At 27.9% G+C, this 115,343-nt stretch carries 105 protein-coding genes and 1 pseudogene (1 of these 106 running past the window's edge); 21 read left to right on the forward strand and 85 right to left on the reverse strand.

What is annotated here, in order from left to right:
• The first annotated feature begins 276 nt into the window (after positions 1-276).
• Positions 277-1,527 carry a hypothetical protein gene (locus tag ABDZ71_RS11795; protein WP_343761816.1) on the forward strand — a complete coding sequence of 417 codons (1,251 nt, stop codon included), beginning with the start codon at positions 277-279 and terminating at the stop codon, positions 1,525-1,527.
• A 260-nt stretch (positions 1,528-1,787) separates the two neighbouring features.
• Positions 1,788-2,117 (forward strand): bacteriocin immunity family protein, encoded by a 330-nt coding sequence (locus tag ABDZ71_RS11800; RefSeq protein WP_343761818.1) that lies wholly within the window; start codon positions 1,788-1,790, stop codon positions 2,115-2,117.
• 335 nt (positions 2,118-2,452) lie between these two features.
• On the opposite strand, the gene ABDZ71_RS11805 is transcribed toward ABDZ71_RS11800, so the two are convergent.
• The 6 genes from ABDZ71_RS11805 to ABDZ71_RS11830 form a co-directional block, all read right to left on the reverse strand.
• Positions 2,453-2,653, reverse strand: a complete 201-nt coding sequence (locus tag ABDZ71_RS11805) for a hypothetical protein (RefSeq protein WP_343761820.1) — start codon at positions 2,651-2,653, stop codon at positions 2,453-2,455.
• Between the two features lie 537 nt (positions 2,654-3,190).
• Positions 3,191-3,814, reverse strand: a complete 624-nt coding sequence (locus ABDZ71_RS11810; protein ID WP_343761822.1) for a hypothetical protein — start codon at positions 3,812-3,814, stop codon at positions 3,191-3,193.
• Complete coding sequence (locus ABDZ71_RS11815) at positions 3,807-4,037, reverse strand: helix-turn-helix transcriptional regulator (protein WP_343761823.1); 231 nt, start codon at positions 4,035-4,037, stop codon at positions 3,807-3,809. Before ABDZ71_RS11815 ends, ABDZ71_RS11810 begins: the two co-directional genes overlap by 8 nt.
• A 278-nt stretch (positions 4,038-4,315) precedes the next feature.
• On the reverse strand, positions 4,316-5,059 hold the full coding sequence (locus ABDZ71_RS11820) for an ABC transporter permease (RefSeq protein ID WP_343762434.1): 744 nt from the start codon (positions 5,057-5,059) through the stop codon (positions 4,316-4,318).
• Positions 5,046-5,777 (reverse strand): ABC transporter ATP-binding protein, encoded by a 732-nt coding sequence (locus ABDZ71_RS11825; RefSeq protein WP_343761825.1) that lies wholly within the window; start codon positions 5,775-5,777, stop codon positions 5,046-5,048. Before ABDZ71_RS11825 ends, ABDZ71_RS11820 begins: the two co-directional genes overlap by 14 nt.
• 51 nt (positions 5,778-5,828) lie before the next feature.
• The gene (locus tag ABDZ71_RS11830; RefSeq protein ID WP_343761827.1) at positions 5,829-6,593 is read right to left on the reverse strand and encodes a MerR family transcriptional regulator; all 765 of its coding nucleotides are present in this window, start codon (positions 6,591-6,593) and stop codon (positions 5,829-5,831) included.
• Positions 6,594-6,972: 379 nt separating this feature from the next.
• Between ABDZ71_RS11830 and ABDZ71_RS11835 the strand changes: the two genes are divergently transcribed.
• Both ABDZ71_RS11835 and ABDZ71_RS11840 read left to right on the forward strand, forming a co-directional pair.
• Complete coding sequence (locus ABDZ71_RS11835; protein WP_343761828.1) at positions 6,973-7,539, forward strand: cyclase family protein; 567 nt, start codon at positions 6,973-6,975, stop codon at positions 7,537-7,539.
• A gap of 16 nt (positions 7,540-7,555) precedes the next feature.
• Complete coding sequence (locus ABDZ71_RS11840; protein ID WP_343761830.1) at positions 7,556-7,999, forward strand: MarR family transcriptional regulator; 444 nt, start codon at positions 7,556-7,558, stop codon at positions 7,997-7,999.
• Positions 8,000-8,219: 220 nt separating this feature from the next.
• Here ABDZ71_RS11840 and ABDZ71_RS11845 read toward each other — a convergent pair whose 3' ends face one another.
• The 5 genes from ABDZ71_RS11845 to ABDZ71_RS11865 form a co-directional block, all read right to left on the reverse strand.
• Positions 8,220-9,203, reverse strand: coding sequence for a serine hydrolase domain-containing protein (locus ABDZ71_RS11845; RefSeq protein ID WP_343761832.1), 984 nt, complete (start codon positions 9,201-9,203; stop codon positions 8,220-8,222).
• Positions 9,204-9,224: 21 nt separating this feature from the next.
• Positions 9,225-10,049 (reverse strand): MerR family transcriptional regulator, encoded by an 825-nt coding sequence (locus ABDZ71_RS11850; RefSeq protein ID WP_343761833.1) that lies wholly within the window; start codon positions 10,047-10,049, stop codon positions 9,225-9,227.
• 98 nt (positions 10,050-10,147) lie between these two features.
• Complete coding sequence (locus ABDZ71_RS11855; protein WP_343761835.1) at positions 10,148-10,441, reverse strand: YciI family protein; 294 nt, start codon at positions 10,439-10,441, stop codon at positions 10,148-10,150.
• 51 nt (positions 10,442-10,492) lie between these two features.
• Positions 10,493-11,266, reverse strand: coding sequence for an alpha/beta fold hydrolase (locus ABDZ71_RS11860; RefSeq protein ID WP_343761836.1), 774 nt, complete (start codon positions 11,264-11,266; stop codon positions 10,493-10,495).
• Positions 11,267-11,270: 4 nt separating this feature from the next.
• A complete protein-coding gene (locus tag ABDZ71_RS11865; RefSeq protein WP_343761838.1) occupies positions 11,271-11,888 on the reverse strand; it encodes a TetR/AcrR family transcriptional regulator in 618 nt (205 codons plus the stop codon).
• Positions 11,889-12,155: 267 nt separating this feature from the next.
• Between ABDZ71_RS11865 and ABDZ71_RS11870 the strand changes: the two genes are divergently transcribed.
• Positions 12,156-12,329, forward strand: a complete 174-nt coding sequence (locus ABDZ71_RS11870; protein WP_343761840.1) for a DUF2281 domain-containing protein — start codon at positions 12,156-12,158, stop codon at positions 12,327-12,329.
• Positions 12,330-12,421: 92 nt separating this feature from the next.
• On the opposite strand, the gene ABDZ71_RS11875 is transcribed toward ABDZ71_RS11870, so the two are convergent.
• Positions 12,422-14,086: an AAA family ATPase gene (locus ABDZ71_RS11875; RefSeq protein WP_343761842.1), complete on the reverse strand. Its 1,665-nt coding sequence runs from the start codon at positions 14,084-14,086 to the stop codon at positions 12,422-12,424.
• 213 nt (positions 14,087-14,299) lie between these two features.
• Here ABDZ71_RS11875 and ABDZ71_RS11880 point away from each other — a divergent pair, with 213 nt between their 5' ends.
• Both ABDZ71_RS11880 and ABDZ71_RS11885 read left to right on the forward strand, forming a co-directional pair.
• Positions 14,300-14,983 (forward strand): hypothetical protein, encoded by a 684-nt coding sequence (locus ABDZ71_RS11880; protein ID WP_343761844.1) that lies wholly within the window; start codon positions 14,300-14,302, stop codon positions 14,981-14,983.
• Positions 14,984-15,135: 152 nt separating this feature from the next.
• Complete coding sequence (locus tag ABDZ71_RS11885) at positions 15,136-15,582, forward strand: hypothetical protein (RefSeq protein WP_343761846.1); 447 nt, start codon at positions 15,136-15,138, stop codon at positions 15,580-15,582.
• Here ABDZ71_RS11885 and ABDZ71_RS11890 read toward each other — a convergent pair.
• Complete coding sequence (locus tag ABDZ71_RS11890; protein WP_343761848.1) at positions 15,536-16,459, reverse strand: reductive dehalogenase domain-containing protein; 924 nt, start codon at positions 16,457-16,459, stop codon at positions 15,536-15,538. The two genes, ABDZ71_RS11885 and ABDZ71_RS11890, sit on opposite strands and share 47 nt — an antisense overlap.
• Positions 16,460-16,557: 98 nt before the next feature.
• On the reverse strand, positions 16,558-17,010 hold the full coding sequence (locus ABDZ71_RS11895; RefSeq protein WP_343761850.1) for a MarR family winged helix-turn-helix transcriptional regulator: 453 nt from the start codon (positions 17,008-17,010) through the stop codon (positions 16,558-16,560).
• Positions 17,011-17,314: 304 nt separating this feature from the next.
• On the opposite strand from ABDZ71_RS11895, the gene ABDZ71_RS11900 reads away from it, so the two are divergent.
• On the forward strand, positions 17,315-17,818 hold the full coding sequence (locus ABDZ71_RS11900) for a hypothetical protein (RefSeq protein WP_343761852.1): 504 nt from the start codon (positions 17,315-17,317) through the stop codon (positions 17,816-17,818).
• A gap of 297 nt (positions 17,819-18,115) precedes the next feature.
• Here the strand turns inward: ABDZ71_RS11900 and ABDZ71_RS11905 are convergent, their stop codons facing one another.
• The 4 genes from ABDZ71_RS11905 to ABDZ71_RS11920 form a co-directional block, all read right to left on the reverse strand.
• Positions 18,116-19,354 carry an AAA family ATPase gene (locus ABDZ71_RS11905; RefSeq protein ID WP_343761854.1) on the reverse strand — a complete coding sequence of 413 codons (1,239 nt, stop codon included), beginning with the start codon at positions 19,352-19,354 and terminating at the stop codon, positions 18,116-18,118.
• 129 nt (positions 19,355-19,483) lie between these two features.
• Positions 19,484-20,890, reverse strand: coding sequence for a hypothetical protein (locus tag ABDZ71_RS11910; protein ID WP_343761856.1), 1,407 nt, complete (start codon positions 20,888-20,890; stop codon positions 19,484-19,486).
• Between the two features lie 180 nt (positions 20,891-21,070).
• Positions 21,071-21,439, reverse strand: a complete 369-nt coding sequence (locus ABDZ71_RS11915; RefSeq protein WP_343762436.1) for a GNAT family N-acetyltransferase — start codon at positions 21,437-21,439, stop codon at positions 21,071-21,073.
• A gap of 125 nt (positions 21,440-21,564) precedes the next feature.
• A complete protein-coding gene (locus ABDZ71_RS11920; RefSeq protein WP_343761858.1) occupies positions 21,565-22,446 on the reverse strand; it encodes a LysR substrate-binding domain-containing protein in 882 nt (293 codons plus the stop codon).
• 392 nt (positions 22,447-22,838) lie between these two features.
• Here ABDZ71_RS11920 and ABDZ71_RS11925 point away from each other — a divergent pair, with 392 nt between their 5' ends.
• Positions 22,839-23,429: a DJ-1/PfpI family protein gene (locus tag ABDZ71_RS11925; RefSeq protein ID WP_343761860.1), complete on the forward strand. Its 591-nt coding sequence runs from the start codon at positions 22,839-22,841 to the stop codon at positions 23,427-23,429.
• 495 nt (positions 23,430-23,924) lie between these two features.
• Here ABDZ71_RS11925 and ABDZ71_RS11930 read toward each other — a convergent pair whose 3' ends face one another.
• Both ABDZ71_RS11930 and ABDZ71_RS11935 read right to left on the reverse strand, forming a co-directional pair.
• Positions 23,925-24,338 carry a hypothetical protein gene (locus ABDZ71_RS11930; protein ID WP_343761862.1) on the reverse strand — a complete coding sequence of 138 codons (414 nt, stop codon included), beginning with the start codon at positions 24,336-24,338 and terminating at the stop codon, positions 23,925-23,927.
• Positions 24,339-24,451: 113 nt separating this feature from the next.
• A complete protein-coding gene (locus ABDZ71_RS11935; protein WP_343761864.1) occupies positions 24,452-24,802 on the reverse strand; it encodes a hypothetical protein in 351 nt (116 codons plus the stop codon).
• 241 nt (positions 24,803-25,043) lie between these two features.
• Here ABDZ71_RS11935 and ABDZ71_RS11940 point away from each other — a divergent pair, with 241 nt between their 5' ends.
• Both ABDZ71_RS11940 and ABDZ71_RS11945 read left to right on the forward strand, forming a co-directional pair.
• Positions 25,044-25,568 carry a TetR/AcrR family transcriptional regulator gene (locus ABDZ71_RS11940; RefSeq protein WP_343761866.1) on the forward strand — a complete coding sequence of 175 codons (525 nt, stop codon included), beginning with the start codon at positions 25,044-25,046 and terminating at the stop codon, positions 25,566-25,568.
• Positions 25,569-25,858: 290 nt separating this feature from the next.
• On the forward strand, positions 25,859-26,695 hold the full coding sequence (locus ABDZ71_RS11945) for a CPBP family intramembrane glutamic endopeptidase (RefSeq protein WP_343761868.1): 837 nt from the start codon (positions 25,859-25,861) through the stop codon (positions 26,693-26,695).
• Positions 26,696-26,697: 2 nt separating this feature from the next.
• Here the strand turns inward: ABDZ71_RS11945 and ABDZ71_RS11950 are convergent, their stop codons facing one another.
• Entirely contained in the window at positions 26,698-28,092 is a 1,395-nt protein-coding gene (locus ABDZ71_RS11950) for a HAMP domain-containing sensor histidine kinase (protein ID WP_343762438.1), read from the reverse strand.
• Entirely contained in the window at positions 28,092-28,793 is a 702-nt protein-coding gene (locus tag ABDZ71_RS11955; protein WP_343761870.1) for a response regulator transcription factor, read from the reverse strand. The genes ABDZ71_RS11950 and ABDZ71_RS11955 overlap by 1 nt, the downstream gene beginning before the upstream one ends.
• Before the next feature lie 370 nt (positions 28,794-29,163).
• On the opposite strand from ABDZ71_RS11955, the gene ABDZ71_RS11960 reads away from it, so the two are divergent.
• Both ABDZ71_RS11960 and ABDZ71_RS11965 read left to right on the forward strand, forming a co-directional pair.
• Positions 29,164-30,327, forward strand: coding sequence for a MerR family transcriptional regulator (locus tag ABDZ71_RS11960; protein WP_343761872.1), 1,164 nt, complete (start codon positions 29,164-29,166; stop codon positions 30,325-30,327).
• Positions 30,328-30,878: 551 nt separating this feature from the next.
• Positions 30,879-33,371, forward strand: coding sequence for a hypothetical protein (locus ABDZ71_RS11965; protein WP_343761874.1), 2,493 nt, complete (start codon positions 30,879-30,881; stop codon positions 33,369-33,371).
• A gap of 466 nt (positions 33,372-33,837) precedes the next feature.
• Here ABDZ71_RS11965 and ABDZ71_RS11970 read toward each other — a convergent pair whose 3' ends face one another.
• From ABDZ71_RS11970 to ABDZ71_RS11980, 3 genes are all read right to left on the reverse strand, one after another.
• Positions 33,838-34,620: a pseudouridine synthase gene (locus ABDZ71_RS11970; protein WP_343761876.1), complete on the reverse strand. Its 783-nt coding sequence runs from the start codon at positions 34,618-34,620 to the stop codon at positions 33,838-33,840.
• A 255-nt stretch (positions 34,621-34,875) separates the two neighbouring features.
• The gene (locus ABDZ71_RS11975; protein ID WP_343761878.1) at positions 34,876-35,574 is read right to left on the reverse strand and encodes a hypothetical protein; all 699 of its coding nucleotides are present in this window, start codon (positions 35,572-35,574) and stop codon (positions 34,876-34,878) included.
• Between the two features lie 286 nt (positions 35,575-35,860).
• Positions 35,861-37,105: a glycosyltransferase gene (locus tag ABDZ71_RS11980; RefSeq protein ID WP_343761880.1), complete on the reverse strand. Its 1,245-nt coding sequence runs from the start codon at positions 37,103-37,105 to the stop codon at positions 35,861-35,863.
• Positions 37,106-37,272: 167 nt separating this feature from the next.
• Between ABDZ71_RS11980 and ABDZ71_RS11985 the strand changes: the two genes are divergently transcribed.
• Positions 37,273-37,800 carry a TetR-like C-terminal domain-containing protein gene (locus ABDZ71_RS11985; protein WP_343761882.1) on the forward strand — a complete coding sequence of 176 codons (528 nt, stop codon included), beginning with the start codon at positions 37,273-37,275 and terminating at the stop codon, positions 37,798-37,800.
• A gap of 93 nt (positions 37,801-37,893) precedes the next feature.
• On the opposite strand, the gene ABDZ71_RS11990 is transcribed toward ABDZ71_RS11985, so the two are convergent.
• Together ABDZ71_RS11990 and ABDZ71_RS11995 are read right to left on the reverse strand one after the other, a co-directional pair.
• The gene (locus ABDZ71_RS11990; protein WP_343761884.1) at positions 37,894-39,405 is read right to left on the reverse strand and encodes a hypothetical protein; all 1,512 of its coding nucleotides are present in this window, start codon (positions 39,403-39,405) and stop codon (positions 37,894-37,896) included.
• Between the two features lie 67 nt (positions 39,406-39,472).
• Positions 39,473-40,363 carry a CPBP family intramembrane glutamic endopeptidase gene (locus ABDZ71_RS11995; RefSeq protein WP_343761885.1) on the reverse strand — a complete coding sequence of 297 codons (891 nt, stop codon included), beginning with the start codon at positions 40,361-40,363 and terminating at the stop codon, positions 39,473-39,475.
• Positions 40,364-40,707: 344 nt separating this feature from the next.
• Between ABDZ71_RS11995 and ABDZ71_RS12000 the strand changes: the two genes are divergently transcribed.
• Entirely contained in the window at positions 40,708-42,060 is a 1,353-nt protein-coding gene (locus tag ABDZ71_RS12000; RefSeq protein ID WP_343761886.1) for a uracil-xanthine permease family protein, read from the forward strand.
• A gap of 103 nt (positions 42,061-42,163) precedes the next feature.
• Here ABDZ71_RS12000 and ABDZ71_RS12005 read toward each other — a convergent pair whose 3' ends face one another.
• From ABDZ71_RS12005 to uvrA, 9 genes are all read right to left on the reverse strand, one after another.
• Entirely contained in the window at positions 42,164-42,523 is a 360-nt protein-coding gene (locus ABDZ71_RS12005) for a MerR family transcriptional regulator (RefSeq protein WP_343761887.1), read from the reverse strand.
• Positions 42,524-42,749: 226 nt separating this feature from the next.
• Positions 42,750-43,472 carry an SDR family oxidoreductase gene (locus tag ABDZ71_RS12010; protein ID WP_343761888.1) on the reverse strand — a complete coding sequence of 241 codons (723 nt, stop codon included), beginning with the start codon at positions 43,470-43,472 and terminating at the stop codon, positions 42,750-42,752.
• 41 nt (positions 43,473-43,513) lie between these two features.
• Positions 43,514-44,884, reverse strand: a complete 1,371-nt coding sequence (locus ABDZ71_RS12015) for an NAD-dependent succinate-semialdehyde dehydrogenase (RefSeq protein ID WP_343761889.1) — start codon at positions 44,882-44,884, stop codon at positions 43,514-43,516.
• 254 nt (positions 44,885-45,138) lie between these two features.
• Positions 45,139-47,712 (reverse strand): PEP/pyruvate-binding domain-containing protein, encoded by a 2,574-nt coding sequence (locus tag ABDZ71_RS12020; RefSeq protein WP_343761890.1) that lies wholly within the window; start codon positions 47,710-47,712, stop codon positions 45,139-45,141.
• 194 nt (positions 47,713-47,906) lie between these two features.
• Complete coding sequence (locus tag ABDZ71_RS12025; protein ID WP_343761891.1) at positions 47,907-48,527, reverse strand: TetR/AcrR family transcriptional regulator; 621 nt, start codon at positions 48,525-48,527, stop codon at positions 47,907-47,909.
• A 375-nt stretch (positions 48,528-48,902) separates the two neighbouring features.
• Positions 48,903-49,964 (reverse strand): hypothetical protein, encoded by a 1,062-nt coding sequence (locus tag ABDZ71_RS12030; protein ID WP_343761892.1) that lies wholly within the window; start codon positions 49,962-49,964, stop codon positions 48,903-48,905.
• Between the two features lie 401 nt (positions 49,965-50,365).
• Positions 50,366-50,623, reverse strand: a complete 258-nt coding sequence (locus ABDZ71_RS12035) for a TfoX/Sxy family protein (RefSeq protein ID WP_343761893.1) — start codon at positions 50,621-50,623, stop codon at positions 50,366-50,368.
• 42 nt (positions 50,624-50,665) lie between these two features.
• The gene (locus ABDZ71_RS12040) at positions 50,666-51,412 is read right to left on the reverse strand and encodes an alpha/beta fold hydrolase (RefSeq protein WP_343761894.1); all 747 of its coding nucleotides are present in this window, start codon (positions 51,410-51,412) and stop codon (positions 50,666-50,668) included.
• Between the two features lie 415 nt (positions 51,413-51,827).
• Positions 51,828-54,302, reverse strand: coding sequence for an excinuclease ABC subunit UvrA (uvrA, locus tag ABDZ71_RS12045; protein WP_343761895.1), 2,475 nt, complete (start codon positions 54,300-54,302; stop codon positions 51,828-51,830).
• Between the two features lie 85 nt (positions 54,303-54,387).
• Between uvrA and ABDZ71_RS12050 the strand changes: the two genes are divergently transcribed.
• Complete coding sequence (locus tag ABDZ71_RS12050) at positions 54,388-55,209, forward strand: MerR family transcriptional regulator (protein WP_343761896.1); 822 nt, start codon at positions 54,388-54,390, stop codon at positions 55,207-55,209.
• 457 nt (positions 55,210-55,666) lie between these two features.
• On the opposite strand, the gene ABDZ71_RS12055 is transcribed toward ABDZ71_RS12050, so the two are convergent.
• The 21 genes from ABDZ71_RS12055 to ABDZ71_RS12155 form a co-directional block, all read right to left on the reverse strand.
• Entirely contained in the window at positions 55,667-56,065 is a 399-nt protein-coding gene (locus tag ABDZ71_RS12055) for a HipA N-terminal domain-containing protein (RefSeq protein ID WP_343761897.1), read from the reverse strand.
• A complete protein-coding gene (locus ABDZ71_RS12060) occupies positions 56,065-56,274 on the reverse strand; it encodes a hypothetical protein (protein ID WP_343761898.1) in 210 nt (69 codons plus the stop codon). The genes ABDZ71_RS12055 and ABDZ71_RS12060 overlap by 1 nt, the downstream gene beginning before the upstream one ends.
• Entirely contained in the window at positions 56,240-56,869 is a 630-nt protein-coding gene (locus tag ABDZ71_RS12065; protein WP_343761899.1) for a DUF6037 family protein, read from the reverse strand. The genes ABDZ71_RS12060 and ABDZ71_RS12065 overlap by 35 nt, the downstream gene beginning before the upstream one ends.
• 187 nt (positions 56,870-57,056) lie before the next feature.
• On the reverse strand, positions 57,057-57,587 hold the full coding sequence (locus ABDZ71_RS12070; RefSeq protein WP_343761900.1) for a hypothetical protein: 531 nt from the start codon (positions 57,585-57,587) through the stop codon (positions 57,057-57,059).
• A gap of 406 nt (positions 57,588-57,993) precedes the next feature.
• A complete protein-coding gene (locus ABDZ71_RS12075) occupies positions 57,994-58,719 on the reverse strand; it encodes a TatD family hydrolase (RefSeq protein WP_343761901.1) in 726 nt (241 codons plus the stop codon).
• Positions 58,712-60,172, reverse strand: a complete 1,461-nt coding sequence (qatC, locus tag ABDZ71_RS12080; protein WP_343761902.1) for a Qat anti-phage system QueC-like protein QatC — start codon at positions 60,170-60,172, stop codon at positions 58,712-58,714. Before qatC ends, ABDZ71_RS12075 begins: the two co-directional genes overlap by 8 nt.
• Positions 60,156-60,863, reverse strand: coding sequence for a hypothetical protein (locus ABDZ71_RS12085; protein ID WP_343761903.1), 708 nt, complete (start codon positions 60,861-60,863; stop codon positions 60,156-60,158). The genes qatC and ABDZ71_RS12085 overlap by 17 nt, the downstream gene beginning before the upstream one ends.
• An 18-nt stretch (positions 60,864-60,881) precedes the next feature.
• On the reverse strand, positions 60,882-62,807 hold the full coding sequence (locus ABDZ71_RS12090) for a KAP family P-loop NTPase fold protein (RefSeq protein WP_343761904.1): 1,926 nt from the start codon (positions 62,805-62,807) through the stop codon (positions 60,882-60,884).
• A gap of 528 nt (positions 62,808-63,335) precedes the next feature.
• Positions 63,336-64,031, reverse strand: a complete 696-nt coding sequence (locus tag ABDZ71_RS12095; RefSeq protein ID WP_343761905.1) for an aspartate/glutamate racemase family protein — start codon at positions 64,029-64,031, stop codon at positions 63,336-63,338.
• Positions 64,032-64,046: 15 nt separating this feature from the next.
• Positions 64,047-65,519: a MocR-like pyridoxine biosynthesis transcription factor PdxR gene (gene pdxR, locus ABDZ71_RS12100; protein WP_343761906.1), complete on the reverse strand. Its 1,473-nt coding sequence runs from the start codon at positions 65,517-65,519 to the stop codon at positions 64,047-64,049.
• Positions 65,520-65,788: 269 nt separating this feature from the next.
• On the reverse strand, positions 65,789-66,340 hold the full coding sequence (locus ABDZ71_RS12105) for a Uma2 family endonuclease (RefSeq protein WP_343761907.1): 552 nt from the start codon (positions 66,338-66,340) through the stop codon (positions 65,789-65,791).
• Positions 66,341-66,547: 207 nt separating this feature from the next.
• Positions 66,548-67,075, reverse strand: a complete 528-nt coding sequence (locus ABDZ71_RS12110) for a cysteine hydrolase family protein (RefSeq protein WP_343761908.1) — start codon at positions 67,073-67,075, stop codon at positions 66,548-66,550.
• A 119-nt stretch (positions 67,076-67,194) separates the two neighbouring features.
• Positions 67,195-68,076, reverse strand: a complete 882-nt coding sequence (locus ABDZ71_RS12115; RefSeq protein ID WP_343761909.1) for a helix-turn-helix transcriptional regulator — start codon at positions 68,074-68,076, stop codon at positions 67,195-67,197.
• Between the two features lie 409 nt (positions 68,077-68,485).
• Positions 68,486-68,974 (reverse strand): GTP pyrophosphokinase, encoded by a 489-nt coding sequence (locus ABDZ71_RS12120; RefSeq protein WP_343761911.1) that lies wholly within the window; start codon positions 68,972-68,974, stop codon positions 68,486-68,488.
• 466 nt (positions 68,975-69,440) lie between these two features.
• Entirely contained in the window at positions 69,441-70,742 is a 1,302-nt protein-coding gene (locus tag ABDZ71_RS12125; RefSeq protein WP_343761912.1) for an L-cysteine desulfidase family protein, read from the reverse strand.
• 248 nt (positions 70,743-70,990) lie between these two features.
• Positions 70,991-72,478, reverse strand: coding sequence for an aminotransferase-like domain-containing protein (locus tag ABDZ71_RS12130; RefSeq protein ID WP_343761913.1), 1,488 nt, complete (start codon positions 72,476-72,478; stop codon positions 70,991-70,993).
• Between the two features lie 283 nt (positions 72,479-72,761).
• Positions 72,762-73,004, reverse strand: coding sequence for a hypothetical protein (locus tag ABDZ71_RS12135; RefSeq protein WP_343761914.1), 243 nt, complete (start codon positions 73,002-73,004; stop codon positions 72,762-72,764).
• A 106-nt stretch (positions 73,005-73,110) separates the two neighbouring features.
• Positions 73,111-73,326, reverse strand: a complete 216-nt coding sequence (locus tag ABDZ71_RS12140; RefSeq protein WP_343761915.1) for a DUF3791 domain-containing protein — start codon at positions 73,324-73,326, stop codon at positions 73,111-73,113.
• A gap of 256 nt (positions 73,327-73,582) precedes the next feature.
• Positions 73,583-74,116, reverse strand: a complete 534-nt coding sequence (locus ABDZ71_RS12145; protein ID WP_343761916.1) for a GNAT family N-acetyltransferase — start codon at positions 74,114-74,116, stop codon at positions 73,583-73,585.
• Between the two features lie 627 nt (positions 74,117-74,743).
• Positions 74,744-75,469: a DUF421 domain-containing protein gene (locus tag ABDZ71_RS12150; RefSeq protein WP_343761917.1), complete on the reverse strand. Its 726-nt coding sequence runs from the start codon at positions 75,467-75,469 to the stop codon at positions 74,744-74,746.
• Between the two features lie 317 nt (positions 75,470-75,786).
• The gene (locus ABDZ71_RS12155) at positions 75,787-75,924 is read right to left on the reverse strand and encodes a DUF2268 domain-containing putative Zn-dependent protease (RefSeq protein ID WP_343761918.1); all 138 of its coding nucleotides are present in this window, start codon (positions 75,922-75,924) and stop codon (positions 75,787-75,789) included.
• Between the two features lie 186 nt (positions 75,925-76,110).
• On the opposite strand from ABDZ71_RS12155, the gene ABDZ71_RS12160 reads away from it, so the two are divergent.
• A complete protein-coding gene (locus ABDZ71_RS12160; protein ID WP_343761919.1) occupies positions 76,111-76,641 on the forward strand; it encodes a PadR family transcriptional regulator in 531 nt (176 codons plus the stop codon).
• 90 nt (positions 76,642-76,731) lie between these two features.
• Here ABDZ71_RS12160 and ABDZ71_RS12165 read toward each other — a convergent pair whose 3' ends face one another.
• The 14 genes from ABDZ71_RS12165 to ABDZ71_RS12230 all read right to left on the reverse strand — a co-directional run bounded on the left by ABDZ71_RS12165 (position 76,732) and on the right by ABDZ71_RS12230 (position 95,962).
• Complete coding sequence (locus ABDZ71_RS12165; RefSeq protein WP_343761920.1) at positions 76,732-77,418, reverse strand: helix-turn-helix domain-containing protein; 687 nt, start codon at positions 77,416-77,418, stop codon at positions 76,732-76,734.
• 160 nt (positions 77,419-77,578) lie between these two features.
• Complete coding sequence (locus tag ABDZ71_RS12170) at positions 77,579-78,226, reverse strand: DUF998 domain-containing protein (RefSeq protein WP_343761921.1); 648 nt, start codon at positions 78,224-78,226, stop codon at positions 77,579-77,581.
• Positions 78,227-78,297: 71 nt separating this feature from the next.
• Positions 78,298-79,194, reverse strand: a complete 897-nt coding sequence (locus ABDZ71_RS12175; protein WP_343761922.1) for a DUF5655 domain-containing protein — start codon at positions 79,192-79,194, stop codon at positions 78,298-78,300.
• A 79-nt stretch (positions 79,195-79,273) separates the two neighbouring features.
• Positions 79,274-83,767, reverse strand: coding sequence for an AAA domain-containing protein (locus tag ABDZ71_RS12180; RefSeq protein ID WP_343761923.1), 4,494 nt, complete (start codon positions 83,765-83,767; stop codon positions 79,274-79,276).
• Between the two features lie 364 nt (positions 83,768-84,131).
• The gene (locus tag ABDZ71_RS12185) at positions 84,132-84,485 is read right to left on the reverse strand and encodes a hypothetical protein (RefSeq protein WP_343761924.1); all 354 of its coding nucleotides are present in this window, start codon (positions 84,483-84,485) and stop codon (positions 84,132-84,134) included.
• A gap of 63 nt (positions 84,486-84,548) precedes the next feature.
• Entirely contained in the window at positions 84,549-85,094 is a 546-nt protein-coding gene (locus tag ABDZ71_RS12190; RefSeq protein WP_343761925.1) for a VanZ family protein, read from the reverse strand.
• Positions 85,095-85,343: 249 nt separating this feature from the next.
• On the reverse strand, positions 85,344-86,900 hold the full coding sequence (locus ABDZ71_RS12195) for an AAA family ATPase (RefSeq protein ID WP_343761926.1): 1,557 nt from the start codon (positions 86,898-86,900) through the stop codon (positions 85,344-85,346).
• Position 86,901: 1 nt separating this feature from the next.
• Complete coding sequence (locus ABDZ71_RS12200; protein WP_343761927.1) at positions 86,902-87,357, reverse strand: hypothetical protein; 456 nt, start codon at positions 87,355-87,357, stop codon at positions 86,902-86,904.
• Positions 87,354-87,527: a hypothetical protein gene (locus ABDZ71_RS12205; RefSeq protein ID WP_343761928.1), complete on the reverse strand. Its 174-nt coding sequence runs from the start codon at positions 87,525-87,527 to the stop codon at positions 87,354-87,356. The genes ABDZ71_RS12200 and ABDZ71_RS12205 overlap by 4 nt, the downstream gene beginning before the upstream one ends.
• Before the next feature lie 20 nt (positions 87,528-87,547).
• Complete coding sequence (locus tag ABDZ71_RS12210) at positions 87,548-89,281, reverse strand: hypothetical protein (protein ID WP_343761929.1); 1,734 nt, start codon at positions 89,279-89,281, stop codon at positions 87,548-87,550.
• Between the two features lie 16 nt (positions 89,282-89,297).
• Positions 89,298-89,777 carry a hypothetical protein gene (locus tag ABDZ71_RS12215; protein WP_343761930.1) on the reverse strand — a complete coding sequence of 160 codons (480 nt, stop codon included), beginning with the start codon at positions 89,775-89,777 and terminating at the stop codon, positions 89,298-89,300.
• A gap of 389 nt (positions 89,778-90,166) precedes the next feature.
• Complete coding sequence (gene cutC, locus ABDZ71_RS12220) at positions 90,167-92,548, reverse strand: choline trimethylamine-lyase (RefSeq protein WP_343761931.1); 2,382 nt, start codon at positions 92,546-92,548, stop codon at positions 90,167-90,169.
• Positions 92,549-93,269: 721 nt separating this feature from the next.
• The gene (locus ABDZ71_RS12225) at positions 93,270-94,028 is read right to left on the reverse strand and encodes an SDR family NAD(P)-dependent oxidoreductase (RefSeq protein ID WP_343761932.1); all 759 of its coding nucleotides are present in this window, start codon (positions 94,026-94,028) and stop codon (positions 93,270-93,272) included.
• 17 nt (positions 94,029-94,045) lie between these two features.
• Positions 94,046-95,962: an oxidoreductase gene (locus ABDZ71_RS12230; protein WP_343761933.1), complete on the reverse strand. Its 1,917-nt coding sequence runs from the start codon at positions 95,960-95,962 to the stop codon at positions 94,046-94,048.
• 159 nt (positions 95,963-96,121) lie between these two features.
• Between ABDZ71_RS12230 and ABDZ71_RS12235 the strand changes: the two genes are divergently transcribed.
• The gene (locus ABDZ71_RS12235) at positions 96,122-96,865 is read left to right on the forward strand and encodes an IclR family transcriptional regulator (protein WP_343761934.1); all 744 of its coding nucleotides are present in this window, start codon (positions 96,122-96,124) and stop codon (positions 96,863-96,865) included.
• Positions 96,866-97,056: 191 nt separating this feature from the next.
• Here the strand turns inward: ABDZ71_RS12235 and ABDZ71_RS12240 are convergent, their stop codons facing one another.
• The 9 genes from ABDZ71_RS12240 to ABDZ71_RS12280 form a co-directional block, all read right to left on the reverse strand.
• Positions 97,057-98,976 (reverse strand): ABC transporter permease, encoded by a 1,920-nt coding sequence (locus ABDZ71_RS12240; protein WP_343761935.1) that lies wholly within the window; start codon positions 98,974-98,976, stop codon positions 97,057-97,059.
• Between the two features lie 137 nt (positions 98,977-99,113).
• Complete coding sequence (locus ABDZ71_RS12245; protein WP_343761936.1) at positions 99,114-99,866, reverse strand: ABC transporter ATP-binding protein; 753 nt, start codon at positions 99,864-99,866, stop codon at positions 99,114-99,116.
• 334 nt (positions 99,867-100,200) lie between these two features.
• Positions 100,201-101,388: a 4Fe-4S dicluster domain-containing protein gene (locus tag ABDZ71_RS12250; protein WP_343761937.1), complete on the reverse strand. Its 1,188-nt coding sequence runs from the start codon at positions 101,386-101,388 to the stop codon at positions 100,201-100,203.
• 137 nt (positions 101,389-101,525) lie between these two features.
• Complete coding sequence (locus ABDZ71_RS12255) at positions 101,526-103,358, reverse strand: ABC transporter ATP-binding protein (protein WP_343761938.1); 1,833 nt, start codon at positions 103,356-103,358, stop codon at positions 101,526-101,528.
• Between the two features lie 2 nt (positions 103,359-103,360).
• Positions 103,361-105,106, reverse strand: coding sequence for an ABC transporter ATP-binding protein (locus ABDZ71_RS12260; protein ID WP_343761939.1), 1,746 nt, complete (start codon positions 105,104-105,106; stop codon positions 103,361-103,363).
• Positions 105,099-105,545: a MarR family winged helix-turn-helix transcriptional regulator gene (locus tag ABDZ71_RS12265; RefSeq protein WP_343761940.1), complete on the reverse strand. Its 447-nt coding sequence runs from the start codon at positions 105,543-105,545 to the stop codon at positions 105,099-105,101. Before ABDZ71_RS12265 ends, ABDZ71_RS12260 begins: the two co-directional genes overlap by 8 nt.
• A 216-nt stretch (positions 105,546-105,761) precedes the next feature.
• Positions 105,762-106,334, reverse strand: coding sequence for a flavin reductase family protein (locus ABDZ71_RS12270; RefSeq protein ID WP_343761941.1), 573 nt, complete (start codon positions 106,332-106,334; stop codon positions 105,762-105,764).
• A gap of 256 nt (positions 106,335-106,590) precedes the next feature.
• Positions 106,591-107,280 (reverse strand): VanZ family protein, encoded by a 690-nt coding sequence (locus ABDZ71_RS12275; protein WP_343761942.1) that lies wholly within the window; start codon positions 107,278-107,280, stop codon positions 106,591-106,593.
• A 345-nt stretch (positions 107,281-107,625) separates the two neighbouring features.
• Positions 107,626-108,519, reverse strand: coding sequence for an alpha/beta fold hydrolase (locus ABDZ71_RS12280; RefSeq protein ID WP_343761943.1), 894 nt, complete (start codon positions 108,517-108,519; stop codon positions 107,626-107,628).
• 340 nt (positions 108,520-108,859) lie between these two features.
• Between ABDZ71_RS12280 and ABDZ71_RS19935 the strand changes: the two are divergent.
• From ABDZ71_RS19935 to ABDZ71_RS12290, 3 genes and pseudogenes are all read left to right on the forward strand, one after another.
• Positions 108,860-108,970: pseudogene (locus ABDZ71_RS19935) on the forward strand (HTH domain-containing protein); the annotation flags it as partial.
• Between the two features lie 90 nt (positions 108,971-109,060).
• Positions 109,061-109,720: a WYL domain-containing protein gene (locus ABDZ71_RS12285; RefSeq protein ID WP_343761944.1), complete on the forward strand. Its 660-nt coding sequence runs from the start codon at positions 109,061-109,063 to the stop codon at positions 109,718-109,720.
• 185 nt (positions 109,721-109,905) lie between these two features.
• Entirely contained in the window at positions 109,906-110,526 is a 621-nt protein-coding gene (locus tag ABDZ71_RS12290; RefSeq protein ID WP_343761945.1) for a DJ-1/PfpI family protein, read from the forward strand.
• A gap of 283 nt (positions 110,527-110,809) precedes the next feature.
• On the opposite strand, the gene ABDZ71_RS12295 is transcribed toward ABDZ71_RS12290, so the two are convergent.
• The 5 genes from ABDZ71_RS12295 to ABDZ71_RS12315 form a co-directional block, all read right to left on the reverse strand.
• Positions 110,810-111,997, reverse strand: coding sequence for a MalY/PatB family protein (locus tag ABDZ71_RS12295; protein WP_343761946.1), 1,188 nt, complete (start codon positions 111,995-111,997; stop codon positions 110,810-110,812).
• A gap of 11 nt (positions 111,998-112,008) precedes the next feature.
• Positions 112,009-113,073: a M24 family metallopeptidase gene (locus ABDZ71_RS12300; RefSeq protein WP_343761947.1), complete on the reverse strand. Its 1,065-nt coding sequence runs from the start codon at positions 113,071-113,073 to the stop codon at positions 112,009-112,011.
• A 19-nt stretch (positions 113,074-113,092) separates the two neighbouring features.
• A complete protein-coding gene (locus ABDZ71_RS12305) occupies positions 113,093-114,418 on the reverse strand; it encodes a PTS sugar transporter subunit IIC (RefSeq protein ID WP_343761948.1) in 1,326 nt (441 codons plus the stop codon).
• A 22-nt stretch (positions 114,419-114,440) separates the two neighbouring features.
• Entirely contained in the window at positions 114,441-114,770 is a 330-nt protein-coding gene (locus ABDZ71_RS12310; protein WP_343761949.1) for a PTS sugar transporter subunit IIB, read from the reverse strand.
• 362 nt (positions 114,771-115,132) lie between these two features.
• A protein-coding gene (locus tag ABDZ71_RS12315) for a PTS sugar transporter subunit IIA (RefSeq protein WP_343761950.1) crosses the window boundary here: on the reverse strand, positions 115,133-115,343 show its 3' portion. The gene runs 92 nt beyond the window's last position; 211 of the gene's 303 nt are visible here — the last part of the coding sequence; its start codon lies off the right edge, out of view; it ends in the stop codon at positions 115,133-115,135.

The following is a 115,343-nucleotide window of genomic DNA, read 5'->3' on the forward strand; positions in this document are numbered from 1 at the left end:
GTATATTTAAACATATCTTATGTTACAGTTCAACCTAAATATTCAAATATCATATAATAAACAAAATTCACAGTTTTCTTACTTCTATAAGTAGAAGAATTAGTTAGATCCGAGAAGCTAAGTAAACCTATTCATTTTAGTATAAAAGAAACAAAAAGTATGCAATTTTACAATAATAGTATATAATAAAAAATGGAATTTAAGGAAACTAAAAGAAAGGCGGTGTTAATTTAGTGAGTTTTAATTGAAAATAAATTTATTCTCACTAAAGAACAAATGAAAAACAATTACTATAAGAAAATAACAACCCTTGGGATTATTTGCTGCATTTTATGGCTAGTTTTAATTAATACTAAGCCTTTATCAGATTTTGTATATTATAATGAACTTGCAAAACAAATTGCAAATGGAGGAACCTGGGGAAACACTTATACATCCGTTGGATATCCTATTGTTTTAGGATTTATATATAAGATTTTTGGAAGTAGCTTGATTGTGGCTAAGATCTTCAATCTAGCCTTAACACTAGTAAATTATAAATTATTATATAGTTTGCTCAAAAAATTAGATATAAATGAAACAAGAAGAAAAATTATTTATACATTGTTTGTTTTATTCCCTCAAAACATATTCTATAACAGCATACTAGCAAGCGAAATATTATTTACAACTATATTCCTTCTAGTAACACTTATATATTATAGCAATATTAAATTGAAATATCCTTTAATTGGCATACTTGTAGGGATCAATACTATGGTAAAACCATTTTTCATCCTCTTCTTTTTTGCTATATTTATAGTAGAATTGGGTTTAAAAATAAAGTTTTTAAATGTATTAAAGCATACAGTTACTGTGCTTTTAGTAAGTTTAATATGTATTTCACCTTGGTTATACAGAAACACAAAATTAATTGGTCAATTTACAACAGTATCAAACAATGGAGGAATAGTACTTTATATAAATAATAATTCTCAAAATAAATTTGGAAGATGGATGGCTGCTAAAGACGTTGAAAACTCCGTTGTATTAAAAGAAGAATATATCAAAGCTAATATGACAGAAAAAAATAAAATGTTAAAGACTTCAGCTAAAAAATGGATACAAGCTCACCCTCTTCAATTTATAGGACTTGGGTTTAAAAGATTAGCTAATACATACTTTATTCCAGATGACGTACTCTTCACCTTTAATGGAGCAAACTTAAACAAAATAGCTAAAATACTAATAATTTCATACACAGCTTTAGTAAAAATAATAGTATTTTTATTTGCAATCATAGGCATAATCATAAAAAGTAAAAATATAATTAAAGATTTGTTTAAGAAAAATAAGATTAATGCTTATGACCTATATATTTTAGTTTGTTTTTATATGTTTACATGTGTGTATTTTGTTACAGAAGGTCAAGGACGCTACTCTTTCTCAACTATATTTATAGCAATTTATTTATTTTCTGAGTCATTTATGAAAACTAAATTTTGCAAAACAAAAATAGAGAATGATATTTCTACCACGTTAAATTAAAATCTAGCTAACCCAAGGTTTATGTGGTAAAAAATTTAGATTACTTTAAAAAAATTAGAAATAACTAGTTAGAATAGTTACTACTACTATTGGAGAAATATTAGCTCCTTTAACCATGACCATATCATATAATACAATTACACATATATATATGAATGGATTTAAAGAGCATAACTTAGACTATACTTTAAAAATCATTGGTACCAGTTGACTAAACTCTACCCATGATAAATATTTTTTTAAATAGAAGGTGTTAAATTATGAATAAAAAAGAAAAAAGGAAAGAAATGGAAGACGCTTTATTAGCAAGGGTTTATGATTTAATTTTAAATCCAGAAACTCTTGATGATGAACGTTCTATGTTAGTTGAATTTAAAAATGCAGTTGAAAATGGAAAAGACTTTCAGAGACAATTAATGAACTTAGCTGAAGATCTAAGACTACTAGCACTTCGTAAAGTTAAGTATAAAAAAACCCTTAGCAAAGAAGTTCGTAAATTGTATCTTGATATTTTTGATACTGGATTCTTTGAAAGAGAGCTAGGCCGTGGCATAGCTACTACATTTACCGTTTTAGGCAGGCCTTTATAAAATATCTAATTCGATAAATTACGTATTTCACATGTTAAGAATATTTTATAACCTATGTAAATGCTTCAACCTAAGATTTAAAATATAATTTCATAAAATATATTTTTAGTTTTTGATTCTATATATAAACAAGATATTTTATATTAATTGAAAATTGCTAGAACTGTGAAGCAAGTAGGTTATAAAGCATAAATGCACTAGCTTAAGAATCATTTCTAAAGCTAGTGTATTTATTGGTTAAGACTTCTATTTTCCCTCTATTTAGTAAAACTCCATGGATTTTTTAAAATGCAATAGCATATGTATTCTTTGAATTTAGTATTAAAGCTATCTTATTAAAATCCACCCATATCTTTCATCTCTTTTAACATTTCCAAATTTTTGATTAATTCCTCTTTAGGAATATCACCTGGCAGTTTATCCAAGTACTCTTTAAGTTTACTTTCATCACCAGTTTCATATATTTCAATAAGTTCCTCTAATGACTCTTCATCTAAGCTAGCAAAGAACATTTCTATTGATTCATTATTAATCATAATCTTACTCCCCTCATATTCATTTAAAATCAATGATTACTGTTTAATTTCTGACATTTTTTAGTTTCTTATCAATCAGCACTGTTTGATCTTTGACATTTTCTCATTTTACATCAATCACGGCTATTTAATTTTTGACATCTTTCATTTTATATCAAACTCAGCTGTTTAATCTTTGACACTTTTTCATTTTACGCCAAGCAGCACTGTTTGATTTCTGACATTTTTTCATCTTACACTAATAAAGACTATTGAATTTTTGCCATTTATCCATTTCATATGAATCAGGACTGTTTAATCTCTAACACTTTTTCGTTTCATATCAAGCATAGCTGTTTAATCTCTGACACTTTTTCATTTTACATCAATCTCAACTGTCTAATTTTTGGCACTTTATTATCAGTAATATAAACTATTAAGATTGAAATACCCTAATAAATTACTACTAAAATGTACAAATCAAAACAGGACGTAATTTTATTATAAACTTAAAATTCCAAAGTTACACTTTAAATTAATATTAAACTTTATTTTATATTATTTTGTATAAACTTTATATACACCATACCCTATTAAACATAGCATAAGTACTCCATAAACTATAGCAAATATTTTTGTAAACTTACTAGCACTCGCTTGTCTTTCTTTATATTCTTCTCTACTTAATTTCTTATTTGGATACATACCAATTATTAATGAAATAAAAATAAAATTTATAATAAGCACTAAAGTATCTAATCTAATAAAACTAGAAGAAATCTCAAAAATTTTCACCTTTAAAAATTGTGTAATAATCGAAATCACCGTTACAACTGTAACCAAATTACATATTACATCCAAAATCTTAGTATTTTTAACTTTAAAAGATATTATAATGCCTTTTATATAAAGAAAGTAAAATAATAAATACAGCACAGAAAGAATATTAATAACAATCAATATTATATGAGGTGTAAATTCAATATTTCCTGTTACTGATTTATATAATGCATATGATATTAAAAATATAACCGTTAATAAATTGGAATATTTTAAAGCATAGCTTTGAGCTTTTTCTTCTAATTCATCTTTACCAATAACCAGCCAAACAATATAAGCACACATAAGCAATACAGTCAATAGTAAATGTAGCTGAAAAGAAATCTTTTGTATATTATTCATCGTTATCTACCTCCAACATTTCAAAAACATTATCCACTTTTTCATCAAAATAGTTAGCAATTGAAAAAGCAAGCTTCAATGAGGGATTAAAAGTTCCTCTCTCAATTTCTGATATTGTACTTCTATTAACTCCTAAATCAATAGCTAAATCCTCTTGTGTAATATCACGCTCACTTCTCAATACTTTTATCTTTGTATTAAAAACCTTTTTTCTTCTTCCCACAATATTCCTCCTTTATAATATATATAATACATTAAATGTTGTATATATACAACATTTTATTGTATATATCCAACATTTTTATTTTTAATCCAAGATAAAACCCTATAAAATAGATTTTTAACATCTAATTTATAGGGTTCTTTTTTCTAATTCTTACTTTAATCATCAACACTTTATTTTAATTAAATAAGCTAACTTTCCATCTGAACTAAATCCCCATTATAACAATAATTACAATATATTTAATAAATTCTGATAAAAACAAATATACTTCCAAACTATTCCCACCTAAAAAACTTAATTGATATACAAATACATATAACAGCAAGTATACTTACAACTAAAATTGGTAGTATTGCATTATCTATGCTTAAATTAAGGGATGTACTTTTTAAAAGCTTTATTCCCTGAGTTAAAGGTAAGATATCTGCTACTTTTTGAAGGGATGTTGGCATAGCCTCATATGGTAATGTTGCTCCTGAAAATATAAGCATAGGAAAGTATAGAATACTTGCAATAACACTTGCCATTTTAATATTTTTCGCTATTCCCCCTACCATAAATCCAATGCTAAACATTGATATCATTACTAATATATATGCTCCTAAAAAGTTTATCCATGAACCTCTAAATTGAAACTTGAAAAATATTTTTGCTGTTAAATAAACAAGTATTAATGAAACGACTGAATATAAAGCATAGATTACTCCTTGAACTACTAGAATCATAGATGGGCTAACTGGTGTAACTCTAAATCTTTTTAATATCTTTCTGTGACGGTACTCAGACAATACTAATGGTAAACCCATGACACCACCTGCACATATTGCAATAGTTGATACCCCTGCAAAGGATTGTTCCATGAATGTAAAATTTGCTCCAGAAAATGCAGGTTTGTTTCCATAAATAATACCTAATATAACAGTTATAATCACTGGCATACAGATTGCAAAAATAAACATATCCATTCCTCTTAGTGATAACTTTAATTCAGTTTTTAACATTGCTTTAAATGCTTTCATCATCCAAGTCCTCCTCATCTACAAGCCATAAATAAGCATCCTCAAATTTTTCATAGGGACTCAGTTCCACTGCTTCTTCAACTGTTCCACAAAAACCTATTACTCCATTTTTTAAAATACATATTTTATCGCACAAAACTTCAACCTCATCCATAAAATGGGATGTTAAAAAAATTGTAAGTCCCTTCTTTTTTAAGTTTAATAAACACTTCCACACATCTCTTCTAGCCTTTACATCTAACCCTGTTGTAAGCTCGTCTAAGAATACTACCTCTGGGTTAGGAATTAACGCTAGGATAACAAATAGGCGTTGTTTTTCACCTCCCGATAATTCACTTACTAGATTTTTAACCTTATCTTGAAGATCAAATTGCTTTAATAATTTATTGAAATCTAATGGGTTTTTATAAAAAGCTTCAGTTATTTCACACAACTCTTTCACTGTAATCTTATCTTGATAATTAGATTCTTGAAACTGAACCCCAACTTTCTGAAATAGCTCTTTTCTTTCTTTTTGAGGATTCATACCTAAGATAGATACCTTACCACCATCAAAATTCTTTGTACCTAAAATACACTCTATAGTAGTACTCTTCCCTGCTCCATTAGCTCCAAGAAGTCCAAACACCTCACCTTTTTTCACCCTTAAACTAACATCTTTAAGCACTTTAACATCCTCATAAGATTTATAAAGATTATGAACTTCTATTACTTCCATGTGTTATCCCCTCCTTTTGATAAAAGAATAACACCATCACAAAGTCTGGTGTTAAGGTGTAGAGTTTATATTAAATTCATTTTTCATAAATACTAATTGATTCAATATACTATTTGCATTTTTTTCTGCATAACTTAAGGAAGTAAGAAGCTTATCACATGCTGTAACAATTTCTTCATCATCTTTTGGTTTATTGATTACCTCTTTAATATCAATTTCCTTACTTTCTGATATGGCATTAATCATTCTTAAAATTGCTGAAAGGGAATAGTTAGCACAACGCAGAGTACGTATTATTTTAAATATATTAATATCACTTTCAGTATAAACTCGATATCCATTCTGCTTTCTCTTAACAGTAAGTAAACCATTCATCTCCCAATTTCTTAATGTGTCAATTGTAACCTGTAGATAGTCTGCAGTTTGCTTTCTTGTAAAAAATATATGATTATCTTTAGTATCTATCCCTAATAAAAGCTTCTTTGAAAGTTTTATGGCTTCTTCTGCATTTTTTCTCTCTTTTTTTATTTGATTTATATAATCATTTGTACAGTTAATTGCTTCTTTAAATTTCCCCTTGGCAGATAACTTAACAACATTAATTATTTTCTTTCTAAGCCCATTTTGCAGCACCTCTACTTTAAAGGCAGTTCTAGCAAGTTTAAACTGCTTTATATGATAGTCAGTAAATATTCTATAACCATTTGGTAATCTACTAGCCTTTGGTATTAATTCAAGCTTTTCATACAAACGTACAGTATTAGAATGTACCCCAACTCTTTTAGCTACTTCCCCTGTCTTATATGTCTTATCCATACTATTTTAACCTCCATGTCATTATGATAACACTTATAAAAAGTCTGGTGATATAGTGGAGTGTTTATTTGTTTCTTGTTTAGTTTTAAAAATTTATCCCCTTCATACTTTTCAATAGCTACCTCTAAATTTAATAAAAGCAATTTATAAATCAACATCGTTAGGTAAGGTCTTTATTTATTGTTATTATTTAATGAATTGTGCTAATTACCCTAAAGCTAAAGTTAAATGTTTTTATACTAATATCACCTAATTTTATTTCTAAATAAATAATAAAGATATCTTAGACATAAATTGTATATATCTTCTTAAATTGTTGACAAGTAAACAAAAATAATTTACAATATTGTTAACTAGTAAACAATAGGAGGAAAATAATATGATAGATATAAGTATAAAATTAAAAAGAGATCATAAAGTATGGGATTGGCTAAAATCACAAAATAATAAACTAATTTCACAAGGGCATATAGGAACTCATATAGATGTATATAAAAAAAGTGATATACCAGAAGACTACATTAAAACAAAAGGTATTTTAATAGATTGTTCAAACTATAATTTAAATGAAGAAATAGATTTAGACATTTTAGAGAATATTACTATAAGGCAAAATGATTTTGTTATGTTTAAAACAAATATACAAGAAAATAATCCCTATGGAAGCGATGTTTATATAAATAATCACTACCAATTAAGTTGGACGCTTATTGATTTCCTTATAAATAAAAATGTTAGTTTTATAGGAATAGACTGTGCTGGAATAAGAAGAGGAAAAGAACATTTTCAAGCTGATATAAAAGCTGAGAAAAATAAAACATATATAATAGAAAATCTAGATTTAAGTAAGTTAAAATATAATAATGGCAATAAATTTGATGTATACACTATATGGATAAACAATCCTCTTTCTACAGGATTAGCTACTAGAGTTATAGTTGAATAAAAAAGGAGGAACTTTTATGAAAAATGAGGATATTTTAAAAAAACTTATAGATATAATTCAATTATCTCAAGAAATGAACAAAAAAAGCTTTCAAGATATCTATAATGGATTAAATATAAATGAAGTTCACACTATAGATTATATAAAAAGAAACACCAATCCAAATGTAACAAGTATCTCCTCTAACTTAAATATAACAAGAGGAGGCGCTACCAAAATGACTAAAAAATTAATATCCAAAGGATATATAAGTGAATATAAAATAGCAGAAAATAAAAAAGAAAAATATTTTACACTAACTAAAAGTGGTGAGAAAATATTTATAAAGCATGAAAAAAATCATGAAGAATCCCTAAAAAGGGATAGTAAATTATTTAATGCATTTACAGAAACAGAAAAGCATATAATAGCAAAATTTTTAGATGTTTTAAAAGATGACTTAAAAGATAAGTTGATATAGGTATACAAAAGGTATACTATAACAAAATAAACCCTACCCTACTCTTAATCACCCACTCCACATTACTGTAACCTATTAACTAAAATGTAGTTTCCGTAAAAAATCTGTTTTTATATGTAAAATATTTACAGCAACTAAAAAGCCTATCCTAAATCTTTTAAATAAAGACCTAAGATAGGTTTAAATATCCATCTTATATAAAATAAATCTTTTAAAACTCTTACTTGCTCTTTTTCTTTAGCAATGGCAGTATATAGTTTTTTATTAATTCCATTCTATCTTTTGGTTTAAACATAAATTCAGAAACAATAGAAATTACTATATTTCTTTCTGGCATGCAGCAAATCACATTGCCTCCATCCCCTAAAGCTGCATAGACATGTTCTTTATCATCAATAATCCACCACAAATAACCATATGCTAACTTGTCCCATCGACTATGTTCTTTTGTACTTTCATCTATCCATTTAGGGGATATAATTTGTTTTCCTTTCCATTTCCCATGATTCAAATAAAGATTTCCAAATCTAGCCATATCAACTGCTGACAAAGTAATTCCCCAGCCACCGGTGCTGTATCCTTTAGGGTCAGATACCCATCCTAAGATATTTTTGCTATTAATAAAATCCATATAGTTTTCAGAAGTCATTTCATAATTAGGTAACTTATTCATTCCCACCATCTCAAATAGGTGTTCATTTGCAAATTCTCTTGCTGTTTTTCCTGTGGTTTTTGTAAGTATTGCAGATAATAAGTGGGCTCCTGCTGTAGAATATTTAAAAGTACCGCTCTCATCTTTACCACCTAATAAACCGAGGGCATATTTTACCCAATCAGAGCTAAGGCACAATTCTTTAAAAGGTTCTATCTTATAAGTATAAGGCGCTGTCATTGTAAGAAGATGTTTTATAGTTACGTCTCTCTTTTTCTTATCTTTAAGTTCACTATCATATTCAGGGAAAAATCCTGCTATTTTTTCATTTACACTCTTTATAAATCCTTTATCAATAGCAATTCCTATAAGTGCAGATAACACGCTTTTGGTTACGGAAGCTACATGGATGGTATCCTCTTTTTTATGCCCATTGAAATAATTTTCATAAATCACCTTATCATCTTTTAAAGCCACGATTCCCGCTATATTCTTATATTCCTTTTCTATTAACTTTTCTAAATTATCATAAAAACATTCTTTTTTAACCATGTTATTAACCCCTCACATAAATTAAATCTTTTTCACCGGTAAATATATATCTGTTATAAAATCTTCCGGCCTTTTAATTTCACGAGGATTTGTTATATAAACATCAAAAGGAGGTTTTGCAGTACAAAATTTTTCCTTCTCTAGCCATTCATGCTGCTTTGCATATACTGAAGTGATTTCTGAGTAAGATCCTTTAAGTCTAGTTTTAATACATAATCCAGGGTTAAAATCCTTTGTGCCCGTTGCGTATTCTTTAATTGGAATTGCAAATTCAATATCGTACCCTTCAGATAAATATTCCTCACTATGGTATATTGTCATTGGCGGTCCTATGATTGTAAGTCCCTCTTCCGCTATTTTCTTATACAATTGATTAAAAAACAGGTCATATCCTAATTTACATTCTTCTATGCTTACTAATTTTCTAATTGATAAAATATACATAGCCGGCACTTCTACAAGCTTAATATCCAAATCTTTTAAATTATTAAGTATCGGTTCGCCCTTTTTTAGATTTTCCATGTCATTGCCTAGTTGTTTAACCATCCTATCATAGGCTGTTAACTTTTCTTGAATCTCCCACCTCTTTTTATTTAAAAGAAGTATTAATTTTTCTTCAAACTGATCCTTTTCTGATTGTAAAATAGCTTTTATTTCTTCTAATGAAATTTCATAACTTTTTAAACGATTAATAAAAAGCATTCTTTCTAACTGATTTATAGAATAATATCGATACCCATTCTCACGGTTGATTTTTTCTGGATTAATTAAACCAATCTCTGCATAATACCTAAGGGTCTTAGTAGACACTTGACATATCTTCGAAAACTCTCCAATTGAAAGCATAAATCTAATCTATTCTCCTTTCAAATTCACTCATCCTCAAGTACAACAATAAAGCTTTACCTAAGGTTAAAGTCAATCACACTTATAAAAAGCCTATCCTATATTTCCATTTTCCCTGAAACAATTGCTAAATCCCATTCAAACAACTCATATCTATACAATTTTCTTTTTATCATAGGATCTTTATCTACAATTTCTTTAGCTTCTTTTATATCCTTTGCTTTAAAAATCATCATTCCACCAGGTTTATTAGAAAATCCACCACCAACAAAATACCTCTCAGATGCCACGCCGCTTAAATATTCAATATGATCATTAAAATCCTTTGAACTAGTTTTACCTTCTGAAATTTTATAATCAACTCTTACAAATAATTTGTCCCCTTTTTTCATTTCAGTCACTCCTTCAAATTTTTTATTAACTAGACTAAACACAGTATATTCCTACAATTCTATAAGATTATCATAAACTATTTCTTTCCCATTAATAAAGGACTCAACTACACAATTAAGCAAATCACTTTGCTCGTAGGGTATCCCGTGAGCAGCATTTTTAACAATATAACCTACACTATTTTCTAATAAAGCTTTGTTCTTAATTGCTGACTCTTTCATAATCTTTTTTTCATTTTCACCTACTAATATCAATGTATCTACCTTAACCTTTGACTTATTTTCAAAACTATAATTGGAATTTTCATATAAAATGTGGCTAAGTGTTTCTTTTGATACTTTTAAGGAATCTTTATAATAGTCGTCAAACATGCTATCTGGTATTGCTAATTGCTTTGATTGAACCTTTGAAAAGCTTTTTAACTTAGCTAAGGGCATTGTACAAGCAACCATCGGCTTTATCATTCCATTAACGAAAGGCATCTTTTTATTAAGTCCGCTTATAATTATGGCCTTGTGAACAACTTCCTCATGATGCTCCAACATAAACATTAATATCTGAGCTCCTATTGAATGACCTATTAATATTGCTTTCTTTGATTCTGATTCTTTTAATATAATTTTCTTAATTAGCATGGAACAATCTTCTATAGTGGTAAACTCCATATCATTGTTTACTCCATGTCCTGGTAAATCAAATGTTATGCACTTTTTACTTGTAAAATATTTAACTTGATTATCCCACATCCAAGGGCCTACCCCTGCACCATTAATAAAAACAATAAGATCTCCCTTTACATTTCCTGCCACACTATACTTAATCATCATATCATCCTTTCACAGCAATTTTAATAGTATTTATAACCAAATCCAAATCACTTTTCATAACTTTTTCCAGCTCTTCAAGGGAATAATTCAAATCTAATTTCCTTATAAAAGCAAGATTATATCCATCAATTATGTACTCTGATATTTTTAGTATATTTTCCTTATTTTCTTTATACTGTGACCAATCAATGTCTTTTAATAAATCCAGTTGATATTTTTTAATAAGGTCTTTTCTTATTGCCATAACATCTTTATGACAGGGTGATGACAAATCATAGAAAGCATTTAACATTACACGAAATTCTAATTCATGATTTTTATAATAATCAAATCCACAATCTAATAATCCATTAAGTCTATCAAAATAGCATCTTATACTCATATCCACATTCCTTGATTGATATTCTATAATATCCTTCATTATTAGGGTTATTATATATAAATACAAATCTCTTTTGTCTTCAATATACTTAAATAAGCCACCTTTTGAAATCTTGGCCTGCTTTATAATGCTATTTAGTGATGTGTTATCGTAAGTATTCTTTGAAAACTCCTTTATGCATGAATTAATAAGATTCAATTTCTTTTCTTCTGATAATCTATAAAAAGTATTTTTCATACTTTACCTCCTTTAGAGACCGTTCGGTTTCTATTATACTACCATCCTTTTTAACCCTTGTCAATAATCTTTTATTGGGTTATTTAACTTCTTTCTGTTAAAGCATTTTTAGATGATACTACGTCTTAAAAACAGATTAATATGATATTATTTTCACGCTAGGATATACACATATTGTAAGTCTTAATTGTATATGATAAAGTATTATTATAGGCCAAATGTAAATACTATATATAACCTCATCTTTAATAAAAAGGAGTGATTTTTATGACTTTAGCACAAAAACTTATGGAAATATCTAGAGATATGACTGAAGATATGTTATCTGAGGTTATTGACTTTGCAGAATATTTAAAAGTAAAAAATACAAAAGAGCAAAAGGAATTAGTTGATCAATTTATAGAAGAAAACAATGAGGCTCTAAAGGAGTTATCTAAATGAAGATGATAAGCTTAGAATTTTAAAAGCATAAGCTAAATCAATTAAGATGCAGCTTATGCTTTAATTTATTTGTTATCTACTATTTAGTTTTTCTAGTCTTTTTTAATCAAAACCTTTTTACCTTCAAATGCTATTCCAAGTTCTATTATGTCTTTGATTCCTCTATCTAAAAGTTCTGCTTTGTAATTTCTATCTTTTATCTGAGTTAAAGCTTTCTCTACTGCTTCTTCTAAAGATTCTTTTCTAATGTTATTCACTTTTTTAAATTCTATAATTACTGCTAATTTAGTTTTATCCCTTGGAATAATCATAATATCATATCGTCCAAAGCCACTTTCTCTATTAGATTTAACTCTATAACTATCTGAAAGAGCCACAAGCATTCCAAGTACAAAAGAATGATATACTTTTTCACTTTCTTTTCCTGATATATCAAAATAACTTACTGAGTTAATTACAAAATTTTTAAATATCTTACTAAATAATTTTATATCTCCAGAAACTAAGCTTTTAAGCATTAAATCAAAGTTTTCTGTGTTTTTACTTTCACTAAACCATTTAAGTATAATATGCCTATATAAATGTGTAACTTCCATATTAGGAATAGCTAGTTTGCAATATATTCTGCCTCGGTCTAATTTTTTCTCTACTACTTTTAGATATCCAGTGAAAAGTAAAAAATTCCAAATAGTATTACTGTCCCTATCTATTTGTTCCATCACTGTATCTTCAAATATTTCTTTTTCTATAGTTTTTCCTTCTATTAAATCTTCTAGTTCCTTTTTCAGAATCACAGAACCTTTAGCTAGAAGTCTTTTAACTAAATCATTACTACTAGTATTTACCCAGTAGGGTTTAAATTCGTTCTTAATATTTTTCACAAAATTTAGTATAGACCAAGGATTATATATAACCTTATCTCCAAATCTATAGCCATTATAAAATTCTCTTACTTCATCCATTTTATTCTCTATATTATAGGCTTTAAGCATGTCCTCTACTTCTTCATCCAAAAATCCAAACCATCTGCTATAGCTACTACTTATCAAAGTACTTATTTTTAAATTATTAGGCATTTCTTTTCTTTCTGTGATAATTCCAGTTAAAACACCCTTCTCTAAGTAAATATTATCTTTAAATCCAGCACTAAAAAATATACTCATAATTTCAATAACTTTATCAAGATACCCACCTACATGTCCACTTTGAACAGGAACATCATACTCATCTATAAGAATTACCACCTTTTGATTATGATATCTAAATAAACATTCACTCAATATACTAAGTGCATCAAGATATAAAATATGAGGTGCCTTGCCTTCTAATATAGACATTATTTCATCTTTTTCATACTCCTTTAAAACATCTCCATCTAAAATATAATCATGTCTTATAAACTCATCTCTTACTAATTGTTCAAAGCTAATCTTAAAATTTTCAAAACTATTATATTTTTGGTCTTTAAAAGTAATATATATAACTGGATATTTACCTTGCATATCCATAATGTCTTTATACTCATTTATCTTTAATTTGGAAAATAAATTATGGTTATCATCTAAGGAGTTTTCATAAAAATATCTAACCATACTCATGTTTAAGGTTTTACCAAACCTTCTTGGCCTTGGAAGTACAATAACCTCTGCTCCATCTTCTACTACTTCTTTTATAAATAAACTCTTATCCACAAAGTAATAACTATCTTCTATAACTTCTTTAAAATCACTTACACCTATAGGTAACTTCTTTCCCATACATTCCCTCCAAATTAGGCCTTCTAATATTTATAATTTTTAGATTATCATAATTATATCCTAAAGCTCATGTCTTAACTACTAAAGATTTAAAACAAATAACTCCATTGTTTAAATAAAAAAACATATTTTGTTGGAAAATTGAGAAAATTGTTGAAATTTTAGAAATATTAATATATTATAGAAATAACATATCATATTGGGGGGATAAAATTGAAAAGAAAATTAAAAACACTTACTTACTTATTTTTACTAGTTTTCGCATTTAATACTACCGTTTTTGCAGCTGAGGTAACTCATGATAAGAATATTATTAACATGCCACAAAAGAGTGAAAATATAAGATCAATTACTAAACAGGAATACTGTGAAGCTATTGCAAAATCAAGGGGGATATCTGTAGAAAAAGCTGAAGAAATTACAAATGACGTTATTAATAAACATAAAGAAACTTTAAAAGACTTACCTAGACGTCCTCAACCAAGATCAATACGTTGGGGAAGTTCTTATAGAGATGAATATGGTGGGTATCATAATTTTGCTTGGGTTTACAAAAGAGTAGATGCAGGTGGTGGAATGTTTGTTGAAGTTGGTGTTCCAGCCATAATCTATGTATTTGATTCATATGCTAGAGAATTTGTTCAAGTTAATGAGGATGATTGTTATGCAAAGGCAGTAGGTTCTGGAAGTTATACTTTTAATGTATTTTCAAAACAAGCTAAATTTATAAATGATACAGTTCATTTAAACGCAAGAGGTGCAGTAGAAGTAAAAACTAGTACTGCAGCAAATCTAGGATTAACTGCTTCAAAATTAATAAGCTTTGGTTTCAGTATTGGAGCTGATAGTTATGCTAGAAAAACTGTAACTATAAGTCATGTTGAAAGCTTATATTAATAACATAAAATTCTATTTCAGTAATGCAAACAATCTTAAACTAGGAGGATACATCTATTAGAAAAAATATAATATATTCATGTCTATTAATAATCTTGGCAATAGGTATATGTAGCGTTATCTATATAAATGGGAGAAAAGACATTCCAAAATTGCTTGTAACTTATAATGGTAAAAATGTAGAAGTAAAACAAGGTTCTTATAAATGGAAATCTAGAGGAAAACTGAAAGAACATACCCTTGATAGCTATACAGAAGTATTAGATAGTCTTTTGCCTGGAATGAAAGTATCTCCTAAGGGACAATTAAAATTAAATTTTGATTATGAACCTGAAACTATTACTTTATCTGGTGGAAATAATGCCAATGGTCAAATATTAAAAGATAACCTTATAAACATATCTGACTATAATACAGGATTGTATTTTTTAGATTGCAAGTGGAAAGAAGGAAATGTAACCTATATAATTTATGTTGATACACATGGATGGAAAACTCATACAAAAAAGGATACTAAGTTAGTATCCTTTTTTGGTATTCAGTTTAATAAAACTACTCTTTTAAAAAGCTTTTCTTTATTTTATTATAATCATTTTTGAAAAACATACATTCTTTTACACATACTGTACAACCCCTGTTCTTTGAAAAAGGCACAGCACATTTTTTATAATCAATACACCTCTTTGAGCCATCTTCAAATATTTTTGGGTACTTATATATAGCTTTAGCAGGACATTTATTTACGCATCTATTACAGTTATCACAAAATGCATTAACCCACATATGAGGATTTTCTTCTGAAAATGGAAGGTTTTCTATATCTGTATAAACTGCTGCAAGTCTTAATGAAGGCCCAAATTTTGGTGTAATTAACATTCCGTGCTTACCAATAACACCTATACCTGCTTTTTGAGCCAAAAGTGGATAATTTACTTCGCCCCCTAATGATGGCCCAGCTTCTGCATTATATCCTCTACTATTTAAAAAATCTTTAATTCGATTAACAGCCACATTTAATTCATAATAAGTTCTAAAGATTTCTTTTTCAGCCTTTTTTGAAGGTGCAGTATTTATAATATCGTGTTTCATTTCCATTAAAATAACAATAGCATTAGGGTAAAGAATCTTTTTATCACTAAAAATATAAGAGGAATCTACCTTAGTAAAACCAATGTCATTTACACCATATTCCTTTGCCAAAGCCTTCATATCTTCCATATCTTTAGCTGTTATTTTATATAAAGGGTTTTTAGGTTGTTTATATAACTCTTTATATGTTTTATTCATTTCTTTTATGCTTCCAAACATGTATTTATATAAATTAGGTAATGATTTAGCTTTTGTTTTCATACTACCATATTTTAAAACAATTTCAGGTACATTTAACCCTTCATGAGCATGTTCACTGGGATTAATATATGGTTTACTTTTATCGATATGTTTATTTATATTAGGCATTATTTTCTTAATACTCATAACCCTCTCCCTTTCTGCAGCAAAAATAATCAATAAATTATCTCTTACTATATACCATTTTTCAAAATTTATTCTGTGTTACTTTGTTCCCTTGAGATTTAGTCTAAACTTTCCTCATCACTATCAGCGGCTAAATTCTTTGAGTTTTCATTTAAAAGCATCAGATACTTATAAAATACTTTTATGTCTTCATTTTTAAAGCCTTTAAATAACTTCTTTTCTGCCTTGGTTTTAACATCCATTAAATCATCTACAATCTTTTCACCTTTTTTCGTAATATAACAAAGCGTATTTCTCCTATCCTTTTTGTCTATCTCTCTTTTCACAAAACCATCATTCTCTAAAATTTTAAGCGCCTTTGTCGCACTAGCTTTTCCCACGTTTTTTAATCTAGCAAGCTCTAATTGATTTATTCCTGGTGTATTATATATTAATAAGAAATATTCAAATTGGCCTTGCTTAATCCCGTATTTTTCAATCTTGGAACCAATAAACAAATTTACGTTTGCAGTTATTCCTCTAATCAATAATCCAAATTTATTTGGTTTCATAATTTAATCCTTTCATAATATATTTTTTAGCTTTTAAGGTAAGATTTTTTAATTCATTTTCATTTCATCGCTATATTTCATTATTGTTCTTAAAATCATTATAGCTTTAATTAGTATACCAGGCAACTAATTTCAAAATATTCCTCTATGCTTATTTTGAAATTATCTCTCTATAAAAAATAGTTAAACACCCTATATATTTATAACCACCTTAAAATTACTTTTAATCCTTTTTATGTATATTATTTTATGTTTATATGGTATAGTAAAATATGTAATTAACACACTAAGGAGACTAAAGATTATGAACAAGAGAACAAGAATTATGCTTTTTACATTCGCATTCACATTTATATTTGCTTTTATGTTTTTATCAAATGGATGCAGCTTAACAATATCTAAAACTACATCTTCTATTCCTAATAAAGAAGAAACTTCAATTTCAAAAGCCGTTAAATCTGGATACGAAAAAGCTTTCAACTTTTCATATGAAACTACAACAGGTATAGAAGGAAGTGAATATTTCACTAAAGAATTTAATGAAAAAAATCAGATAACAAAGAAATACCAACCGCTTATAATTAATACCAGAAAAGAAGAAAAAATGATAAACACTATGAAAATTAAAGAAGTAAAAGATATAAAAACAAACGGTAATTCTGCTACCGCTACTGCCTTATATAAGGCTACATCTAAAAGTACATCAAAAAAATTTAATTTTGATAGAACTGGTGAGATTAGAACTGATTTAATTAAATCAAACAACAAATGGCTAATTAATGAAATGCAAATATATACCTATAAATAAAATAAGTCCAGCAGAATCTTATAATATAGAGTCTTTATCTAACGCTGATGGAATAGTTCCTGTTACAAAACTTCTAATGTAAACATAAAAGATGGACATGCCTCTACATTAAGATTAAAATGTACACTTTATAAAAAGTCACATCCATACATCTTACTTAGTAAAGCAAGTCCACCTTTAGGTTTCAGTATTTCTTTTTATTACTCCGATATTTCAAGCATAAACTGTTCAACTAGCTCATGCATATTTGTATAAGGATTCATTTTCTTTATATCTTTAAAAATGGATTGGTTTTTCTTATTTAAATATAGGTATAGCACCATATTTACCTTGAATATAATCTTTATTAAAAGTAGCATCCTCACGAACTTTAAGGTCTGAAAGTGCATATATATGGGATTCTCCTCTTAAATCCTTATCAACGAAAACAACTTCATCACGTCTAAACTGTTCCTTGTTTAATAAAGAAATATCATGAGTTGTGAAAATTAATTGGGCACTTTTATTGGAACTAGATTGAAACATATCTACAATGAATTTTGTTAAAAGTGGATGTAATCTTGCAGACATTTCGTCAATTATAAAAACACCGCCGTTTTCAATCATATCAACAATATTTTGTATATAAGATAAAAATCTAAGTGTTCCTGTAGACTCTTGGAAAAGATCAAAATACTTTTTATCAATTACATTTTTAGAGTCATCGTAAACATTATGGATAGTTTTTATAACTTTTTTATTTTCCTCTTTCCCGGTCTCATCATTAAAAACTACCTTATCTTCAATCTTTAATCCGGATATTCCTACATCTATTTGCTTAAGATATCCTTCTATCTTCATTCTATAATCTTTATCATCAATAAGCTTTTTCTTTAAATTTATATTAGTGGTAACTTTTTTTACACTAGATTCAAAGAACACCTCAAGATAAACATTATAGTCTTTAACAAAGAAATCAATAAAATCCTTTAATACTAAATCCTTTGTTTCTTCATCTAAGAAATATTCAAGAACTGAAATATAGAGCCTTTCTTTAGGAAACTTAGTATACATTTTAAGCTCTTTTTCATATTTTTTACCAAAGGAAACCTTAGAATCTCTTTCAAATACTTTTTTGTCATCAATATAATACCACTCATTTAAAACCTCAGAAGAAGTACACTCAAATCCGTATTGTATTTGTTTATTATTATAATAAAATATTATTTCAAACTCAGATACATCATTTATTTTATCTGTAAGCATAAATGGTTCTAAGCTAGTTTTAAACTTTTGTTCTTTTAAAATAGGATCATCATTTTTACTTTTAGAAATAAATTGATCAAATATATACTTTTCAAAGAAAAACATTGCAGAAATAAGATTAGACTTTCCTGATGCATTAGCACCATATACTGCTGTAGTCTTTAAAAGTTTTAAATCCTCTGACGCCTTAATAACATGAGAAGGATGTTGTTTATATGATGTAGCTCTTAAGTCTAAAAAAACTTCATCTTTAAAGGACGTAAAATTTTTCGCTTTAAACATAATAAGCATAATACTCACCTCTTTAATACTATTATAATAATTTCAAACATAAGAATCAATTGAAATTACGAATTTTTCGTATATGTATAGTATTATTGCTTATTTTTTATGATTATATTCTCTCAATCTTAGAAAAAATCAATTTTCTTCTTCATGTTCACGGCAAGCTTTAGTTTTAAACATTGTAGTATGCTGCCTTTTCTTATCACTAAACATTGAATTTTTTCTCTCTGTTTCTTCATAAGAAGTTCTAAATGGATTAGTATAATGTATATAATTAAATATATTCTTCCCACGCCAAACTTCTTTTCTAATACGTATTTGATAAAAAGTATACCCTCTTTGCTTACTAGAATTAAAGGGATAGTTTACAGCCCCAGTAATTTCTTTATGCTCATTTTCAATCCCAAACCAATCAGTTTCTGAAATCATCTCATTTTTTAATCTTGGTATAGCTGCTAAATAGTTTGTCCCATCTTTTTCATATAATAACTTTCCGCTTATAAGGTCTACAGTTTCAGACCCGCTAATTATAAATCCATCGTGCCAATATGGATTACCTTTAATCCACTGAAAATATTCAATTCCATACATTCGCTTGTCTTTTAATTCAACATAAACAAAGGTTGCTTTTAAATTATTTTCCCCTGCTTTTTTAATAGTCTTGAATCCACCATACTGGTCTTTCGCATTTTCTTCAGTATAGTCAAACATTAAAGTTTCACTAGAAACATCTATATGTATAGCATCTTTTAACATATTAATATCCTTATCTTCCATATCTTTAAGAATAGTCTTTGGAAATCCCATATTAATTAGCTTATCTCGATACTTTGAAGACTTTGCAGAAACAAATTTTGTTGAATCTAATTTAATATGGTTAGATCCTAAATTGCAGATTATAACTAAAATAATACATCCAATTGTGTATCCTAAAACATGTTTTTTACTTTTAAAATCCTTAGACTCATCTAAGTTTTTAAATTCAACAGAAGCTAAATCCTCTCTTAATTCACTAAGTAAATAAAAATTATAAAAATAAAGAATAATTACAGGAATAGATATAAACCAAACACTTCCAAGATTTTTTATGGAAAAAATCACAATAAAAACCCTCCAAATAATTATACGTAAAAGAGGATCTTTACTTGGTTTTACACCATTTTCTTCAAAGACTTTATTTATTCCTTTTCTAAATATAAAAAGAAAACTTACTTGAAAAACCGTTAAAATAAATACCATGATAAAATTATTTTTTAAAATAACATTTAAAGGAGTATTTACATGTATTAACCCAAATGCATGCACTGCCAAATTTATTATAGAAAAAATCCATGCATTCTTCAGTTCTTTATTTTCCTTACGTAAATCATAAAAACCTATGTATAAAAGCCCTACTCCAATGGTTGATAAAATATACTTCAAATTGAAAAAATCGAAGACCATTACAGTAAGTATAAATCCCCAGGTAATGCTGTTTATAGGTTTACTCCAAGGATTACTCTTCTTTTGTAGTTGAAAATCAATGTTGCTAATGCTTTTCATTTACTCCCCCTAATCTTTTGAGTTTATAAAACTCACTCAAAATTTTCATCTAATGTTTGTTTGAAGCTAATTTTTCGTTACCGTATATATTTGAAATGCTTCTAATTTTTTATAGTTACTTTACTTACTATTTTATTTGTTATTTCTCATAAATTCAAATACCAAATTCAAATCTCCAATTTAGCTATTGTATAGTTTATAATTTTGTTTTCTTTTCATTCCACAACCCTTTGATTGCACATATTCAAATCCAAATTTAGAATATAGTTTATCAGCAGGTTTATTGGCAATCAAACATACATATGCATCCTTATCAGTGTTCTTTTCTAAATAGGAATCAATTTCTTTCATAATCATTTTACCAAAGCCCCTGCCTTGGTAATCTGGATGGACCATAATATCAGAAACAACATAAGTTATTCCTTCATCACCAACAATTCTTCCAAGTCCAATCAACTTTTCCTTTTCCCATAAAGAAACAATAAATAATGAATTTTTCAAAGCTATTTCTGATTTAGATAAATCTTTCCTTCCCATACCTGTTTTCATTCTCAACGAAAGATATTCCCTAGCTGATGGGGAATCATATCTTATATCCATATCTATTAAACCTCCTATTTTTCATATAATATGCTATTGTGAACTACACTACTTATAGAAATAAACTCTTTTAATTAGGATAGCATCTCTAAAGAGTATTTCATAAATTCTTTCAATAATGGTGATAACCACTTGTTTTTATGGTAAGACAATTGAATCAAAAATTTGATTTCCTCATCTTCCCCTATTCTTCTTACTTTTTTATCTTTAATTAAATCTTCCACGCACATCAAAGGTAATAAGCTAATTCCAAGGTTACTTACCACACATTGTTTTATGGCTTCAGTATTTGAAAACTCCAGTGTACTTTTTGGTGATATTCCCTTGTTATATAAATAGTTTTCCAAGAAATTTCTTATAGCACATTCTTTTTCTGTAAAAATAAAGCATTCCTTATTTACTTCATCTTTATTTTCTGCACTTATTTTATCCAAATTATTTTCCCCTCCGCTTATAAAAACAAGAGGCTCTTCATTAATTTTATCTACTACCAAATCCTTACTAGCTATAGCAGGTTCAAGGGTTAAATTTAAATCCACTTGGCCTGTATATAACTTTTCTTTAAGTCTTAAGCAATTGTCACTTATTAGTGTTATATTAACCTTTGGGTACTTTTCTCTAAATTTAGACAACACCGGCTGAAGTCTGTATACTATGATAGATTCAGAAACTCCTATTGAAATATGTCCATTTAAAATTTCTTTATCCGCTGAAATATTTTTGATTTTATTGTAAGTGTCTAATAGCTCAACCACATACCCATATAACTCTTCCCCTACACTAGTTACACTAATCTTTTTGCCTAATCTGTCAAACAAAGCTGCTCCAATTTCTCTTTCAAGGGATTGTACATGCTCCGTAACAGTAGATTGCCCATAATTTAATTCTTTAGCTGCTTTAGAAAAACTTTTAAACTCGACTACTTTTTTAAAGGTCTTCAACTTACGAATTTCCATTTCTCTATCCTCTTTTCATAATCTATTATCCCTAATTCTAAATATATCATTTTCTCATAATTTATTATCTCTAACTTAGAATATAAGTATCATTTTTATAATCTATTATCCTTAGTTTCAAATATATATCCTCATTTCATATCTGTCATATCTAACCATGAATATAGGTATTATTTTTTCATAATCTATTATGGCTAATTCCCAAGGTAAGCATCATTTTTTAATATCTATCATGGTTAATTCCAAATATATATTCTCTTTTCACACCTATTATCGTAATTTCCGAATACAATTATCATTTATTTTGATTTTACCGAACTACTTAGTGATGCTATAATTTTATTACGAAATACATACCTTGTAAACACTTTATATTTGAAAGGGGAATTATTATGAAAAAAGTTTGTCTATTACTTGCTAATGGATTTGAAGCCGTTGAAGCAAGCGTTTTTACTGATGTTATAGGTTGGAATAATCTTGAAGGAGATGGCAGTACTAAATTAGTTACCGTTGGATTAAGGGATACTCTTAAATGCACATGGAATTTTACTGTTACTCCTGAGCTTAATATAAAAGACTTAAATGTAGATGATTTCGAAGCTTTAGCAATTCCTGGTGGCTTTGAAGAAGCCAATTTTTATACCGATGCCTATAGTGAAGATTTTTTACGTGTCATAAGAGAATTTGACAAACAAGGAAAGATTATCGCTTCAATTTGTGTTGGATCCCTTCCTATTGGTAAAAGTGGTGTTTTAAAAGGAAGAGACGGAACAAGCTATAGCCTTAACGATGGAAAAAGACAAAAAGAATTAGCTTCCTTTGGTGTAAATGTTATTCCCCATAAAGAAATAGTTATAGATAGAAATATCATAACTTCATACAATCCTTCTACAGCCTTCAATGTAGCCTTTACTCTTTTAGAATTACTTACATCAAAAGAAAATACAAACAAAGTAAAGAGACTAATGGGATTTATAAAATAAAAAATCTCACTTAAAGAAATCAGAATTATTTTCAACTTTATGGGATATATAACTTTATTTCATAAAAAACCCCACCTACTTATGATACAGAGAAATCTATCATAAGCAAGTGAGGTTTTTTAAATCTATTATTAGGTTACAAAATATCATCCTATTTTAATTTTATATTTTCTTTACACTTTTTAATTTCTATTTTCCTTACACTTTTTAATTTTATTTTTTTCTTTACAATTTTTAATTCTATTTTTTCCTTACAATTTTTAATTTTATATTTTCCTACACAATAAAAAGTTACCATCTTTCAAAGAAAATTTGCATAATAAAAATCTTTGCGCATATAACATATTTCCTTGGTAATAATTTACATTTATTTCTAATCACAAAACCTTATTTTTCACTCATTTTACTCTATTTTTTAAAAACAGCATTCTACTATTCTAAAATAGGTAAAGGATTTTTTATTAAAAATACCCCTTTAAAACATAACTTATCACGTTAAGCATTCCTCTTTGAAGCCACGAAATAGTTTATTCCTACCAATGCAACTACTGATAGATACACATACATCATATATTGGCCATTCCACTTAGATACTTGCATTTGTGATATACCAGTTAAGTTTGCACTTATAAGCCCAATAACATAAGCAGCTGGTATAATTATCAATAAATATGGTGCTAGTTCTTTTGACTTTTTAACTACTAAAAGATATATACACCCTGTCAATAAATTACTAATTCCAAATGTATTCATAAGAAACATTGTATCCGGAGTCTGAGTCATATGAGCAATATTTTGGGATGCATACCAAATGTTAAATGTATGCATAAATCCTCTAAACAAATCAAGGAAAGCAACTAATATTAATGTAACCACTGCAATTTTTAAAGACTTTTCTTTTGTAAACATATTTTTTCCTCCTTATATACCAAAAGTTTTTGTGCTACACCTTTTTTTCATATTTAAGTAAAACATTAAAATTTATGCTGAGTTTAATTTTTAACTTCTAAATCATCTAAAAACTATATTTTTTTATCTTTTCTTGGTGTCATAACAGATAATACAAACATAATCAATGCAATAATCATGAGAGGTAAGTTTCCCTTTGCCCCTGGTGCTGTTCCAATAGTAGGAACTGGTTTTGCCATGGATACATAGGTTCCTCTAAAAAGATATTCTATAAACATTAGTAAATACCACATTGGAATCATAGAACGGTATCTTATAGATGAAACTAAATACATTATCCCAATAATCAGCTGGGAAAGTCCCCATAAACTGAAAATCCCTATAACTGCAGCAGAACCTTTATCCGTAAAAGCATCAAGTGGTATAGTTGCAATGCTTTGTGCACCGCCATCTGGAGAAAACATATGATGCTGACTTCTCCATATAGTTACCGCCGTCAAAGCATAAAATACGTAAAGGGCTATCTTGTACCCTTTGAATTCATTATTAATAACCTTTGGAAATATTCTTTCAATTATCTTTTTCATAATTAACCTCCTTTATGCTAAAAGATACATTGTAACATTTATAAATTTAGTATATACTAGTGCTATATAGGGCGCAATAGATTCAAACTATCTTATACATATAAGGGAGATGTGTCACATGAAAAGAATCAAGCAGGTCAACGAGTCCAAAGAAATGATTTATAAAGCTCTTATGGATCTTCTTTTAGAAAAAAATCTTGAAGATATCACCATGACTGAAATTGCTAAAAAGGCTCAAGTTGTCAGGATGACCTTATATCGCCATTTCAAGGAAAAAGAAGATATTATCCTCTTTGGTTTTGACCGTAATTTATCTAAAGTACTAGATGCAATGAAGAAAAAGGAAAATCCAACCTTAATGGATCTTCTAGTTTTAAGATTCAAGATTTTACAGGAATCACCCTATACAAATATCCTTGCCAAAAATCACAAATTAGATAAGTTATTTCAAACTATAGGGGCAAGGAACATACATCATTTTAGTGATATTCTACCTAAGGTAAGTACTCCCTACGAAAATGCCTTTATTGCAGGGGGAATTGATACGCTTACAAAATTATGGATAGAAAATGGAATGAAAGAATCCTATAAAGATATAGCAACTGAAGTATTAGATATTATCTATAGATTAAAGGTACTTTAATAGAATATATTTTCCTTTTAAATTCTAGATATATACTTAAATTATAGATACATATTTGAACTCCTCTATATATTTGAATTTTACATATATATTTTAATTATAGATACATTTTCCTCTATAATATCATTTGAACATTTATTCTATAAAATTACTTAATGTAAACTTAAGGTTCACATAAAATCCACTTAAATTTCAGCTTGTATAATTCACTTGAAGTAAGGCACATAAAAAATAATCTACTAGTAGCTTACTTATTTTATGTATCTAAATTTAAAATGAGGAGTAATTTTATGAATAAATCAACTACACTAATAAAAAAACACCCTATTTTATCAACACTAATACTTATAGTATTTGCTAATGGAATTACGGATTTGCCACTGCAAAATCTTCTTTATAATTTTATGCCCTATGAATTTGCTTTAATGATCTCTATCATTATTCTTCAAATGGGCAGCTTTGGATTTTTTATGTACATAGCTCGTAAACTAGGCTTTTCCAACACATTTAATATGAATTTATCTAAACCTATAAAAGATTTATGGATAACTATACCTTTCTTTTTATTAATCATAATTAATACATCTGAACAAATGAAACTAAAATTTATAACAGATACCCCAATTATATTTATACTTTACTTTTTTGCATTTTTATCAACGGGATTTTTTGAAGAAATATTATTTCGTGGTATAGGATTTAACTTAATTAATAATAAATTTGGGTCAAATACTAAAGGATTTTATTTTTCTTTATTCCTTTCAAATTTTATCTTTGGTTTTTCTCATATAACCCATTTATTAAAGGGTACAGTACCCTTAATAAATTTCTTAAATCAACTTATTTATGCCTCAATTGTAGGTATTTTGTTTACTGCTTTATACTTAAGATGTAATACTTTACTGATTCCAATGCTACTCCATGGATTAATAGATATTACTGGATGTACAAGATATTTATTTATTAAATCACCACAACTTTATTTACAATCCTTAATCCAAACACCAGTAAGCTATAAAGATATTTTTTCTAACTTGCTACTATTTTTACCTTTTCTTATTTGGGCACTATTCTTATTAAGAAAAGCTAAATTTAATAACAACAATAAAAGTAAAATTAACATATAATATTATGGATTATTATAAGACTTAGGGATAATTATTAAAAATCTACATCCCCTATTAATATCTGTTTTTAGTGATATCGTTCCATTATGCATAGTAACTATTTTCTTTGCAATAGTAAGGCCCAGGCCGGTTCCGCTGGTTTGGGTATTTTTATTTTCCCTTACAAATCTATTAAATATTTCAACTGCTAATTTTTTATCAATACCTATTCCATTGTCTTGTACTATTATTTCAATATTTTCATCTATCTCTTTTAGTGAAATTTTAATTTTGGTGTTTACTTTATTATATTTAATTGTATTGGTAATTAAATTATGAATTACTCTTCCAAAATGGATTGTATCAATTTCTGCATAAATACTTTTTTCTGGTATCTCATATTCACTTATTAAGCCCGCTTCCTCTATGGCATCTATCTCACTTGCAATTTGTATTCTCATATATTCACATAAATCAATTTTCTCAAAAGTTAGCTTATATTCTTCGCTGTCCATTTTCGAGTATTCAAATAAATCATTAATTAAAGCTTTTGCTCTTATGCTATTATCGTAAGCCATTTTTAAGTAGTGTTTCTGCTTTTTAAAATTATTCTCTTGTAAACACAATTCTAAACTTCCCATAGTGCTTGTTAATGGGTTTTTCAAATCATGAGATATATCTAAAATCAGCCTTTTTCTATTCTCTTCTATTTCTTTTCTAAGTCTCTTTTCATTTTCAAGTGAATCTGCAAGCTTATTAAAACTATCAGATAATGCTCCAAATTCATCCTTTTTATAAATTTGTAATCTTTCTCTGTAGTTTCCCTTTTCTAATGTTTTTACCATATAACAAAACATATCTAAGGGCTTTATAAAATATTTTGACGTTAATTTTGAATATATATAAACATAAATTAAAATAATCAAGAAACAAGTTAAACATAATATTGCTAAAATAAGCATGGCTTCTGGTAATACTCCTTTTGCCCTATTTATATTAAAATTAAATAAAAAGTTAACAGCAACAGGCATTTTTACAATAAGCCAAAATTTATTTTTATCATTATACTCAATACTACATTTGAAATCTCTATTATTTTCATCAATTTTATTAATAAAATCAGTCCACTTAGACATAGTAAAACTCTTATTCTGTGGCAAATTTTCTCCCCATATCGGTACAACTTTCAAATCTTTATTTACAACAAAAATAGTTCCATTATGATCTTTAATTAGTTTTGTATCAATTTTATTATAATCATCTTTAATTAACTGCTTAGCATAATTATTATCCCTATAATCATTAAAAACATTGCTTAAACTCAATAACATAATAAATACAAAAATTACTAATACAGATGCTAATATATACATTGATATATAATTTTTCATAAGCTTTCTTGAAATACTTTTTTTCATCACTTTTGTTCCTCATCTTTATTCCATTTGTACCCTATTCCTCTAATGGTTGTTATGTATTTTTTGCTACCACCTTTATTATCTAACTTGCTTCTAAGATTACTTAAATGAACCATAACAGTATTTTCATCAAACAAAAAATCTTCTTTCCATACTGCATCATATATTTGACGCTTAGTAAATACTTTCCCCTTATTCTCCATTAAAAGTAACAAAATCAAATATTCTTTTGTACTTAAATCTAATTGTTTATTGCCTTTATATGCAGCGCACTCATCTTTAACCAATTTAATGTCTTTACTTATTAATACATTTTCACTTTCATCCTTTTGCTTTTTATATAAATAATTTCTTCTTAATTGAGCTTGTATCCTTGCTTTTAATTCAGCAAAACTAAAGGGTTTTACAATATAATCATCAGCCCCAAGCCCTAATCCTAAAACTTTGTCCATTTCCTCTCCACGTGCAGTAAGAAAAATCACTGGCATATTACTTTTTTCTCTTACTTTTCTTAAAAGGTTAAATCCATCTAAATAAGGCATTATTACATCAAATACACCTAAATCTATTTCAGTTTCCCTCATTATTTTTAATGCTTCCTGTCCATTACTTGCAAAATATAAATTATAATCTTCATTCCTTAAATGTTCTTTAATAAGTTCTCTAATATTTTCTTCATCTTCAGCTACTAACACATTCATTGTCTTTTCAACCCTTTCCCTTAAACCTTATCATATATACTAATATTACAAGCTTAAAAATATATCGTCAATAATTCTCAATTAATACAAAATATAATAAATATAGAAAACCTAAATCACCAATACTTAAGACAATATCTGATACTTCTTTATCAAGCTATATATTAAATCTAATCTATTATTAATAAGTAAGAATCCTTAAAACACTCTAAAACAATTGAAATATTTTATTATATAATAATAAAACCCTATTGACCCTAACACAATGTCATAGTGTAATATAAATATAGAAATTCAATATATTGCTAAAAACTCATAGCCGGCAGAGTATTTTATTGATATATCTAAATTAAATCTTGGAGGTTAAATAATGAGAACAGTAAAACAAGTTTCAGATTTGACAGGAATTAGCGTACGAATGCTTCATCACTACGATAAAATTGAGCTACTAAAACCAACAGATTTTACAAAAGCAGGTTACAGACTTTACGATGATGAAGCCCTCCAAACCTTGCAGCAAATTTTGTTTTTCAAAGAGCTCCATATTCCTTTAAAAGAAATTAAAGATATCATGAATAGTGCCCACTTTGACAAAATGAAATCACTAGAAAAGCAGAAAAAATTAATCATCTTAAAGAGAGACAGATTAAATAATTTGATAGATCTTATAAATAAAACATTAAAAGGAGAAAACACTATGAGTTTTGAAGAATTTGATATGAATGAATATTTTAACGTATTGGAAGAATTTAAAACAGAACATGAGGATAAGGTAATTAAACTCTGGGGAAGTGTCCATAAATATAATGATTATATTGAAAAAGTTAAATCTAATAAAGATAAACTAGCTAAAACGGCTATAAAACAATATGGAAGTATAAAAAAATATGCTGAAGCTACAAAGAAAAATCTAAATAACAGTAACATGTTAAACTTATCAGAAAAATATGAAGAATTTAAAAATGATTTTCTAAAAGATAACCACCCTAAGTTAAAAGAATTATTTAAAAAACTTACTTCAGATTTAACTAAAGACCCTTCTTCTAAGGATATTCAAAAAATTGCTGAAGAAATAACCACTATAGCTAAAAAAGATTACGAAGCTTTCAACATGGTTAATGGTGATGAGCACTGGTACTGCATGATAAACCTTTATTCAGTTTATCCAGATTGGATAGAAAAAGTTGATAAAAAATATGGTAAAGGAGCATCTAAATTCATTGGAAAATCTCTTAAAAATTACTTAGGAGATAACAAACCTAGAAGGGAAATACTATATGAAAATCTTATGTCTGATTTCACTAAAGATCCTCATTCAAAAGAAATACAACAGATTATTAAGGAAATAGACTCTATAAACAAAAAGCAACAAGAAACTTGCAAAATAGATATAGGCGATAACTACTTTGGTTCCTTAGCCCATTTCTATCTGTCCGATTCTAATTTTATAAAAACAACCGATGAAAAATACGGCAAAGGAACATCTACGTTTCTTGGAGAAGCTTTTAAATTTTACGGTGAAAACAATAAGTAAAGATTAAATAATATATGTTAAATAGATAATAATGTAAATACACCTATATATAGCCTATTACTAAATAGCTCTTATAAACAATGATTTTCACTGATAAATTAGACTAATATATTATCTATATCATTAATTTATCATGAAAATTTCTAAATATAAAAAGGGAAATTCTTATGAAATAACCAGTGCACTTTTGCCCTGGTTATTTTTTTGTCTATTTTAAATTTAAAAATTATATAATAATTAAAACTCTATTATACATATTTTTGAAATTATATGTACAATAATTAAATATTATGGATTTTATTTTAAATATATGTATATTATTAAAATTTATTGAAAAATATGTAGAAAAATTAAAGCATTATAGTATAATATTAGAAAAATATATATTTTTTATAATTAAAAGTAATTAATTGCACAAATAAGAAAATAAGTACATTGACATAATTATTTAACGCTTAAATCTATATTCAACTTTAAATATTTAAAGGTTATCAAATTACAAATCATTTATTAAATTCATACAAAACTTAATAAATAGGGGGAATATTTAAATGTTAAACAAAAGACTTAAAGCAGTTATATTATTAGCTGGTGTATTAACTACTACCACGCTAGTAAAAACCGGTAATGTACATGCTAAAGAGGTAAGTACTGCCTCAAAGGAAAATATACAATCATCAAAAAACAATGAAGATAATGGAATAGTTGCAGATGCTCTTATAAACATGCAAGATGAAACTGCGGAAAGAGACTTAAATGGAAATAAAGAAAAAACTAATGTACTAGTTGAAAATAATACTCTTTTAAAGGAGCTAGATTCAATAAAAGGTTATATAAGTTCTACTAAAAATGTTAGAAATACTATAATTAATGACCTAGGATTTAGTGAAAATAGTATCTATGTAAATAAAATTAATAAAGTTATAGACAAGCTTCATCTTTCAACTACAATATTAGTAGAAAACGCATTAAATATAATAAAAGAAAACAATGATGCCAAAAACGTTGACGTTGCAATAAAATTAGCTAATGATGCTAAATCCTATTTAACTAACAATGAAAAATTGTCATCCTCATCAAGTTACATTCAAAGAATAGAAACAGCTCTTAATAACTTTCAAAATAGCAAATTCTCAATATATGAAAAAAATATAGAAAATAAGATAAATACAGCAATAGAACAAAAAAGTCCTGATAAATTGCTAGATGCCATAAATTTCGCAAAGACATCTAAAAACGAATTAATCACAAAATATAATTTCAAAGTAGAAAGTGAACTTATAACTAACATAAATACTCTTATTGAAGATGCTAATAGACTTTTACCAGAAATAAAGGCAAGTTATGGCATAGACGTTATAAATAAAGCTATTCCAACTAAAAATTTAGATACTTTAGAAAATGCAAAAAAAGTAGCTGTAAAAATCAGAAGCGAACTTATAGAAAATTTTTATATAATGCCTAAGGAAAGAGACGTTGTAAGAATAGATAGTGCTATAAAAAGATTAGATAGCGCTATAGAAGAAGCTAGAAAAAACGCTCCTGTAGATGCTGCATTAAAATCAATAGATGACGTTATAGCTAAAGGCGAATATACTTATGCATCAAAAGATGAGGCTACTAGAGCTTACAACGAACTTATGGACAGTGTAAAATTCGCTCTTTCTTTGAAAGAAAAAACTAGCGATACAACTCTAAAAGAAAATATAGATAAAGGAATAGATAAAGCTATATTCCCACTTATCAATGCTTCAATTAATGCTATTAGAGGAATGAATGGTTCTAATTGTGAAAATTACTTTAAAGATTTATATGAAGCATCCCAAAGATTATATTCTCTTAAAGACTTTTTCAAAAATACTCTTAAAATATCAGATTCTAGTCCTTATATGAATAATGTTAATCATGCTATAGATGAAATGAAACAAAAATCTAATTTAGATACTTCTTTAAGAACACTTAATTTAAAACTAGACTCCTTAAAGGGTATGAAAGATTACGAAGAAAAAATTAAAGTAATAAATTATTGCGAATATATAAGAGTTCATCTACTAGATGATTTAAAATTAAGCCCTGAAAATAGTAAAGTTCAAGAAATGACTGATAAAATAGTTAAAGCTAAACAAAATATACTGTCAGAAAAATATTATAAATCACCAGAAATTCAAATAGTTCAAAATCCTAATTGGTTTTATACAGGTCTTCCAGATAAAATACAAGTTAGAGAAAAAGAAGCACAAGTTAACAACATAGTAATTGATATTATATGCAATGGAAGAACACAAATAAGAGATAACGAAGTAGTATTTTTAGATAAAACAGAAGAAAATAATTATGTTTTTGTAAAAGAAATAATAGAACATATATGGAAACCAAGTTTTGGTCGTTCAGTTAAATTTGCAACAAATGATGGAACTATTGTAGACGACTTTTCAAAAGTACCAGATACAGGCGAGCTAGCTGCAGGCAGTAAGCTTTTTAGTATAGTTATTTCAACTCGCGCTACTATAGTAAACAGAACTTATTGGGAAAGATTAGAATCTTCTAAAGACAATGGAACAGATGATAACGTAACTGTAAGCGCTTCAATATCCACTGGAAAAGAAGAATCTGTAACAAGATCTTTGTCAAAAATGTTAGGAAATGAATCAAGTATAAGTTCAGAATTTGGAATGAGTGCTGGAGTAGAAAATGTAGGCTCAGTTAGTGGTACTTTCTCACAATCTGACTCTGTATCAAGAAGTTTTGAATCAACTTTTGAAAGAAGTTTCTCTGTTTCAGAAGAAATACAAAAAGGTATAGAACATGATTTTGGAAGTATAGATAAAAACTCAGCCGTTGGATTATATCAATTAGTAGAAGAATTTGAAATATTAAATGCTGATGGATTAGTAAATCAAGAAAGAGAATTTTTATCAGGTTTAGATTTAACTCTTAAATTTAATAAAAATCTTAAAGTTAAAACATCAAGATACGCACCAATTGCTATAGAAGAAAATCAAAAATTCATAACTCCATCAAACGTTAAAAACGCCTCTAATTAAATTTATAATGTAGAAAAGCAAGGATAATCACCTGTAAAAAAACTTATAGTTTAATTATATGGGTACCATTATAAAAAAGAAAAGCCAAGTATCAAAGTTTTGAAAACTAGTCTTAATTTTATAATATAAAAAAGTAAGGGCAATCACCTGTAAAAACCTTATAATTTAATTATATGGATAACATTATAAAAAAAAGAAAAGTTATATATCAAAGTTTTGAAAACTAATCTTAATTTTATAATATAAAAAAGTAAGGGCTTATGAAAAGCTTATATTTTCATAAGCCCTTTATATATTTTCTAATTAAAATAAACTAATTTTAGACTAAATCACAATTACAATATAGATAACATTTACCCCTTAAACTAAGATTATGTTAATTTAAAAGTAGTCGGTGGATATGCTTATATTTTATATCTTAAAGATTTAGCTAAGATTATATTAACTTAAAACTAATCCCCTATAATTACATCATAGATAGCATTTGAACCTCACTATCTGTTAAAAATCGATACTCTCCTTTTTCTAATGTTTCATCTAAAAATACATTCCCAATAGAAACTCTCTTTAAATAAACAACAAAACACCCTACTGCCTTTAGCATACGTTTCACCTGATGTTTGCGCCCTTCTGAAATAGTAAGATATCCTGAAACCACTGGCTGTCTGTATAATCCTAAATCCTTTTTACTAAATTTTTCAATACCCATATGCTCCTGAAAATCTTCACATGTCCCAATTTTTTCTACTTTAATTTTTGCAGGCTTTGTAAGTATCTTACCTTTTCCAATTAAAACCCCCTCCTCAAGTTTCTTTATATCATTCTCATCTAATGAACCTAAGGCACAAAAATAATACTTCTTATGAACATGTTTATTGGGACACATAAGTCCATGCTCAAATTCACCATCATTAGTAAGTAACAAAAGTCCTTCTGTATCCTTATCTAACCTTCCAACATGAAAAATACCCTTCATATTTTCTTTGCTAAAATAATCAAGGACTGTTTTTTGACTTTCATCTCTCCTTGCAGTAATACAACCTTTTGGCTTATGGAACATATAATAAACTTTTCCAATATGCTTAACCACTTTATCAAGATATAGGATAATATCCCTATTTTCTTCTATATCTATTGCTGGTTTAATAATAACTTTTCCATTAACTTTCACCATTCCATCTTTTATGTAAGTCCTAACATCTTTCCTAGTACCTATTCCTGATTCTGCTAAAAATTTATCTAATCTCATAGTTTCTCTCTTCTTTCTCTTTTGTTAAGCGTTTCTATTATGTATTTTTTATTTTTATATTTTATACCAGCTCATATTATATCATTTCACCACTTTATAGTGTAAAAATAGTATAAAAAAAAAGCACCTTTAACAAACTTTTTTATAAGTTCATAAAGGACTGCTTTCCTTCTATATAATAAGTAATTTGATTTAATTCCTGTCTACTTTCATAAATGTCAGTTGAAATACATTAAGAGTCAAATGTTTATAGATTTATTGTTTTGCTATTTTTAAATTTTCTATATGTTTTATTGATAAATATGCAGATATTACTCCTAAAGTTGCAAGTAATAGTGGAATTATAATTATAGAATTTAGTGAAAATCCATTGTTATAAGAACAAACAACACATACTAAAACAATAGATGTTAAAATAGTTACAAAAGTTGATTCTCTAACTATTCCTAAATACATAGATATTAAATTCATAAGAGTTGATGTAATTGCATAGATAAATATATTTATAGTATTTATCTCTATCATATATACATTTAATTTGTTAGGTACTAGATTGTTACTCTTATCTATAAAATAAAAACTAACCTCTAGAAAAACATTTGATAATATCATTGTTAAAAAAGTTAACAGAACAATAAAAATAATCTTAGGCACAATTACCTTTTCTCTATCCATTCTACCCGAGGATATTAAAGCCTTTTTATTATTTTTTAATTTCTTAATAATAATATTGGAAATAAGTACGCTTGAAAACATCATAAATATTGCTCTAACCAAACTATCTATAAAAGTAAAAATATTTTTATAATCTAATATAAAATATAATCCTAAGTATTTCATTGGATAAGTTATTATACTTAAAAATCCTAATAAAACAATATTAGCTATAATTACACCTATTATATATTTTTTAAAATTAAAATTTTTAAATTCGTTTTTTATTAATTTAATCATTTTATACTCTCCTTATTAATTGTCTAGTTCTGCTGAATTACATAAGTACGAAAACACCGACGCCTTAACATATAACAATTAAATTTATAACCTTACTATAATTTTAAAAATATCTCTTACATATAAAAACCACTTCCATTTTACTTTTACATATTTTGTTAAAAATATCACCAACCCATACTAGCAAAAAATATAAAAAATGTCAATTATTATATAATATAAATCTTACTTAAAAATATAACCTAGTTATTAAAAAATAGATAGATTTGCTTTTACACAAATCTATCTATTTACCTTTTCCTTTATCTAAATCAATAATAATTCTTGTACAATCCATCAATCCATTTTCATTTGCCATTTTTTCTGAAAGGTTCTTTGCATTAACTTTAACTTCTTCAGAAAGAGCATATTTAATTGCTTTAGTTAAAGCTGATTCAGTTAATTTCTTTCTTGAAATAGACTCTGATCCTACCCCTAATTCATATGATCTATGAGCCCAAGCAAATTGGTCGTTAGAAAATGGTACTATAATACTTGGCACACCAGCACTAAATCCTGCGGCTGTAGTTCCTGCTCCACCATGATGACACACGGCAGCTACCTTTTTAAAAAGCCAAGTGTGTGGAACACTTCCAATTGTAATTATATTATCTGGCAAGTTTTCAAAGTTACCCATTCCACTTATAATTCCACGCTTTCCACTGTTATCTAATGCCTTTTTAATAATGTTAAAAACATGATATTTTTGTTTTTCATTAAATACACTACCAAATCCAAAATAAATAGGTTTTTCACCTTTATCTAAAAAATCTTTAAGTTTTTTATCTGGATTGTATTCTTTATTTTCATTTAAAAACCAATATCCGCTTTGATAAATATTAGTATTCCAGTCAGAAGGTCTTGAAAAAACATGATTACTACATGAAATAATTGAAGGATGCTTTTCATCAACTCTTTCAAAGGGACATCCAAATCCTTTTGGTAATTCTCCAAATTTCTTTTTAAAAAAGCTAACTACATTTGTCTTTGATATCATCCACAACATACCTTGCAAAAGCTTATATGTTAGTTTATTTGGTAATTTAAATCTGCCATAGGTAACAACAGACGCTCGCTCTTTTGTCCTGTGCATTGGAAAAGGTGAAGCAAGTACAGATGGTATACCCATATTTTCAGCTACAAAATAACCAATTGTACAACCGGGATGATATACAATAACATCACTACCATCACATAAATCATACATTTCCTCTGTAACAAAGGATGCATACTTTTTCATCTTATTAAATACTAAAAGCATCTTTAAAGGATTATCTGATGATTGTGCATCTTCTATAAATTTTGGATCTAAATCTATAGATTTATAGTCAGCACTTAAAGGTAAAAAATCCACACCATAGCTTTCAACATAATCCTTAAAACTCTTTCCGGTAACTACTCTAACTTTTCCACCTTGCTTTTTAATCTCTAAAGCTAAAGCTACATAAGGTTGAATATCTCCTCTAGAACCATTACATAAAATTGTAATCATAATTTTATCCTCTTTCTTATTGTTTTTTCCAACAACGTGTTGTACCATAAATATATCAAAGAGAAAAAGTGTAATCAACCAACAATGTTATTACAATTGTCGGATTGAAAGGATATGATATTATGGAAAAAGTTAATGATAAAAAACACATGACTAAAAAGCGCATAATGGACTCGTTTTGGGATATTTACTGTGATAAGAAAATTGAAAAAATAACTGTAAAAGAAGTAACAACAAAAGCAGGATTTAATAGAAGTACATTTTACGAATACTTTTTGGATATATACGATGTTTTAGACCAAATTGAAAAAGAACTTTTGCCAGATATAAAAGCACTGCCACCAATTAAGTTAGCAAACCAAAATTTTGGTATGCCAATTGACAGTTTTCTTAAAATGCTTGAAGAAAAAGAAAAATATTATTCAGTATTATTAGGAGAAAAGGGAGACCCACAATTTATAAGAAAACTAAAAGATTCAGCTAAAAATGCAATTTATACCACACTTGGATCAAAAGTTGATAGTGAAGAACTTGATTTTGTAATAGAATACACCCTTTCAGCAATGATTGGAATAATGGAGTATTGGCTTTCTAAAGGAAAAAACTTATCTAATGAAAAACTTCTTGAACTAACAGGAAAATTAATGGATAACGGAGTATCTTCTTATCTTACAGACAACCTACTTTACACATAAATTTATTGATTTTACTTTTATCAAATAATTCTAAACCCAATTAAAGCCTCCTAGGTTTTAACCCATGAGGCTCATTTATATAAAATTATTTTATTATTTATTAAATATTTCTTTTATTTTAATATTTAATCTATCTTCTAGACCATTTAATTGGTGAGTACCATCTTTAACTACTATTACATCACCAAATTTTTTTATTGTTTCAATTTCTTCCGGGGTAAGTGTACCAACTGCCTCGTCGTTCGTAGCATAAACTCCAATAAATTTCAAAGTATCTTTTAAACTCATCTTCTTCGTATAATCTATTCCACCTACCATTGAATTAACTGCTGCCATATTAGTAAATGATCTTATATAACCTGAAACATCTTGTGAATTTACTGGAGCAGAAAAAGCATGCTTAAGTTTTTCTTCAAAATTATTGATTAAATAAAGTGGTATAATTTTTTCTACCTTACTTCCTGCTTCATTATCAAACATTAAAATATTACCTTTATTAAAATTCAATGCAACCTTTTCTGGCATTTTTAATCTTCCAGCCATCATTACTGAACCAACTAAATCTTTTTGAATTTCTGGGTAATTTGTTAAGGTGAAAGGAACCAATAAGGCACCATATGAATGACCTGCGAGAATTACTTTTTTACCTTCTGAAGCAAATTTATTAGATAGTCTTTGGGCAATAGCAGCATTTACTAAACTTGTCTTTAATAATTTATCGTCACTCGTTTTTCCATCTGCAAAATCAAACGGACGCCCAAACTGTGTTTGATTTATATCTGCAATATCAACATTATCCGGCAAATCATCAAAAAAGTCGTCTCTATGATCTTTAACTTTTGTAGTTGCACCACCAGTAAAATATAAAATAACATTTGGAGAATTATTTAGCCTTGAATTGTCTTTAATATATAAAGATTCAAGGGGCATTTTATCAACTTCTTTTATTGCTTCTTCTTTAAGTTTTTCTATGTTTTTATACCTCTTTGTAAACTCACTATCTGGTTCAATTACTTTCATATGAGTATAAAAATACCCTCCAATAAAAGCTACAACAACAGCAATACTTAATAATGAAAATCTAAATTTAACAACAAAGAAATCCTTTTTTGATAAAAATAAAATTACTCCTATTGGTAAAATAACTAAAAGCATTAATAGTTCGCCGGTCATTCCACCAATCAAATATCCATATGTGAAAATGGAAATCAAAGTAAAAATGAAAATACTATAGTTAGTTTTAGAACTGTCTTCTTTTAATTTTAAAATAACTAAAAATGGAATCATTAATATTAATTGAAATAACCCTCCAACTCCAGTTGCAACCATTAACACAGTTAGAATGCAAAGAGTTTTAAATCCTCCTTTTCCTTTGTCTATATCTATATCATCTCTAGTTACTAAAGTAATTGTTCTTACCATAATCGGAAACATAATAATTGATATAATTGTAACTGCCCATAGTATAAAACTATTTTTATTATAAATAGCGAAAGTATCCTTTAAAAAATATCCCCCTACTGATAAAGCTATTGAATTTAGAATCATAAAAAAATATGCTACAATATTTAGAATTCCTAATAAAAACAGCGACTTTTTCTTCATTGTATATCCTCCTAATATTAAACTATTAAATTAGTTTTTTAAGCAACCTCATCATAAATTACAATATCTATACAGTAGCTTTTTTATATGATTTTCTAATTCTATATATTAAAAATATTGAAATTAAGAATATAACTATAGTACATGCTATTCCAGCTTCTGGTCCAAATGCTCCTCCTGTAAATGAATCTGAACCAATAGATTTTAGTTTCATTATGCTACCAACTCCTGTATCCATACCACTTACTTCAAATCCAAAAAAGTTACCTTGAAATGCATTCCACGCAGCATGTATTCCACAAGCACCCCATAAGTCTTCTGTTTTTATTACATATAGTCCAAAAAATATCCCTGTTATAACTAAATTTATAATTGCTACATAGCTTACATTAGGATTACCCCCATGTAAAACTCCAAAAAATAAAGAGGAAAGTATTAAACCTACTGTAACATTATATTTTGCCCCTAAAACATTCATAAGCCAACCTCTTGCTAATATTTCCTCTGTTGCACCTTGAATCATCCAACCAGGCAAAATCATAAGAAATATTATTATTTTGTCAGCATTGAATACCTCTACTAATTTTATATGTCCTGTTACTGCAAGTAATAATACTACTGAGCTAAATGCTGCTACTCCTACCATAAATCCTTTAAAATATTTTCTAACAAATCCATTCTTATAAAAACCCATACTTGAAACATTACGCTTTTCTATAAATTTTACAAAGGCAAATATAAGTAAAGTAATAGGTAGAAAACCTAATATTAATCGTAATAACATCTTATTAATAGGGCTAGTAAGAAGCTCTGAAAACCTCAGAGCACCACTAATAAGTGCAGCTAACATTTGACCTACAAACAAAAAAATCAAGGCAAATAATAATGTTAAAAACACATTGAATAAATATCTTGATTTTTTTGCTTCTTTAACCAATTGAGTCTCTTTTAAAAACATATAATTCCTCCTATTTCATATTAATCTTATCTTTTGCATGTATAAAAATATTATTATTATTTAATTAATATACTATATTTAACTTATTAAAAACTTAATCATACATTAAAAATGTCTTAAGAAATCAAATCATAAATATATATGCAAAGAAATTTCAAGATATCCTACTTTAACTTTAGCCAAAATATTCTAACTATTATAAAAAATGAAAAAACTTTCATTCCAAACTTTATATTTTTTGGTATTTATTGTATAATTATATGTAATGTATACGATTAACTTTATAAATGATTTTTTTTAAAAAATTTCTATAACTAAAATTTTTAACTTCAGGAGGTATTATTATGGATCCTAACGAAAATTCAGCCTTATTTACCTTTGATGGGAAACCATCCTTAAAAAATGTTGCACCCCTTGGACTTCAACATGTTGTTGCTATGATCGTAGGATGTGTTACCCCTGCACTTATTGTTGCAGGCGTTGCAAAACTTAGTCCTACTGATAAAGTTTTACTAGTTCAAGCTTCACTATTCTTTTCTGGTATCGCTACCTTGATTCAAATCTTCCCAATAGGCGGTGTTATAGGTTCAAGATTACCTATAATCATGGGAGTAAGTTTTGCCTATGTCCCTACCCTAACTGCTATAGCTGGTGAATTTAACATAGCCACAATATTTGGAGCTCAAATAGTAGGTGGTCTAGTTGCAATATTATTTGGTATTTTTCTAAAAAAATTATCTCGTCTCTTTCCGCCACTTATTACAGGTACCGTTATACTTTCAATAGGTTTATCCCTCTACCCTGTTGCTATTAAATATATAGCCGGCGGTGCAGGTTCACCTGATTTTGGTTCTCCTAAAAATTGGGCAGTTGCAATGATAACCCTTGCTGTTGTAACATTTTTTAATCATTTTTCTAAAGGAACCTTAAAACTTGCATCTATTTTGATAGGAATGGTTGTAGGATATATACTTTCTATATTCCTTGGAATGGTATCTTTTGATGCTGTTAGAGAAGCAAGCATGTTCCAAGCTCCTCAATTCATGCATTTTGGTATCAATTTTAACACTACTGCAATAGTATCTATGGTTATTATGTATGTTGTAAATTCTGTTCAAGCTATTGGTGACTTATCTGCTACAACAGGTGGTGGTTTAGATAGACTTCCTACTGACAAAGAACTTTCTCACGGAATTATAGGCTTTGGTTTTACAGGTATTGTTTCTTCTTTCTTTGGATGTATGCCAACTGCAACTTATAGCCAAAACGTTGGTATAGTTACTGTAAACAAAGTTGTAAATAAATGGATATTCATTTTCGCGTCTTTTATCGTTATTTTAACAGGACTTATTCCAAAGTTTGCTTCTATACTTACAACAATTCCTCAATGTGTTCTAGGTGGCGCCACTATTTCAGTCTTTGCCGTAATAACAATGACAGGAATTAAAATGATTGCCTCTAGTAACCTTAACATGAGAAATTGTGCCGTTATCGGACTTTCAGTTGCTCTAGGAATGGGAATCGTCCAAGTTCCTGATTCACTATGCCTATTCCCATCATGGTTTATATCTATCTTTGGAAAATCTTCTGTTGTTGTAACTACATTAGTTGCTATAATTTTAAACCTTATACTCCCAGAAGATAAATCCAAAAATATTTCCACTAAGACCTCTGAAAATGTTAACTCCGATGCATAAAAAAGCCCCTAATAATAAACATATATAAATATATTAGAAACATTTAAAAAGAAGCTTTACACTAGTATTTTACTAATGGAAAGCTTCTTTAGTTTATATATAATTAACAATCTATTGCCCCTTCATAATAAGCAATTTTCTTATCAATTTTCTTAATACCTTTTTTAAGTTCATCAACTCGACATAACATTTCTTTACGATGCTCTAAAAGGATTTTTTTCCTGTCTTCAATAGTATCATCGCCTATAATGCTGAGTCTAACTATTTCTTTAATTTGTGCAACAGGCATATTTGTTTGCTTTAAACATGTAACTATCTCAATCCAAGCAATATTTTCTTCAGTATAAATTCTTCTACCACCGCTATCCCTACCAATAGGTGGTAATATACCTTCTTTTTCATAATACCTTAAGGTATAGGAAGATACACCGGTCAAGGAAGCTGCTTCCTTTATCTTATACATATGTTCACTCCTATCTACTACAAAAACTATTAATGTTATTATAACCTACTTATAAGCATAATAGAAAAAACTTGAAAAAGTCAATTTATATAATGAATTCTTTTCTATTTACTTCCTTAATATAAAATATACCATTTCTTAAATGTTAAATATATTTTTGATATTAAGTTTATATAGAAATGAATAGATATTTGATATACCTAAGTTATATTATAAACTTTTATTATTAAGCATCCTGCATTGTATCTGTGATAATAATTTCTCTTAGAGAAACAGCTTGTGGTAGTTCATAAGCAAATTTAACTGTAGTAGCCACATCATCAGCTGTAATATTTATAGCACCAACTGACTCTTTCCATTCATTATAGCCCTTAATAATATTTTCATCTGTTGTATGTCCTAGTAGTTCAGTATTAACAGCTCCTGGATTAATAGATAATACCCTAACATTATGTGGTGACATTTCACCTCTTGCAACTGCAGTTAATCCTGTTACACCATATTTACTTGCACAATAAGCTCCATGATTTCCAAAAGGTTGAACCCCTGCAATTGATGAGAAGTTTATAATTGTTCCTGATTTTCTTTCTTTCATATCACTCATAACAATTTTCATACCATTCATTACGCCAATAACATTAACATCCAACATTTTCTTCCATTCCCTAGGATCTTGTGTTTCAATATTTCCAAGCAACATAATCCCTGCATTATTCACAATCAAATCTGTTTTCCCATATTTTTCTTCAGCTTCTCTTACTGCCCCTTCAAATCCTTCTAAATCAGTTACATCTACTTTTCTACAGATTGTATTTGGTAAATTCATCTCTTCCATTTTTTCAACTCTTCTTGCTAAAAGTAATAATGGATAACCCTCTTTTGCAAACTTTTTAGCCATTGCCATACCAAATCCGGAACTTGCCCCTGTAATTACTACTAATTTTTTCATCATTAATTCCTCCCCAAAATCCAGTTATAATCTTATCTTTTCTATAAAACACGAATCAACTTTCTATTTATAAATTCTTCCATTCCTTCTTTTCCAAGTTCTTTTCCAAATCCTGAGTTTTTAACCCCTCCAAAAGGCAAACAAGGTTCTGATATTGTAAAACTATTAATAAATGTTACCCCACTTTCAATTTTTGAAGCAATTTTTTTAGCATTCTCAATATCCTCACTCATAATAGCTGAACTTAACCCAAAAGGTGAATCATTAGCAATTCTAACAGCATCTTCTGCATCCTTTGCTCTAAATACCATAGCCGCTGGACCAAATAGTTCTTTATAATAAATATCCATATCTTTAGTAACATTACTAATTATAGTAGGCTTCAACCAAGCACCTTCTAAATCTTCTCTTTTTCCTCCAACTTCTAAAGTAGCCCCTTGCTCAATAGCTTGTTTAATGTCATTTAATAATTTTTCACATTCCTCTTCACTTACCATTGGTGCATAATCTGTATTTAAATCCATAGGATCACCTGGTTTCATTTTTGCCATATCTTTTTTAAATCCTTCTAAAAATGCATCATACACAGAATCAACAACAATATAACGCTTTGAACCTGTACAAACTTCACCAGAGTTAAACATTTTAGCAGTTATTGCAATCTCTGCGACTTTATCAAGATCCGCATCTTCAAGTACAATAAAAGCATCACTTCCCCCTAGTTCCATAACTGCTTTTTTAAGATTCTTTCCAGCTAAAGATGCAACAGCCGCTCCAGCACGTTCACTACCAGTTAATGACACCCCACGTACTATAGGATTTTTAATAACCCTTTCTGCACTTTTTGATGTAATTAATAAATTTGTTACAACACCTTCTGGAAATCCTGATTCTAAAAATAATTTTTCTACTGCTTGAGCTGCTTGCGGCACATTAGATGCATGTTTAAAAAGCACAACATTCCCTGCCATAATATTAGGTGCTATAAATCTAATAATTTGATAGAAGGGAAAATTCCATGGCATTACTCCAAAAATAACACCAATAGGATGAGCTTCTAAATAAGCTTCTCCTTCTTTAACATCCTCAATAATTTCAGGTGCTAAAAACCTTTCAGCATTTCTTGCATAATATTCACACATATCAGCACAGTTGGGAATTTCCCATTCAATACCTTCTCTTAACAACTTGCCCATTTCAATTGTCATGATACTTGCATATTTTTTAGGATTTGCCATCAACTCTGTAACAACATTTGTCATAAGCTTTGCACGTTCAGAAATAGATGTTTCTTTCCATTTTTTATAAGCCTTATCTGCTCTTAGTATCGCTTCATCAATCTTTTCATTTGACATTGGTTCAAATATTTTTTCCACCTTGTTTGTATATGGATTTTTTGATTGGATTGCCATTTCAATTCTCCTTTTCTTTAATTATTTTTGTCTGTTCATTGGTATGACTAGAGTTTATAACTTCTAGTTAACTCTAAGTCAAGGGTTTTTTTTAAAAAATTTATAATTTTTTATACAAACAAATTCCCTACACATATATAAAGTCTATGATCACATAAAAAAACTAGCTTAATACATTAATGTATCAAGCTAGCTTTACTTTTCACCTATTATTCTTTTTGTAATAGCATATCAGCTAAAGTTATATAAAAATCCTATTCCTTGATTATTTTTACGATACCATTGTTACCATCAACTTCAAGCATATCCCCATCTTTTACAACATCCATTATTCCCATCATTCCACTTACGCAAGGGATACCGTATTCTCTAGCTATTATTCCGCCGTGTTGAAGTGGTCCACCTATTTCCATTATTACCCCTGCTGCATTTATAAAAATTGGTGTCCATGATGGTTCTGTTGCTTTTGTAACCAAGATTTCTCCTGGATTTAATGGTTTTTCATAAGGAGTTTTAAGAACCTTAGCTTTTCCTCTAACTACCCCTGGTGCTATGGCAGAACCTACTAAATCTCCTTTTTTAGGATCAATTTTAGCATTATATATCTTTCCTCTACTGTCTATTACAAGAGGCCAATTCTTAACATTTTCAACCTTTTTATATGGCTCTAAATTTTTCTCTCTAATAGCTCTTAAATCTATATTTTCTCCCTTTTGGGCTACTGTAATTTCTTTAATGTGAAGGTCGAATATATGATATTTCTCATCAAGTTTACCTTCTTTAACAAGCTTTTCTCCTAACTCTAAAAGCAATTCATGAATTTTTGAACATATCATAACAATTATATACTTAGGATGTTCTCTGTATCCAAAAGTAGCTTGATAAATATCACTTTGTCTTTTAAATTTCTTCTGGAATCCATTTTCCTTTGCTATTTTTAAAAGTTTATTATAAGCTTCTAATCTTTTTTCTTTAACCTTTGTTATTTGACTATCATTAATATTTATATTAACAAGCTTTTCATACAATAAATAAGGATCTTCATACACTCTTTTTGAAGCAACGTCTATCTCCATAAATCCTCTTGCTCCAAACTTCTTTATATACTCATCATAAAGTTCCATAAACTCTTTTGAGTAAGCTCTCTTTTTAATTTTGTTTACAAATTCCTCTCCTGATTTAGTGTTTTGGAATTCATTAAAAGATGCAAGTTCAAATAGCATATATCCCATTTCACTAGTTGGGTTTCCTTCTAAATCCATACCTAAAGCTACTATTTCATTATCTACGTCTTTTCCCTTAAACATCTTTTTAATAGCTGTAAAAGCTCCCATTCCAGCCATAACAACACCAAAAGTAGTCATTGCAATATAAGTATCTTTCATTAAAGACTCAACTATCTTATCAAAATCCTTATCCAATTTTAATTCTCTAAGATGGGCAAAAATTTCTTCTGCCATTTTATTATAATCTTTAATAGCATCTCTATAATTTGAAAATTTCGCTTTAGCAGCAGATGGTATCATTTTAAAAACCATTCCTGCCATAGCTCTCTTAGAACCCTTCAAACTCTCTGGTTTTTTGTCTAACTTATATTGTGAAAGATCTATCTCCTTAAATATCTTATTTAGATTTTCATCATAACCATTTAAAAATTTGTTAGTTGTGGCTTTACCCCAAGATTTTAACATTCCTGATACATTGATATACTGTCTACCATGTAAAGCTGGTGCAACTCCATCTGCTGCTGGATTTATAAGTCCATTTTTTATTACATACACCACTTTACTCCAAAGCTCTATACCTAATACAGACATGCTTTCTGAAAATCCTTGAGTCATTATCATCATATCAACATATATTTTTTTTCTTTCACCTTTTTCTGTTACAATCTCAGGGAATAATGGGATATAGGTTGTTATAGGTCTTGACTGTAAAAGGTATAGTTTTCCTTTTTCAAAAGCCCATTCTGTATCCATAGGTTTACCATAATGCTCTTCACATTTTTTAATCAAATGGCTTAATTCTAATATTTCCTTATCAGTAAGAGCTTGCTTTTTAGGATCATCTACTTTTTTCTGAGTAGTTCCTCCATCTTCTTTAAGCCATAGAGCATTCTCTTTTTCTCCTATTTTCTTTTCTATAATCTTTTCATCTACAGTATCTACAACATAAGCATCTGGCGTTACTATTCCAGATACTATGCTCTCTCCAAGTCCAAAAGATGCATTAATCATAACTTCATCATAACAGTTATTGCTAGGATTCAATGAAAAACCTACTCCACTTACATCAGAAGCTATCTGTCTTTGAACTACCACAGCTATAGAAGTGTTCTCTAAATTTATTTTATTTTGCTTTTTATATTCCATAACCCTAAAATCAAAACAAGAAGAAAATGCCGCTGCCACTGATTTTTCTAGCATATTCAATGTGACACCTAAATAAGTTTCATACATTCCTGCAAAACTAGTTCCTTCCAAATCCTCTTCCGGTGAAGATGAACGAACAGCAAAAATAGTATCCTTATTAAATTCCTTTAACGCTTCCTTTATAGATTTATGCTGATTATCAGTAAAAGTTAAATTTTCTGCCTTCTTTTTTACTAAATCACAACTTTCCTTTTTAGTATCTAATAATAATTTCTTCCATTCATCAGAGCTTTTAATATCCTTAAGCCAAGGCTTAAAAAATTCTACCGCTAAAACAAATCCTCCTGGAACGGGAAATCCTGCCTTTGAGGTTTCTATAAGTGCCTTACCTTTCCCCCCAACCTGTGATAATATAAAATTCTCCGCTTTGTCAAAATGATAAATTTTATTATTCACATTGATCCCTCCTATTTTATCTATAGTTTTGCTTTTATTTTACTTTTAATTCTGTTCCATCTATACTCTTTCTTGTATTTTACCTATGATTTAATTGTATTTTACTTCTAATTCAATGTAGCCTTAAGTTTTTATTATGAAATATCAAAACAGCCTCTTACTATTCTACAAAATTACTATTTGTAGGAATGACCTTATTTATAAAAATGCTTTTTGAAAAACTCTGCATAAGAATCGCATTCCTCTTTTATTTTAGCAATATCCATTTCTTTTTCTGTATCTTTTCTTAATTCCCAATGGTTTCGCACAATTTCTCCTAATGTAGCTATTATAACCATTTTCATTTTTTCTATATCTACGTCTTCTTTAACAGGGCTAAAATCTAAATTATGTGTATATATTTTTTCCATAATCCCTGGTGACAGTTCTTCCACATATTTCTTTAGGTTACCCCTATTAATCTTGCTTCTATATTTTTCTATAAATTCAATCATATAAGGATAGGAATTCATTAATTCGCACTTTATAATAACCGCTTCCTTTATACGATTTATAAAATCCTTCTCTTTAAATCCAAGATTATTCATTAGATCATCTACCATAAATTTAGTAGAAAAATATATTAGAAACTGAAACAAATCCTCCTTATTCTTAAAATAATGGTATAGAAGTCCTCTTGAAACCTCAGCTTTTTTAACAATAGCATTAGTTGATGCTTTCTCTATATCATTTTTTGCAAAAACCTCAAAGGATGAATTTATTATTCTTAAAACTTTATCATTTTTAATATCTATATGCTCATATTTTTTGTCCATTTTCACACTTCCTTTAACCATCTGGTATAGTTTGTCTTGTCACCGACACTTTCTGTCTATTTGTTTTCATTATACATTCTACAAACAGAAACTGTCAATACTTTTTTTAAAAGAATTCTATCCCATAAATAGAAATATAAATTTTATCACTGCCTTGCCTGGCCTTTCTAATCACACATGGTTAATTAGAAGCTCCACTTGCTCAACCAAAACAATAATTATCAAATTGCATTAAATATAAACCACAATTTAACCTCCAAAGGAAAAAGAGAAATTACACCATTTGTACTAGTACTCCCCCCCTAAACTAAAAAAAGAAGCAACCCTATTTGAGTTACTTCTTTTATAAATTTTATATTATTAAATTTTTAAAACTTATCTGCATACATTTATTATATTTCTTGGATTTCCACAATTTCTTCTAACTTCATCAGCTGTTTTAATAATATTTTCATAGCTTACATCAGCTAAAGGTTTCAAGCTACTAATTTGATACTCAACTGTTTCAGCTAAATCATCTCTTATACTCATAATTACAATACCTGCTGCTTTTAATACAGGTGTTATAAGCTTTCCGTATGATTTTGTAGCCTTTTCATAACTTTTTATGTTTGAATAATCTACATTTTCAAAAGTATTCATGATTTTTCTTGCATATTCTATATTTGTAGCAACTTGCACATTTTTAATACCATAGAATTTATTATCTAAATCCTTAACTATATTTTTTATAAATTTCTCATCTATTCTTTGTGGAACTGAGGCTATAATTTTTTCTACCCTTGCAGATATATTTAAGTTAAGTAGTTTTTGCTGATCTTTATTTAGATTTTTTTCTCCATAGGTATTTATCTTACCTTTAACTATTCCAAGTTCCGCATAATCTTCATAAGATAAACCACTTCTTATAACAGGCATAACAGACCTTGCATAATCCATAATCTTTGAAGAATCCATTAATTTTTTTAAAGTGAAATCTACTCCATTTACATTAAACTTAGTTTTTAAGTTTTCCATATTATTAGAAATGCCTTTTGAAGTATTGTTTTTCATCTCTAAAATAAGATTGTCTATTCCTTTTTTTAGTGATTTTCTATCATCTTTCAAACTACTGCAGTCACTGAAATTTCTAGTTGCTTGTACTATAAAATTCTCTACATAATAATCATAGCACTTTACATCTTTCCCTTGAGATTTAGAAGAAAATACATCAACATAATCTTTATTTAAAACTTCTCCTTTAATCTTATAATAACTAACTACTTTAAATTCTTTTCCATCTTTACCTATGCATTTTTGATCAAACATGTCGTCCCATGGTATAATTGTTATTTCATATGGATAGGGCTTTTCTTTAGTTTTGGCATTTTTAATTCCCAACGCATTACTTGTATCAAACTTAACTTTTGCTAAATTTGTTGTACTGCCAATATTCATAATTTTAACCCCCTATGTAATCAAAATATACAAAGTGATATACCAGTACATTATATGATACCGACTTTACAGCAACTATCTTTTATATTTTCTACTTCCCTCCTTTTCAAAATTTGTTTTTTATATTGAACAAAATCTATCTAGAATAGTATCGTTATTTTCTTTTTAATTTTTACCATAAATAACATTTATTAACACTATCCCATATGAAAAAGCAACTCGCCTTGAGTTGCTTCTCCTCTAAATATTATATTATTAAATTTAAAAATAATTTCTTAAATTTTTATATAACCTTATTAATTTAATCATAATGGAAAAAATTTGTGGAACAAACTATGTTTCTAACACCTATTACAAATCAAAATTTTTGTTTTTGTTACTTTTTTTAATCAAATCACCATTTATAATTTATGCCAATTATAAAAATCTTTAAGTTCTGCTTTTCGCTTTTCTGGTAAATCCTTTTTCCTAACACCACAAATTGCACCTTCAAGAGCTAACAATCTATGAATACAGGCAGATGAATCAATCTCTTGTATCTTTAGCCATGCCTTTTCTGTTCCAATATCTTTTAATTCATCATAAGTAAATATCTCTACTTTGTTTAACTGACTTTCAATTTTTTCGCCTATATTAGGTAGTTTTGATAATTCTCCCATAATAAAACACGCCTTTCAAAATAATAAGGTATTTTACTGCTGTTAAGACAAAAATTCTAAAACTAAATTTCTAAACTCTTTTTTATTACTAAACATAGCTGGATGATTTCCCTCTTTAAAAATAACCAACTTAGAGTTTTTCATTTTAGAATCAACATCTTTTAATATGTTTTCAGCATTAGGTATTAAGTCATCTTTTGAGCTTCCTGTAATTAAAACGTTGTTTTCTATATCCTTAAGGTCACCATCGAAAAAATCGCCTAGATTTCTTGAAAAATCCACCATTAACTTTGTATTTTGATCAATAACCTTTTCCCAATCAAATCCATGCATCATAAGCCAAAATATCTTAGGCCCTAGCTTTTGCTTTGCTATTTTCCTATCATCCACAATCTTTTCAGCAAAATCACTAGATAAACTTTCCCCCATAAAACTATCTGCAATTATTTTATAGAATAAATTAGGGTCTTTTAGTGCAGCATTTAAAGCAACACTAGCCCCACCGCTTGTACCTAACAAATTAACATCCTTAATTTTAAGGTATCTGCATAGTTCAATAATCATATCAGCATTGAAACTCCAATGGTTTAACGGTAATTTATCCACTCTTTGAGATTTCCCTTGACCTACTAAATCTACTAAAATCACCTTAAAGTTTTTAGAATAAAACTTCATCTCAGGTAAAACCATTTTTGAGGAAGCTGTATCTCCATGTATGATAATTAAAGGACTTCCTTCTCCGTACACTCTATAATAAATTTTTGAATTTTTAAAATTAAAATATGACATTTTTTATCCTCCCAATAATAAACATTGTAAAACTTTTTAATAAATGTTTGTTTTATATAGTCTACATGGGAGACTCAGTATTTCTCTTACATATAGACTATATTAGTCTATTAAAAATCCCCATCGAAATACCTCCTTTTATTTTAGTAACTCATATTATTTTCCATATATGAATTGTCATAAAAATTATATCATAAACATTGAAAAAATTACACTTTTCTACCATATTAAACACTTATCTTCATTTAAAATTACTTTATATAATTTTGATACGAAATTATAGATATAGTGCATTTGTAAGTTAAGAATCTTTATAATATGCTTTGAATAGCTTAATAAAAATAGCCGCTAACCCAAACAGTAAGTAACGGCTATTTTAAAACTTTCCAATGCATTTAATTTTAAATTCTAACTTTTATTTTAAAAAAGCTCCTGTATAACTCTCTGGACACTTAGCAATTTCTGCTGGTGAACCTTCTTTGATAATAGTTCCACCTTTTGATCCACCTTCTGGACCTAAATCAATAATCCAATCGCTTTGTGAAATCACTTCAAGTGAATGCTCAATAACAACAACTGAATGACCACGTCCTATCAGTTTTCGAAGTAATTTTATTAGTTTGTCTATATCATTTGGATGTAATCCTGTTGTTGGCTCATCTAATATATACAGTATATTTCCTTCACAAGTTCTTCCTAATTCTTTGGAAAGTTTTATTCTCTGACATTCTCCCCCAGATAATGTAGCTGTTGATTGACCTAAGGCCAAATACTCCAATCCAACTTCACTTAGAACACTTAATCTGTTAAAAACATCTTTATTATCTTTAAAAATTTCCATATTCTCCTTTACTGTCATATCAAGAATTTCAGAAATATTATATCCTTTATACTTCACTTCTAATACCCTTTTATTAAATCTCTTACCATGACATACTGGACAAATCACTTCAATATCATCTAAAAAATGCATATCAAGTGGAATGGAACCAAGTCCATGGCATTTCTCACAACGGCCACCTTTAACATTAAATGAAAAATCACTACTTTTAAGCTTTCGTTCTTTCGCCTCTTTTTGTTTTGAAAATATAGCCCTAATGTTTGTAAAAATATCTGTATAAGTTGCCACTGTTGACCTTGATGATTTTCCAATTCTTTTCTGATTCACTTCGATGATGCGATTTAACTGATTCATACCTTTAATTTCTTCAACAGCTTTCTTTTCACCATTAGCAAAACCAGCCAGTACATCAAATATTAATGTTGATTTTCCTGAACCTGATAGTCCAGTGACTGTAACAAGTTTGTTTAAAGGTATATTTACATCAATATTCTTGAGATTATGTTCATACGCATTTATTATCTGAATATGATTTTCCCCTACTCTTTTAACATGAGAATTAACTTTATATGATTTGTTTAAGTATTTCCCTGTTAATGATTGTTCAAAATTAGAAATCTCTTTTGGATCACCATATGCCACAATATGACCACCTTTGCTTCCTGAATGTGGTCCAAAATCAATAACATAATCACACTTACTTATAAAATCCATATCATGTTCTATAACTAAAACTGTATTACCACCATCCCTGAGTTTTTTCAAGGCATCTAATATTTTCATTGTATCTTTAGGATGAAGTCCCGTTGTTGGCTCATCCAAAATATAAAGCACACCTGTAAGTCCTGAATCCAGTAAACTTGCCATTCTAAGACGCTGTGCTTCCCCACCTGATAATGACTTTATCATTCTATCAATAGTTAAATAACCTAATCCAATGCTTACTATACTTTTTATTCGTCTCAAAATATCAGTAATCATTGATTCCAAAACCTCACGATTTTCTACACCTAATTTTTCAGGTAATGTGCATACCCATTCCTTTAAATCATCAATGGTATAGGCAGATATTTCAATGATAGATTTCCCATCAATAAATACATTTCTTGCCTGCTCATTCAGTCGTGTACCATCACATGATGGACATATTATTCTTTTAAAGCATGCTTCAATATTTTTATTTGATGTACCTTTTCTAATATTTTCCGCTGATTTTTTATTAAGAAATGTAAGTATACCCTCAAAATATCCATCACATACTTTCTTAGGTCTAGCTATTGTAGAAAATAGTTTTTTAAACTTGTCATAGTTAACACCATGATAAAAGATCATACGTTCTAATTCATTATAATCTTTTACCGGCTTCTTCACATTAAACTCTAGTTTATAATGTTTTGATAACGCTACCAGAACATGTTCATAATGTTCAGCCATTATACCCTGCCACATCTTAACTGCTCCTTGTCCAATAGCTAAATCTTCATTAACAATTCCACTTGGATCAACTTCATTAACCTCCCCTAACCCACTGCAGTGTTCACAAAAACCTTCTGCTTTATTAAAAGAAAAATGTGCCATAGTCAGTTTAGATATTATGCCACCGCAATGTGGACAATTAGTTGTTTTGTTTTCTGAAGTTTCTATTTCAATATCATCCTCAGTTATAAAAATAGGTTTTATTTTCTCATTACAATGAGGACAGTAACGTTCACCACATTTAGCATAAAGTAATCTTAAATAAGTTAACACCTCAGTAAATGTTCCAACTGTTGATCTTGGATTTCTGTTGTTAATACCTTGTGAAATACTTATGGATGGGGAAAGACCTACAATTTTATCAACTTTTGCTTTATTCATTCCATCTGTTACCATACCCATGGATTCCATGTACTGCCTTTGACATTCTCTTTGAAGGATATCAAAAGCGAATGTTGACTTCCCTGAACCAGAAGGTCCTGTAATTGCTACTAATTTATTTTTGGGTATTCTCACTGATACATTTTTTAGGTTGTGTTCTTTTGCTCCAATAATTTCAATATATTCGTACATTTTTCCTCCTTCTAATTATCCCTTTTTAAATTATAATGTTATAATAAACTATAAAGTTACTTTATAGTCAAGGAGATTTTTATTCATGTACAGAAAATTTTTAATTAGTGAAGTGGTAAAAAGATATAATATATCTAGACCTACCTTAATCTATTACGACAATATTGACCTGTTGAAACCATCCCATAATGAAACTAACGGATATAGATACTACACCTATGAAGATATGGATAAGCTAGAGCTTATACTAGCATTAAAGGAAACAGGATTAAGTTTAAAGTCAATTAAGTCATTTATGTCTGACCCTTCTCATGAAGGAAGTATTGATTTGTTAAGTACTCAAAAGAAAAAAATTGATAAAAAAATCAAGGAGCTACAAAAACTACAAATTGTCTTGGACAAACGCATTAACATGATTTCTCAATATCAAAATGTTAAACTTTATAAAGGTATAAAACTTGACCATTATTCTGAAATTACTATTTGCAAACAGGATTTAAACTATAACGATCTCACACCCTACGAAACAGCTTCCAGAAAATTAAAAACCGCTTTGGATCAATCACCAACAAGCTATGGTTCTATCATTAGTAAATATGGTCTCTGCCTAGGGAAAAATGAATTATTTAATCAAGAATTTGATCACTATAGATATGTTTTCAATTATTTGAGTCATCCAATTGATGATGCTGAAACAATTGAAATACCTGCTAATTATTTTGTTAGATGTCTCCATCATGGTCCCTACAATACAATATCAGAAACTTTCAAGCATTTACTAAATTATATTACTCTCAATGCTTATCAAATTATAGGTGATGCCTATATCATTCCTCTTATTGATTTATGGGCAACCAAATCTAAAAATGATTTCATAAGGGAAATATTAATTCCTGTTGAAATATAAATTTAATTTAAAGGACTAAAAAACAACAGATGGGCTGAATTTAGACCACCTGCTGGTTTCTCTTATATGTAATGCTATTCTATTTCATTTTCAAGAGATAGCATTTTCTCTTTCCTCACTTCATGTAGGGTCTTATCATTTCCTTTAACTAAAGCCCAATCATAAATTCTAATACTAGACCATCCGCAAATATTTTATCAACTAAATCATCTGTAGTTTTAATTTTTGCATAACTTGCAGCATACCTTATAGCTTGAAATTGGAATTTATTTTTTGACCCATAATAATCATTTTTTTTAACAGTTTATCTTCCTACTAGGGTTATCCCATTCTTTATATACAACAAAACTTTTTAAATTCCAACTCCCCTTTAAATGCCTTTTGCATAAGAAAATTGAATATGTCTTGTGAAATTGTTACTTCTTGTGAATTAATTACTTTACCTTCAATATAGTTACTAAGCTCTTCGTTTAATATTAGTATTTTCTAAAAACATTGGTTCTATAAACTCTAAACTATCTGTAGGAAGTTTTCCTCCACTCTTTTTCAAAAGTTCAAACGCATCATACTTTTGCAATTTATATTTTGATAGTATTTCCTTTACATCTTTTCTCCTCTTATCCGGTAATCTACTTGAAAAAGCAGGGAATATATCATAACTTTCATATATTTTATTTATATCAGGAAATGCTATAAGTGGTTCAAACCCATTTTCAATAGCCTTATTTACATCTTCACATCTATATTCAAATTGATATTTACCGTTTTTAGATAATTTTCCAATTACATATCTTTGACTAGTTTTATAGTCTTTCCAAACCAAATAAATATAATCTCTATCATTAATTATACTCATTAATCTTCCTCCTTTTCCCCATAATATATATTCATAAGTCTTTTTCTTCTTTCTATTAAAAAAGCATACAATAGTTCCTTTATACTAGGATCAATTATATTATCCTCATAACTATATATAATATCTTTTAAGCAACTTGTCCATACCAAGAAGTTTACTTGTTTAATTTTCAAATTATCGATTTGCAAATATAGCCATAATTTCTTCATCACTTTTTTCCTCTTCTAAATTCTCTGAAAAAAAGAAGCTTAAATTCATATCATCACAATAATGTTTATATAATTCTGGTCGTAATAATTGTGCCTTATTACTATTTTCAATGCTACGTTGATTTAATGAGCCATTTTTCTTTTTTCCATTACGATGTACATCATAGCAATATATCCCCTTAGAATTATTTCCCTCAGCACGACTCCCCATTAATCTTTTTTCAGTATCACTTTTATTAAGTTTTTTCTCTTTAGGAATAAAACTAGCAAAAAGTTTTGAAAAATCTTTAAATAAATCTCTATTTGTATTTCCTATTTCTACACTAAAAAAATCACAAAATTCTTTTTTACTATGAAAGTAAACTTTGTAAAAATCAATATATCCATTAATTGAATCATTTATATTGCTTCTTTTTACAAATTCCACTTTTGCCTTAGCATATTTACTTGGTTTTCTCTGATTTTCTCTATAAAGTGTTAATATCACTAAATAACCTTCTTCTTTATATCTAAATGGAAACGAATCAATAATCCATCCTTTTTGCTCCATATCATTCAAAAGAGATGGTAAATTTTTGAACAATAATTCTGCCATAGTTATCACCTCACAAGCAACTTTTTTGATTTTTCATATAATTATAGTTTATGCTGATATCCTAATGAATAATATATTAGCTAATTTTTATATAAATACAAAAATTAGTACTCATGATATGCTAAAAACTGACTACAAGTAAATTCTTTACTATTATTTTTATACATATCTCATTAATTTCTTCTTACTATGTTAACTTATCATATATCTCTAAAATTGCACACAATACAAACTGAAGTTTTTTCGTTTGTACTCTTAAATTTTTAGGGTTATCCAAATATCGCCACTGAGTAAAATCTAATTTATGTTGAAATAAAATATCTTTGATACTACCAGATATTCCATCTGACAAATTCTCGTATTTTCTTTGAATTTTTGTTTGAATATCCCGTTTACATTTGTCTTGCTTTAACTGTTCAAAGAGTTTTTCAAGGTTATGCCCATCCTGCCCTTTTTTGCTATACTTAATTTGACATTTCTTAAGTAAACTTTTTAGAGCAAGCTCAATTGCAAATGGTAAAAGAAAGTTGGATGCATATAAACATCCCATTTCTAAAGCCTCATAACTCATAGAACCCGTTACAGTTTTGGCATTGCAAAGCAATTTTTTAACTACTTTTCCATCGTTGATATTTATATCTTTTTCTGCCATTGACAATAAATACGTTGCCCATTGTAACGACATGGCTTGACCATTTAATAGTTCTTTTTCAGACATATCACACACCTCCAATTTACTTTTCATCACCTTTATCAGCAATAAATCAGACTGTTGTTTTAATTTTACTTCATTATTCCACCTGTAGTAATTTTACATACTTTTTAAGTCTTTTTTTCCTACTTGCTTTCCAACCACAAGTAAAGTTTCATCTTCAAATATACCTTCTATATTTTTTCTTAAAAACTCTTCTATATGCTCTTCTCTTAAGTTTAGTTTGTGTTTTCTATTTAAATATCTTTAATTTCTATAGAATTTTTTATTTTTTACTGGCTATACTTATTCTAGATTTTTATAGTATTTCCTTTTTAATTTTCATATGGATTAAAGCACTAGGTAAGTGCCTAATGCTTTTTGTAATGGTATAATTCCCGTGGGTTCTTGATAAACTATGATATAAGACTTTCTACTGTGATATTAGTTTCTTAAAATTATTGTATATAATATTTTTTAAATTTTTTTCTTCTAATAAATTTTCTAAATCATCATAAACTTGATGCAATTTATCATATGTGAATTTTCTTCTATTTATTCTACTAAAAGGACCATCACTTTCAATTAATAATTTATCTAATGGCATACTCTTAATACATTGTATCCTTTTTTTAGATTTTACCATATTTGCATTTATTGAAAAATAACAACCTAATTCTAAAAATTTCTCAATCCAGAACAAGTTACCACTATACCAATGAAGTATAACCTTTTTATTATTATTCCGCTTAATAATACCATATAGTTCTTGTTCTGCTTTATTACAATGCACTGTCATCAATTTATTATGCTCACTCGCTTGTTCACAAATAAAATTAAAATTCTCTATCTGAGAAGATTTCATATTTTTATATCTATTATTAAAGTCTAATCCAACTTCTCCAATATATTTAGTTTTATCCAAATTTCTCAAAAAAGATTTCTTGTTAAATACTATTCCTTTAGTAATTTTCGGATTATACCCTAACGCGAATTTAATATATTTTGTTGTTTTATAAATGTCTATACATGATTCAAATACTTCTGGTTGATTTGTCACACACAATGTATATTGCTTCAATTTATTAATCCCATTATAAACTTCTTTATGATTACGATAATAATCTAAATGAAAATGAGTATCTATTAAATTATTCACTATCTTCACTCATTCCTATATATTGTAGTAACGACTTATCATTTCTGTTTGCTTGTTTTATTATCATATTCTTTAATTCTTCCATAGATTTAATATAAATATCATTAAACATTTCTATTTCAGCGAAAGATAGCCCTCCTATTTTTATTAATTGCTTTTTATAAAAATTTGGATCATCATTTTTAACATATTTATGTAATGCTGCTAATAGTGCATTTAAATCTTTCGCTCGTCCTGTATACGGATTTCCATATTTTCTAATTAACTTTATATCTAATTTATATTCTTCATCAAAGTTATCTATATAAGTTTGTTCTTCACATCCAATTACATTTAATGACGCTCTTCTTATCATACATGGAAAACAATATCCACAATTTATTGGTGTCACTCCCACCATTCTACCTTGTGTTGGATGAGAACAAGAAATTGTTTTATCTACACACTCAATAAAAGTACTATTTTTTTTAAATTCTTTTACTATTTGGCCTTTAGTTTTATAAGCATAAAAATTAGATATTTTATATGGTATATCTATCTCCTCAAATAATTTATTCAAATTTTTTAAAAAATGAACATGAGTAGTTCTTGTACTACATGACCCCATTCGACTTGGAGTTAAAGGTATATTAAGACCTATGAAACCATTTTCCGGTATATAAATACCTTCTTCTGGATTTACTATTGATGCAACTGCCACAGCTACTGATATAAAAAGTAATGATCTACTTCTGCTTGTATCCTCTGTATATTTGCTTCTAATATTTTCATTTATATTTTTAGGTATCCTCGGTTTAGTAGAAAATATAATCAAATCTTTATTTATATTAGGATAGTCTCTGTCTATTTTTCCATAAATTTCTTTCATCCTGTTTTTCAATTGATTATATTCCATGCATCCAACAAAACAAACTTTTTTCCCTTGTTCTAATAAATGTAATGCTCCACAAAATGAATCTAATCCACCTGAAAACAGACTTACACAATCAAAATCATTATTAATGATCCCTTTTTTTATATATTTATTTTTTCTGTATTCATCATTCCTATATCTATCTGTAGTTTTTCTAAAATTTAACTTCCATAAGTCTCCACTTAAGAAATTTAAAACTTTTTCCAATTTATTCCGTACAGTTAACCATTTATCAATTTTTAATACAGGAATATTAACTTTTAATGTTCTTGTCCAATTGTCTTTCACTTCTCTATCATCATCCATATTCTGTACATTAGTTCGTGGAATTCTTCTATCAACAGCAAATATACTTGATGCAATAATTAAAAAATCTTCATATATACTATCAATACTTTTTAAAGAAAATCTCCTCCAAATCTCCTCAAAATTCGTTTTAAGATTAGATTTCGGATTATCCTTCAACATATTGAATATAACTGCATCATGATATTCTTCATTCAATTCATCAATATTTGTTTTGTTAATCCAAATTTTCATAATACACCTCACCAATTGTTTTTAAAGAATCATAACTCAATTTACATATATTATTTATATATTCTTGTCCATCGTCACTTAAGAAATCCATTTTTAAAATATCATTTATTTTCATATCAGCTAAAATTCTATCTCCTATCAAATTTTCTACATCTTCTATAATCGTATCGTACCTATCTATATTTTCTTGCTTAGAAAGAATTTTCTCTGCAAAGCATTCCTCAAAATTTTTCACTGCAAAATTTATTATAAATGTTATTAAAAAATCTTCACTTTGAATATTATTTAGGCTTTCAAAAGTATCTACTTCCAGATCTTCAAGAGTATCATATAAACTATCCCTTACTATTTGATCATCTATTGTTGATATATCTCTTGAGAAATAATCCAAAATCCCACTATATAATTCACTACCATTTTTATTCCTAATACTATCAAGCCCATACTTTTCAATAGTACTATCAAAATCATTATTTTTAATATCACTTAAGAAATTCAAGAAATTCCCAGCTACATTTGAAAAACTACTCTTCCCTAAGTGTGTTTTTGAATATGCTTCAGCATATTTCCCAATAGCTTTTCTGGCATTATCTTTACTATAATTGTTCCCTGCTGACATTCTTGTCACTGCCCCTTTAGCTTGACGCCATTCAGGGCTTTTAGGTGGTATATATCCTTTTGATGTTCCCATAACTATAATTCTCCCTTATTATATTCTACCAGATCTATTTACATTACTATCTTCTTTTGTAATAACCGATAATTGTTGATCTGAAACATTATTTGCTTTTAACTGGTTTATTACTTCTGCAAAAGATTCTTTATCTTCTCTATACATGTTATTTAAAACACCACAAACTGGAGCAGTTGCATTTACTTTAGTAATTTTTTTCAACACATCTCTTATGTCACTCCTATATTCCTCATATTCTAAATAAATAGCTTGGCATTTATCAATCAACTTTATATTTTCTTTAAAACTATCAATAATTGCAAGTATAATTTTAGAACTTTTTACTTTATTATTTCCTTTCAACTCCTTTATTTTTTTTGTATATGCTACTTTCCTATTAATTCTCATTATTTCATTATATATTTTTCGTTCTTCAATAGTTAAGTTATCAAGTATACTATAATTAATATTTAATGATTCTCTTGATAAATAAAAATATTGAAGCAAATTCTTGTTATATAATTCTTTTGGGTCAGATTTCAACCATTTTAAAATCCTAATATCATTCCATTTTTTAAATTCATCAGGAATTTCTTTATTTTCATTTACTATATCAGTTATTGTTCTTAGCTCTGTAATCTCATCACTGTTTTTATTTTTTATACTCCACCTATAAAGCTCTCTAAATAAATCTTTATCTATATATTCTAAGGCAACCAATTTTGCTAATATTGAATAATCAATATTATTTTCTTTGCACTTATAATAAATATCACCTAATTTTTTTCTAATTAAAAAAGTGTTTAAAAATCTTTTAGCTTGACGTGGATTTCCCTTCAACATACAAGAAACTACATCACTTGTTTTTGAAACAATTGTAAATATTTTTTCAAAGTCATCATAGCTATCTTGAATTAAATATTTATTATTACTCAAATCATCTATATATTCATTAATAGTATTAATGCTTATTTTTTCACCTTCTAAAAACAAATTATTATCCATCAATTTTCCCATTAACTTTTTAACTGTATCTTTTGTAAAATATAATTCAAAAATTAACAATAATAAATAATTTGTAATATCTGATTGTGAAAGTTCAGGTATATATATAGGTAATTGAATTATTTTCTCTATATAGTTTTCTGATATTCCAAAATCTTCTTCATCTATCTTGGGATATTTTCTTTTAACAGAATATTTTACTACTGCATCATCAATAGCAATTATAAACGTTGTCTTAGGCACAGATAAAAAAAGTTTTATAGCCTCTAATGTTTCAATAATTCGATCTGGATTGCATCTATCAAGATCATCTATCATTACAACCAAATTTTCAATATTAGCTTCATCAAGTAATTTCTTAAATTCTTCTCTAAATGATCTTATATTATTAATCATACTTTCTTCATCTTCAGTACTATCTTCTTTAACTACTTTTTTAACATCTTCTTTAATAGTATCTTTATTACTTATTAGATATGCCATTACACCTAAAGGATTTGCCGTACCTGTAGCTAACGGTATTCCATGTTTAACTGCCATAGCCCCTAATCTAAAAAAATTAACTTTTTTAATTAATTTTTCAATACTATCTTTAAATTTTGAAAATACAGATTCTTCTTTTTTTAAGGTACATAATAAACTTTCCATCAAAGCACTCTTGGCATCATCATACCCTTCAAAAATCCACGCATTCAATGGCACACAAATAATCTTATCTTTCTTACTGTCATTTTTTTTAATTTTATCTTCTATTAATTTCAATAATGTAGATTTACCAACACCCCAACTACCAAATAGTCCTATTGTAAGAGGATTCATTTTTTCATCTAACAATATATCATTTACAAGTTCTGCAAATGGTTCATATGCTAATAAATCTATTTCTGACTCTCTATCAATCCACATAAATCCAGCTCCCATTTTACTCTTTTTATGACAAAAACATATACTTTTCACTTATATTTTACTCTTTATTGACACGAATTTCCAGTCATTCAAATAAATCTCTCAATACCTTTTAAAATATTAAGCACTACTATTTACCATCATCTGGTCATTTTATTAACATTTTAAGCTATTTTATTATTTATATTAAACATACAATTCACACATCTTCTATGAACTCTATTAAAAGACATCCTATCAATAATCCTTATTGGTTTATCTCATATCTATCTATATAAATCCTTTATAATTAGCATTTATTATTATTTTAGATTTATTTTTAAATTTAGTAATGCAAGTGATATTTTGAATATATCACAACTATAAAATTTCCAACTATCTACAACTCAAATAACATAATATTGATTTAAAATAGAAAAACCAACGACTACAATTCTTCTAACTCCTCTCCATCCATAACACTACAACTTAAAACCCAACTCTAATCCTCCTTTAAATTTTCCACATACAAAAACCCTCAAGTGCATCTTCTACACTCAAGGGCCCAAAACTATCAATATTATGTTTTTAAAATAGCTCTTAAATATCTAAAGCAAAATCAACTGCAGAAACAGCATGTATTGTTGTTGTATCAAAAACTTCTATGTTAGCATCCTCTTGTTTTATTAATAAAGGTATTTCTGTACAACCTAGTATTACTCCTTTTGCGCCTTTCTTGGCTAGATTGTCTATTACTTTTTTATATTTTTCTTTTGAGGATTCTTTTATTTCACCTTTACATAGTTCCTTATAGATAATATCATGCACTATTTCTCTTTCATTTTCATCTGGTATAACTACATCAATATCAAATTTATCCTTTAAAACCTTTTTATAAAAATCCCCTTCCATAGTAAACTTAGTTCCTAAAAGGCCTACCTTTTTTATTCCTTTTTCCACTACTTTTTTACCGGTTGCTTCTGCTATATGTAAAACTTTAATACCTACATTTTTTTCAATATCCTCAGCCATTTTATGCATGGTATTAGTACAAATCATAATAAATTCCGCTCCACCTCTTTTTAACCTTTTTGCAGCATCTATCATTTTATTAGTAAGTTCTTCCCATCTATCTTCATGTTGTAGCATTTCTATTTCTTCAAAATCAACAGAATATATTAAACATTTTGCAGAGTGAAGTCCTCCTAATTTTAGTTTAACAGTTTGATTTAAAATTTTATAATACTCTAATGTTGACTCCCAACTCATTCCGCCTATTAATCCAATTGTTTTCAATTAAAACATCTCCCTTCAAGTCTCAATCATTTCATCTAAGCTCTTTCTTAATCTATTTATGCCTATAATTATTTCTTCTTTTTTAGGATAAGTAAAATTCAACCTAATAAATCTAGTTTCTTCTTTATCTTTAACAGTAAAAAAATTTCCTGAAACAAAATTCACTCCATTTGTTATAGATTTCTTTAATAATACTTTTATATCAATTTTCTTTTCAAATCTGCACCATAGATAAAATCCACCTTGTGGCTTATAAATCTCTATCTCTTTAAAACTTTTCTCTAATTCTTTTATCATTAAGTCTCTTTTTAAAGCATACTCTATTCTTATCTTTTTAATATATTTTTCATAATAACCTTCTCTTAAAAATTCACATATCATATTTTGACTTAGGGTATTTACATGTAAATCTGTTAATTGCTTAAACATGCTTAATTTATTTATCACTCTTTCTGGTGCAACTATCCATCCTACTCTTAATCCTAAGGAAATAACCTTTGAAAAGCTACTTAAATAAAGTACATAATTAAACCTATCTAATGCTTTTAATGGTGGTAATGCATCACCTTCATATAAAAGTTCTCCATAAGGATCATCTTCAATTATTGGAATACCATACTTTCCAGAAATTTTTATAATTTCATATCTTCTTTCTAAACTCATTGTAATTCCTGTAGGATTATGAAAATTAGGAATAACATAAATAAACTTAGGCTTATGTTTTTTTATTAAATACTCTAATATATCAATTCTAATTCCACATTTGTCCATTGGAACACCTATAACTTTTGCTCCTAGAGACTTAAACAATTCAATAGCTCCAAAGAATGTAGGTTCTTCAACTAAAATAATGTCATTAGGATTTACAAAAGTTCTTACAATTACATCTAACCCTTGCTGAGAACCGGATGTAACCATTATTTCTTTTATTGATGCTCTAACTTCTCTACCTAACATTAATTTCTTGATTTCTTTTTTTAAGCCTTTGTGACCTGTTACTGGACTATGTGAAAATATTTCTTCTACTTTACTTTTTAATAAATTTTTCTGAATCTTATTAAATTCTTCTTTTGGAAATAAATCTGGTGATGGAATCCCTCCTGCAAATGAAATAGTTTTACCATTATCATGTATATTCATTATTTCATTAATAACAGTGTTATAATTATTTTTTGAACTCTCACTATATATTTCATCCCAAAATAAAGATTTAGGAAATTCATTTGATTTAACATTAGATATATCTTCATCGGAATAGATAACATAAGTTCCCTTTCCTACTTGTGAACTAATTAGTCCTTCTTCTTTTAGCTTTTCATAAGACTTAACAACGGTACTTCTATTAACATCTAAACTCTTTCCAAGTTCTCTTTCTGATGGCAATACATAATCCTTTGGAATTATTTTAGAATAAATCATATCTCTTATTTGGTTTTTTATTTGAACATATAAGGGAACTTTACTATCCCTTTCAATATTAATTTTCATCTTCTAATCACTCGCTTAGCTAAGTTTGTTTATACTCTATTATACATATATAATTCTTATTTTAAACTACCAATTTCAACTTTTGTAATACCATCCATTGTTAGTAGATATACTTTTCTATTATTACACCAAACTTTTTTTAATTTCTAATAAGTAGTTTCTTCTTACAATAAAAAAATAAGTTACTTGTGCAATTAGCATTACCCCTAATATCACTCATAAAAAAAACCGCTACCTAGAACTTTCTTCTAAGTAACGGCTTTTTATCACTATTCAAATATATCTTTTAAATTTATCTTTAAATCAGGGAATACTGTACTTACGTATTCATCATCATTTTTAAATGCATTTGTTATTCTATATTGCCCATCTTCTAACGAATATTGAACGATTTTTCCATCCTGTTCAACTATGTTATATTCTTCAACTTGATATTTTTGATATACCGCAAGTTTAGTTATATAATCATGAGATGCAGTACTCTTAGATATTATCTCAAAGATTATCTTAGGCACATAAGTAAAACTTTCACCTTCTGTTGTTGCATTATCACACATAACAAACACATCTGGTTTATATTTTCTTGTATCATTTTCACTTTTAAATATAACTTCTATTTGTTCTGTATATGATTTACATTTACCACCTTTTAAATATAATGTAAGGTAAGTATTAATATTGTTTATAATAGCATTATGTAATCTAGAATTATTTAAACTTAGAAATATATCTCCATTGTCATATTCTGCTTTTCCATTATAATTAGCCTGGATTTCTTCAAAATCTTTTTCCCTGTAAAAATGTCCATAATCTATGTTCATTAACCCAACCTCCTTATTTAAAAAGTTTAAGTCTGCCATTTAATTCTCCTTTTATTATAACAAAAATAATCCAATCTCTTAAGTAAATCCTATCTATTATTCTGAAAAATATATATTTTATATATTCATTTCATCTCATATAATAATTTTCCCCATTTTAAATAGCTTATATACTTTTCCTTATTCCTATCTACTTTCCTAATTATATTATAAATTCTTCATTCTTCTAATCATCTCATCCAATGAAATACATTCTGCATATCTACCATTCCACATAAATTCATTATAGTATTTATATGTTTGTTCTCTTGGCATAAATTTATTGTCAACAGTTGTATTCCCATATTCAGGAACTATAATATTAAATCCATGTTCAAAACCACATTTTACAGTGGCATCAATGCAATAATCTGTTTGAAGTCCTACAATAACTATATCTTTTTCACCTTTATCTCTTAAATATTCTAACAAGCCTGTCTCTTTAAAGGCACTATTATAGGTCTTATCAAATATTTTCTCTTCATTAATTGGTCTAAAGTCTTCATATATTTCAAAGCCATCTGTTCCTTTTGTTAGTTCACTTCCCGCTCCATCATCGTGACGTACATATACAACTTCAATATTATTTTCTCTAGCCTTATTTATTAGCTCTTTCACATTAGATACAAAGGTCTCAAATTTATATAAATTCCTATTGGTTATTAATTTTTGTGTATCAATCACTAGTAAAACCATTCTAATCTCCCTTTCAATTAACTTTTTAAATCTTTATTTAAGTTATCACCACAAACCTCTTCATCTTCCTTTATATTATTTAAAAACATATGATTAATCTTATTACGAAATATTATTAATTAAGCTTCCTCAAAGGATGGGTTCAATAGATGGTCAGGAAATACTTCTTCACAAACAAATTCAGTTGTTGGTGTATTATGGTCTACTTCCTGAAAATCAGCATTATCAAACCAAATCTTGCCTTTACCAATTAGCAATGCACCAATATTTATAATAGCTCCCTTCTCTGGAATATCCAGTACACAAGAATAGTAATTCCACTCAGTTGTTCCAGTAATTGGTCTACTTTGCATATTATCAAGTTTTAATGTAACACCAGAAGCGTCGTCTATTCTCATCCATAATCCGCTCCAGCCTTCTACTTCTTCGGTTTTTATAAAGCCTGAAAAACGCATTCTCTTTCCAACAAAAGTTTTACCACTAATTTGCTGCATTATAGTTCCATATTCTTCAGCTGAAAATTCCTCTCCAACAGAGCGCATTGTAGCTGCCTTTGAACCCATGTGATATATTTTATTGTCAATACTGCCTTCATATTTTTCAGGAGCTGTTCCTGTTACAATCCAACCTTTTATTTTATTTTGCTCATTCATACTTATTCCTCCTATAATCAAACCTTTAAGGGCTGTTCTGTATCTTCCCGGTGGTAATTGATATACACTTTTAAAAGCTCTCGTAAATGATTCTTGAGATTCAAAACGGTAAGTTAATGCAATATCCAGTATAGATGCCTTTGTGTTTAAAAGAATTGATGCCGCCGTAGTAAGTCTTCGCTTTCTTATATAATCATATAAGGAAATTCCTACTTCTTTTTTAAAAATCCTATGAAAATAGAACTTTGAAAATCCAACAACTTTAGCAATTCCATCTAAAGTCAATTCTTCATGTAAATTCATTTCAATATAATCTAATGCTGCCTGAATTTCTTGAATATGCGTCACCAATATCACCACCTTGCAATTATTATAGCATTTGTCTAGATTTAATTTTTGATAATTCTTGCCCTTTTCTAAGTCCATCAAATTTAGAAGTAACAAATATATGTTTTTAACCTTATTCTAAATATCTTTTATTCTATTTCTAATACTTCATTATATAAGGATATAATTTGTGCAAGAACTTCTTGCAATATCTATGAACTCCTATATTCTAATTTAAGTCTCTATATTTTAAATTCCTAGAAGAAAATATATTTCATCTAGGAATTTATGTTTTATTTTTAGATTGGTTTATTTCCACCATTATTCCATAGCCCTTTCAACTTCATCCTTATACAATTGAATAAACCTATCCATAATTGTATTGTTTTTAAATCTCCAAATTTAATATTATTTTCAATAATGATATCATTTATAAACAACTTTCTGGAACTGGTTCGCACTCATTTATTTGAGTATGGTTTAACTCACTGTCTTCTTCCTTAAGAGTTTCAAGTATCCTGTTTTTTGCTTTACTATACTTTTTTACTCTTTCCAAATCATTTTTGTTAGGTTTTTTTATTCTTGATAAATCCATATTATCACATAAGTCAGCTAATTTTACATGCGAAGCTATTTTATTACTAATAACTCTATCTATAAACTCATCATAATTTTCATTATTACGTCTTGTTAAGGCATCTAAAGCACATATCACCTTTTCTGAAAAGCCCTCATTTCTTAAATAATCCAATGTAATTTCTGTATCTTCTACTACATCATGAAGGACTGCACATATTCTTTCTGTTTCATTTTTTCTTGAAAGCATTACTCTTAGAGGATGTAATATATATGCTTCCCCAGCTTTATCAATCTGCCCACTATGGGCTCTTGTTGCTATAAGTATTGCTTTTTCAAGCATATTAATCCCTCCAACTATATAATTAAATTGCATCACCATTAAAGCAAATTATAACATTATTCTAGTATTATTTAAAATAATATCCTACTTTCCTAATTGTATTATCATATATTAAGATTAAAATATTGATCTTCCTGATTTCAATATCACACATGAAAAAAGCCGCTACCTAGAACTTTTCTTCTAAATAACGACTTTATTTATTAGTATTTAAATATATCCAATTTTTATTTTCTTAGATTATTTCTTAATATAACTTCTGTTTGTTCTATATATAATTCACATCTACTAGCTTTTAAATATAATATGCTTGTTAAGATTGTTTAATTTATTATGTCATTAACTTTATAAAATAGTATAACTTTTCATTAGTATAAAATTTAGTATAAAATCCATCATCTTTATTTATATTATATACTTAGCTACCTATTTATACAGCTTTCCTTTATTCATACAATTTCAATTATTATTTCAGTTTAGATTTAAATATATCAACGATAGTCTTTTCAGTACCAACCATGCCAGGAGATGCTATAAGTCCCATCTGCTTCATAGTAAGTTCAGGAGTTTTGCCGTTTATACCGTGAATATCAAAAATATAAGCATCATTCATTGCAAATTCAACAGACTTAAATGCTGCATCAACTGCTACAATACCTTTCATGGTACAGCCTTGGTTTCCACCGTCACAGATCATACCAGTAATACTAGATGCCATGTTATTAATAGTGTGTCCCATTTGCTCAAGTGTACCATCTTTCATATAAATAAGTGCACAAGCCATTCCAGTTCCTGCAGCAATTGCACATCCACAAAATGCAGAAAGACGACCAGAGTATTCCTTTATATACATTGTAATAAGATAGCTTAACGCCGTTGCTCTAAGTAATTTTTCTTCGGACATATTGTTAACTTTATAAACTGCATACAAAGGCATAGTTGCGATGATTCCGTGTGCACCTGAACCTGTGATACTCATTGCAGCTTTATCAAGACCTATAACACGGGCTTCAATTGCTGCGTTACATAGAAGCTGTGCAGTCTTAAGTTCATCCTTAGAAAAAATTTCTCCATTATTCATTTTCATCAAGTATGGTGCAAAAGTTGTTCTTTCGCTAGATAGACCTTCATCAAATAGTTTCATATTCACAGAGTAAGCTTCACGAATAAATTCTAGTTCAGAAATATCTACAGTCCTAATATAATCATACAAATCACTCAATGTATACTTATGAATCTCATGCTCCTTAGTATCTTCTCCTTTAGCACTATCTTTTTTCTTGCATTCCTTTTTCTTATATTCCTTTTCAAATTCAGCCTTGTCGTTTAAAAGGATCTTTGTAATATTTGTATGAGAGTCACAAATGGTAACAACACAAGTATCAATAGCAGTCTTAACAGTTGCTTCAATAAAAATATCGGAAGTTATACCGCTAAGTTCTATGGTTACTTTTCCTTCATCAATAATCTTGCGAGCTTTTATATTATCTTCTGAAGTGACCTCTCCAAGAGCTTCAAGTCCCTTATCACTATTACCTGCAACAACGCCTAATGCAGCTGCAAACACATTTCCCACTTCATTGGAATTTGGTATTCCACAGGTAAATGCGTTTTTATACATACCAGAATTCATGGATACATTGACACTTTCAATACCACCTTTAGTATAAGTACGGGCCTTGGCTACTGCAAAAGCAATGGCCCCAGGCTCAGTAACCCCTAATGCAGGCTTCATATCATCTTTAATAAGTTGCGTTAATGTTTTCATTGTTGCTTCCCTCCCTGTAAGATAAATATAGGGCTCGTGTGGTGAAAAAAACACACCTCCACCCCCTATATTCTTATATAATCTAATGTTAATTACTTTTTCATATATATTTGCTTTATTTTTTTATAATATATCACGGAGTTTGTAGAACAGTCAAAATGAAACCAGTACAGTTTTAATAATTAAAGACAAAACAATAGAACACTTTAAAGTTATATTTTTATATTATATAGTACATGAAATTTGAACTATGTCATTGGGATTTGAGTTCCATTTCCTATCATTTGGTGAAGTTCTTTTATCATATCTATAATTTTCCCCAAACCCTGAAGTACTTTTTCTTCTTCATCATAGGTAAAACATATTCTCAATTGATTTCCACCTTTTCCACTACTATAATAATTCTCTCCAAGTATAAATAAGATGTTCTCTTCAAATATAGCTTTATAGTACAATATCTTACAATCAAAAGTATCTGGTAAAGTAAGCCATAAAATTAATCCACCTTTAGGTATTGTTACTTTTACATATGAAGGAGATATCTTTTCTAGATATTTTTTTATACGCATCAATAATTGTTTCAATTCATCCCGAACCCATATTAAGTGTTTTTTATGTTCTATTGAACCAATATATGAAGCTACCATCACTTGGTTAATGAGAGGCGCTCCAGTATCTAATGTTGATTTTACTATTGCAAGCTTTCTTAAGAAGATTTCATCAGCTACAACAGCAGACAACTTATAAGAAGGACCAAGAGTCTTACTAAATCCTGCAATATAAATTACACGGTTGTTTTTATCAAGACTTTTTAGTGGCTTTTTAAATTCTTCATAATATAAATCACTCCAGCAATCATCCTCTATAATAATAAAATTATGTTCATCTGCTAAACTAAGAATTTCTTGCCTAACCTCTAAACTTGCACTAATTCCTGTTGGATTTTGAAAAGTAGGCATGGTATACAACGCTTTTACAGGATACTTTTCGCACTGAATCAATAAACTATTTACATCTAAGCCCTCTGGTGTCATTGGCACTTCTATTACATTTGCCCCTCTACTTTTAAACACATCAATTGCACCAGAAAAAGTTGGAGCCCCTACTACCACTACATCTCCATGTCCAATAAAAGTCTGTGCAATTACATTAATAGCTAATTGAGATCCACTTGTAATAAGAACTTCTTGGTTACTTGCCTCAACACCCTTATCAACTAAATACCCACATACCTTATCAATCAAGCTTTTTTCCCCTTCTACTGGAGAATGTTTACCTAGCTCTTTTTCATTATAATTATCAATAAAAGTATCAATAATAGTTTTTGTAGGCAAGAAACGTTCGTTTAACCCAGCTATTGCTAAATTGCATCCTAACTCTTTTAGGTTAAAATAATTTCTTTGTCTATATCCTTTTCTTACTATATAATCTTCAATATTATTTTTCCAGTTGTTTTTATCAATTTCTTCGACTTCAATATTATGATTGAAGTCAATGTTTTTGCTTTTTACATAAGTTCCTTTTCCATGTTCTTTATAAATAAATCCATTTTTTTCTAACAACTCATAAGCTTTAACAACAGTCATTTTACTTATACTCAATTGTAATGATAGTTTTCGAACTGAAGGCAATTTTTCGTTAGGTTTTAAGATACCACTATCAATTCTATTTTGTAATTCATCATATAATTGTCTAGTCAAACTAGTCTTACTTTTTTTATCAACATACAATTTCATCAATTCACCTCCATATAAAGATTATAGCATACTGTTATAGTGTTCTACTTTTATATCATTACACTTAAAGTATTTAAAATGTATCATAAACTAAATTTCCTTAAAAAGTGAATTCATATCATATAATAAATATTTTAATAATTCCATTTTCTAAAACACATATTTTTATAAATAAAAGCCGCTACTTAGAACTTTCTTCTACGTAACGGCTGATTTCTACTTTCCTTTTCATAAAATATATAGTTTGTTCTTTAAATTATCATTGATAATTTAAAATTAAATATTAATGAATTAAATCTTTTGGATAACTCTTATGATTAATAATTCCATACTCTAACATCAATTCATCTGTTAGATATTTAACCCCTTTACAATGTAAATCTCCCACACCTTCACTAACCAATTGATAAAGTTGTGATTCATAAAAATAATTCATACTATCTTCTAAATCCTTATTAGTTCTCTTTGAAAATTCTAAAATTATATTTTTATATAAAGATTGTAATAATATTTTATTTGCTACCATATTCTACACTTCCTTATTTTCTTCATAGCTTAAGTATTCATCAATGCATCTCTGGAAAAAGATATATGGGGATTATCTACTATTAAGTAAGATCCATAGTATACTATCAACTTAATGCTCCCCTTTCTTTTAATACTTCTATTAAATCTTCAACTATATAACGTTTGCTTTGAGAGTGTAATGGTTCATAACAAGGAATAATATAGTCATCTAAAGTATTTGTATTTTTTATTAATTCATATACCTTAGCAGAATTTATTTCTAATTTTTCTGCTAAACTTTCAATACAAAATATAGCAAATTCTAATCTTTTTTCATCCATTACAGCATCTCCAAATGTACTTGTTTTATTTATATTATACCCTTTATACTTATACTTTAAAATAAATTTATTGAAATTACACTTCTTATTAATCTCTGATACATATTCATTTATTAAATTTTATCTACTATTAACCGCTCTATCCTCTTTCTTAATTTTCTCCCTGATACTTATATCTTCTAATGCATGAAAAAATTTATTCTCTTCTATGTGGAATCATAAATAAAGGCAAGTTACTTAATTTAAACCATTTTACTTAATCAATCAAAAGTCCCATTAGCAAAGAGTCATAGAACTCTCCATTAATCAAAAAATCCCTTTTTACTAGTCCTTCTTCTAAAAAACCAAGCTTTTTATATAATTTAATTCCCGGTTTATTGTCATCTCTTACTCTCAAATTAATTTTTCTAATTATTCCTGAATCTTTGCTCCAATCAATCAAATATTTTATAAGTTCTTTTCCTATACCATTTCCCCAATATTCTTTAAGAACAGTTACTCCAAATTCACCAACATGAGCATTTCTTTCTCTTAATCCTCCTGAGAAATTTAAATTTCCAACTAACTTACCTTTAATTTCTGCTATAATAAATAAGGCATTTTCCTTTTTTAAAGCACTTTCAATAAACTTTTCTTCTTCATGAATACTTATTCCAAACTCTCCTTTTCCAAATGTTAAAAAATCTGATTCCCCACCTATAGCATTTAAATACTCAATCAATGCTTTAGCATCAGATTTATTGACTTTTCTAATTACTACTTTTTCATCCTTAACATCCATCGCTTTCATTAAATATAGCACCCCCATTTTTATTTTTACTAATAACATTTAGATATAGAAAACATAATTTTTCATAGTACAATCAACTTAATCTCTTATTAGCTAAATTCTCTTACTTTTAACCCAAAAACTTTACTAATAAAATTTATGATTCCCTTAATAATGAAAAAAGAGAGCATAATAATAAAACTCCCTAAAAGCAAATTCTGTTTTTTATTTATTGGAACACATTCAAACACCTTATTTTGCTTACACTAAATAGTTTATATATACACTCTGAAATATATTGAAGCGAACTCTTTTATTATTACAATTATAAGAAAATTATACTACAATTTCCATATAATTTAAAATATCTGGTATATTTATTTACGATAACATTCAAAACAATACCACCTACTGTAATAATCCTAATACCACATATAAAAAAAATAACCGCTACCTAAAAATTTTCTTCTAAGTAACAGCTGATTTCTGCTTTCCTTTTCATAAAATATATAGTTTGTTCTTTAAATTATCATTCATAATTTAAGACATTAAAGTATAGACCAAGCTATCCACAAGATGGATTTAAAACAACTGAAGATGCAAGGAAATAAGTTTTAAATTTTGTTGACACACACCCTAATATTTAAGTTAACAAATTTTAAATTCAGTAGTTATTCCATCTAATTCGATTCTTTTAGAAATATATAAATGGTTATCTGTATTTATTTCTGCATAAAAAATATCCTTTTCTGTTTCAATTCCTGACATTTTAAATTCTTTATACAACCATTCACGACTAAGATTTAGTTTTTTTAAATTGTTATCATGAATTTTTCCTTCAATTACTAATGGAATAGATACCCCCTTATATTTAGTTGGAATATTCATATCTTTAGGTGTAACAGGCATATATTGTGACTTTTTTAATACACTCATATTACCATTATCTTCTATGATAGCAAATTCTACTTCGCTTAAATCAAATACATCCTTTTGCCTTAAAAACATCATAATGTTTTCAGTAGTATATTTTATTCTTTTCATATTTTCATGTAGAATTTTGCCATTCTGTATTACTACTGTTGGTCCAAAGGTAGTCATTTTACTAAATTTTCTATATTTCAGCTTAAAAAATACTACTACATTATACAATAAAATAACTAAAATTATAGCATAAGCTGTTGGAAAATATTTTAACTTAGGATCAGATATATCTGCACCTACAATTGCTCCCAATACCATTATTATTAAAAAATCAAAAACAGGTAATTCTGCAATTTTTCTTCTCCCAGATTTAAGTATTGTAAACAATAAAAATGGCAATATAGTAAAAACTTTTAAGGTAATATTTAAATATTCATTTAAACTACTCATCTAATTTCTCCTCTTCATAAACTAATTATTATTAATTTTAAAACTCTTATTTTCTACTAAGTTCATCTGTAAAATTAAGCACCACCCAAGACACATTCAAATAATAAACTAATCATACTTACTTGCCTTTTTCTTATTTTCTCCTATAATTTATTTTATTAATCCTTTTACTTCAATAATAAATTATAGATTTAATATTATGATACTAATTTAAAATCCATCTGACGTAATATACTAAAGTTGTGATTCATAAAAATAATTCATACTATCTTCTAAATCTTTATTAGTTCTCTTTGAAAATTCCCTTTAATAAAAAATTATTTCCAAAAATCCTCTACTTCTTTTAAAATATCAGCTGTTGGTGTAATTGTAGCTTCAAATATTGATTCCCCAGTCTTTTCAAGATAATACTTTATTAGATAATAACCACAAGCATATCCTGCACAATAAGGCATACCAACTTGATTGATATTTTTTGATTAATTATATATACCTCAAAATTACATTATCTATATCTATTGAATTATTTTTAAATTCTACACTACTAGAATCTCCTATAGTTAATTTTCCCAATATCTATATTGACAAGTATATTGTATACTACTATACTTTGTAGTAGTACATAAATGGTGGTGATTAAATTGTCTTCAATAAATTTAATAATACTTGGCTATTTGCAAAATAAGGAAAAAAGTGCCTATGAAATGGTTAAAGAATTTGATGTCTGGAATCTTACTAAGTGGCTAAAAATTAGTAATCCTTCAATTTATAAAAATATAGTTAAGTTATGTAACAATGGCTATTTAAATTCAAGAACTGTTAAAGAAGGTGAAATGCCGGAAAAAACATTATATTCAGTGAATAAAAAAGGAAATGTATATTTCAATGAATTAATGGAAGAAAGTTCAAAACATATAGGTAATGTTTATTTAGACTTTAACGCATTTTTAGTGAATATAGAAAATTTACCAAAAGAAAAAAGAAAAGAATATCTTAAAAATTTCAAAGAAAAAGCAGAAGAACGTAGATCCTTTGTAGAGTCAGTTTATAACAAAGAAAAACAACAGAATCAAAAATCTGGTTCCGAGTTTCTTATATTAGATTTATATAATGAATTTTATAATATTTTAGAAAAATGGTCTGAAAAAGTTTTTGACCATTATAACAAATAAAATATAGCCGCTACCTAGAACTTTCTTCTAAGTAACGGCTTACACACGGTAAATTTAAACAAAGTTAAAATCCTAGTAGGCTTATTATACTTATACTCTAATCTTTCTTTTCAACTTACTATTTAAGCATAAACAAATGCATCCATAAGCCAATCCACCAATAAAAGCTCGCATAATTTCGTAATGATTACCGTAACGATTCACAATAGTAAAATCTAAAGCAACCCACACAAACATCATCCATGCATAAATTACTTTTTCCAAATATCTTTTTATTTCATATAAATTTTTATTCTTATTAGGAAATAATCCATTAAATTTTTTAATTCTTATCTGTATAATATTATATCCAATCAATCCAATGCATCCACCAGCTAATCCAAATATAAAACTGATAAGTAACGACAACATATTGTGAGTCTCATACCAAAGAATCCAATATGCCATCACAGCAAAGATAGAAAAAGCACAAGATAAAATACACACATTTTTAAATCTTAATATTGTTTTGCCTACTTTATACTCTGTAACTTCTATATCATCTCTTTTTAAAATTTCATTGTTTTTTAATAAGACCCTACCTAATAGCTCATCAACAGTAATATTGAGTACTTCTGCTAATATTGGTAAGATTGTTATATCTGGAAATCCTTCGCCTGTTTCCCACTTTGATACTGTTTTATTACTAACAGATAATTTATCTCCTAGCTGTTTTTGAGTAAACCCTTTTTCTTTTCTCTGTCTGCTAATAACTATACCCATCGCTTTTTTATCCAATTTTTGCCCCTCCTATTCAGCAATATTATATTTGAATTTCATAAAACACTCAATCTCCTATTGATTCCAATATGTCTACGGAAAGTGGAATTACCCTCTAATAGTAGGGGATTTAGATTATATAAGCTAATATTTATACAGATTTCAAGCAAATTTAAGCTTATCCCTTCATTATTACCAATTTTACAATTCCTCTATAAACAAAAGGAGTATACATAGCTAAAAGTGTTAGTCTTTGCCATAATCCTTCGTATGAAAAAACAGTATTTTTAAATTTCTCTTTATCTCCCATAATAAAAAACACAAAAAATATAATTGCTAAAACAAATGCTATAACACAAACATTTCCCATCATTGTATTCTTCTCCTTAAAGGCAACTATTGCGCTAAGTAAAGGGAAAAATAATAATGTCATAAATCCTATTGCAGCACCGGCACCATGTATTTTTGAAGCAAAAGTTACTACATCTTTAGATTCATTTACACTAAATATACCTGCCAATAATCCAGCACCTATTGCAAATGCAGCAATAGAAATAAACATTAGTATAGCTAATAAACCTGACACTTTACTCATATTATTTAAAAAAGCTATTGCTGTAAATAATAGAAATCCTCCAAGCCAGATTAACCAAGCATTATAAAAATATCTAACTGGACTTTTTGGACTACCTAAAACACTCATCACCATCTTTTTACTATCATATCCCTCATAAAAATGTTTCAACACCCAAGGAATAAAGAATTCTCCAATAACAGTTAACACTAAAAGTATATTAAATATCTCGCTATCCAACACTTTATTCATATTTCTCTCCTTACAAATTACTATTTATTTATAAAATCGTATAATATTCATTCTTCTAAATAATTGAGCAACTAATTCATCTCATAAGCTTTATCAATATATTCTTTAGCCTTTTCAAAATCCTTTGAATTCTTTATGGTAATTTCTAAATCACCAGTTGCCCAATGGCCTATTTTACTTACATCTCTCGTGAAACCATCTTCCATTATAAAATCTTTGGGATTAAGTCTTAAATATATCGTTAAATTTTTCATTTTAACTTCCACACATACAATATTTTTGATTCTTTTAAATGCACTATATAATTTTAATTTATTCTCTGTCACATCATCGCCCAGTGCTAATATGTAATCTCTAATAGAATAATACAATTCTCTTAACTTTTCGCTTGTACCTTGTAATTGTTCATCAAAGGTTCTGTCTGAACTTTGTTTTATAGGTTTGTCTATATTTCCATTATTAATTGGCATCACTATGTTTGAATTAATTAAATCAAATATTAATAATTCTTCTCCAAATTTCTTGTATCTAATAAGGTCTATATTTCTATTTATCTGCTTTACGGCATATTCATCATATTTAGTAAAATCTCCTGCTATACAAATAAGTCGAGGCATTGTCCAATCTAATTTATCTGAATATGATTTCCCTAATGTTTTCATAACCAAAAGTTCAAAATCTGCCTTATGATCTAAAAGCCAGTCCAAATAAAATAATCCTTGATTTATTACATTTTCATTGCTAGCCCTTTTATATTCAAAAATCACAGGACAATTATTTTCATCAATACCTAAACTATCTATACGCCCACCATTTGATGTTACATATTCACTTTTAAGAAAAGTAACTCCAAAAAATGTAGGCATATTTCTTTCAATTAATGTTTGTAATTCTCTCTCCAAAGCCATCCAAGTAGCTGGAAGTTCTTCTACTTTATCTTCTATCTTAAATAGTTTTATATCAGACATTTCAATCTCCTCTAACCATATTTTACATAAATATTATAGCATAGGGAATTATTCTCCATTAACCTACCTAAGGAAAATCTTAATCCAATTCTTCTTCCCATTCATTTTTTATTACCGCTGCAGTAGATTTAACTCTATTAATTAAAGAATCCGAATTGTTATTCTCAACTCCTAATTTACAACAAGATTGATATATACCCATTTTTTCTAGCTTATTGTAAACAACTTTCATAGTTTCTATTTTATCTTTATAAAATTCACTACCTCTAATTCTAATAAATCTCCATCCTAATCTTTCAAGTATAGATTGTCTAATCATATCCTCTTCAATCTTTTCTTCTCCGTGCCACTTTTCACCATCACATTCTATAGCAATCTTTTTATCATTACATATAGCTACCATATCAATTCTATAAGATCCTACTTGCCATTGTGGTACTATCTTATATCCTTTATCTATTAGATACCTCATTACTTCCTTTTCAAATTCAGATTCTGCTTTTTTTGATAAAGTATTATATTCAACATCCTTTGAATGAGGATTTTTAAAGTAATCTATTAATTCTTTTCTAATATCACCTAGTTTTAAATCATTTTCAGAATCAAGTGAATGGATTAACCATATTTGATCTCTTGCACGGCTAACTGCTACATTATATCTTTTTTTGAATAAATCATCATTACCATATCCATTTTTTCTAAGAGGTCCTTCTCCATCATTAGTATCTACCATAGATAAGAAGATAATATCTCTTTCATCTCCTTGAAAATTAGCAGGATTTCCACACAATATTTCTCTTTTTCTATATTCAATTGGATTCATCTTCTTTTGTAACAACCTATCTATTAATACTGCTTGTTTATCTCCTCTTAGTGTAATCACTCCAAATGTTTTATCCTTATATTCTTGATTTTTACAACAGCCTATTATTAAGGATACTAGTGTTTCTGCTTCTTTTTCATTGATTTTATTATTACTTATTGCTCCCTCAACTCTATAAATTACTGTAGCAGGTTTAGTAGTTACTTCACTAGAATCTCTTAGTGGTTTTATTTGACGATTATAGGATAAAATATTTGAGTATTGAATTATCTCTGGTACACACCTAAAATGTTCTTTTAATCTTATTGGTTGATATCCTGATGATTGAGCTAAATCATATACAGAAAATTTTCCACAATACAATTTATCATTTGGAATATCATATAAATATTCTCTAATTAATCTATCTATGTCCTCAGTTTTTTCACCAATAGATAATGGACTCACTTGTTCATTATCTCCAACTACTATTACTTTTTTTCCTAAATAAAGTGCAACTAAAGCCATTACATCCGCTTGGCTTGCTTCATCTATTATTACTACATCAAATTTATTTTCGCTAGGATTAAAATTTTCCACCACCTTACTTAAAGGCATTATCCAAACTGGAACTGCACTCTGACAATTAGGCATTAATTTTCTAGCTTCAGCTTTATATATTTCCGCTCTCTTCCCTTTACCTTTTCCAATCTTTCTGATTAATTGTCTCCATCCTTCAATAGATTGTACTTGCCTTTTATTATTTTGGAAGTCATTAAGTTTAGCTTCCCATGCTTTTTTAAAAGCAAGTTCTGATGTATTTTCTTTTATATAATTTTCTAATTTAATTATGTCATTTTGAATTACTTCAATTGATTGATTATTTCTTTTTTCTAGTTCTTCACTAAATTGGGCAAACAACCACGCTTCTTTTATTTTTGTAGGCGGTTTATTTTCTCCATGAACTTTATTTCTGTGTTTTATCTCTTTAGCCCATGAAGAAGCACTTTCACTAATTTTTTTTAATAAATATCTTCTTCTTTCTATATCCTTTGATAAGTTCTTTATATTTACTAATTTCTCATAATATTTTTTATACACTTCTACATTTTCATCTAGTAAAGCATCTTGTAATCCCTTGAGAATTTCACTATCTTGCATACTTGAATATTGATTTATTACTTTTGTAACTGAATCTTTCATTTTAATGTATTTAAAATATTTTAATCTATATATTTCAGATTTAATTACATCTTTAAGCTTTACTCCTAATTTATTTTTTATATTCTTTAAACTACTATATTTGTCATTAGATAAATCTATCTCGTTATCAATAAAATCAAAGTTAACACCAATAGATTTTAATTTTAATATAATAGGGTCCCAATGTTTTTCATACCATAAAAGATTTTCTTCTATTACATCACAATACTTTTCACAAACAAGTTCAAACTCTTCACCCATTTCTTCAGTACTATCTGCTCCTAAAGGAGCAATTTGTCTATTCCATCTATTCTTAAGCTGTTTTTTCGCTTTATTTAAGTTATAATATTTAAGCAAAGCCCTATATTCATTAATATACTTTGGAGTACTACCATTAACCCTGCAACAATTAATTACCTTTTTCATATCTGGATTAAACATTAAGTTTATTCTATTTATCTTTCCGCTTGCTTCTAATTTATTTATTATTGTGTTTAATTGTTTAGACATGTCTAGATTATCTTCAATATTTTCAAATTCAGGCTTATAATTAAAAATTTCTTCTGAAATATCTAGTTTCATTTGATAAACATTGTTTATCTCATTCACAAGATTTACCCAATTTTTCTTAACTACCTTTTCTTTTGATGCTTGAATAGTCGCAAGTGTCCATTCACTATCTAAATTTATACATTTTAAAGATTTATTTATATCAACTATTATAGATTCTAATTCTTCGGTTGTATAATTAAGACTTTTAGCATCCCAACAATTTTTATATTGGTTTAATTTTTCTTCTGAAAACTCATGTTTATTAAATATTAAATCTTGAAAATCTCTTGGAGTTATTAGTTCTGATAATTCAGGCAGTTTATTATCATATTCTTTTTCCTGATCCTTTGAAATTGTCTTATTTGTTTCATATAATTCTATTATTTCTTCTTCTGATAATGAAGGAGCTACCCCTAATTTGACTGGCATAGGTATCCATGAATATGCATCTTTATATTTACTAATAAATTTAGCTGCATCTAAGGGATTAAATTCTTCTCCATTTACAACTATAGGTCTATATTCATTTAATCTTATATTTTTCAGCTTTAATTTTAATTCTCTTAATTTAGCTATCTTATCTTTCCTTATTTTTTCTAATGATTCTATTTGATGCTTCAATGTTTCTGGATCTAATCTTGATCTATTTTCATTTATCTCATCTAATGTTTTCTCCATTTCCACTCTGCTTTCAACTGTTGATAACAAACTTAAGCAAAGTGATTGCAAATTGTCAGCTACCTTATCTTTTAATACTGAAAGAGCCTTTTCACTATAACTTGTTACTAATATACTTTTACCCTGTGATAATAAATATCCTATCATATTAGCTATTGTATGAGTTTTCCCAGTTCCAGGTGGTCCTTGTACCAATACAGCACTATTACTTTCTAAATACTTTGCAACAGCTAATTGTTCCGAGTTTGCTGGTTTAGTTAGTAGTATATCTTTATCTATTCCATTTGGATTTAAATTCAGCATAACTTTTGAGCTTTTCTCAGTTGGATTATTTTCTTCAATACATCCTACTACTTCTTCTAAAAATGTAGGAATATTTGTTTTATCATCTATATCTTCAATTATAGAATCTACAGCAATTCCAAAACCTAAATTCTTTTTTCTTAAAAATAATACTGGCTTTCTATATATTTGAGGATTCTCTAAGTTATCATTAGTTTCTGATTTAGATTCAATAAACCTTCCTTTTGGTGAAAGTGCATTTGCAACTCTATTAAAAAAAGAACTTGTATTTTCCCCTTCAATTGGTGAATAGTTATTTCCCTCAAAATCGTTATATAATTCCATTAATAATTCATTATTTATTCCCTCTATATTATAGAAAAGACTCCTATAAATTTCTGTATTCTTATCTGATTCTGTTAATATAAACTCTGGAACATTAGCATCAAATTTTAAATTTACATGCTGTAAAAGTATAGGATGCTCTATAAAAATATCTTTTTTATAAAGTAATAATCCATCTCCTAAAATTAATTCTATTGATTCTGATTCTTTTTTTATCTTTGAATACAATTCATATAATGTATTAAACAAATCATCTACAGCTCTTGCTGGTTTTTCATTCTCAATCCATTTATTTCTTTCTTTTTCCCATTCATTAAATGCATTTACTCTTTTTTTATCATCTTCAAACTTCTCAGTTATATATTTAGTTTCATTATTTTTATTATTAAATCCACTTTTTATTTTTATCTCTTTTTTTATTTTTACTTCACCATTAATATTTTCCCAACCTTTTTCTATCCACTTCTTAATTTCCCTTGGAATTTTAGGACATTCTCTTAAAATTGGTCTTTTAACTCTTAGTATTCCTTCTATATCGTCACTTTCTGAAAGATAAATATTATTCACTATAGTTTCATGCTTAGGTAAATTATCTACCCATTTCATCCATACTTGATTTGTTATATCTGTAATTTTTGGATTTTTAATATTATTGTATTCTTTCAAAAAATGAAATAACCTTGTTATTTTTTCTTTTGCCTTTTGACCCATATTGTTTCACCACCATATACAAAACATTTTTATAACCTTATATACTTATAATTTTAATACTAACCATAATTTAATAATTTTAATAAATATTTCATTTCTAAAAATATAGTTTCTACTATAGATAACTATGAAATATTAATTAATACCTATAAACATTTATATTATACTACATATTTTACTATTTTAACTTAATTTTCCCTATAATATTCTTTCAATCTTCATTTCTAATTTTAAATTAAAGTCTTCTTCAAATTTCTAATGCAGTATAATTTTCAATATTTTAAAAAATATATAAATAAAAATAAACTTGAGTTTTCTCTCAAGCTTATTTCATCTTTAATATTCCTTATCTTATTATATATGTCTATTTCATCGCATCAATAATAACTTGTAATCCTCTTAAATTACCTTTTCCCAATGTTGAATAATAATTAATATGTTTTTGAACTGCCTTTAAAGCATTTCTAAATGACTCTTCTCCATAATCTTTTCTGATATTTTCTAATAAAAATCTATTTGTATCATTGTTAAAAGCTCTTTTATATTCTTCTCCATTCATCATCCCTAAAAATATAGTAATGAGAGCATTAGCAGAACCTACATTCATACCTGTAGTTTTATTTATCTCTATCTTTGCTTCATTTCTTGTAAGTTCTTCTGCATACACTTTCTTTGCTATTTCATAAGCACCTTTACTCATTTCCATAGTAATTTTCACACTTATATCCCCCTTGTATAAATCTTTACTTTTTATAGTTATAATAGAATATTAACCACCAATCTACTCAACCTTCAAAGCTCCCATTTTCATCCTATCTTTAAGCTTTATAACTAGCACCATTATCTCATATCCTATAAACGCTCCCATTGTGTTCATTAATACATCTTCTAATTCTACAAAACGACCAATGAATGTTTGTAAAAATTCAACGGTTAATGAAAAAATAAGACCTATCAAAATTCCATAAATCCATTTACTCCTAAGTTTTTTTAAAACACCTGCTGAAAAAAATCCAAAAGGAATAAATAATATTAAGTTTAATAATGTAGCTATAGAAAAATTCTCTATAGAAATATTAAAACTTATTTGTACATTTCCATCAAATACTGAAGTTGTTCCAAAATCACCAGTAGTGATCCCGGTAATTTTCAAAATCAAAAGCACTGTAAGAATCCATCCAAACTCACATAACATTTTAAATGGTTTAAATTCGCACTTTCTTTTAACTAAAAATTTCGCACAAGTATATACACAAAAAATAATAAATGCTTTAAGTCTCACTTGCATAAACATTACTTCAGCTACTTGTAAATAACTTTCTAACATATCTGTATTTCTCCTCTTAACTATAATCTTCTTTTGTCGTTACAATTCTAAGCAAATTATAGCATTATTTACCATATCATTCAAAACAAAACCATACTGTCATAATCTTTAATATCACACTAAAAAAAATAGCCGCTACCTAGAATTTTTCTCATAAGCAACGGCTATTTATTAAGGTATAATTTATACAAAAGTACATTTTAAATAGTATACATTTTTATATCTAAATTACTATACTAAATATAAAAACTAAACTAAAACCCTTCTAGAAACTTTACTATTAGATGTATTTCCACCTATAGGATGACCTGAAGCTGGAACTGCTCTTTCTCTTCCCCAGTCTCTAATTGCTTCTATCTTTTCTGGACTTGTTTTAGATAATGGAACAACATTCTTCAGTGAATTTATTATTAATTCATCTGAATATTGTAAGCCATCATCTGCAATTAATCTATAAGCAACATCTCTAAGGGATGCTTCTAAATCTGCCCCTGTAAATCCTTCTGTAACATCTACAAGCTGTTTTATAGTACTTTCTGATAACTCAATATTAATATACTTTTTAACATATAAATTTATTATTTCTTTTCTCTCAACCTCTGAAGGTAAATCTACAAAAAATAACTCATCAAAACGACCTCTTCTTAATAATTCAGAAGGTAATTTTGATACATCATTTGCTGTAGCTACAACAAAAACTAGCTTTCTACATTCTTGCATCCAAAATAAAAATTGTCCTACCATTCTTGTTGTAACTCCTGAACTATCACTTCCAGATGTTCCAAGCCCCTTTTCAATTTCATCTATCCATAATACACAAGGTGAAAGATGTTCTGCTGTTTGAAAAGCATCCTTTAACTGTTGCTCACTTTGTCCTACATATTGTCCTTGAACAGTAGCAAAATCAAGTCTATATAAAGGTAAATTCCAAAAACTTGCTATTGCTTTTGCAGAAAGTGATTTACCACAGCCTGGAACACCAACTAAAAGTACACCTCTTGGTGGCTGTAATCCTCGCTTTCTTAATTCATCCCTTTTTTCTGGAGTCTGCAGTTTTTTCTTATTGTTAAGCCATTCTTTTAACCCACTTAAACCTCCTACATCCAAAATATTTTGAGATACTTCTATTTTCTCCAATCCTTCTATATTGGAAAATAATTTATTCTTAGCAAATTTTAATTCTGTTAAGTCACTTTTTTTAATTGATTTATTAGCAACTAATGATACTATTACATTCTGTGCTTCAACTTGAGTTACTCCTGTTAAAATTGTAGCTGCTTCTCTATAATCATTATTGTCCCATTCTATTGATATATCTCTCTTATAGGGCTCAATATTTTCTTTTATAATCTGAAGCATTTCTTCTTCATTAGGTAAATCTAATTCCAGTGACATACCTGCTCTTTGTAATTGTCCCCAAACTGGAGTTGTAGTTAATGCAATAATTACTCCTCCATTTTCTTCAGCCAAAGACACAACATCTTGAAGATATCTTGCTGTCATTGTATCACTTTCAATATCTGATACTTCTGTCAAAACAAAGGTTAAGTTTTGCTTAACTTTCATTTGTTCTGTAATAAAATCCAAGGCACCCATTAAAGATTTATCATCGTTTACTGTTCGCCCATCTGAAATATCATACATTCCTTTTGAAAGTGTATGTACATAAAATGGTAAACATAAATCTTCTGATACTGTTTTACAAACTTCTAATGCTCTACTTCTTTCAACAGTATCAAATGATATAAATGGTATTCTGGCTAATGAATACTGTCTAATCTTATGAATACACTCTTTAAAATACATCTTATTTAACCTCCAGATTATTAATTTTATTTTTTCTTACTATACTTGTTAGCATCCCTGTTCTATCTGTTCTACTTGTTTTTTCAAGAGATTCTTGCATTGAATCTGCTTGTTTTTTAATTATATCTACAAACTTTTTAACATCTTCTTCTGGTAAAATTGGAACCCTTGCAAATTCTATCAAAAATTTAAATTCTTTTCTTAACAGTAACAATGAATTGGTTAACATATTTAAATCGCCTTTATTAAAGTTCATAGCTCTTGTAAATTTATCACTTGCTTTTTTTAATCTTGCTTGAATAACCTCATTCATTTGTTTGGCGATTCTTCCTCCTACACCTGCACTCAATGTAAGAGTTCCATTTTTTATATCCTTTAATACTTCTTCATCGTAAGTCCCTTCTTTTGCTAAATCAAAGCATTTTACCCATTCAGCATATGTAGTTGGATTCTTCATATTTTCCTCCTTACTCTTTTCACAACAACTGCTGGTGGTGTTAAATCCCACTCTGGAAATACTGATGCAAAATCATTTATTGATTTTTCACTATTATTATTTCTTTCATCATTTTGAACTTTATTCTCTTTCATTGCATGTCTATTAATAGGTAAATTATTATTATTCATAGCTACTTGAATCCACCTTTCTATAATACTTGTCTTACTTTATGATTATTTTGTACATTAATATACTGCTCTGGTGATAATTCTTTTAAGAAATTTATAACTTTTTCACTTTCCTTATCTTTTTCAGAATATAATCTTCTATAATCAACTACTTCTGCTAAAAATCCATTTAATATTTCTTGAGATGATTGTCTAGTACTTTCCATATTATTAATTACTATATCTCTATTTCTTTCAATCAATTTTTTTTCAGATACTATTAACCATATACTTAATACTGCAGCTATTATAACTAGTGGTATTATTTGGCATATTATTCCTAAAAAGGCACTAGCCCCACCTATGCCACCTATTTTTTTTGCCTTATCATTTGGCCATTTTAACTTATTTAATTCTTCTTCTTTTATTTTATCTATATAGGCATTTAATGAATTACTAAGTTCTTCTGCATTTTCTCCATCTCTTGTTTTACCATTCCAGTTATCAATATCTATATCTATATCCATTGGAACTTCAGCTCTACTTTTTGCTGTTAAATCTTCATAAGAATCTAATATCCATTGTTTAGATAATGAAATTGCAAGTTTTTGAGTTGCAACTAAAGCTCCAGTTGATTCTGGCGCTAATGCAGTGTTTGTTAGATGTTGTGAAAAATCATCATATTTCTCATAGCCTTTAGATTCCAAATCAAATCTCTTATTTGCTCTATCTGTATCTCCATTTTCTTCAATTACTAATTTATTTTTCCTCAATTGAAGTCTAAGTGGCAATTCTTCAGTGTCATAATTTTCAACTAAATTATCTAGTATCCCATCTATTTTTGCAGATACTGATGCTAAGTTTTCTACTGGAGTATTAAATATATTACTAAAATGATTATAAATTTCATTATGGGTTTCCGCTATTTCTAATACATCTTTAAGCTTGTCCCACGTGGAACTATATTGTTTTAATATTGGAAACTCTTCTTCATTTACATCTACCTTTTTTACAAGAAAAGCATTTTGCCATTGCTGTCTTTGTTGATCAATGAAACCAGGTTTTGTAGATAGTTCATCAACCCACTGCTTAATTTTTGAAGAACATATTCCCTTTACATCTCCACCAAACAACCCACTTGCAAATGCATCTAAAACAACTATTATTCTACGTTCCATTTTTTCAGGATCTTGCATTGCAAAATATCTTTCTAACCATACTAATGACCCATCTAATCTTCCTGCTCTTCTACTTATTAAACAAAAAAGTAAAGATGTTTTTTCATCATCTCTTTTAATTGCTTCCTTAAGTGCTTTTTCTGCAAGCTCTTTATTATCACTTAACCATGCAGATAATGCTATTAAAGCTGGGGCCAACCAATATCTTGGTGTTGATAACATCATTTCTTCTGTGGCATTTTCTATAGTTTCTTTTTTAACTACACTAATATCTGCAGCCTGAAGTATACCTACTGTGTGTTTTCTTACTTTTTCATAGTTTCCATATTCTTTTTTTAGTTCCTGTTCCAGCATAACTACAGTTTGCTTTGCATCAGCCAAACTAGCTATTCTTTTTGATTCATTAACAAAAGCTCTAAACTCTTCAGTTAAAGCACTCAATTCTGATGATACTGTATTTACTTTACCATCTACATTATTTACTCTACCAGCTACAGCTTCTACATTGTTAGCTACCAAAGATATATTATTAGCTAATCCACTTAAATTTCTTTCTATGATACTTAAATCAGCGGTACTTATTACACGTTCTCCCATTTAATATTCTCCTCCTTTATTTAACCATACTAACACTTCCATCACGTTTTACAGCACATAAACAATCGGTATAAACTTCAATATATTCATAATTTCCGTGAAGTGCTAAACTCCTTGCTCTTTCAAATAAAGGTTCCATACTTTCAGAAGTTTTGTAATGATTTATAATATTACCAGTCATATCAAGTGTATGAACTTCATATGGCTCTCCTAAATAACACTTTGCTACTAATCCAACAAATAGATTAGCTTGTGGTATATCTTTAAATTCATTTTTTATTTCTTCTACACACTCATCAAATTGTTTTTTACATTGTTCACATCCACCAACGTCAAGTCTTTTTATTGCTTCCATATACTCATTTGATCTTTTATTTCTTAATCTTTTTTCTAATAAAGTTTTATCCATGCGAATTTTTGCATTTATATCTTCATTAATATTTAATCCCATTTTATTTTCTTGTCTTGTGTTCCCTGTAATTATTGGCCTTGGCATTTGTTTTCCCCCTTATTATTAATTAAATTAATTGCGTAACTAGAGTAATATAAAGTATACATATTCCTCAATTGTATTATAACTATATTTATAACATATTTTTCATTATACAACATTTTTAATGCTTTTTGTATTTTATTGTATTATTATAAATATAAATGTAAATACAAATATATTTTCACTTTATTAAATTAGTTTTCCTTAAAACTAAATTATTATCGATATCTGTACTTCAAAAGTAAAGTTTATATGGCACTTCTCTTTGTATTTCTTTAAATATATTTTCAAAAAAATAGCCGCTACCTAGAACTTTCTTCTAAGTAACGGCTTTATTTATTACTATTATAAAATATATCTTTTAAATTTATCTTTAAATCAAAAAACCATACTTATAACACTGTACGACTTATGATTTCATCTTGTACTTCTTTGCAAAGTTCAACAAAGAAAGCTGAATATCCTGCAACACGAACAATCAAATCTCTATACTTTTCTGGATGAATTTGAGCTTCTTTTAAGGTTTTGTTATCAATATAATTAAATTGCATTTGGGCATTCCCTAAAATAGATGCACTTCTAAGCAAACTAATTATTGAATCTCTACCTTCTTTATTTTCTAAAAAGCCACTAGATATTTTAAAGTTGTGAGCCATCCCAAGACTCATAGATTCTACATTAATTTTTGATACTGATTTAATTATAGATGTTGGGCCTTTTTTGTCAGCACCTTGTGAAGGACTCATTGAATCTGAAAGTGGTGCAGCTTTATAACGGCCATCTGGTGTTGCTTTAACCATTTCCCCCAGTGGAGTATTAAAAGATTGTGAAAGCGTACCATGTATTTGTCTTGCATATAATGAAGGCTCACTATTAATCTTTCTTTCTGTATAATCTACAATATTCTTTGCAATTAAATCTACATAATCACAATCATTTCCGTATTTAGGAGCTCTTATAACATCACTATGTATTTCTTCATATCCCTCAAAATTAGCATCCATAGCTTTTTTAAATTCATCTAGAGTATATTTCTTTTCATCATAAACAAGCTTTTTTATAGCTGCCATGCTATCTGTATATGTACCTAATCCAGCAAATATTGTTCCTGGCCCCTCATATAAAACAGCTCCACCTTCCATTACGTCTTTTCCTTTTTCCATGCATCCATCAACAAATAAGGACATGTATGGGCTTGGAGCCATATCTCTTACAATTTCTTGTACAATAACAGTACCTTTTCCATTCATCTCTAAAAGATAATCAAGTTGAGTTTTTACAGCTTTATCAAATTTATCATAAGTAGTTAGATGACTTAAATCTCCTGTATCTACTCCCTGTATATTATCAAATCCTTCAATCATACCACGATTAAATACCATTTCTATTGTAATTGGCCACTGTGTAAATCCTCCAGCAGTCCATTGATGAATACGTCCAGATTTTTGTGGCTCAACACAGCCCATAAGACAATAATCGCGAGCATCTTCAAAGCTGAACCCTTTTCTAAGCATCATTTTTATATGGGCATCATCAAAATGACAGGCAGGCATACCAACTCCTGCTTTAATTACATCTACAATTTTTTCTAAATATTTTTGAGGTGATTGGTTATGAATACGACAAGCAAGAGATGGTTGATACATCTTTACTTTGCTTACAACATCCATAATTAAATAAGTTAATTCATTAGTAGCATCTCCTCCATGACGTTTTTGTCCTCCAACACACATATTAATAAAAGGCATATACCCTGCAAAATATTTGGCAGTTGCTCCTGGTGTGTACCATATCATTTCTGAACATTTTATAATGAAGCATGCCATAAGTTCAAAGGCTTCCTTTTGATTTAACCTTCCTGATTTAATATCTTCCTTATAATACTCATATACATATTGATCTATACGTCCAAGAGAAGTACTACATTGATTTTCTTCCATTAAAAATAGTGACTGAATTGTCCAAATAGATTGTAGCGCTTCATAAAAGCTCTTTGGCGGATTAGCTGGAACCCTTTCATTAACTTCTGCAATTTTTTCTAATTCTAATTTACGCTGAGGATCAGTTTCTTCTTTTGAAAGCTCTTTTGCATAGGAAGAAATCCTTGAAGAATAGATAAGAATCCCTTCGCATGTTTCTATTGCCCCTTTATAATAGGAAATCTTATCTTTATCTTTAATATTATCAGAACATAAATTAGCTAGTTTAGCCTCTGCTTCAGCTTTAACTCCTAAAATACCCTTTTTAAACAAAATAATGTCATATCCAGGACTAGTATCTCCTCCACCACTTGTCATATGATAAGTCAAATCACTTATACAGGCTTCAGCACCAAATTCCCATAGTCCCTTTTCTTTAAAAACCTTTTCACACTGTTCAGCAACAGATTTACCCTTCCAAAATGGAAACAATTCTTCTTTCATGATTTTTTTATCTTTTTCGCTAATGAAATATGGATCCTGTGCTCTAGTACTAATAGTATCTATTTCATCTTTAACCCATTCCCAAGCTGTATCTGGAGAAAATGCACCAGCACGAGGCTTTCCACAGGGATGTCCCACTATAAGTTCATTCTTTTGTATAAGCATAGGCGCAGTTTCACAAGCTCTTTTAAATCCTCTCCCTCTCCTAATATTAACTGGCAGTCCAGGATATTTTTTTGCGATTTCAGTGTAGGCTAACGCACGTCCAATTGTAATACTGGGCTTAACTTTTAGATAAGATTTTTTTAATGATTGAATACGCTTTGATAAAAATTCATTTTTTTCTTTCATATAAATAGCACCCCTATCAATCTTTATTTAAAACTTCATTTTTAACTAATACATAGAAAAATTAACCTACTAAATTAATATATTAATAAATAAATCAGCACAACATTCAATATATCAATAAAAATCCAATGCATTAATTTAAAATACTGATCAAAAAATTAACACATTAATTCAATATATCAATTGAAAAACCTAATACATTAATCTAATATACCAATCAATCGATCGCCCTATTGATTTACTATACTAATTATAAGGGGTACTCCATAGGTAAAAGTCAATATAAAACCAGTATAAATACACACTAATATTAATTTTTATTTCAATGTAAATAGATTAATAATCTTACTATTATATATAAATTAAAGGATTTATTTTAGAAATTATAGTATTTAAAGACAAACTAAGGATTAATCAAAACTCTGCTATTTTGCATTTCTCTAAATTTCATATAAAATTTAAAATATCAATTTAAATTCATAGATTTTATTAATTGGTGTTACGCCTATAATCCTTTTTAAAACATTACCCTAAGGTCATAGAAATAATAAAATATATTCAATTTTATATAATATATAAAGCCGCTACCTAGACTCTTTCTAAGCAACGGCTATTTATATCATTAAAATTTTATTTAAACCCTAAATTCCAATTGTTCTACTGATTTCAAATCAATATGCTTTAATTTAAGCAAGTTCAATCTTTAATCCTATTTTCCTCTTTAGTGTTCATTTTGAACCGGTTGACCGGTGTGAACCTCTAATCCTCCTGAAACAGTTAAATTCATTCCATTACAAGAAGTAGATTCGTCACTAGCTAAAAAATACATTGCTTTAGCCACTTCATCTGGTGTACATATACGTTTTAGTGGGTTTGCTTTATTAAACATGTCTATCACATCTTCTGGATTAGACAAAAACATTGGTGTAGCGCAAGCACTAGGACATACATTATTTACTCTAATATTATATTTTCCATAGTCTAAAGCCATCGAACGAACTAAATTTACCACGGCACCTTTAGCTGCATTATAGGCTGCCATATCATAGTCCCCTTCCATTCCTGAAACAGAGCCTGTATTTACTATAGTTCCTCCACCATTTTTAATCATATCAGGAATAAAGTATTTCCCAGTTAAAAAGATTGATTTTACATCTACATCAAAAATTAAATCTAATTTATCTTCCTCTACTTCATGGAGTTTTCCAGCTGTAAAAATACCTGCATTATTAATTATTGAATGGATTTTTATATTGTTTTCTACTGTAAAATCGTGTAAAGCCTTAACATCTAGACTTTTAGCTACATTAGAAGATTTAAACCATACATTTTCATATTTTTCTTTAAGATTATTTTTAATTTCAATACCTTTATCCTCATTTAAATCTGTCATTAAAACTCCCCAGCCTCTTTTTAAAAAGAGTTTAGTAGCAGATAACCCCATTCCAGAACAAGCTCCTGTAATTAATACATTTTTCATTTATATCACTCCTTTTTTTATAATCCATATCCAACTTTAAAACCATCTAATACGCCATCTAAAGCTCTTCCTGCTTTTTTGGCATCTCCAATTATTTTAATATCTATACCTTCATTTTCTAACTTTCTAGCTAACTTATTGTCTGAACTAGAACCAATAGCTATTACTACAGAGTCACATTCTAAAGTAATTTCTCTTCCATCTTTTTCTATGATAACTGAATCAGAAGTAATCTTTTTAACCTTAGATGATGTATAAATTTCAGCATTGTTTTCTTTTAAGTTTTTCATAATATAACGTCTAGGACCTTCTTCTAATCCGCCTATAATCTCATCTAGCATCTCTACAATAGCTACTTTGTGCCATTCTAATGCTAAAAACTCACAAGTTTCAGCACCTACTAATCCTCCACCGATAACTACACATCTATCACCTACAAGCTTAATTCCTGTTAAAACGTCATTTGCTTGTACCACATTTTCTCCTTCTATGCCTTCAATATTTGGAGTAATAGGATTTGCTCCTGTAGCTACAATTACCTCATCATAGTTCCCTTTTTTCACCATATCTACTGTAACTTCTGTTTCTAAATTAACATCTACATTAAGCATTTCTAATTGTTTCTTTTGCCATAAAGTAAATGAATTTAATTCTTCTTTATTAGGAGGAATAGCAGCTATTAACCATTGTCCACCTATTTTATTACTCTTTTCAAATAAATGTACTTCATGTCCTGCACGAGCAGATGAAATTGCAGCTTCATTTCCTGCTGGACCTGCTCCAATTACCATTACCTTTTTAGGATTATCAGTCTTTTTATCATATGCATATTCTTTTCCAGTCAAAGGATTTACTAAACAAGATATATTCTTTCCTTGAACTTGTCTACCAATGCATCCTTGCATACAACCAATGCATTTATTTATTTCATCAAAACGTCCTTCTTTCACTTTTTCTGGGAAATGAGGATCTGCTATAGATTGACGTCCTAATGCTATAAAGTCAGCTTTGTTTTCGTCTAATACATCTTCCATAAGAAAAGGATTAGTAAATCTATTTACCACAATAACTGGAACTGAAATTTTCTTTTTTAATTCAGCTGTATATTTAGCTAACCATCCTTCTTTAACAGCTGCTGGAGCCGCTATCATATAACGTGTAGCATAAACTCCAACTGTAATATCAACACAATCTACTCCAGCATTTTCAGCCATTTTTGCTATTATCTTGGTATCATCTATATTTAATCCGCCTTCTACAAGTTCTTCTGCTCCAAGTCTAATTAATATTGGATAATCTTTACCTACTGCCCCTCTAACTTTTTCAATAATTTCTTTACAAAATCTAAATCTATTTATAAATGAACCACCATACATATCAGTTCTTTTATTAGAAAATGGTGATAAAAATTGATTTATTAAATATCCGTGAGCTCCGTGAATTTCTACTGCATCAAATCCAGCCTTTTTACCTAAAAGAGCTGCATTTACAAAATCATCTTCTATTTTTAAGATCTCTTTTACAGTTAATTCTTTAGGAATTTCAGGCATTGTAGGATCTTTAATTGGAGATGGAGCAACTGGTTTTAACCCTGTAATTTCGCTTGTAGTTTGTCTCCCTGCATGATATATTTGCAAACAAATTTTAGAGCCCTGTTTATGTATTCTATCTACTAACTCTTTATGAGAATTCATATGCTTTTCATTCCACATACGACCCATTATTTTAAAACCACCAGCATTTTGATTAATAGAATAATTTTCAGTAATTATTAGTCCAAATTCACCTTTTGCTTTTTCTTCATAATAACGTATGAATCGTTCTGTAGCTGTACCATCTTCATTGGTAAACATAGATACCATCGGTGGAACTACAAATCTGTTTTTTAATTCCATAGTTCCAATTTTCCCTGAGCTAAATAATTTATTAAACATAAAATCCCCCTCAACTATTGAAAAATCTAAGTTATTGTGTTATGTTCTATAATGTAGAACGTGTTCTTACTTTGTAATGCAACTACATAATAATATAATAGTAAATATGTGTCAATTAATATTTATAAATCCAAGGATAAATTAATGGAGGTTTTGTTTATGGAAAAAAAGTATATTCAATCAATAGTTAGAGCTTGTGACATATTAGACTACATCTCTAAAAATGAAAAAGTTAGACTAAATGAACTAACTAAAGAATTCAAATTAGCCAAAACTACTATATTCGGAATTTTAAGCACACTAGAATATAAAGATATGGTTTATAAAGACGAAAATTCTAACTATTATTTAGGAATAAAAAATTATACTTATGGAAAAATCTACGAAAGAAACTTTGACTTAAAGGAAATAATCCATCCTTTTTTAGAAAAGTTAGCAAAAAAATATAACGAAACTGTTCATATGGCTATGGAAGAAAATGAGCAAGTATTATATGTTGACAGAGTTAAGTCCTCTCATGCTGTCCGTCTAGCGTCTAATATTGGAGGATATGATTCATTATATTGCTCCGCTATAGGAAAACTTATACTTGCTTATAAATCCCAATGCCAAATTGATGACTATATTAACAAAACAGATTTTAAAAAAAGAGCTCCAAATACTATAACTGAAGCTTTAAAATTAAAAGCTGAACTTGAAAATATTAAATCCAAAGGACTTTCAATTGATAACGAAGAATTAGAACAGGGCTTAATTTGTGTAGCAGCTCCTATTTTTACTAACTCTAAATTCACTGCTGCCATCTCTATAAGTGGCCCTACTAATAGAATTGATAAAGAAATGTTTTCTAATATGACTGAAGACATCAACAAAATTGGTAAAAACATTTCAGAATTATTATAAAATATAGTTTAAACCATCTTTTTTTAGTTAAAACTAAAAAACCACTGAAGCTTTGAACAGACCCCTGTATACTTTGGAAGTACCATATCACAAATCAACAGAGAACTGTTCACTTTAAACCTCAGTGGTTTTACTACTTATTTTTACTATTTATTATATTGATTTTCTTATAGAATATATCTATTTATAAATCAATTTAAGTCCAATTCAAAAATAATTTTTTTATAATATATATTAGAATACAATTTACACACTATTAATTGTATTAATAAAAGAATAAGGGAAGTAATAATAGCACCTATAATACCTATACTTCCATATGTCTTTGGATTAAAGATATAACAAATATATAAACTATTTATTACTACTGCGTATACAAGAGGTACAACATAAATCATTAATATTTTTTGAAATACCATTTTTTTAATTTCAATTTTTTCTATTCCAATTCTATGTAAACTAAAACATTTCTTTTTTTCATCCTCATATTCCATTTGTAACTTAAAATGAATAGTTATTATAGTAGAACAATATAAAAAAATACAGACATATATAAGAAGAAAATTCAGGAAATTAGAGCTTTTTAAAGCTGTATCATATGCCTTTATTCTTGAACTTGTTTTAAAAAATCTATCTGATTTTCTAATATTATTGCTCTTGTATAATTTTTTTGATATATCATTTACTATAGTATTAGAATCTCGCCAATTACTGAAATTATATAAATGTAACTTTCCTTTTAAAAAATAATCAATACCCTTTAATCTAATCCACTTATAGTCTTCTTTATTAACCAAAACTATATTTGATGATACAGCATTTATTTGACCTAATAAAGGATCAACAACTGTTTTTTGTATAGCAAATTTTTTTGTCCCCTCTTTAGATTTAATTCTAATACTACTTGGATTTGAATTAATATCTTCATGTTCATAACCATCATTTCTATCATAGGGATGCAGATATATGTATGACTTAGATTGAACTTTATAATTTCTTTTTAAAACTCTATTTACATCATCTACAGAAAATATTGTAAAAACTTTATTTCTTACAAATTTAACAGTTTCTTTTTTAGTAATACTATTATTATATTTACGAGCAATACTTACAATTTCATTCTCTGGCAAAGGTTTAAAATCATCTTTTATTTCAGCATATACCATATGAAAGGGATGGTATGTAATAGAATTATTAATGCTATTAGAATAGCCAACTATACTAAGCTCAATAAAAAATAAAAGCACAAAAAATATCCAAGTATTAGCAAAAAATATCTTTTTATTTTTACCATAATAATATTTTATATCTGAAAATAGAAATATTCTTTTTATGTATTTCTTATAATTTTTATTTTGAAAATATTCAATTAACACTTCTCCATTAAAAAATATTAAAAGTGAACCTATTATACAAAAAAGTAAACTTGGCAAACGTATATTCTTATTCCTAGAATAAAAAATAACCATCACAACAAAAGATAAAATTGTAATAACTATTCCAATCCAACTTAATATGATACTGTTATGGCTTCCTCTTTCAGCTTTTTCACTAGATTTTATCTTATCATATATAGTCCTTTTAATCATAATACAAAAATTCACAATGAATGAAATAAGAAATATTGATACTACATATATAGTTGTTACCCCGTATGATAAAAAATTAATAGTAACATTAATACTGTTAATTCCTATAACATTATGAATAAAAGCTAAAAAGAATATTGACAAAACTGTTCCTAGTATTAATCCACTTATTAAAGACACTATGTATAATACTAAATTTTCTATTAAAACACTTTTTTTAACCTCATTTTCTGTCATTCCAAGGGATAATAAAATCCCATAATATCTTTCTCTAGATTTCATAAAAACACTTTGTGAATAAGGAATAAATATTATCATAAAGGCTACCTGAAAAAAAATTGGAGCATAAATATTACCAGATATCATTGGATCAACAATTGAAGGATTCATGAATTCTTTATCCAAAGATATTGATATGAAACTGTACAAAACAGCAATTGAAGCTAAATTACATAAAATAAACAATCTATATTTTTTTACATTTGCTTTAAACATTTTAAATGCAATTTCACTAAATGACATTCTAACCCTCATATGATTTATTATATAATCATACTTTTCCTTTCTAAAATAAACCCTTATCTCTATTATTTAGGATTCCTATTTTTTAGTCTATATGTATTTCTTTTTATAATTTTTAAATGCTTTACGTTGTTATCCTATTCAATATCATTAAAACCTTCCAATTCCTTCATTATGCAATTAAAAAATTCACTCTTATTACCTTGTTTTATAATTTCTTTAATAATTAAACCATCTTTTAGAAATACAACTCTATCACAATAACTAGCAGAAAATGGATCATGTGTCACCATAAGTATACTTGCATTATGCTTTTTATAGAGTAAATCAAAATATGATAAAACTTTTTTAGAAGATTTAGAATCAAGATTTCCTGTTGGTTCATCTGCAAATATTATCTTAGGACTATTTATAATAGCACGACATATAGCTACTCTTTGTTGTTGTCCACCAGAAATTTCATATGGGTACTTTTCAAGTATTTCACCTATATCAAACATATTAGAAATTTTATCAACAATATTTCCATCCATAAGTTCATATTTTTTATCTAAAATCAAAGGAACCAGAATATTCTCCTCTACCGTTAAACTACTAAGTAAATTAAAATCTTGAAATACCATCCCTAAATTTTTTCTCCTAAATAATGATAATTCATTCTTTTTCATTTCACATATATTGTTATTAGATATATGTATTTCTCCCGCATCACATTTATCTATACCAGATGCTACATTCAACAATGTGGTTTTTCCACTGCCTGAACTCCCCATAATGCCTACAAACTCATTATCTTTCAACTCTAAATTTATATCTTTTAACACTATTGTATTAATTTTTTTATTAGTACTGTATTTTTTACATACATTTTTCATATTTAATATGCTCATAAAAATTAACCCTTTACCCTATTGAATTTGTTCTGCCTATGTTTATCAAGAAATTAATAACTTATTTGTAATATAATACTACATATTTAAAATGTCAAATTAAATATTTTTCCTAACCTATACTCTATAAATCTTATAATAATAAATTCTCATGATACAAATTTATATAATTCTGTTATTAGTTAAATTCACTCTCTTTTAATCTAACAACTTTATTAAAAAAATTTATAATTACCTAAATAACAAAACCGCTACCTAGAACATATTCTAAGTAACGGTTATATAAAATTATATAAGTATATCCCTTTCAATCACCAATACTATCTTACACTATTTATAACACTGGATAGGATTTTTCATAGTTTCTTTTTCCATATTTCATCTTGTGTTGTCTTAAAATTTCATCCATTACCGCTGGATTTCCTTTCATTTTTTTTACCAAATCTTCATCAACACCTTGCGAAAAAGGGCAAGAACTCATACAAACACCGCAATCATTTTTAACTTTCATCCACATAGTCATGCATTTAGCTTCATCATGTTTCCAATAAATACCCTCTTTAGTTTTAGTAGCTTCTCCACTACAAATAGCTTTACTTGGGCAGTTATTCGCACAAATACCACATCTTTCACAAAATTCATTCAACCCAAAATCCACAGGTCCATCTTCAATAAGTGGCATGTTAGTCCAAACTGCAGCCAATTTCATTCTATTACCGTATTTAGGATTAACCATCATATTACTTCTTCCTAATTGTCCAATTCCAGCTTCTAATGATAATTGAGTTATTGGTGAATAATACTTCAAATAGTTATCTGGCAAAGCATGGTAACCTAATGATTTTAAATAAGACGTTAACTGTGCACTTACCATTGTTGATTTAGCGTATGTTTGTGTAGATGCTATGGCTCCTTGAAATTTAGGAGCATTATTGAGCAAATTAAGATTCATAGCGCATCCTACAACAATTGCATATTTGTAATCATCTCTTATTTCTGAATCATTACCATTTGAAAGTCCCATCATAGTTCCTCTGTGAGAGTAAGAAGAATCCTTTGTTATCTTTGCTATACCAACAACATCAGCACCGTATTGAAGCGCAACATCTTTTAACAGAGCACTTGAAACTAAAGGTTTTAACTCTATTTTTTCTTTAGATACCTTTTGTTTTATAGCCTCTTTATTGGCCTTACTTGAATCTTTAAACAATGGAATATTAATTTTAGAAGTAGCCTTATCTATAGAATTTGTTTTTTTCATTCCAAATTCCATTTTTTCCATACTCATTGGATTTAGCCCAATCTTAGAAGAAATTTTCATTAATTTAATCATTACCTTCATTTTCTTTTTGGCTTTTTCAAAATCTGAAGCAATTCCCATATTTAAAATCATTTCTTTTCTCAATTTCTCATCTACTTCTTTATACTCTGGAAATTCATTGTAAAATTCATTATACTCTTTAGTACCTTCTATTAACCATAAACGTGAAAATAAAGTTTTTCTTTCATCAAATGCTACCAAACCATCACCCTTTTTTAACAATTTTTGCTATAATCCCATTTTAAAATTCAAAAATAAAAGTTACTTAATTACTTTAAACCGCCCTACTGATCTTAATTATCAAAAATACATTTTTCTATTATATGAAGTTCTTTATTTTACACAACGCCTTCACTTAATTCGTAGTATTTTCCTTTTTGTTCTATTAGTTCTTCATGGTTTCCACCTTCAATAATTCGGCCATTTTCTAATACAACTATCAAATCACTATTTCTAATAGTTGATAAACGGTGAGCAATAACAAAGGTAGTTCTATTTTTCATTAATTCATCCATTCCCTTTTGTACCAATACTTCTGTATGTGTATCAATACTTGATGTAGCTTCATCCAAAATTAAGGCTGGTGGATCTGCAACTGCAGCTCTTGCTATTGCTAGTAACTGTCTTTGTCCTTGTGACAAATTAGCACCATCTCCTGTAAGAACTGTGTCATAGCCTTTAGGAAGTCTTGAAATAAAACTATCTGCATTGGCAAGTTTAGCAGCAGTAATGCATTCATCATCTGTTGCATCTAATCTACCAAATCTTATATTATCCATAATTGTTCCTGTAAATAAATGTGTCTCTTGTAGTACTAATCCTAAACTTCTACGTAAATCCGATTTTTTTATCTTATTTATATTAATACCATCATAACGAAGCTTTCCTTCTTGAATATCATAAAAGCGATTCACAAGGTTTGTAATTGTAGTTTTACCTGCACCAGTGCTTCCAACAAAAGCAATCTTTTGACCTGGAGCTGCATAGAGATTAATATCATGTAAAACCATCTTATCGTCTGTATAACCAAAATTAATACTTTCTAGTTCAATTTCTCCTTTAAGCTCTTCATATGTTGTTATGTCATCTTTTTTATGATAATGCTTCCAAGCCCACATTTTAGTATTTTCATCTGTCTCATAAATATTTCCTAAATCATCTTTTTTAATTTTAACTAAAGTAACATAACCATCATCAACTTCTGGCCTTTCCTCTAATAACTTAAAGATTCTTTCAACTCCAGCAGCTGCCATAACAACAGAGTTAACTTGGTTACTAACTTGGCTAATAGGCTGGTTAAAACTTTTATTTAAAGATAAGAAAGCCACAAGAGCACCTAATGTTAAGCCTGCATATCCATTTATGGCAAGAATTCCACCTAATATAGCGCATAATATATAACTTACATTTCCAAGTTGACCACTAATAGGCATTAGTATATTGGCATATTTATTTGCATTATCCGCACTTTCTCTTAACTCACCATTTAATTTTCTAAAGGCCTTTAAATTTTCCTCTTCATGGTTAAACACTTTTATTACCTTTTGTCCACTAACCATTTCTTCTATATATCCATTAACTGTACCTAGGTCGTCTTGTTGTTTTTTAAAGCTTTTAGATGATGCTTTAATAATTCTTGAAGCAAATAAAAACATAACAAAAACCATAGCTAAAGATAAGATAGTAAGTGGTATATCTAAAACAATCATACTTATAAATACACTAACAATAGTAATAAGACTATTCATAAGCTGTGGTAAACTTTGTCCTAAGAACTGTCTTAATGTATCAATATCATTAGTATATACGGACATAATATCACCATGAGAATGTGTATCAAAGTACTTAATAGGAAGTGACTCCATGTGATTAAATACCCTAATTCTTAATTTTTTCATAGTGCCTTGCCCTACTGTTACCATTAATCTATTATATACATAACTACAAATTACACCAACCAAATAAATTGCTGCCATTTCCATTAAAGCTTTTATCAAAGGTCCAAAATCAGCATTGGCCATTTTAGTCATAGGAACAATGTAATCATCAATCAACCTTTGTAAAAAAGTCATTCCAATAACTGTTGCAATTGCAGAACCTAAAATTCCTATTATTACAACAATTAGATGAAATTTATAATCCTTAATTAGCATTTTCATTAGTTTTTTCATGCTTATGCCCCCTTCTCATCAAAATCGCCAAATCCTTTTTCTTGGTTACTATAAATTGTTGTGTAAATTTCATTATTATTAAGTAATTCCTCGTGAGTGCCTACTCCATTTATCTTTCCATCTTCAAGTACAATAATTCTATCTGCTTCAGAAATACTTGATATTCTTTGTGAAATAATGAACTTAGTTGTATTTGGAATATTTTCAATAAATGATTTTCTAATTTTATAATCTGTTGCTGTATCAACTGCACTAGTTGAATCATCTAAGATTAATATCTTTGGTTTTTTAAGTAATGCTCTTGCAATACACAATCTTTGTTTTTGTCCTCCAGAAACATTTGTACCACCTTGTTCAATATATGTGTCATATTTTTCAGGTAATTTCTCAACGAAATCATTGGCACAGGCCATTTCACAAGCTTTAATACACTCTTCATAGCTAGCATTCTTATTACCCCAACGAAGATTTTCTATAATTGTTCCAGAAAACAATTCATTTTTTTGCAATACAACTGCTACTTTATCTCTTAATGTTTTTAAATCATATTCTCTAACATCTTTTCCAGCAACTTTAACAGATCCGCTAGAAACATCATATAATCTACTTATAAGATTAACCAAGCTAGATTTTGAACTACCTGTTGCTCCTATAATTCCTATTGTTTCTCCTGAATTTATTTTAATATCTATGTCAGTTAAAACATGTTTTTTACTATTCTTTTTATATGAAAAATTAACATGGTCAAAATGAACACTTCCATCTTCCACTACAGTAGCTGGATTTTCAGGATTAACAATATCCGCTTTTTCATTTATAACTTCTGAAATACGTTTAGCACTGGCAATAGACATTGTAACCATAACAAATATCATAGATATCATCATTAAGCTCATAAATATATTCATAACGTAAGTAAAAAGACTTGTAAGTTCTCCAGTTGTCAATGTACCAGCAACTATTAAGTTTGCACCAAGCCAAGATATACCTAACATTGACCCATATATAGCTAACATCATAACTGGACTATTTAAAACCACTAAACTTTCAGCTTTAGTAAATTTCAAGAATAAATTATGAACAGACTTGTTAAATTTACTTTTTTCATGTGGTTCACGAGCAAATCCTTTAACTGCACGAATTCCTGTAACATTTTCTTGAACGCTTGCATTTAAATCATCATAACCTTCAAAAACTTGTTTAAATATAGGCATTGCTTTCTTTATAATAAGGGCAATAGAGATAACCAAAAACCCACAGGCAACTAAAAATACAATTCCTACTTTTGGAGCTATCATCAAAGCCATAACTAATGCACTTATAAGCATTAGAGGAAATCTAACACCCATTCTTATAATCATTTGATATGCATTTTGAAGATTAGTAACATCTGTTGTCATTCTTGTAACTAAACCAGCTGTACTGTACTTATCAATATTTGAAAAAGAGAAAGTTTGTATGTTTTCAAACATGGCATCCCTTAAATTATGAGCAAAACCAGTTGCTGCATTTGCACCATATTTTCCGGCTAAAGCACCACTTAGAAGACCAATTAATACTGCAACAAGCATAATTCCTCCGTATAAATAAATCTGGGATATGTCTTTTGCGTTAATTCCTCTATCAATAATTAGGGCCATTAAATATGGTATTGTAATATCTGTTGCTACTTCTATACTTCCAAAAAGCACAGTCATAAGGCTTGCTTTTTTATATTGCTTTAATTGGCTTTTTAAGGTACTAAGCATCATTTTCCTCCTCTTCTCTATGTTTTAGTGATAATAAATATATTTTTTTCATTATACGAACATGTTCTTTAGCATCATGTTCACCTAAATCAGATAAAAGTCTAGATAATCTTTTAATAGCTTTTTTTCTTCCTTTAATTCCTATCACTTTCCCTTCATCTGTAATATGGACAATAATTTTACGACGATCCTTGCTGTTTAAAGATCTTGTAATATATCCTTTCTTCTCAAGACTATTTAATACACTAGCCATTCTAGCTGTTGACACCCCAGCAAATTTAGCTAAACTACTTGGAGCCACCCCATCTTCAACTTCCATCAAATATGCAATAACACTCATTTCACCACGACTTTGATCCGTGAGATTAATATCCTTAGGTGCTTTGGATAATTTAAATTGATATTGTATTAATTCCTTTGCTAACTCTGAATATTCCATCAAATCACCTCTAATTTTAAAAATATATCTAATATTATTAATTACTAACACTATTAACTAACTATGATTATTATAGCTAACACTATTAGCAAAGTCAATGGAAAACAAAACAACAAATTGTAAATAATTCTTATAAAAGTTTACAACTTGCTATAAATAAAACCGCTACCTAGAACCTTTTCTAAGTAACGGTTATTATTTCAATAAATTGATTCATTATTTTTCACTTTTATATTCCTTTCCCATACTCCAACCTTTTCCTAAATATTCTCCAATTCCAAAGTATCTATTTTCATACATAGAGAATACTGCTGGTTTCATTTTTTCTATATCTGGATTGCCCTTAGTTAAAAATTCTTCATCACAATAAGATTCTATTATTTCACCAATTATTATGTCATCTGCTCCACCTAAATCTAATGTCTTTATAACTTTACACTCTATTGTTAAAGGACAATCTTTTATCATAGGTGCAGTCTTAACCTTTCCATAAAACACATCAAAGATTTCTGATTTATCTATCTTTTCTCCTGATGTAAGTCCTACATAATCTGTAACTTCAAGCATATCCTGCGATGAAATATTAATAGAAAAAGTTTTGTTCTCAAATATTCCTTTGTTTGTATGATGATTTCTATTTACTCCCAATGCTATCATTCCTGGGTTTGTATTAACTATTCCTACAAAACCTAATGCCATAAAATTTGCTTTTCCATTAACATTAGCTCCTAGTATAGTTACTGGATATGGATATAATACTGATTTATTTCCTAAAGTTTGTTTTGACATTTTAATATTCCTCCTAAACATATATTTATTTTCTTATTTACACTTACTTAAGCTAATTTCCATAAAAATAAATATAATATTTTCACTAAGTGGTAAAAGCTCGGATATCACAAATTATTTCTTATTTTTATAATAACCTAATTGTATCATAGTTATATATAGATTATTTTTCAACTTTTCTAATAAAAAAACGCTACCTAGAAATTTTCTAAGTAACAGTTATTTAAAACTTTCAACCTATCTTTTCAATCTTTAACTACATTCTTAAAGATAACATTCCTCTATCATAAAAACCTAATACTATAGTCACTATATAGGGAATAAATATACATATATATGGCATGTATGCCCATATTGAATTATTTCCTTCTTTATCTAAAATAAATTTCTGGTTAAATTTGGGGAATAATTTTCTAAAAATAGTAAAGCATAAATAACCCAGCATAACCCCTAGTGTATTAAGAATTAAATCGTCAATATCTGTTGCCCTGATTAAAAAAAGCTGTGAACACTCAATTAATAATGAAACAAGAAATCCAACTAAAACTGTCTTTTTAAATTTCCTAAACTTATTTAATAATAAAGGTAAAAAGAAACCAAGTGGAGCAAATAATAAAATGTTACCAATAATATTTTCAAGAGCATAAAATATATCTTCTCCTAGGGAAGCGTTTCCTTGTACTGCCACTGTAAAACTTTCTTCAATCATACTTATAATTCCCTTGATTGGAATTATAGAAATCTCTTCTAAATGTATATCTGTATGAAATCCACTTATAGGAGACACTCCTGTCAAATTAAAAATTACCGTCATTGACATAACAAACAATACTATACCAGTAATATGCCACATTGATATTTTCTTTTTTGTTCTTATAAAAAATAATATACTTATAACTATTGTTGTTCCTAAAATAACTAAGCAGTCTCTTATTAAAGTCTCCATTCTTATCTCCTTTTCATAATATAAATATTTATTTTTCCTTTTTCAAGCCATATATAACTAATAAACATAAGTATGGAAATGGAATTAGTACTTTTGTAAAACATTTAATTATCTTATTTACAACGGTTCTAATCTGAAAACTACATATGTATATACTATTAGTTAAATGGACTAACTATAATAATATATAATGGAAATATTTTCTTCAACACTTTTGACAATTGTTATTATTTTTAGACAAAATAACAAAGCCTCTATTTAGAAAATTTCTAAATAGAGGCCATTATTAACTTATTATTAAAAAGCTTTTATATCCAAACTATTTATATAAATTAAAAAGCCTAGTTACATGTTATTTGTATTATCCTTTGTTAAAAAATCTATTATAATTGGATTAATTTTATCTGGGAATTCATAATGAACTAAATGAGAAGCATTCCTAATCAATTTAAATTTCATATTCGGTATAAGTTTCCTTAATCTATCCATAGATTCTTTAGATATACTTCTATCATATTCTCCCCATGTTAAAAGCATAGGAATATTTTGATTTTTTACTTTTTCATAATAAATAGTTGCATCATCTAAACCATCCCCTCTTATATTTGCTAGAATTGCTCTTTTTTTACCTTTATACATTAGTTGGTTTTTTAATTTTTTTGAAAGTTCTTCTTTTTTATCATTTGAATAAAATACATTAGATGGATCTAACAGCATTTCATCTCCCATTTGATTCATCAACTCTTCACCTTTTTTACTTTTCATAATCTTTACTTTATCTTCCCCTTCAAATTTATCAAACAATGGGGATAAAAATGCTATTTTTTCTACTAATTCAGGATGTTTAGCTGTAAAATAAGCACAAATACTTCCCCCCTGTGAAGTTCCAACTAAATAAACTGACTCTTTTATATTTAGTTTTTCAAGAAGTTCTATAAGTTGCTGATCATATAAACTTTTATTATATGTTTCTAATTTAGGTCTATCAGAATAACCATGTCCATATATATCATATCTTAAAACTCTAAAGCCTCTATCTACTAATGGTTGTACATTGTAATCCCATGTAAAAGAAGGTGCTGCATTCCCATGAACAAGTACTATAGTTTTTGCATCTTTGTCCCCTTTTAATTCATAGTAAGTATACCCATTAGATAATTTAACAAAATCACCTTTAATACTAGCTCTTGTTGTATCATTAAGTTCTCTCTTTCTTATTGTATAAATTGTTTTTCCCATATATTTATCAACTACCTTTCAATAATTTTAAATTTTATAACTATACACTTATTAATCCTTAGATATTGACTGATAAAGATTATCATTTTCATGTTATATTAATTTATTATACTCCTTTATAAAAAAATTCCAATGCAGTAAACTTTTCCGTATATTTTCAGTAATAGTCTTACGTAAATTATTTGTATACTCTTCAAAAGTAATTTATAATTTTATATGAATTGCATCCACTTTAATCAAATAAAATCATCATAATATTAAAATAGATAGTCAGGAGCCCTTAATCATGAGAATAGAAAGATTAATTAGAATTTTATTTTATATTTAAAATAGAGAAAAAGTAACTACAAAGGAACTTTCAAAGCATTTTGATGTTTCTAAAAGAACAATTTTAAGAGATATTGATACCTTATCTCTTTCTGGAATACCTATATATTCAGAATATGGACTAAATGGAGGATACTCTATTCATAGGACATATAAAGTAAATGACAAACTTATTGATGTAGATAATTCTAAATATATACTTCTAGCTTTAAAAATGCTTTCTAGTTTATACAGTGAAAATAAAGTAATTGAAACCTATGAAAAAGTAAAACATATTTTTAATTCTAATGAAAAAAAGTCAGTTATTTCTATAGATTATTCTGTAATCAAGGAAAATAAAGAGGTTTTTGAATATGTAAAAGTTATTGAAAAAGCAATTCTAAATAAAAAAATAGTTTCATTTCAATATACTAATACCAAATTTGAAACAAAAAATATCTCAATAGAACCTATTTATGTATGCTATAAATGGTATTCTTGGTATGTTATAGGATTTAATGTTGACACAGAAAAAATCAGATTATATAAACTAGTTCGAATTAGAAATTTAGAAACTAAAAAATTAACATTTACAAATAAATATGATATTAAAACTATTTATGATAATATTTTTAATAAAACTAAATCAGAAAACACTATAACTCTTCTCTATGAATTTAAAAAAGATGTAAAAGTAATTGTAGAAGAATACTTTTCTGGAAACCTTATAAAAGAAACTAAAAGCTCCTTTATTTGTGAAACAAAAATTAGAGAAAATAATTTTATGCTCTTTTCTATTTTATTAGGTTTAGGAGATAAAATTAAAATCATTTCACCAAAGTCTTTTAAAGAAAGTATAAAACTTCACTTACTAAAAACTTTAAAAAATTATTAAAAGGTGACAATATGGTGTCACCTTTTTTTGATATACTCCTTTTAAAAGGAACTAACACAAATACTTAAGTAAAAACTGTATTACTTAGTTTAAACTTAAACTACTACTGGAATAAAAAAGTAATAGTATAAATCAAATTAATCTATTACAATTCCAGCAATTACATAATTTTAGGAGGAGTGTTAATGAAAAAAATAATTTACCTATACTTATTAGATAGCTTTGCAGATTGGGAAATAGGCCATATTCTCTCTGTATTCAAAATGGAAGAGGATCTAAAAAAAGAAAACTCAAAATATAAACTAAAAACAGTAAACACTACTAAAACTGTTGAAAGTCTTGGTGGATTAAAAGTTACTTGTGATTGTACACTAGATGATATTGATTTTGAAAATATAGCTGGATTAATACTTTCTGGGGGGAAAACTTGGGAAAACCCAAAACAAGAAAAAATATTGGATATAGCTGAAGATTTAATTAAAAAAGATATTATGGTGGCAGGCATTTGTGGAGCAACTCTTGCTCTCTCTAAAAAAGGAATATTAAACAACTATTTACATACCAGTAATTCAATTGATTATTTAAAAATGTCTCCTAAATACTCTGGAACAAATAAATACATTGATACTTTATGTGTATCTAATTTAAACCTAATTACCGCAAGTTCTGCTGGAAGTTTAGAATTTACTAAAGAAATCATGAAACAGTTAAATCTCTTTTCAAAGGATTTTATTGAAAACTTTTATAACTACTTTAAAACTGGTAAATTAGATTATTATAATTCTATGATTAAGAGTAAATTTTAATAAAAAAGAGTTAGACTTATTTTCTAAGCTAACTCTTTTTCACTTTTAAATGGTTAAAAATATGTTTAAAGTATAATATAATTTGTTACTTTATAATAATAACATGACCTTTGTTAACCTTTATTTTTTAGCAAGCATTAATCCACCACTAACTATTACAATTGGTATATTCACTCTTATAGAAAACATAATTTTATTAATAACTTATATAAATATATTCTAAATAGATCAATAATACTTTCTAATAATTAATTATATTAATCTCTTCCATTAGTTGCCTGTACTAATCACTTAATTTTTCTGTATTATTAATTCTATTTATGGCTTCCTTTAATATTTTTCTAGGACAGCCTACATTTATTCTTATAAAACCTTCACCATCTTTTACAAAATAACTTCCATAAACAACTGTTACATTTGCTCTTGTAAAAAATTCTCTAATTTCATCTTCAGATTTAAATTCTTCTCTCATATCAATCCAAGCTAAAAAAGAAGATTCTGGTTTCATAAATTTAGCTTTAGGAAACTTTTCTTTTATTGCTTTTTCTAACACTTGAAAATTCATATTAACATATTCTGTAAGTTCTTTCAACCATTCTTCTCCTTTAGTATAAGCTGCAATTAAAGCAGGCTCTGCAAAGACATGAGGTGAAGTAATTGAATTCATTTCTAATCTTTTTTTCAATGTTTCTCTTATTTTTCTATCTTTTATAATTATGTAAGAAGATTTAAGACCTCCTAGATTAAAACCTTTGTTAGGAGATACACAAACTATGCTGTTATTACAAATTGATTCATTAGCATTCCAAAGGGTAGTAAACTTGCCTTTTTTAAATATTACATCTCTATGAATCTCATCAGATACTAATAATACCTTATATTTAATGCATAACTCACTTAATTTATTAATCTCTTCTTTACTCCATACTCTTCCTGATGGATTTTGTGGACTACAAAATATAAATATTTTTATATCTTCATTTTTAAATTTATTTTCTATGTCTTCAAAATCTAAAAAATATCTATTATTTATATTTTTCAAAGTAGAATAAACTAATTTACAATTTTGTCTTAAAGTAGCTTCTCTAAAAGGATCATATGCAGGAGTATTTATCATAACTTTATCTTCTTTTCTACAAAAGGCTTGTACAATGTAATGTAGTGTACTTACAGTTCCAAAGGTTAATGTTATCCAATCCTTTTTTAAATCAACATTGAATCTTCTTTTATTCCACTCTATGACGGCTTCATAATACTTATCATACGTATAAGTATAACCGTAAACTCCAAGTTTTGCTCTTTCTACAATAGCATTTACTACTTCTGGAGGGGACTTAAAATCCATATCAGCAATATCCATAGGGATAGCATCACTATCTAGTCCAAACTTTTCTTTTAATATTTTATTATCCCATTTTCTACATTTGGTAATTTTTCTGTCTACTATTTCATCAAAATTATACTTACCCATCCTTTTCCTCCTTAAAGTATTATTATTTCCTTTGTAGTTTTATTTAAAGGAATCCCCTTTTCACCTTTTACTACTACATCATCTTCAATTCTAACTCCACCTATATTAGGAATATATATACCAGGCTCTACAGACATAACCATATTGTTTTTTAATATCCCTTTTCTATTAGGTTTTAAAACTGGAAGCTCATTTTCTCCCATTCCAATTCCATGACCTAAACCATGTCCAAAATATTTACCATAGCCTTTTTCTTTAATATATTCTCTAGCTATACTATCTACTTCACCTTCTGCTACTCCCTCTTTTATAAAATCTATACTTTTAAGCTGAGCTTTTAAAACTACATTATATATATTTTTTATTTTCTCTGGCACTGAATCTATAAAAACTGTTCTAGTCATATCTGACATATAATCTTCATAAATTATTCCAAAATCTATAACTATGGCTTCACCTTTTAATATTTTTTTATTAGTTGGTCTTCCATGAGGCATTGCACTTCTATATCCAGATGCCACTATAGTATCAAAAGACATAGCACTTGCCCCTTCTTTTATAGCTAAGTATTGAATTTCTGCAGATATATCTCTTTCACTTACTCCTTCTTTTATCTTAGATAACACTTTTTCAAAAATATAATCAGTAATTTGGCAAGCCTTTTTAATTTTATCTATTTCTATGTCTTCTTTTATTTTTCTTATTTCCTCAAGTTCATCATTTAAAAGAATAATCTCTGAATTAATTTTTTCTTTAATATCAAAATAATCATCAATACTAGAATGGATTCTTTCTATTGCTATTTTTTCTATATTTTCTTTCTCTACAATGGAATTTAAAACAGTATAAAATTCCCCTTTATGATCTATAATTTTAAAGCCATCACATATTTTATTAGCTTCTTCTATATATCTAGCGTCAGCAATTATATAAGCATCCTTTTTTGTAATAAATACCTTTACTCCACTTCCTCCTAGTTTACTTATATATTTCTTGTTTGACTTTCCTTTTATTAAAATTCCATCTATCCCAGTTTTATTTAAAAAACTTTTAATTTTAATTATTCTATTTACCATTAAAAATTCATCTCCAAAATTAAAAATCTAAATCTAAATCATCTAATATATCTTCATCTTCTTTACTAAATATTTCATTACTTTTTTGTTTTTCATTTTCTTTACGAAGCTCTTGTTTTTCTAATATTTTAAAGAAAGGATAGTACATAGCTACTGCTAAAATAAGTTGGATTACTTGAGCTATTATATTTCTGTAATCAAAGTTTGTTAAAAAGCCCTCTAAAAATACTCCTACATAAGGTGGATCAAAAATTGGTTTGCTTAAAAATCCATACTTCATTAAGAAAAATGGTAGTGTTCCTACTATAGCTCCTCCAAACACAAAAGGAATAAAGAATATAGGATTTAAAATTATTGGTGCACCAAATAATATTGGCTCGTTAATTCCAAATAAAGATGGGAATAATGATATTTGTCCGATTTTTCTATATCTTTTTGACTTACTTAATAAACAGCATATTACAACACCTATTGTTATTCCTGCACCTGTAAACCCAAAGAAAGCACTTGAAGTTCCGTTTGTAAATATATGCGTTAAAGGTTGTCCTGCTTTCATAGCTTCAATATTTTCACCTAAAAATTTAACTGCTATAGGACCAACTATTGGACCAAAAACTGATGGATGTATACCAAAGAAGAAAATAAGCATTTTCATGAAATGTAAAAACAATATAGCATAAGGATTATCCATACTTCCAACTAAAGGAGATAACATTCTTGTTAATAAATCCGGTAGTAATCCTCCTGTAGTTTTTAAAAATACCATTCTTAATATTATAAATGTTCCTACTACAATTAATGTAGATGGAATAAGTTCAAAACTGCTTGAAACAAAATCCGGTACCCCTTCTGGCATCTTTATAGTTAATTTTTTATTAGTACAAAATCTATATAATTCTACTGCTATAATAGCTACAAATATTCCTGTAAACATTCCTTTTGTTCCAAAGTTTTTTATTATAACTAGTCCATTTTTATCAAACTGTATTGTAAGTAATAAAAATGAAATAGATGTTAAAAGTATTGCTCCTGGCACATACAGTTTTCGTTTTTCAGCAAGAAAATAGGCTATAGCTATAGTGACATATAGCCCTATAAATCCTAATGATAAGGTAACTGGTAAATTTAAAATTTCTGAATTTGCCTCTACCCAATTAGATATAGCATTTCCCTTTCCAAGCATTCCTGGTATAGCAGGGATAATTGCAAAAAAACTACCTAAAAGCAAAAATGGTATCATAGCAACCATTGCTCTTTTTACTGAATTTAGATGAGGCTGACTGTCTATCTTATTAGCAACAGGTGTTAAGTATTTATTCATTATTCTTTCAAATTTTTCAAACAAAACTACCACTCCTTAATCAATATTATTTTTTCAGATATTTTCTGTGTTCAACTAAAGCCATTTTTAATACTGTTGCTCCATCCATAGATCCATAAACATCTTTATCTATTACTACATAGGGCTTATTTCTAGGTTCAACTATTTCTTTAATAAAATCTATTTTGTGACCTACTTGAGGACCTACTAAAAGAATGTCATAATTATCAATTTCACCTTCCAAAGCATCAACTGGTATAGCAATCATCTTAAAGTCTTCTTCATTTAACTTGGAACTTTTCTTTACTACTTTTTTCATTTCCTCCATAAGCATAGTTGTTGAAAATCCTCCAGCGCAACATAATAATATATTCATAACTATTCCTCCTTGTATAATTTATATTTTTTAAGTTTTATGTTTTACATTTTTACTTTTTAATTTATATTTAAGTTTACTTTTTAGGTTTATTTTTAAAGTTTACATTTATTAAATTTACATAATTATATTTATGTAATCTAATTGGCTAAATTTATGTTATTTATATAACTTTAGATAACAAAAAGCTTTCATTACTGCATATACTTCATAACTTATATCTATTTTTTATTATGAAAAAATTTCTTTTCTATATATTTATTACTTTATATATTGGTTACTTCATATCTTGTTACTATATATACTTCTTACTTTATATAAGTAAAATCTATCTTATATTAATATAAATAAAATTTACTATTCTATTTATCATATAAATCTATAATTCCTTCTATTAATTCTCTAGCTAATTGATTAGTCATATAATGGTCTTGAGCATGTACTGCAAGTAAACTAACCTGTGAACTTTCACCGGAAACTTCTTTTGTTATAATCTCAGTCTGAATATTATGAGCTTCCACATCTAACTTTCTAGCTTCTTCAATTTTTTCTTTTGCTCCCTTTATATCACCT

This window comes from Clostridium oceanicum (assembly GCF_039521385.1).
GTDB classification, from domain to species: domain Bacteria; phylum Bacillota; class Clostridia; order Clostridiales; family Clostridiaceae; genus Clostridium_F; species Clostridium_F oceanicum.

Coding starts and splice junctions, on each gene's coding strand:
- ABDZ71_RS11795 (WP_343761816.1), top strand. CDS start 277: ATGAAAAACAATTACTATAAGAAAATAACAACCCTTGGGATTATTTGC.
- ABDZ71_RS11800 (WP_343761818.1), top strand. CDS start 1,788: ATGAATAAAAAAGAAAAAAGGAAAGAAATGGAAGACGCTTTATTAGCA.
- ABDZ71_RS11805 (WP_343761820.1), bottom strand. CDS start 2,653: ATGATTAATAATGAATCAATAGAAATGTTCTTTGCTAGCTTAGATGAA.
- ABDZ71_RS11810 (WP_343761822.1), bottom strand. CDS start 3,814: ATGAATAATATACAAAAGATTTCTTTTCAGCTACATTTACTATTGACT.
- ABDZ71_RS11820 (WP_343762434.1), bottom strand. CDS start 5,059: ATGAAAGCATTTAAAGCAATGTTAAAAACTGAATTAAAGTTATCACTA.
- ABDZ71_RS11825 (WP_343761825.1), bottom strand. CDS start 5,777: ATGGAAGTAATAGAAGTTCATAATCTTTATAAATCTTATGAGGATGTT.
- ABDZ71_RS11830 (WP_343761827.1), bottom strand. CDS start 6,593: ATGGATAAGACATATAAGACAGGGGAAGTAGCTAAAAGAGTTGGGGTA.
- ABDZ71_RS11835 (WP_343761828.1), top strand. CDS start 6,973: ATGATAGATATAAGTATAAAATTAAAAAGAGATCATAAAGTATGGGAT.
- ABDZ71_RS11840 (WP_343761830.1), top strand. CDS start 7,556: ATGAAAAATGAGGATATTTTAAAAAAACTTATAGATATAATTCAATTA.
- ABDZ71_RS11845 (WP_343761832.1), bottom strand. CDS start 9,203: ATGGTTAAAAAAGAATGTTTTTATGATAATTTAGAAAAGTTAATAGAA.
- ABDZ71_RS11850 (WP_343761833.1), bottom strand. CDS start 10,049: ATGCTTTCAATTGGAGAGTTTTCGAAGATATGTCAAGTGTCTACTAAG.
- ABDZ71_RS11855 (WP_343761835.1), bottom strand. CDS start 10,441: ATGAAAAAAGGGGACAAATTATTTGTAAGAGTTGATTATAAAATTTCA.
- ABDZ71_RS11860 (WP_343761836.1), bottom strand. CDS start 11,266: ATGATTAAGTATAGTGTGGCAGGAAATGTAAAGGGAGATCTTATTGTT.
- ABDZ71_RS11865 (WP_343761838.1), bottom strand. CDS start 11,888: ATGAAAAATACTTTTTATAGATTATCAGAAGAAAAGAAATTGAATCTT.
- ABDZ71_RS11870 (WP_343761840.1), top strand. CDS start 12,156: ATGACTTTAGCACAAAAACTTATGGAAATATCTAGAGATATGACTGAA.
- ABDZ71_RS11875 (WP_343761842.1), bottom strand. CDS start 14,086: ATGGGAAAGAAGTTACCTATAGGTGTAAGTGATTTTAAAGAAGTTATA.
- ABDZ71_RS11890 (WP_343761848.1), bottom strand. CDS start 16,459: ATGAGTATTAAGAAAATAATGCCTAATATAAATAAACATATCGATAAA.
- ABDZ71_RS11895 (WP_343761850.1), bottom strand. CDS start 17,010: ATGAAACCAAATAAATTTGGATTATTGATTAGAGGAATAACTGCAAAC.
- ABDZ71_RS11900 (WP_343761852.1), top strand. CDS start 17,315: ATGAACAAGAGAACAAGAATTATGCTTTTTACATTCGCATTCACATTT.
- ABDZ71_RS11905 (WP_343761854.1), bottom strand. CDS start 19,354: ATGCTTATTATGTTTAAAGCGAAAAATTTTACGTCCTTTAAAGATGAA.
- ABDZ71_RS11910 (WP_343761856.1), bottom strand. CDS start 20,890: ATGAAAAGCATTAGCAACATTGATTTTCAACTACAAAAGAAGAGTAAT.
- ABDZ71_RS11915 (WP_343762436.1), bottom strand. CDS start 21,439: ATGAAAACAGGTATGGGAAGGAAAGATTTATCTAAATCAGAAATAGCT.
- ABDZ71_RS11920 (WP_343761858.1), bottom strand. CDS start 22,446: ATGGAAATTCGTAAGTTGAAGACCTTTAAAAAAGTAGTCGAGTTTAAA.
- ABDZ71_RS11925 (WP_343761860.1), top strand. CDS start 22,839: ATGAAAAAAGTTTGTCTATTACTTGCTAATGGATTTGAAGCCGTTGAA.
- ABDZ71_RS11930 (WP_343761862.1), bottom strand. CDS start 24,338: ATGTTTACAAAAGAAAAGTCTTTAAAAATTGCAGTGGTTACATTAATA.
- ABDZ71_RS11935 (WP_343761864.1), bottom strand. CDS start 24,802: ATGTTTTCTCCAGATGGCGGTGCACAAAGCATTGCAACTATACCACTT.
- ABDZ71_RS11940 (WP_343761866.1), top strand. CDS start 25,044: ATGAAAAGAATCAAGCAGGTCAACGAGTCCAAAGAAATGATTTATAAA.
- ABDZ71_RS11945 (WP_343761868.1), top strand. CDS start 25,859: ATGAATAAATCAACTACACTAATAAAAAAACACCCTATTTTATCAACA.
- ABDZ71_RS11950 (WP_343762438.1), bottom strand. CDS start 28,092: ATGAAAAAAAGTATTTCAAGAAAGCTTATGAAAAATTATATATCAATG.
- ABDZ71_RS11955 (WP_343761870.1), bottom strand. CDS start 28,793: ATGAATGTGTTAGTAGCTGAAGATGAAGAAAATATTAGAGAACTTATT.
- ABDZ71_RS11960 (WP_343761872.1), top strand. CDS start 29,164: ATGAGAACAGTAAAACAAGTTTCAGATTTGACAGGAATTAGCGTACGA.
- ABDZ71_RS11965 (WP_343761874.1), top strand. CDS start 30,879: ATGTTAAACAAAAGACTTAAAGCAGTTATATTATTAGCTGGTGTATTA.
- ABDZ71_RS11970 (WP_343761876.1), bottom strand. CDS start 34,620: ATGAGATTAGATAAATTTTTAGCAGAATCAGGAATAGGTACTAGGAAA.
- ABDZ71_RS11975 (WP_343761878.1), bottom strand. CDS start 35,574: ATGATTAAATTAATAAAAAACGAATTTAAAAATTTTAATTTTAAAAAA.
- ABDZ71_RS11980 (WP_343761880.1), bottom strand. CDS start 37,105: ATGATTACAATTTTATGTAATGGTTCTAGAGGAGATATTCAACCTTAT.
- ABDZ71_RS11985 (WP_343761882.1), top strand. CDS start 37,273: ATGGACTCGTTTTGGGATATTTACTGTGATAAGAAAATTGAAAAAATA.
- ABDZ71_RS11990 (WP_343761884.1), bottom strand. CDS start 39,405: ATGAAGAAAAAGTCGCTGTTTTTATTAGGAATTCTAAATATTGTAGCA.
- ABDZ71_RS11995 (WP_343761885.1), bottom strand. CDS start 40,363: ATGTTTTTAAAAGAGACTCAATTGGTTAAAGAAGCAAAAAAATCAAGA.
- ABDZ71_RS12000 (WP_343761886.1), top strand. CDS start 40,708: ATGGATCCTAACGAAAATTCAGCCTTATTTACCTTTGATGGGAAACCA.
- ABDZ71_RS12005 (WP_343761887.1), bottom strand. CDS start 42,523: ATGTATAAGATAAAGGAAGCAGCTTCCTTGACCGGTGTATCTTCCTAT.
- ABDZ71_RS12010 (WP_343761888.1), bottom strand. CDS start 43,472: ATGAAAAAATTAGTAGTAATTACAGGGGCAAGTTCCGGATTTGGTATG.
- ABDZ71_RS12015 (WP_343761889.1), bottom strand. CDS start 44,884: ATGGCAATCCAATCAAAAAATCCATATACAAACAAGGTGGAAAAAATA.
- ABDZ71_RS12025 (WP_343761891.1), bottom strand. CDS start 48,527: ATGGACAAAAAATATGAGCATATAGATATTAAAAATGATAAAGTTTTA.
- ABDZ71_RS12030 (WP_343761892.1), bottom strand. CDS start 49,964: ATGAATATTGGCAGTACAACAAATTTAGCAAAAGTTAAGTTTGATACA.
- ABDZ71_RS12035 (WP_343761893.1), bottom strand. CDS start 50,623: ATGGGAGAATTATCAAAACTACCTAATATAGGCGAAAAAATTGAAAGT.
- ABDZ71_RS12040 (WP_343761894.1), bottom strand. CDS start 51,412: ATGTCATATTTTAATTTTAAAAATTCAAAAATTTATTATAGAGTGTAC.
- uvrA (WP_343761895.1), bottom strand. CDS start 54,302: ATGTACGAATATATTGAAATTATTGGAGCAAAAGAACACAACCTAAAA.
- ABDZ71_RS12050 (WP_343761896.1), top strand. CDS start 54,388: ATGTACAGAAAATTTTTAATTAGTGAAGTGGTAAAAAGATATAATATA.
- ABDZ71_RS12055 (WP_343761897.1), bottom strand. CDS start 56,065: ATGAGTATAATTAATGATAGAGATTATATTTATTTGGTTTGGAAAGAC.
- ABDZ71_RS12060 (WP_343761898.1), bottom strand. CDS start 56,274: ATGAAGAAATTATGGCTATATTTGCAAATCGATAATTTGAAAATTAAA.
- ABDZ71_RS12065 (WP_343761899.1), bottom strand. CDS start 56,869: ATGGCAGAATTATTGTTCAAAAATTTACCATCTCTTTTGAATGATATG.
- ABDZ71_RS12070 (WP_343761900.1), bottom strand. CDS start 57,587: ATGTCTGAAAAAGAACTATTAAATGGTCAAGCCATGTCGTTACAATGG.
- qatC (WP_343761902.1), bottom strand. CDS start 60,172: ATGAAAATTTGGATTAACAAAACAAATATTGATGAATTGAATGAAGAA.
- ABDZ71_RS12085 (WP_343761903.1), bottom strand. CDS start 60,863: ATGGGAACATCAAAAGGATATATACCACCTAAAAGCCCTGAATGGCGT.
- pdxR (WP_343761906.1), bottom strand. CDS start 65,519: ATGAAAATTAATATTGAAAGGGATAGTAAAGTTCCCTTATATGTTCAA.
- ABDZ71_RS12105 (WP_343761907.1), bottom strand. CDS start 66,340: ATGAACATAGATTATGGACATTTTTACAGGGAAAAAGATTTTGAAGAA.
- ABDZ71_RS12110 (WP_343761908.1), bottom strand. CDS start 67,075: ATGGTTTTACTAGTGATTGATACACAAAAATTAATAACCAATAGGAAT.
- ABDZ71_RS12120 (WP_343761911.1), bottom strand. CDS start 68,974: ATGCTTGAAAAAGCAATACTTATAGCAACAAGAGCCCATAGTGGGCAG.
- ABDZ71_RS12125 (WP_343761912.1), bottom strand. CDS start 70,742: ATGAAAACATTAACGCAACTTATTAAAGATGATATGAAGCCTGCATTA.
- ABDZ71_RS12130 (WP_343761913.1), bottom strand. CDS start 72,478: ATGAAATTGTATGTTGATAAAAAAAGTAAGACTAGTTTGACTAGACAA.
- ABDZ71_RS12135 (WP_343761914.1), bottom strand. CDS start 73,004: ATGGTAGCAAATAAAATATTATTACAATCTTTATATAAAAATATAATT.
- ABDZ71_RS12140 (WP_343761915.1), bottom strand. CDS start 73,326: ATGGATGAAAAAAGATTAGAATTTGCTATATTTTGTATTGAAAGTTTA.
- ABDZ71_RS12145 (WP_343761916.1), bottom strand. CDS start 74,116: ATGAAAGCGATGGATGTTAAGGATGAAAAAGTAGTAATTAGAAAAGTC.
- ABDZ71_RS12150 (WP_343761917.1), bottom strand. CDS start 75,469: ATGAGTAGTTTAAATGAATATTTAAATATTACCTTAAAAGTTTTTACT.
- ABDZ71_RS12155 (WP_343761918.1), bottom strand. CDS start 75,924: ATGCCTTATTGTGCAGGATATGCTTGTGGTTATTATCTAATAAAGTAT.
- ABDZ71_RS12170 (WP_343761921.1), bottom strand. CDS start 78,226: ATGAATAAAGTGTTGGATAGCGAGATATTTAATATACTTTTAGTGTTA.
- ABDZ71_RS12175 (WP_343761922.1), bottom strand. CDS start 79,194: ATGTCTGATATAAAACTATTTAAGATAGAAGATAAAGTAGAAGAACTT.
- ABDZ71_RS12180 (WP_343761923.1), bottom strand. CDS start 83,767: ATGGGTCAAAAGGCAAAAGAAAAAATAACAAGGTTATTTCATTTTTTG.
- ABDZ71_RS12190 (WP_343761925.1), bottom strand. CDS start 85,094: ATGTTAGAAAGTTATTTACAAGTAGCTGAAGTAATGTTTATGCAAGTG.
- ABDZ71_RS12195 (WP_343761926.1), bottom strand. CDS start 86,900: ATGTATTTTAAAGAGTGTATTCATAAGATTAGACAGTATTCATTAGCC.
- ABDZ71_RS12200 (WP_343761927.1), bottom strand. CDS start 87,357: ATGAAGAATCCAACTACATATGCTGAATGGGTAAAATGCTTTGATTTA.
- ABDZ71_RS12205 (WP_343761928.1), bottom strand. CDS start 87,527: ATGAATAATAATAATTTACCTATTAATAGACATGCAATGAAAGAGAAT.
- ABDZ71_RS12210 (WP_343761929.1), bottom strand. CDS start 89,281: ATGGGAGAACGTGTAATAAGTACCGCTGATTTAAGTATCATAGAAAGA.
- ABDZ71_RS12215 (WP_343761930.1), bottom strand. CDS start 89,777: ATGCCAAGGCCAATAATTACAGGGAACACAAGACAAGAAAATAAAATG.
- cutC (WP_343761931.1), bottom strand. CDS start 92,548: ATGAAAGAAAAAAATGAATTTTTATCAAAGCGTATTCAATCATTAAAA.
- ABDZ71_RS12225 (WP_343761932.1), bottom strand. CDS start 94,028: ATGAAAAATGTATTAATTACAGGAGCTTGTTCTGGAATGGGGTTATCT.
- ABDZ71_RS12230 (WP_343761933.1), bottom strand. CDS start 95,962: ATGTTTAATAAATTATTTAGCTCAGGGAAAATTGGAACTATGGAATTA.
- ABDZ71_RS12235 (WP_343761934.1), top strand. CDS start 96,122: ATGGAAAAAAAGTATATTCAATCAATAGTTAGAGCTTGTGACATATTA.
- ABDZ71_RS12240 (WP_343761935.1), bottom strand. CDS start 98,976: ATGTCATTTAGTGAAATTGCATTTAAAATGTTTAAAGCAAATGTAAAA.
- ABDZ71_RS12245 (WP_343761936.1), bottom strand. CDS start 99,866: ATGAGCATATTAAATATGAAAAATGTATGTAAAAAATACAGTACTAAT.
- ABDZ71_RS12255 (WP_343761938.1), bottom strand. CDS start 103,358: ATGAAAAAACTAATGAAAATGCTAATTAAGGATTATAAATTTCATCTA.
- ABDZ71_RS12260 (WP_343761939.1), bottom strand. CDS start 105,106: ATGCTTAGTACCTTAAAAAGCCAATTAAAGCAATATAAAAAAGCAAGC.
- ABDZ71_RS12265 (WP_343761940.1), bottom strand. CDS start 105,545: ATGGAATATTCAGAGTTAGCAAAGGAATTAATACAATATCAATTTAAA.
- ABDZ71_RS12270 (WP_343761941.1), bottom strand. CDS start 106,334: ATGTCAAAACAAACTTTAGGAAATAAATCAGTATTATATCCATATCCA.
- ABDZ71_RS12275 (WP_343761942.1), bottom strand. CDS start 107,280: ATGGAGACTTTAATAAGAGACTGCTTAGTTATTTTAGGAACAACAATA.
- ABDZ71_RS12280 (WP_343761943.1), bottom strand. CDS start 108,519: ATGGGAAAAACAATTTATACAATAAGAAAGAGAGAACTTAATGATACA.
- ABDZ71_RS12285 (WP_343761944.1), top strand. CDS start 109,061: ATGCTTTCTAGTTTATACAGTGAAAATAAAGTAATTGAAACCTATGAA.
- ABDZ71_RS12290 (WP_343761945.1), top strand. CDS start 109,906: ATGAAAAAAATAATTTACCTATACTTATTAGATAGCTTTGCAGATTGG.
- ABDZ71_RS12295 (WP_343761946.1), bottom strand. CDS start 111,997: ATGGGTAAGTATAATTTTGATGAAATAGTAGACAGAAAAATTACCAAA.
- ABDZ71_RS12300 (WP_343761947.1), bottom strand. CDS start 113,073: ATGGTAAATAGAATAATTAAAATTAAAAGTTTTTTAAATAAAACTGGG.
- ABDZ71_RS12310 (WP_343761949.1), bottom strand. CDS start 114,770: ATGAATATATTATTATGTTGCGCTGGAGGATTTTCAACAACTATGCTT.